Origin of the sequence: Maridesulfovibrio bastinii DSM 16055 (assembly GCF_000429985.1) — a bacterium.
GTDB lineage: Bacteria > Desulfobacterota > Desulfovibrionia > Desulfovibrionales > Desulfovibrionaceae > Maridesulfovibrio > Maridesulfovibrio bastinii.
Genome location: NZ_AUCX01000016.1, coordinates 1 through 115,343 on the forward strand (window position 1 = coordinate 1; position 115,343 = coordinate 115,343).

Genomic DNA, 115,343 nt, shown 5'->3' on the forward strand with positions numbered 1-115,343 from the left:
TTACAAACGTCGAAAAGAAACCGTTGAGCGTAGTTTTGCTGATGCAAAAGAGCTTCACGGACATCGCTATGCCAGAATGCGCGGCCTCTCGAAGGCTCAAGAACAAAGTCTCCTCTGCGCAGCCTGCCAAAACATGAAGAAAATAGCGCTTATCCTAAGCGCTAGACGCATATTTTCTGATATTTTTAAAACTATTGCCTTCAAAGAGAGTTCCGTTCACTGTTTTGCTTCGAACTTGGGATTTGATCGACCAAATTTAAATTTTTCAAACTAAATCGAACAGAAATAGGGCGTAATAAAACCCCGCTTTTAAAAAAAACGGGGTTAGTCAGCAATCTGAAATCCCGCTTTAAATAAAGCGGGATTTTTATTTACATTAAAAAATTTCATTTTAAACCAGAGCAAATCCGCCACCACCGCCGACCTGAACTTTTATAATCCTGTCAGCAAGATTACTCATAGCCTCATCCAGATTCTTAAAAGTTGAGGATGTCATGACGCATGAAACCGAAATATTGAAACGTGAATCTCCGACCTTTATTGCTGATTTGGCCACAGCAGCCTGAGCTGATTCAAGCTCAGCCTTCAACTTCTGACCATCATTAGCCATCACAAAAAAACCATTCCCGCTTCTGGCACTCAAAATCCATCCCAGAGAACGCTGTTCCAGCAACGCGGCTACTCTTGTCAGAGCCTGACTTCCGGCATCCCAGCCATACCTTGAATTAACTTCCATAACCTCATCCAGAGCAATGTAAGCAAGGGCAGGAGCCTCTGCCGTCCCGGAACCGGATGAGTAGATCGGCCTTCCATTTTCAAGAAAATAAGGAAGGTTATAGAATCCGGTAACTGTATCCTTGCTGTAGGCATCCTTAATGCCGCGAATTCTTTCAAGCTCGTTGAGATTATTAGTCACGCGCCATGAAAATTCTTCCACCTCAAAAGGTTTTTTAAGAAAATCATTTGTGCCGCGTTTTAAGAACTTGGCGGTAATAGCTCCCGAGTCATGGCCGGACACACCTAAAATAGCCAGATTATCCCTTGAATGAATTTCACGGACTTTTGTTACCAGCTCAAATCCGTCCATTCTGGGCATTTCATAATCTGTCAACATCAAACTCAAATCAGGATGCTGATTTACAACTTCAAGAGCGGCCTGTCCGTCTTCAGCCTCAAGGACATTGAAATTCTGTCTTTCAAGAAGGCTGCGCATTACAAACCTTCCGGTGGACGAGTCATCCACAATAAGCACCTTTACGGAACTGTTATTGTGAATACGCCGGATAAGGTCCACCATTTCTTCCATATCTTCAGGAACGCCCTTCCTGAAATAGTCCAGCACATTTTTTTCAATAAATCTGTTGCGAAGCTCTGAATTGTAAGATGAGGTTAAAACGATACATGGAATATTATTGGAAAGGACATAGTCAACAGCTTCTCCGTCAGGAGCGTCTTTAAGATTCAGGTTCATGACCGCCATGAAAATTGATTCACGCTCTGTAGCGATAATCTCTTCAACTTCTTCAAGGGAGTCTGCGGTTTGAACATAAAAAGAAGTAACACTTTCAATATGTTCTGTAATTATACGCGCCTGCAATTTACTGCTTTCAACAACTAGGACAGTATGGGCATTGCTGGATATGGTCATTTCAAGTCCTCCATGACTGATCTTTTCGGCCTTATCATGGTTTTATACAACGTTAAAATAAAAGTGGCAATTAGATATCAATCTTTCACAACACGTTAAGGCTTTTTCAATTATAATTATCAGCATGGAAGACGACTGAAACTCGCCTTTATTATTAGGAATTAGATCACTTAAAAGATTCACCAGACCGTCCGTAAACATCTTCAAAACGCAGGATATCATCCTCTCCGAGATAACTTCCGGTCTGCACTTCAATAAGCTCCAGATCGATTTTTCCGGGATTTGTGAGGCGGTGCTTTTCTCCTATGGGAATATAGGTGGACTGGTCTTCCTTAAGCAGCATTTCCTTATCACCTATATTTATTTGAGCTATTCCGTTGACCACAACCCAGTGTTCCGCTCTGTGGTGGTGCTGCTGAAGGGACAAAACCCCGCCGGGACGCACCGTTATGCGCTTAACCTGAAATCTGTTGCCGAAATCAATACTCTCATAGAATCCCCACGGCCTGCTGACAATTTTATGGCTGCACACTTCATCCCGTTTCATCTCCTCCAGCCTGCTGACAAGACCGCGAACTTCCTGCACTCTATCAAGGTTGGCAACAAGGACGGCATCAGAAGTTTCAACAATTACAACTTTATCCATCCCCACAGCACCTACAAGTCTTCCTGAAGAATGAATGTAGCTGTTGCTGACGCTTGAAGTGATCACATCACCCACTATAGCATTGCCGTTTTCATCATTTGGCAGTTGCTCTTTAAGTGAATCCCATGAGCCGATATCTGACCATCCTCCGTCAACAGGAACAACAACCAGATTCTCCGCTCTTTCCATGATGGCATAATCAATAGAAATGGAAGGTGACGAGAGGAAAGATTTTTCATCAAGCCTTACAAAATCAAGATCTGACAAAGCCTTTTGTACCGAGGATTGGCAGCAGGCGTAGATTTCAGGTTCATACTCTTCAAGAGCTTTCAGAAATACTGAGGGGGTAAAAAGAAAAAATCCGCCATTCCAGAGATAATCTCCTGATTCCAGATATTTTTCGGCTGATTCAAGATCAGGTTTTTCCACAAATTTTGAGACCCGGCAGCCCGGTCCCTCAGCGGCACGCTCACCGAACCTGATATATCCGTAGCCGGTTTCAGGGGATTGCGGTTTGATACCGAATGTCACAAGATTCCAGTTCCGGGCGTAGGTTTCAGCCTGAGATACGGCTTCTCTGAAAACAGCATCATCGGTGAAGTTATGATCAGCAGGCATCACCAGCATCAAAGGTTCGGTTTCATCACCACGCTCAGTCAGATAAAAAGCGGCAACAGCCACAGCCGCGGCAGAATTGCGTCCCTCAGGTTCAAGAAAAATTGCTTCCGGCTCAACATCGATACGCCGTAATTGCTCAGCCACCATGAACCTGTAACTTTCATTGCAGACAATAAGGGGCTTAGCGGAACCTTCAAGAGGCAGGCTGCGCCTTACCGTATTCTGTAGGAGTGAGCCTCCGCCGACAAGATCAAGAAGCTGCTTGGGATATTTTTTCCTTGATAAAGGCCAGAGCCTCGTTCCGCTTCCACCTGAGAGAATAATCGGGACTATCACCGCATCTCCTTTCCTAAAAATAAACTTCTATATTATTAAGCTCTATTCCAATATTCAGTCTTAAATTCATGATATCATTACTTCAAGCTGAAAAGATTTGGAAGAGTTCAATTAATCAACCCTGTATATGCTCTTTGCAAATTACATTTCCATTGAACCTGAATAAACAGTATAAAATAACAATCGATTTTTATTTCCCAAATTGCTGCGAACCTGTTAACAGGAAAAAAGACCGGTCAGGTTGCCCGACAGCATGTCTGTGAAAATTAGATCATACTTTCAAGAATGCCTACAAAAATGTATCAATCCTTGACTCGGGCACTCAGGCCCGTATATGGGTTAAACCTTTGCAGCATGACCATGTTCTGAAGAAACTTCACTATAAGTACAGTTTTAACATTTGATATTAATAAAAAACAGTTAATACCCAAATGTTACTGTAAAAATCGATTTTGAAGAATTAGAAATACAGACAATACTATTACCAGTATTCAAATATTCAATAATTGCAAACTACAAGACACTATTATTTTATTTACACCGAGAATATAAATGATCTTGAATGATGCAGATTATTTATTATTTTTAATTACAATTTCTAATAATTTCCTTAAAATTGATTAAACTATCCAATCTGTCTCTTCATTGATCAAACTTATGTCCTAATAATGAGAAAAAATGCACAATTATATATATGCATCTTTACTTTTAAACAGACAATAATGCATCTTTAATATAAAATTTGCATAATATACACTGTAACTAAGTTTGACAGCCATATAAAAGTATTCTATCGGACCTCTATAACAATCGACGATTCATTTTGAAATAATATGTATTGAAGGAGATATCACGTGGAAGATTACATTAAAGAAGCTCTGGAAATCGTTAAGGCCCAGGCAAGTGTCAGGACTATGACTGAAGAGGAAATGACCTCTATGGTTCGTAAACTGTCTTCCGGTATTCAGGCAATTGCAGACAATCAGAATATGCCCAGTGAGACAGAACCTGCATGCGATCCTAAAAAATCCATCAAAGAAAAAAGCATTGTCTGCTGTGAATGCGGTAAATCTTTTAAGATTATCACTAAAAAGCACCTTGCTTCTCACGGTCTCACTGCAGATGAATACAGGGAGAAATTCGGCCTCAAAAAGAAAACTCCCCTGGTCTGCAAATCACTGCAGCGTGAACGCCGCAAAAAAATGAAAGAAATGAAACTCTGGACTAAAAGAGGCAAATAGTCTGAATAGTTTTAACTATTACAGTTTCTAAAATCATCAGAACAGGGTCCAACAAATGCCTAGGCAGATGTTGGACCCTGTTTTTTTATATCTAAATCAGGGTCACTTTTCCAAAAAATTATATTTCAAGCAGGTTTTATGTTCAGACGAAGCGTGATAAAATACTCCCATCTTCACATCATCATGTCCGTTTGAGTGCAGGGTTTATTATGAACAGAAGAAATTTCATAAAAATTATAAGTGCGGCAGCCGCATCCCTCGCATCCCTGTCGATGCCGGAGAATGTCCTCGCCGGCACGGAAATGCCTCTCGGCGGCTCGGAGATAAAGGACTATCTGCACCGGATGAAGGATTTCGACTCCCCTCATAAAGGCGACATTATCCTCTCGCCCAAAAAACAGGCTCTTCTTAAAAGTTCACTGGCAAGACTCAAAAGAGTCCAGCATACAATCGGATTTGGTAATTTTTATCTTATAGGTTTTGATTCCGCGATAATTTATGCCGGACGCTACTCTTCAATAGGCAGTTTTACAAAGCAGGAAAAAAATTTCCTTGATGAAATCTTCCATACCAAAGCTTCTGAGTACGGTTTTATGGGAGACAAACCGCTAAGCTCACTGACCGGCGAAATTAGAAAGAAAAAGGTCATCAAAATCAGAGGTACAGGTAACTATCTTTACAGGGGCAGGCCGGAAGAAACATTCAGACATATAAAAAAGCAGCTTGGCAGTACCGTGATGCTGACATCCGGAGTAAGAGGAATTATGAAACAATTTCTTCTTTTTCTGGATAAAGCCCATAAAAACGGGGGAAACCTGTCTCTGGCCTCCCGCTCTCTGGCTCCTCCGGGATATTCCTTTCACGGTGTCGGAGACTTTGATGTCGGGCAGAGCAATCTTGGTGCAGCCAATTTCAGTATAAAATTCACCGAAACTGAAACATGCCGTAAACTCCAGCAACTCGGCTATTTAAAACTGCGCTATCCACAAGACAATATGCTGGGGGTCCGGTATGAACCGTGGCATATAAAAGTAAAAGATGCTAAAGTATAAAGTCTGTCAGCTCACGGTCCGATATGCTTTATAGAGCACATTTACATTGATGTTCAAAACAGATAGACAAATAAATAGTAACTCAATTAATAAAAGGCCCTGAAAAGCCTTAAACCTTTGCCAAACGTATAGGCCCTGAATAAATGAGCAAGATTCTACAGCAGGACGAAGTCGATGCGCTGTTGAGAGGACTCTCAGGCGGAGAAGTCGAAGCGGAACAGGACATACCGGAAGATGATTCCGGGATTGTCGCTTTTGACCTCGCCAACCAGGACCGCATCATCCGCGGTCGTATGCCTGTCCTCGAAATTGTTAACGACCGTTTCGCGCGACTTGCCACCAATAATCTTGCCAACACCATGCGCAAAAGGGTTGATATCAACCCTATCTCCATTGACATGTCAAAATTCGGGGATTTCATGCGCTCCCTTCCGGTTCCGACTTCACTCTCAATTTTTAAAATGGAACCCCTGCGCGGAAACGCTATTCTGGTTGTCGATTCAAGACTCGTCTTTGCACTGGTTGAAAGCTTTTTCGGCGGTTCCGGTTCACAGCCAAAAGTTGAAGGCCGGGACTTCACCGCAATTGAACAGGCTATTGTCGACAGAGTCGTAAAAATAGCCCTTTCAAACCTTGAAGATTCATGGCGTCCTGTGCATGAAGTACACCTTGAACTTGTCCGCTCAGAAGTAAACCCTCAGTTTGCGGCAATTGTTCCACCCTCTGATGTTGTCATTGTCATAACTTTTGAAGTGGAGCTTGAAAACGCCATTGGTTCGCTTATTGTCTGCCTGCCGTATTCAACGCTGGAACCTATCCGCTCAAAATTGCACGCTTCATTCCAGTCAGAAAGACTTGAAGTCGACCATGTGTGGGTCAGCAGATTCAAGGAGAGACTGCTGGAAACACCGGTTGAACTGGTAGTCCGTCTTGGGAAGACAAAAATCACAGGACGGCAGTTGCTTAACCTTGAAGTAGGCGATCTGCTGCTGCTTGATACTGACGAGGAAGATCTGATCGAATGCGAAGTTGAGGGCGTTCTGAAATATATGGGCGTTCCCGGACGGGTCAAGGCGAACAAATCTTTTCAGGTTGTCAAAACCATCGAGCCGAAACTTACATAAGGCATTCGTCCTGCTGACAATTTTTTCTTTCTTCGCACCATACAGTAACTCTGTTTCCCGAAATATGGATTAGCTGCATTTTTATACCGGATTCTTTTCATCACAAGCTGTCAACCAAATGAAAATAGTACATTTCTCAACTACACCGCTGGCAGGAATGCCCCTCAGGCTTGTTCAGGCATTGCAAAAATACACTGAGCATGAAGTCCATCTCATTGATCTTAAAGACGACTATAACAGAGGCAATTACTACTTCGGTTACGACATATCCTTCAACAAGCAGCAAGATGAAGCCATTGAACTGGCCTATTCAGCAGATATAATCCACCTGCACAACTACCTTGATTTTGATTCAAAATTTTTTGCCCCTATCAATTTTCGCGAGCTGCATAAAAAAGGTACTTTTTTTGTCAGACAGTTCCACTCGACTCCGGCACTGATTGCCAAGCAGCTTAAAATCAGCGTGAAAGAGCTGCTTGCTCAGAACATTCCTTCGCTCGTAATAGCCCAATATCCTGAAAGATATTTTCCACAGGCGATGGTTGTTCCCAACTTTGTACCTCAGGATGAGGAGCTTTACCTTCCCGTAGAAGAAAATGAACTGAAGTGGGACATATTTTACAGCTCCACCCAGAATTGCGGAGCATTTGATGCCCGCTGGGATACCAAGGGAATGCCTGAGACCAAGGCCATGCTGGAACGGCTGGAACAGAAGACAGCATGCAGAATTAAGACAGCTTCTTTTTCTCCATTTACAGAAGTAATGACATACAAGAGACAGAGTGCCATTGTACTTGATGACATGGCTACCGGAAGCTACCACCTGACAGGGCTTGAAGGTCTGGCAATGGCCAAGCCGGTACTCTCCTATATGGATTCACGCGCTAAAATGCTTATGCGCTACTTTTCCGGATCAGATCATGAACCGCACATCAATACCCGTTTTGAAGAAGCTGAAGCGGTGCTGGCTTATCTTATGAACCACAAGGAATTAATGCGGGATATTGGAGAGCACAGCCGAAATTGGCTGAAAAAATACTGGTCCGACAAAAAAATGGTTGGATTTTATGAGGATGTTTATCAAAAGCTGGTCCACGACCCGAGTCTTATCAGACGCCAGCCGGATCTGGATACAGCCAGCCCGGTCCAGAATTTTATGAATAAAACCTTACACGATCTCAGGCAGATTACGCGGGCGGAAAATTATGGTTCAGCCAGCGATAAACTACGCACGGATATCAGCTCCCTTGAACCATAATTTTTCAATCCAAGTCTGGCCGGACTGATTTAATCTTTACTCCTGCTCAATCATGGCAAGCTTGATTCCAAATGAAGCAAATGCCACGGCAAAAGACCTTTGAACCCAGCGTATAACATTGGGAGATTTTACAACCCTGTCACGAACGGCAGTAGCAAAAAGCCCGTAACCCACAAAAACAACAAAAGTCATCAGCATAAAAACAGCACTTAATACAAGCATATCAAATGTCGGCGCAACAGCATTATGTGGGACGAAAAGAGGCAGAAAAGCCAGAAAAAATATAGACAGCTTGGGGTTTAATATATTTATCAGAAAACCGCGTCTGGCAATCTGAAAAAGTTTTTTACTTTCATCCTGATTTTTGAACGAAAGCCCTTCCTTATCACGCCATGTGGCCCATGCCATATACAGCAGATATAACGCTCCGGCATATTTAACCATCTGAAAAAGTACCGCGCTGGTATGCAAAATAGCTGCAAGCCCCAGAACAGAAGCACATAAGTGAGGAATTATTCCGGCAGTACAACCTGCTGCGGCAGCAATGCTTGCTTTCCTTCCCTGAAACAATCCGCTGGAGACAGTGTAAATAACTCCTGTTCCCGGCATAAGGACAACCAGTAAGGATGTTATTAAAAACTGAAAGCTGATCATATCCACCTCTTATTTAGATGCTCAATCCTTTTATATAAAAAAATTATCTGCACAGCCCAAGATCCATGATCAGATGGAAAAAGACCTGCACATACCTTCCGGAAACAACATCAGGCAGGGAGAACACGGGTAGTTTTTCTTCCGGGAATTTAGAAAAATAAGCGAAAAATATCTGCCTTGAGAGCATATCAAGTCCGGGTTGAACCACCTCGGACCAGAATTCTTCCTTTAAATCTGTTTCAAGCTCAAACGTTCTGCATTGCAAAGGTCTGAAGCAATAAAGCAGACATTCCCCCTCATTTAAAAGCGGACAGACAGACCCGGAATCGCTTAGACAGAACTCATTATCGCCGATTTCAGCACGGGCCTCTCTCTCCCTGCTGGCAACTTCAGCAGCCCTTTCAATAAGATTCATTCTTCCTTCGCTGCACAGTTCAATATTGACCTTTGTTCCAAGATAAACAGCTTCCGCGAGAGTTAAAACAACAGGAGTCCGACAGCACATAGTATGTCCGCAGCCGCATCGCTCCGCTTTAAGCGACAGCGCAATAAGATCATCAGCCTGTGCAACGAGCTTGTCGTAATCCCGGAAAAAAGGTGCCAGATCGACCTTGTTTTTAAGCTCCAGACAAGGCTGACGTACTGTGAGCTTTCCACTTTTACGCCCGTATTTCCTGAGCGACCACCACTGATCAAAACTTTCCGGTCTGGATCTCAACCTCTTGAGTTCTTTTGAGGCAAGTTTATGCCCAAGCCCTCTGCGCAGCATAAAAGCATTCAGGAGAGTACCGGTTCTTCCGATCCCGTAACGGCAGTGGATATAGGCTTTTTTACCCAGATAAATAGCTTCATCAAGCCATGCAAGGGCTTTATCCATCTCCGCTATGTCCGGGGCCTCCTCATCAAAGACCGGAAGATAAAAGACATCAAATCCGGCATCACGCTGAATCTGCGGCAGATCAGGAAACTCCGCGCATAAATTAAGTATTGCTCCAACCCCCATTTCAGTAAGCTCATCAAGCTGCCTGTAAGACATTGGAGCCGGGCCGATGGCAAGACTTTCAGAGACCCACGAAATTCCGGTCCGCTTATTGATCTTCATCGCCATCCACCCTCAGGACTTTAAAGCTGTATAAATTTTCTATAAATTCATCAGCCATATTGTCCACATCGCCCATATCCGAGAGTTTCATATCCAGCATTCTTGTTCTTGCCAGAACTCTGCCGAGCAGATTTAGTGCTCTCGTGGTTTTATCCGCGTCCTGTCTGGAAAGTTCAGCATCCAGCATATCGCTTCGCAGAGTAACGGAAAAACCTCCGGCTCTTAAAACCCGGTCAATAAAACTCAACCTCAGCAGTCTGCCGTCAAAATCAGCACCACCGCCTTTAAAACGGAACTTCACATAATTATTTTTGGATTCGGTTCCGCAAACAGAATCAATTATTGAAAAATGATACCCGAAACGGATCATCATATGCACATAGTCTGAAGCGACAAGAGCATAACTGGATAGAAAATGGGACTCACTGCTGAAAATACCGGCACTGACCTGATCAAAACGCTCCCAGTCCATATGCGGCATGTTGTTGTCCCACACAGTTTCTTCAGCCTCAATACCGCTCCAGAGCTCCTGCATGGGCAGGCAGCCCACATCTGCAATAGACAAGCTTTCTTTACGCCTGCCGGGAAAATCACTGTCCAGCGAAAGGACGTAGACTGTGAGCGGGAGATCTGTTTTAAGCTTTCTGGACCTCGACATTCCACGCCCGGAATCTCCGATAATCCTGAACATTTCATTAACACCCTTTTCATGGGTAAACCTGATAATATCATGGATAGAGGAGCACGCATCCTGAGTGAAATTATCCGCTTCAGGATCAGTCATATTAAGAGTGGTAATAAGCGGTATCAGCCGGTTATACCTTGCAAGAGAATCTTCCCTCACCTTTCTGCGGCGTTCTTCGGCTGCAACAACAAGTGATTCCTGCCTGCCCGGATAAATCATGCCGTTGAGAGCGTCCACGGTAACAAGCTGTCCGTCTTCAAGGGCTGATATTTCGTATCCGTCACCAACAACAACCGGTATCCCGTACTCACGGGCAACAGTTGCAAAATGGCTCGCTCTGGCCCCGGAAGTTCCGATAACAGCTTCGACCCGGTCCAGACATCTGGTCAGGTTGGGAGCCAGAGTTTCAAAGACTACCACTGAGCCTCTCGGGGCTTCAGCCGGGTCCTGAGCATCATGCAGCCGAATAATTCTGCCACTGCCCCAACCTGTGGAAATTCCGGCCAGACCGCTCAAAATAGGTTCTTCGTCAAGATCAACCTCTAGCGGGCCTTCTTCTTCAGGATGAAACGGACGACTTTGCAGGACAAAAACATTTCCGGATTTATCAACAGCCCACTCTACATCCTGAGGAGTTTTAAAGACCTTTTCCAGCTCAAGAGCAGTTCCGGCAACTGTTTTCAAGTACTCTGTGCCGATGCCTGACTCCCCATAACTGTCTAGGAGTTCAAGAGAGTCATCCCGTTTAAAAATGGAGACTCCGGCGTTGCGGCTTCCATCAACAAGTGCTTCCCCAAGCCCCGGAACACTGTGGACGGAGATATTCTGCCGTCCCGAGCCTCCGGCATCGGAAGAATAAGCCACTCCGGCCGCCTGAGCATCAACCATGGGCATGACCACTACAGCCATAGGTGTGGAAGCATCTGAAAGCCCGCGCAGGATACGATAGGTAACAGCTCGCGGAGAATACTTGGAAGCAAGAACTCCAAGGTAAGCTGAAGGAATATCCTCAGCCTGAACATTCAAAAAAGTTTCATACTGGCCTGCAAATGAAAATTCGCCATCTTCAGCCCACGCACTGCTGCGAACAGCAAAAAGGGTATTCTCCCCGTAAACCGATTTAAGGTTTTCAACTCCGCGTGTCACAGCTTTCATAACTTCATGAGGAATTTCACTTTTCATCACATAGTCGGTCATCTGTTCGCATCTGCTGAACAACTCACTGTGGCGGCATAACAATGCTTCCGAAAGTTCGGCATCTATTTTTTCACGCAGACCATTTTCACTGATCAAACGGTTGCAGGCATGGGTTGTGACTACAAATCCTGAAAAAACATTAAAATCTGTTTCAGAAATAATTCTGCCTAAGTTGGCACCCTTACCTCCGGCAAGATCAAAATTGCCGGCAGCCTGCTCCAGTGAAATAGTATAAGGGGCTTCACCGGAAAGTTCCGGTTCTTTTAATTCTTCTTTAATAAGCCGATCAATCTCGGTAAGTTTTTCACGCAGAACGCGGTAGCGCAGCGGGCGCATGGCCTCCAGTCTGGCTGTCATACTGCCTACGGAATCAAGAAGCCCCATATAGAGTTTTCCGACCCTTGCTTTATCAACAGGACGGACTCCATAAAAAGTTTCCTGAAGGTCGGCTATAAATTCAAGACTCCGGTCATCTTCAACCAGAAGTACTTTAAAATCTTCGTATCTCGCTTTAAGAGCCTTGCCGGGAGAAAACAACTCCCGCATATAATATTTTAAAAGCATTACACTCCGTTCTCCTCAGGCGTTACCGCTTGGCGAGGAGTTCTCTGACTTTATCTTCAATTTCTTTTTTCCCAACAGGCTTGACCAGATATTCATCGGCACCGTGCAGGGCGGCTTCTCTTGCTGTTTCAAGAGTAGGGTATCCTGTTAACATAATGACCTTAGTTTCAGGCGAACGCTTTTTTAATTCTTCGAGGACCTCAACTCCTGTCATTTTTTTCAATTTAATATCAAGAATGGCTAATAGAACCGTATTTTTCTCAACATAATCCAGAGCTTCCTCCTCCTCGGAAAAAACACTCACGGAATGCCCCATTCTCTCAATTATGCGTTTAAGCAGAATTCCGGCATCAAGAACATCATCCAGAACAATTATTTCAGCCATTTTGGATAAAAAAACTCCCGAATTTTATTTTTCTCCAATCTGCAGAATTAAATCAGTCTGCTCCTGACTATACTTTACCTTGAAACTAAGCCTCAGTCGAGGGTAAGCAATGCATCCACTTCAATGGAAGTTTAAAATGGTATAAGGTTATTAAAAGCACCCTGAAACAGCCCCTTCCGGGGTGGCTGACTATCACTTTAAAAAATCACGATAATACTGCAATTTTTTGCTCAGCAGATTTTCAGCCTGCATAATTAATCGAGCATACTTGACTAGAACCAGACCCAAACCTACAACAATCAGACTATTTAGAAGATTTGCGGTCTTATTATTTTTAACTTTACGGTCAGCTAACAGCAAAAACGAGATAAATGACAGATATAACAGGACTTGTTCTAACTTATAATGGAGAGAGACTTCTTAAGGAATGTCTGGAGAGTCTTAATTTCTGCAACAGAATTCTGGTCATAGATTCAGGGTCCAATGATTCTACTCTTGAAATAGCCAGAGATAAGGGCGCAGAAATCATCCATAACGACTGGAACGGAGCCATAGAGCAGCATAAATTCGCTCTGACTAAAATAGGAACCAAGTGGGTGGTTACTATTGATCAGGATGAAATAATCTCACCTGAACTACGGGAAAGTATCCTTAAAGCAATTGAAAATCCCGGTGAAGTCGATGGCTTCTACTGCTCCAGATGTACCTGGTATTTTGACCGCTTCATTAGGCACAGTGGATGGTATCCTGACAAACTTTTCAGGATATACCGCCATGACGGTATAAAAATAGGCGGTATAAGACCGCACGAAGAGCTGCGGCCCATAAACAAAGCCGGAGAAATTTCAGGGGATATAATCCACTATCCCTATAAAAACTTTGCCAATCATCTTGAAAAAATCAACGATTACACTCAGGACGCGGCGGAAGACCTTTACTCACGCGGCAAACGCGGTTCAACAGGAAAAGCTGTCCGCCACGCTTTTGGTAAATTCCTTAAACAATACATTCTGCAAAAGGGCTTTCTTGACGGACAAGCCGGACTGATCATTGCAATTCACGGTTTTTTCTATACCTTTCAAAAATATATCAGACTTGCCGAACTTGATAAGGATGGAGGTAAATAATGGATATTACCAAGCCGCAGATAATTGAACTTCCCAAGGTTGAGGACAACCGCGGAAATCTGACTTTCATAGAAAACAGCAGACATATTCCTTTTGATATAAAAAGAGTCTACTATCTGTATGACGTACCCGGTGGAGAAACCCGCGGTGGTCATGCCCATCAAAAATTAATGCAATTACTTATTGCGGCATCCGGTAGTTTTGATGTTATTCTTGACGATGGTAAAGGTGGGAAGCAGAAGTTTTCTCTAAACCGTTCCTATTACGGACTGTTTGTGCCCACCATGACCTGGCGTGAACTTGAAAACTTCTCCTCAGGGTCCGTGTGTCTGGTGCTCGCCTCGGAATACTACGATCCGATGGATTACTACTACACCTACGCAGATTTCATGGAGGCTGTAAGAAAAAATGACTGAAATTAAATTTCTCGATGTAGGCTGGACCAGAAGAACCCTTGCAAAGAAAATTGATGAAGCCGTCAAAAGAGTCCTTGATTCAGGATGGTATATCCATGGTGATGAACTGGCTGCTTTTGAAAAAGAATTTGCCCATTATGCCGGAGCAAAATCATGTACCGGTGTGGGCAATGGTTTAGATGCTCTTGAGCTTTCACTGCGTGCCGCCGGTATCGGTCCCGGTGACGATGTACTGGTACCTTCAAACACCTATATAGCCACATGGCTTGCAGTTACACGGGCCGGAGCCAATCCTGTTCCGGTAGAACCGCTTGAATCGACTTTCAACATGAATCCAGACAATCTGGAAGAGGCTTTAACTCCGCAGACTAAAGCTGTGATACCTGTCCATCTCTACGGACAGACCGCTGATATGGACCCCATAATGGAGTTCGCTGAGAGTAAAAATCTTTTCGTGCTGACTGATGCCGCACAGGCTCACGGTTCCTATTACAAAGGCCGTATGGCCGGTTCTCTGGGACATGCTGCGGCTTTCAGCTTTTATCCCGGAAAGAATCTGGGAGCTTTCGGTGACGGAGGAGCGGTGCTGACCAACGATCCTGAGCTGGCAGCCAAGATTAAGGTTATAGGCAACTACGGAGCTGAGAAAAAATACCATCACGATTCACTCGGTTTCAACAGCCGTCTTGATGAAATTCAAGCCGCGGTCCTCAGAATCAAACTGGAAAAACTGGACAACTGGAACTGGACCAGAAAAGAACTGGCCGCAATTTATCTTAAAGAACTTGCGGACACACCACTTATTCTTCCTGAAGTTCCTGAATGGTCAATTCCGGTCTGGCACCTTTTTGTAGTCCGCACCACAGCCCGTGAAGCCCTGATTAAGCACCTTGCTGAAAACGGCATTGAGTCACTGATTCACTATCCCATACCGCCGCATAAGCAGGGAGCATATAAAGATAAACAAAATCTGAGTCTGCCTGTGAGTGAAAAACTTCATCGTGAAGTTCTCTCACTGCCTATGGGACCCCACCTTAAGCCGGAACAGGTCCAACAGGTCTGCACGGTAATAAAAGATTTTTTCAGCTGATAAACTAAAATAGGCCCGCCTTACGGTGGGCCTATTTATAACTCTACACTAACTCGTCCATATTTCCTGCTCACCAAAAAAATTTCGCAGCCAGACAATCAGCCCTGAAAGCAGTCAACTTCATGACACAGTGCTTAATTCCGGATATTACATCTATTCATCCCGCCTTTTTAACTACCCATGAATATAAGACTTAATCATTTTTTAAAAATTCCAATTCCCCAGACTGTCAAAATTTACCGCATACACCAAAGCTGAGCTGGAAAAATTTCCGGGTAGAAATTCTAGCGATAAAAAGTAAATCCTCTCCCATTCAGAGAAAATAAGGCTCTGGCTGAAAGAAATATTCAATTGCAAATTTTCATGTTTTTTGAGTCATATATAGCCAGACAAATAGCAATATACTGTTTTTATTTATTAAATTTTAACAATTATCCTTCTGGCAAGCTCTAATCATACAGGTTCAAAGATTGAAGCCCTCCTTTTAACTCACCCTGAAAAGAGGCATAATATCTTAAAATAAGATACTAAAACACGCTCAGATTATTTTGCGCGAAGCAGGTAATCAGGTTTGCCCGTTTCTTGCATAAATTTTAATAAATCTTTTTCAATCAACCTGAAACTGAATGGTAATCATGAATAATCAAGATACAGATAAAATAAAAAAAATGGTTTCTTCCATCCCCAAAAGGAAAAACCTTGCTGTTTTTTTCGGCAGATCAAACGGCTGTTTCATTGATAATGTTAAATATTTCTTTCTGCACTGCGCCCAAAAAGTTAAACAGCTTAACTGCATTTATATTTCCTTTGACCGCAGGGCTGCGGCAGAGCTGAAAAAGATGGGACTTCAGGCAATGTGGGTCAATAATGAAGAGGCCGGAACAATCATGGCAAGTGCCGGAATTGTGGTCTGTGATGATTTTTCATGGAAAACCCAGCCGACGCTGTGGGCGCTGATGTCAGAAGCCAAAATCCTTCAACTCTGGCATGGTGTGCCGTTAAAAGCCATAGGGTTCCCGGAAATAAACTCAAGTGTTAATATGAATCCTGAGAAGGCAGAATATCTTTCCTTCGCCTATTCCGGCTATAAAACAGTTGTATCAACCTCACCGTTTTTTACCGAGCATGCTTTCGGCCGGGCGTTTAAGGCTGAAGAATTTGTGGAAAGCGGATACCCCAGAAACGATGTGCTTATGCGCCGTCCCACAAAACTGGATATGATCAATACGGATTCGGCCCTTTATGCGAAACTGGTTAAATTCAGAAAATCTGGCGGTAAAACGGTCTTCTTCATGCCGACATTCCGCGATAACGGCGGTGGCCCTTTTGAAGACGGTGCGATAAATATCCCGCGTCTTTCGGAATTCTGCCAGCAAAACAACATAATGTTTATATGCAAACTTCATCCATATTTGAGCATTGATAAAGTTGCACTGCCGCCGAATATAGAAATAGTTGATCCTAAAACAGACGCATACCCTCTGCTCAGTCTCTGTGATACTCTGCTGACTGACTATTCTTCAGTATATTTTGATTTTCTGCTGGTTGATAAGCCGATTATTTTTTATCCTTACGACTTTGAAGACTACATTTCAAAAAACAGAGAACTGCTGTTTGATTTTGATGAGATGACCCCGGGCCTGAAAGTTGAAGATGAAGACAGTCTCTATACCGCTTTTGAGGATATCCTTCTTAAGGGTAACGACGAATATTCAAAGCAGCGTAAAGAGCTGCGCGAAAAATCTTTCAGCCATATTGATGGTAATTCAGCCGAAAGGCTTGGTGAACATATTATCGCCCATTATCTTTAAAAACAGGGAGCAAAAAATGAAAGCAGTGATCCTTGCAGCAGGCATAGGCAGCCGTTTAAGCAGACCTTTTCCAAAATCTCTCTCAGTTCTTCCATACGGAGAGACAATACTCGGCAGGCAGATCAGAATCATGCGTGAGCTGGGTGTTCAGGAAATTATTATCGTGGTCGGATTTAAGATGACTCTGATCATGGAACAGTTTCCTGAAGTCTATTACAGGTACAACCCGAACTACTACATCACTAATACTTCCAAAAGCCTTCACAGCGCACTTAAATATCTGGATGATGACGTTCTCTGGATGAACGGAGATGTTGTCTTTGATAAAGAAATTTTAAAACAGGTTCTGGACGCACGAGGTGAAAACCTGATCTGCGTAGACACCAAAAACTGCGGTGAGGAAGAAGTAAAATACACCCTCAACAGTGACGGCTTTGTCAACCAGATATCCAAGCAGGTTAAAAATGCTGAAGGCGAAGCGGTTGGAATCAACTTCATCCGCAAGCAGGACTTAAGTGCCTTTGTGGAAGCTCTCGATAAATGTGTTGATGAAGACTACTTTGAAATGGGAATGGAGTTTCTTATTGAAAAGAATGTCCTTTTCAAACCTGTGGATATATCAGACCACAAGTGCATCGAAGTTGATTTTGAAGAAGACTGGGTTTCTGCCCAGAAAGCATTTACAACAGCAGGTTAGTTCATTCATGTTTTTAAAAGAATAACGGAGCGTCCTGCGACTTTAAAGGGCGTTCCGTAAATACTTTTACAGACCTATTACAAATTAAAACCGACCGTCATTCTATTGCCGTTATGCCAAAAATCTGCACAAAAAAACGGTAAAAACGAAAGAAGTCACGGACTTCGCAGTAATGGTGAAATCCGGCGTAAAGGACAGTCTAAGCCCGACTTAAAATATAAATTTGCGGCTTCGTTTTTAACAGACAATTATCAGAATCCATTAGTTGGATTAATTTACATAGATTATAAGCAGATAAGTTTGGAGAAACAATGGACACTGAAACAAAATTTCCCGAGACACTTACCAAAGATCTGCTGAACCTTAACGAAGCTTCCGATGCAGATTCTCAAGAAAAAACAATCAGGCTCAAAGTTCTGGAAAAAATGCTCGAAGATGAAGATACCGCCTCAAAAGAGAACAAGCGGCTTTACCGCAGTATTGTAAATTTTCTTCAATTTGAAGGCCAATCCGAAACACTGGCGAACTGGATTATCAGCCAGCACATGTCACAGGGTAAAATAATGGAGCCGTCTTCAGAGAAGCCTGTCGCTTCTGTTATCATCCCCTGCTGCAATCATGGTGAACACCTGAGGCAGTGCATTGAGAGTATTCTCATGCAGACTTTCACTCACATTGAAATAATTATCATTAACAACGGCAGCACGGATAATACCCCTGACGTCATTCAGCAGTTGCTGGCAGACTATCCCGAGCAGCGAATCAGGTACTATAATCAGCAGAATATGGGCTTAGTGCAGCCGCATAACCGGGCCGTAACAGTAGCCAAAGGTGAATTCATCCTTCCAATTGATGCAGCCGATCTTATTGCCCCCGAATTTTTGGAAAGGACTGTCCCCGTTCTGCAAAAAAACAAAGATCTTGGGTATGTAAGCACCAAGACCCTATTCTTTGGCGAAAAAAATATAGTCCGGCCCAAAGAAAAATTTGATCCCGTCAGAGAGCTGGTTACGAATCAACTGCCAAAGACGACTTTGTATCGCAGAGCCATGTGGAAGGATATCAAAGGCTATGATGAAAGAATGATCCACGGGCTTATGGACTGGGAATTCTGGATAAGGGCCACAAAAAATGGCTGGTTTGGAACCCAGCTTGAGGAGCCGCTGTTTTTCAGCAGAAATGAGGTGAGAATCGATAAAGCCCAAGAGACTGCGGTAAAAAAACAAATTATAAGTCTTCACCCTGATATTTATGATGCTTCCAGACTAAGGAGCTGCAAGGAAGAAATACAGACCGGCAACCTGATTCCACCGTCACTGGTCCGCGATGAACTGACTATTGTTCCCAAAAATTCAGCAGCTCCGGTCAGAATTTCAAACCCGGACCATGCAGCTGAAAAACAGTTGCAGGAATTTAAGGAAAGGATTCTGGCAGTACTTGCCGCCAACTTCCCGGTATTCAAAAAACATTTTGCAGGAACCGAAGCTGGCAAAGGACCTGAAAACAAAATTGCCGCAATGTTCGGACAGACTACAGGAATTGTCAGTAAGCTGGTTGCAGCCGGACAGTTTGATGAAGCTATTGATCTGAGTGCCGCCCTGCTTTCCAAATTTCCGCTCAGTATCGACTGCGGTATACTCTTCGCACAGACACTTCTTGCAAAAGGGCTGCTTCAAGCTGCTTATACTGTAGCTTCACTCTTCTTTTCCATAAGTCAGGAAAACAAAAAACTGAACAGTTTCATATCCAGCTGCCTCTGCATCCAGTCCGATCAGCAGGTTGCTCAAAGCACTTCCCTCGGCATGCTTGAAGGGGCGGTGCTCTTCTCTCCTGAATCTGAGGAGGCGTGGAAAAAACTTTTTGACCTTCAAGTGCAAACCGGTCTGCCTGAAGTAGCGGAAAAGACTAATTGCAAGCGGCTCCAGCGCTCAGCTTCGGTAAATACTGAAACACCTAAAGACGACAGAAAACATATCTGGTACGTCAGTAATGCTTTCAGTTTTGCGGAAGGAGGGATGAACGGAGTCTCGCAGGCAAAAATAATGACCCTTGGAGCACTGCTCTGCAACAGTGATAAGTTCAGAGTAACTATAGTCACCCCACTGACAACAGCTCTACCTGAAGGCATCGCCGAATTTGCCGAACAGCATCTGCCGCTGATGAAAAAGAATAAAGCCGACTGGCCTGACATTGTGGCAACCATTCGCAAAGCACCGGTGGGAAACAAACTGCTTAAAGGCAAACACACTCCATGCCGGGAAATCAACGGAAAAGCCGATCTGGTGATAGTCGAAGGTATCAGAATCTATCCACATAAATACCTTATGGAACTCGGGCTTGATTTTGACTGCCCGAAACTGTTCATGCATCATAATTCTCCCCATCATTACAGTGGAGAAATAACCGATGCAGGAACTCTTCCAGCTTTTGTAAAAGCTCTGCAAAATTATAAATATAACATAAGTGTATCCAGAACAGTTGCCGAGCAGTGGAAAAGCATACCTGAACTTAAAAATCTGCACTGGATAGACATACTTAATTGTATCCGTGAAAGTGAGCTTGAAAGCATAACCGCCCACTCCAGAGAAGGGATTCAGCAAAAGCTCGGCCTTGACCCTGATGACTTCAATATAATCTGCCTTGCAAGCGTACAACGCCGCAAGGGACAGGACATTCTGCTGGCTCAGATGGAAAATATTCTAAAAGAAGTCCCCAATGCAAAAGTGACTTTTGTCGGCCCTATCCTTGATAACCGTAACGGTCCGGAGATTGTGGCGGCAAGCAAAGGCAAAAGTTATTCACACAGGGTCGAATTTATCGGTCCCAGAAAAAATGCACTGGAATACCTTTACGCAGGTGATCTGCTGGCTCTGCCATCAAGAGAAGAAGCTCTGCCGCTTTCAATACTGGAAGCTATGGCTCTCGGCAGAACTTCAGTGGCTTCAAAGGTAAACGGAGTTCCAGAGCTTATCGAAGAAGGAAAAACAGGGTTAATGTTTTCCATTGATACCCCGGATGATCTCGCAGAAAAGATCATCTATCTGGCAAAAAATCCGGAAGAACTTGATAGATTTTCAGAAAATGCAAAACAAAAATACTGGAACTGTTTCTCCCGTGAACAGCATGTCGGCAGATGGCGTGAAATCCTGCTTGGAATTTTTAATGACGCTCAACACACTGCGAAGATTTAGGAATAAGCAAAAAACTTGTTAATGGTTAAAATATCTTCAATAATAAACAAATCCATGCGTTTTTCACGCATTGCAACATTCTAAATATCAGCCGATGTCAACGGCAAAAAACAGACTTTAATTGACTGAAAACAGAGAGACCAATGAGCATAAACAGCAACTTTATGAAATATACAATCAACCGTCAGGCAACTGTGAGAGATGCTCTGACAAAGCTCAAAACCGGGGAAAGAGTATTCACACGGTTCCCATTATTGATAATAAAATGAATCTCATAGCCGAATCCTTTTCTAAACGCCGTGATATTTCAATCGGTAACTTTACGATAAATGATAAAAGTCCCGCTTTTCTGATAGCTGAAATAGGCAACAATCATAACGGCAGCATTGAACTGGCATATAAACTCGTGGATGAAGCTGTCAGTGCCGGAGCCAATTGTGTGAAATTTCAAATGCGGGATATGGAATCACTCTATTCCAACTGCGGCAATTCCAATGACCCCAGCGCAGATCTGGGAACACAATACACTTTGGATCTGCTGGAAAAGCAGCAGCTTTCAACTAAAGATATGCTGCTGATTTTTGACTATTGCAGGGCAAAAGGAGTTGAGCCGTTATGCACTCCTTGGGATGAAGTAAGTGTTAAGATTCTGGATGATTATGGGATGCCTGCTTTCAAAGTTGCTTCGGCCGACCTCACCAACCACGATCTGCTGCGCACTATTGCGGCAACACATAAACCCATGATCTGCTCAACAGGGATGTCTACCGAACAGGAAATTATTGCGTCTGTAAACGTTCTTAAAGCCGAAGGAGCGCAGTTTATACTGCTGCACTGCAACTCCACATATCCTGCTCCGTTCCGGGATTTAAACCTGCATTATATGAAAAAATTACAGGGATTCGGAGAATGTCACGTTGGCTATTCAGGACACGAACGCGGTTTTTACGTTCCGCTTGCCGCTGTTTCACTCGGGGCCAAGGTGATTGAAAAGCATTTTACCCTTGATAGAAACATGGAGGGCAACGACCATAAAGTCAGCCTTATTCCTGATGAATTTGCAGAAATGGTTCTGGCGATAAGAACTATTGAAGAATCATTAGGTGACGAATTTCAAGACCGCTCCATCTCACAGGGAGAAATGATCAACAGAGAAAACCTCGCTAAAAGTCTGGTTGCAGCCTGCGATGTACCCAAGGGTACAGTAATTACGGGAGAAATGATTGCTGTCCGCAGTCCGGGGAAGGGACTTCCTCCTTATAAAAAAGCAGAGCTTATCGGCACTGTATCCAACAGGGAAATAAAAACCAGCGACTGCTTCTACCCCTCGGATATAGAAATGACAGCTTGCAGAGCAAAGAATTACACTTTCCCCCAGCCATGGGGGATCCCGGTCCGTTTTCATGACTGGAAAAAGCTTTCACCATGTTCGAACATGGACTTTCTGGAATTTCATCTCAGCTACAAAGACCTTGAACTAAATATAGATGATTTTTTCAATGCTGAAAGTAACTTGGATTTTGTCGTTCACAGCCCGGAGCTGTTCGCAGGGGACCACATTTTGGACCTTTGTTCACCGGACGAAGATTATAGACTTTTTTCCATGAACGAATTCAGGAAAGTGACCAAAATAGCCTTAAGGTTAAAAAAGTATTTCCCCAGAAACTCTGTTCCGAGAATTGTTACCAACATAGGCGGGTTCTCTGACCATGCGTTTCTTGACCTTAAACGCAGAAAAGAACTGCTTGCCAACTTTAAAAGAAGTCTTGATGAGCTGCGCTCTGATAAGTACGAAATTCTTCCGCAGACCATGCCGCCTTTTCCATGGCATTTCGGCGGGCAGCGTTATCACAATATCATGGTTGAAGCTGACGAAATAAAAACGCTTTGCGAAAGTGAAGGCATAAAAATATGTCTGGATGTTTCCCATTCCCAGCTTGCCTGTAACTATTTCAAATGGTCGTTTAGAGAATTCATTTCTAAAACAGCCCCGCACACATCACATTACCATCTGGCCGATGCTGAAGGTCTGGATGGCGAAGGCTTGCAGATAGGGGACGGTTCGATTGATTTCTCACAGCTTTCAAAACTTATGGCAAAGCTCTCACCGGGAGTCAGTTTTATACCCGAGATATGGCAGGGTCATAAAAACAAGGGTGAAGGGTTCTGGCTGGCTCTTGAAAAGCTTGAGCAGTACTTCTAAGCTCCACACAACTTAAGCCATAAGAAACTTTAAATTAAAAATCTGACAATTTATACCGCTGGAGCCTGATCGAAATGACTTCAGGCTAATAAAATCACACCTACCAGCCATTGCTCTTTAGAGAGCCAACCTCAACAAGGGATATTTTGAAACAGCCTGCCAGTCTGAAAACAGGGATGGATAACGACTTCATTGCAAAGGAAAGCTTATACTTTCTCCATGCAGAATAATTTAATCGGGAATCCCGGCTTGTTGATTATTTCAGCTTCAAGAACTTTAAATTTATGATAATCAAGCCCGGCACAAAATGAACGGATTTCTTTTTCTTCCTCTTTGCCGCCATCCTGCCCGGTATAAACGGCAACAGCGGTGATTCCCCCGCAAGCCAGCAGCTCCAAAGACGTTTTAACCGCAGGGATGGTTGTTTCTGCTCTGGTAACTATGCTCTTGTCACTTCCGGGCAGAAAACCGAGATTGAACATGACTACGGAGATGTGCCCTTTATGTTCCGGCCTTATATGGCTGGACATATTCTGATGCCCGTCGTGGACAAGGGTGTAATTCGCAAACTCAGCTTCATTTTCAAGACGCTCGGCAGTAGCGGCAAGAGCCTGCTCCTGCACGTCAAAAGCATAGACATGCCCGCCAGCGCCAACGGCATTGCAAAGGTATAAAGCGTCATAGCCATTGCCTGCCGTGGCATCAACAGCAATACTGCCTTCACTCAGGACTTCGGAACAGATCATCTTTGCAAGATTCAATATATTGGTAAGGATCATTTTATTTTTATCAGTTAAATATTTATAAACATACTCGGCAAAAATGACTAATACCGGTATCAGGATATTTCAAGCCGGAAGTTCACTCAAACACCACCCGTAGGCCGGGCCGAAAACTATCCTCTATGGCAAGGTGGACAATTTCATAAAGCGAGTAGTATCCATTGCTAAATTATTTTTGCTGCTGTTTATCCTTACATTGTATATACAGGTGATAAAATCAGGTTGCTCAATAATCTCGGCACCATCACTTAAGAGCGAATGTAATGATTCATTTTAAAAAATACAAAATGTCTAAAACAGCTTATTCTTTTCAAAACTTAAAACTTATTCTGTAAGCAGAAGATATTAAAATATTTAAAAATATGACAGACACACAACTTGATAGTTTTATTGCCCGCGGTAAGGAAGTTCTCAGCATTGAAGAAAAAGGGCTTGCCTCGGTCAGGGAAAGCCTCGGGGAAGATTTTGCAAACGCCGTTGCGACACTTGCAGCCTGCACAGGCAGAGTAATTATTACCGGACTCGGTAAATCCGGACTTGTCGGCCGCAAAATTGCCGCAACTCTTTCAAGCACAGGGACTCCATCATTTTTTCTGCACCCGGTGGAAGGAGCTCACGGGGACCTCGGCATGGTTCGCAAAGAAGATGCCGTCATCGCAATTTCCAACAGCGGTGAAACCGATGAGCTAAATGCAGTCCTGCCTGCTATTAAATCTTTCGGAACAAAAATTATTTCACTCACCTCAAACAGGGATTCCACCATGGGCAGTCTTTCAGACATCGTGGTGCAGGTTAAAGTTCCCTGTGAAGCATGCTCTTACGGTCTGGCACCAACCTCAAGCACCACCGCAGCTCTGGCAACAGGCGATGCCCTTGCGGTCTGCCTCATGGATTATAAGCATTTTGACAGTAAGGATTTTAAAAAATTCCATCCCGGCGGAGCACTTGGAAAACGTCTCACCAAATGTGTCAGCGAAATGATGCACATTGATAACATCCCATTCGCCAAGGACGGATCAACTCTGGCGGAAGCACTGGCCGTCCTCAATGACGGAGGGCTAGGCCTTGTGGCTCTGGTTGACGACCAGAAAAGATTGAGTGGAGTAATTACAGACGGCGATATCAGGCGCATCGTCTGCAAAGGTGTTTTCAACCCGCAATCTCCGGCATCTGAATTCATGATAACAAAGCCCATGCGGGCTTCTTCAGATATGTCTGCGGCTCTGGCTCTGGATATAATGGAAGAAAAGCAGATCACAGTTCTCCCGGTTATTGATGACGGCGGATATGTTGTAGGCATGATACACCTGCATGATCTGCTCGGAAAAGGCCGACTAAAGTTTGCTGAAAGCCATAGAGGATGCTGATAAATGTGCGGAATTTCCGGTTTCATTGATCTCACCCGTTCTCTGGACAGTGAAGAATTAAGCAGGCGTGCCGGGCTTATGGGTAAATCCCAGCAAAGTCGCGGTCCTGATGCAGATGCCCAGTGGGTCGATCAGGAAATCGGAATAGCCTTTGACCACCGCAGGCTCGCAATCATCGACCTGACGGAAGAAGGCATTCAGCCTATGCACAGCCGCAGCGGGCGATATGTAACCGTCTTTAACGGCGAGATATATAATTATGCCGAACTGCGCTCGGAACTGGAAACAACCGCAGGCTTCAACGGCTGGCGTGGTCATTCAGATACCGAGGTGCTGCTGGAAGCAATTGAACAGTGGGGGCTTGAAAAAAGCCTTGAAAGGTTTTCAGGCATGTTTGCCATTGCCCTGTGGGACCGCAGGGAAAGGCAGCTTTTCCTTGTCCGCGATCGAATGGGTGAGAAACCGCTTTTCTACGGCAGACAGGGAGACACTTTTTATTTTGCCTCGGAGCTTAAGGCGATCAGACAGCTGGAGAGCTTCAAGCCGGAAATAAACAGGGACGCCCTCTGCTCATACCTGCGCTATCATTATGTTCCCTCCCCCGGAACAATTTATAATAAGGTTTCCTCCCTTATGCCCGGAACATGGATACGGGTAGATTATGACGGGACGGTGAGCGGACCTTTCAGCTACTGGTCACTCAAGGATTGCGCCCAAAAAGGAGTCGATCTTTCCTTCACAGCTTCCAGCGGCGAGATTACAGACACCCTTGAAGACCTTCTTCTCAAAGTAATAGAAAGAGAAATGGTTTCAGACGTGCCTCTCGGTGCTTTTCTCTCAGGAGGAGTGGACTCGTCACTTATTGTGGCCCTTATGCAGCAATGCGCTCTGGCTCCGGTTAAAACCTTCACTATCGGATTTGACGATAAAGCATACAATGAAGCGGAAGAAGCCGCGAAAGTGGCCGCATATATCGGCACAGAACACACCGAACTTTATGTGACTCCGGCTGATGCTCTGGACGTAATCCCTAAAATTCCGAAAATCTGGGACCAGCCATTTTCCGATGCCTCTCAGGTTCCGACCCATCTGGTTTCGATGATGACTAGAAAGCACGTCACTGTAGCCCTCTCCGGCGATGGCGGCGATGAGCTGTTTGCAGGATACAACCGCCATTTCAAGGGATGTGGTTTATGGGATAAGTTAGCATCCGTCCCTCCGGGCATCCGCAAATTTACAGCAGAAAGCCTGCAAAAAGTCCCTGCAAACGAGTGGAACGCTTTTTTTGAAATAATTGATCCTGTCCTTCCGCGTAAACTTAAAATGAGGCTTCCCGGACAAAAACTTCATAAACTTGCAGATGTTATGACAGCTGCGTCTGCCAGAGACTACTACCTGAAACTTACATCCAACTGGTTTGATCCTGAAAAACTGGTTATCAACGGCTGGGAACACCCCGGTCCATATCAGTCTCCAGTAAATCAGCCGGAAACATCATGTCTGACCGAGTGGATGCAGTTCATGGATGCGGCAACCTATCTGCCGGATGATATCATGACAAAAGTCGACCGGGCCGCCATGGCTGTGAGCCTTGAAACCCGTGCTCCGTTTCTTGATCATGAAATTGTTGAATTTTCCCAGCGTTTGCCGATGTCCTTAAAAATACAGCATGGAAGAGGCAAAAAGATTTTACGCGATATATTGTATAAATATGTACCGCAGCGTCTGATCGAAAGGCCTAAAATGGGATTCGGAATTCCGATCGACAGCTGGCTTAGAGGACCACTCCGGGACTGGGTGGAAGATCTGCTTAATCCGGTAAGAATGATGAACGAGGGTTACCTGCATCCTGAACCGATAAGAAAAATGTGGGCAGATCATTTATCCGGAAAAACCGATGCCCAGTATAAGATATGGAACATACTGGTATTTCAGTCATGGCTGAGATACTGGATGTAGAGGGATATTCTGCGCCGTGCTGACATCTGCATCTTTTAAATTTTGTACAGCTTTAACAAATATCAAATTCAAGCTGCGGTTCTGCTGAATATATTTATATGAAAATACTGATTATAGGCGGCTACGGTCCTTCACTGATTAATTTTCGCGGCCCTCTCCTGAAAGCTTTTATCAAGGAGGGGCATGAGGTATTTGCAGCAGCTCCAGCGGATGATGCTGGTACAGCTGCAAAGCTCGAAAATTCAGGTATTTCTTATACGCCTGTACACATCAACAGAACCGGCATGAACCCCGCCGACGATCTGCGCACGCTCATAGATATCTGGAAAACCGTACGTAGAATAAAGCCCGATAAAATCCTCTGCTATACCATCAAGCCCGTTATATACGGGTCTATTGCCGCCGCACTGGCCGGACACAGAGAAATTTATTCTATGATTACGGGTCTGGGTTACGCGTTCGGGCAGACCTCGGGACTCAGAGGGCTGCTTTTCAGGCTGGTTAAGTCTCTTTACAAACTCTCGCTTGGCCTGAATAAAGCTGTCATGTTTCAAAATCCTGATGACAAAAAACTATTCACAGACCTCGGCATCATCTCAGGCAACAAAAAAGCTGTAGTTACCAACGGTTCGGGCATTGACCTGAAACACTTTGAATTAACTGCACAACCAGCCGGGAAAACTGTTTTTCTCTGCCTTTCAAGACTGTTGAAAGAAAAAGGAGTCTGCGAATATGCGCAGGCAGCAATAAAACTAAAGCGTAAATTTCCTGAAATAAGATTCAGACTTGTGGGACCGCATGATAAAGGCCCTGACAGTATCCCCGAGGAAAAAATAAATTCATGGAAGACTTCCGGTCTGGAATGTCCCGGAGAAGTTCAGGATGTCCGCCCTGAAATAGCCTCAGCCTGCGTATATGTTCTTCCCTCCTACCGTGAGGGAACTCCACGCTCGGTTCTTGAAGCCATGTCAATGGGCAGAGCGGTGATCACAACAGATGTACCGGGATGCCGCGAAACAGTTGTTGAGGGGCTGAACGGATTTCTGGTGCCTGCCCGCGATATTGATTCCCTTGCTGAAGCCATGAAAAAATTTATCGAAAACAAAAACCTTGTTGAAACAATGGGCCGGCAAAGCCGCGCTCTTGCTGAAAAAAAGTATGACGTAACAAAGGTCAATAAGACCATAATGGATGCCATGAACCTATGATTAAAAGAGCGTTTGATCTCATTATAAGTATTCCGGCTTTCTTGCTGCTTTTACCGCTAATGCTGCTTATTGGCTGGCTGCTGCACCGTAATATGGGAGGTTGTGTAATCTTCCGGCAACGCCGTCCGGGACTCGGTGGCAAACCGTTTAATATTATTAAATTCAAAACTATGAGTGATGCCCGTGATGAAAGCGGCAAACTGAAGCCGGACAGCGAGAGACTGACCCGACTGGGAAAAATATTGCGATCCACCTCTCTTGATGAGTTGCCGGAACTTGTAAATGTTATTTTCGGGGATATGTCTCTTGTCGGCCCGCGCCCCCTGCTGATGCAGTATCTTGAAAGGTACAGCCCGGAACAGGCCCGCAGGCACGAAATCCGTCCGGGCATAACCGGATGGGCGCAAGTTAACGGGCGTAACGCAATTTCATGGGAAGAAAAATTTAAGCTGGACGTCTGGTATGTTGACAACCACAGCCTTCTGCTCGACATAAAAATACTTTTTATGACCGTTGCCCGTGTTTTCAAACGAGATGGTATCAGCCAGCCGGGTGAAGCTACTGCAAAAGAATTCATGGGCAGTAGGGATAAAAATTAATCAGACTGCTTAGTTTTGAACATATTGCAATATATCAGCTAGTTAAATGATTGTGAGGGCAAAGATTAATGCTTTCGGATCATTTTTTTAAAAAATTTCTCGCTAAAGAAGCCCGATTTGGTTTACAGGGAAGCATCAAAAAGAAAAACTGTTAATTATTTCAATAATAATTAAAGTAAAAAACACGCTGAGCATATTAAAAAACATCATGGATAATTAAAATACCTGCCAGCAGATCTGACAGTTTGGATAAAACAATACAGGAGTTTTTCAGTGTCTACCGATCGTTCCAAAAGAATATACCTCTCCCCGCCCCACATGGGTGGCAGCGAACAAAAATATATTGCCGAAGCTTTTGAAAGCAACTTCATTGCCCCTCTAGGACCGCAGGTTAACGGCTTTGAAAAGGACTTTTCAGAAATTTCAGGATTCAAACATTGCGCGGCACTGACAAGTGGAACAGCCGCCATGCATCTGGCTCTGCGCATTCTGGGGGTTAGCTCCGGAGATGTTGTCATCGCATCAGACCTGACTTTTATCGGCAGCGTCAGCCCGGTAACTTTTCTTGGAGCTGAACCTGTCTTTGTGGACTCAGACTATGAGACATGGAACATGGACCCCGAACTGCTGGATAAAGCCATAAAATCCTGCATAGCCGAAGGCCGCACACCGAAAGCGGTAGTACCGACCGATCTTTACGGGCAATGCGCTGACTATGACCGCATTCTGGAAGTACTGAAACCTTACTCCATACCGCTTGTAATTGATGCGGCAGAATCAGTAGGCTCCATGTACAAGGGTAAATTCGCTGGCAAAGGAGCATTTGCCGCAGTTTATTCCTTCAATGGAAATAAAATTATCACCTCATCAGGTGGCGGAATGCTCGCCTCTGACGATGAAGAAACAATAGAAAAAGCCCGCTGGCTCTCCCAGCAGGCGCGTGAGCCTAAACCGTATTATGAGCACAATGAAATCGGTTACAACTACCGTATGAGCAATGTCGTCGCGGCAATCGGGCGCGGCCAGCTTGAGGTGCTTGAAGAGCGTGTCCGCCGTAAACGTGAGATTTTTGATTTTTATGAGCAGAGGCTGGCTTCCCACAAAGGTTTGAGCTTTATGCCCGATCCTGACTTTGGCAAAAGCAACCGCTGGCTCACAGTAATGCTGATAGACAGCAGTCTTTTTGGGGCAACTCCTGAAGAGATAAGGCTGGCTCTTGAAAAAGAAAATATTGAATCACGTCCGGTCTGGAATCCAATGCATCGCCAACCGGTATTCAAAAATTGTCAGACTTTTGGTGGAAAGGTCGGGGAGGACCTTTTTGAACACGGTTTATGCCTGCCATGCGGGACAGCAATGACCGCAGATGAGCTTGAGCTTGTGGTCTCCACTATTTTGAATTGCAGGAAATAAAGAATGTTAAACAGTCTACGTAATGCAAAATTTTATCTCATGGTTGTTCTGGACCTGATAATTTTTGCACTGTCATTTTTTGCGGCATATTTGTTCCGATTTGATTTTCAGCCGCCCTTATATGCTACCACCCAGTGTTTAAACCTGCTCAAGTACGTTCTATTTATAAAATTCGCTGTGTTTTTAGTGATGGGGCTTTATCGCGGAATGTGGAGATACACCGGATTGCGTGACCTCTGGCACATACTGGAAGCAACATTTTTACAGTCGGTTATCCTAATCACGCTGGTACTTTACAAGTTCGGATTCAGCGGATTCTCGCGCGGTATATTCATCATCGACTGGCTGATTACAGTTTTCATGGTAGGTGGTTTAAGAGTCACCATAAGATCATTTTATGCCTATCATGATGGAATACAGCTTAATAAAAAAGGGACTTCCAATGGTGAAGGGACAAATGTCATTATCATCGGAGCCGGAAGAGCCGGAGAAAAAGTTGTCAGAGAAATCATAAGTACAAACCATCGTAAATATATTCCTGTAGGTTTTATTGATGATGACGGCTCCAAAAAAGGACGCACAATACACGGAATCCCGGTCCTTGGTTCGCTCACAGACTTACCCGAAGCGATAAACCGTAAATCGGTCAAAGAAATCCTTATCGCAGTGACCGAGGCCAGCGGGGAGCAGATGCGCGAGATCATCGAAGCCTGCAAAAAAACCGGACTGCCGTATAAAATCCTGCCCGGAATGGAAGAAATTATTGACGGTAAGGTCGGAATCAAGGCCCTGCGTGATGTAAGCTATCAGGACCTTCTGGGCCGTTCTCCCGTTCAACTCGATAGTACAAGAATAAGCAGATATATTTCTGGAAAGACAATACTGATCACCGGCTGCGGTGGTTCCATTGGTTCTGAACTCGTAAGGCAGGTTATCCGCTTTAATCCGGCAAGAATTATCCTTGTTGATGCAAGTGAAGCCAACCTTTATGCCATTCAGATGGAACTCCATCATGAGTTTAAATTTCGTGAATATGTAACTGTTCTCGGCGGGGTTCAGGACCGTGAGCTGATGGATAAGGTTTTTGGAACGCATAAACCGCAGACTGTGTTCCATGCCGCGGCCTACAAGCATGTTCCAATGCTGGAAAGAAATCCGTGGCAGGCTGTTGCCAACAACATCTGCGGCACCAGAAATATTATGGAGATGGCCGACAGACACGGCGTAGACCGTTTTGTCACTGTTTCTACGGATAAAGCAGTTCGCCCCACAAACATAATGGGCGCGTCCAAGAGGATAACTGAACTGCTGATGCGCATGTTTAAGGAGTCGAAAACAACATTCATGGCCGTAAGATTCGGAAACGTGATCGGATCATCCGGCTCGGTAATCCCGCTGTTCAGACGGCAGATAGAGCTGGGCGGACCGGTTACAGTGACCCATCCTGATGTGACCAGATATTTTATGTCCATTTCAGAAGCAGCCCAGTTGATACTACAGGCCGGAGTAATGGCCGAGGGCGGAGAAATATTCATTCTGGAAATGGGCAAACCTGTTAAAATTGCTGAGATGGCCCACGATCTTATCCGGCTTTCAGGCAAAGAACCGGAAACAGATATTAAAATCATTTTCACAGGACTAAGAGCCGGAGAAAAGCTCTATGAAGAACTTATCACCGAAGGTGAAGGGATTGTCCGCACTGAACATGAAAAAATAATGGTTTTAAAAGCATTCAACTTCGACCAGAAAGCATACGCCAGAGAACTTGAAGGGATGCTTTCAAAACTTTCAGATGCAGCGGAAAAACTGGATGGCGAAAAAGTTCGGGCGGTTATGCATAAGATCGTTCCAGAGTTTGATGAAGAGGGATGATATCCCTTGTGCCTGCTTGGCTTGAGCGATTTTTAACAGCGTCTTGAGTTGACAGTTCGTACAGAATAACTTAACAAACTAGATCATGCTTAAAGAACTTTTTACGTCTAAAACAAGAATAAAGCTTCTGCTTAAGCTTTTTCTAAATCCGGATGTTTCCTCATATCTGAGGGAGCTTGCAGCCGAGTTTGATGTTTCTCCCAATGCGATGAAGGAGGAATTAGACGGGCTTAGCGAAGCCGGATATCTGAACAAAAAAAAAGAGGGAAGGTATATATTCTATAATGCCAATTCATCCCACCCTTTTTTCCCGGAAATAAGTTCCATCGTCCGCAAATACGTAGGTATCGACCGGATTCTTGAATATATTCTTTCAACCATGGGAAAGGTCGATTCAGTATATATTCTTGACGATTATGCGCGGGGAATGGATTCCGGAATAATTGATGTTCTGATTATTGCGAATGAGACTGATTCCGAACGTATCGCCGATCTGCAGGCCAAAGCGGAAAAGGCCATCAAACGTAAGATCAGACTGATGACCCTGGACACAGCAGAGTTTGAAAACACAAAAGACATTTATTTAAGACGGCCACATTGGAAAATCGTCTGACAATAAATGCCTAACAGGAGGGCTAGCCCCATGAATATTCCTTTTATTGACCTAAAGAAACAATTCTCATTAATCGAAAAACAGGTCCGCGCTAATATGGATGCGGTCCTTGAGCACGGAGCCTATGTTATGGGACCGGAAATCACCGAGCTCGAAAAACGCCTTGCCGATTACTGCGGCGTTAAGCATGCTCTCGGATGTTCTTCCGGAACTGATGCATTGATACTTGCTCTTATGGCACTGGACGTAAAACCCGGTGATGCTGTTTTCACAACACCTTTTACCTTCTTTGCAACAGCAGAAGCCATCGCTCTGCTTGGTGCCACTCCGGTTTTTGTTGATATTGACCCCGTAACTTTCAATATCGACCCAGAAAAACTAGATGAAGCCATCAAGACCATGAAAGGCGAAGGCAGCCATGTTCTTCCCAAAGTTGAAGGACTTACCCCCAAGGGTATTATTTCCGTAGACATCTTCGGTCTGCCCGCCGACTTTGATGCAATCAACGCTGTGGCAGAAAAACACGGCCTTTTCCTTGTTGAAGATGCTGCTCAGGGTTTTGGCGGAGTGTATAAGGACAAAAAAGCCGGTGCCCTTGGTAAAATCGGCTGCACCTCATTTTTCCCGGCAAAGCCTCTCGGTTGTTACGGCGACGGCGGAATGTGCTTTACAGACAGTGACGAGCTGCTGGAAAGACTGCGTTCCCACAGAGTCCACGGACAGGGACCTGACAAATACGACAACATTGCCCTTGGCATAAACGGAAGAATTGATTCTCTGCAGGCAGCCATCCTTCTTGCAAAGTTCGATATTTTCCCCAAAGAAGCCGAACTGCGTGATGAAGTTGCCGGACGCTATAATGAACTGATGGGTGATATCGAAGGACTTACTGTTCCGACCACTCCCGAAGGATACCGTTCAGTATGGGCTCAGTACTGCCCACTGGCAACTGACAGCGCCCACCGCACCCGTATTCAGGACGCTCTCAAAGAAGCTGGTGTTCCCTCCCCGATCTACTACCCGATCCCCATGCACCTGCAGACCGCATTCAAGGACCTCGGCTATAAGACAGGAGATATGCCCATAAGCGAAAACGCTGCCGAGCGCATATTTGCTCTGCCTATGTATCCATATATTGAAAAGGCTACTCAGGAAATGATCGCCGGAGTTATTAAAAAAGCATAATTTTTAACCGCCCCGTATCAGCCAGTCTGCTGCGGGGCGGTTAGAAAAATCTTTTAAAGCTTTTAACAGGAAGAACATATCCGTTTGTCAAAAGTACTCTTAAATATCATTACAGACAGGCTTTCACAGATTATAGCCAAAGGTTCGATCATAGATCGTTATTATAATCCCGGTAATGTCTTTGATGAAGTCCATATACTGATGACCAACGAAGATCGTCCTGATCCCAAGATGCTGCAACGAACTGTCGGCGATGCGGAACTTTTTCTGCACAATCTTCCTTCAGGAATCCCACTTGTGGCCAGAACAATGTGGAGACCATTCCTGCTAAAAGGATGGGCTGAAGATGGAATCAGAATTGCTGAAACCATAAAGCCGGACCTTTTACGCTGCTATGGTAATTTTCTTAATGGAATGCTGGCAGTAGAGATAAAAAAACATCTCGGAATCCCACTTTTTGTATCCCTGCATACTCAGCCTGACGAAACAAGGGCAAACCGTGAAATAGATATGAAAACACGTATCTATTACACCCTGTCCAAAGCTCTCGAAAAATATACTCTCAGAAACGCAGACCTTGTCGGTGCTGTTTACGGAAGCATCGAAGACTATACAAAACGGCTTGAAATTAAAAATGTCAGACGGACTTACAATGTAATTAATCCGGAACACATTTCTAAAAAGAGCAGCTATAGTTCTCCTGAATTACTGCGGATGCTTTATGTCGGCAGGATAATACCCGGAAAAAATCCCGAAAATATAATTAAGGCTCTTCCCGGCCGCAAAGCCCATCTCACAATCATGGGAGACGGTTCCATGAAAAATGAAATGATGGCTCTGGCTGAAAATCTCCATCTTGAAGAGCTGATAGATTTCAAAGGCCCGATTCCCAATGATGATGTCTGCCGTTCAATGAAAGAATACGACATCCTCGTATCCCACTCCCAATACGGCGAAATACCTAAAACTGTTCTTGAGGCCACCCTCACCGGGCTTCCTGTTCTGGCCAACTACAAACGTGGAAATCCCGTGCCTGAATATCAGGAAGGCTGGGCCAAAATGGTTGATGACAGCCCGGAAGGTTTTGGTGACGGAATTGATTTTTATATGGATGAAGCTAATCGCCGAAAAAATGGACAGGCTGGAGCTGCTTACGCAGATTCCCACTGGAATCCGGTAATCACCGAAAAACTTTTTGCGGACATCCAACGCAAGCTGGCTGAGACGGGGCGTTATGAGTAAAAAATCAATTCTGTTTATTGCCTATGACTTTCCGCCCATCCTTTCCCCGGAATCAATTCAGGTTCAGCGCAGAGCTCTGTCACTGGCTAAAGGCGGACACAAGGTTCATGTTCTTACTTCAAACAGTTCTGCTGACTTTGAATTCATGGACCATTCACTTGAGCGGACTCATGAAAACCTGATTGTACACAGGGTTGAAAGAGTTTTTTTTGAAAAAGCAAGGCACTACCTCTGTGCGCCTTTGCAGCTAACCGACCGTAAACTATGGTGGAAAATTCCGGCACTTAAACTGGCGGAACAGATCGTTGTTGATCATGGCATAACCAGAATTTACACCCACTCCACGCCGCTTGTGAACCATCTGGTCGGGCTGGATATTGTTAAAATTTTTCCTGACATCAGCTGGACAGCACATTTTTCGGACCCGTGGACACTTAATCCATATATTTCATACAGGACTTCCTTACAGCGTAAGGCGAATGAACATCTTGAGAGAAAAGTACTCGATCACGTTTCCTGCATTACTGTAACATCTCAAAAAACCAGAGATTTGTTCATAAATGGTTTCAATCTGAAAAGCTCCAAGATACGAGTTCTTCCGCATGTTTTTGACCCGGAAATGTACCCTGAACCGGATAAGCCCGCTGAAAAAACAATTATTGCCCATACCGGACATATATATGGATTGCGGACCATTCTGCCCCTGATTGAAGCGGTAAAGGCTGAAAAACCGCAAAACATTGAATTTCATTTTTACGGGCGTATCAAAGAAAACGAAAGAGAAGCCGCGGAAAGGCAAACTCCCGGAGTTTTCAAATTTCTGGACCCGATTCCTTTTGCTGAGAGCATTGCTGTGCTAAGCAGAGCGGATATTCTGCTGGTTGTTGATGCTCCGCTAAAAAATTCACCTTTTTTCCCATCCAAACTTGCAGACTACATAGGAGCCTGCAAGCCGATAGCCGCACTGACTCCATCTAGTTCGACAACAATGGATATTCTGGCATCACTTTCGCCGGAGCCCCTTGCGGCTGACAGTGGCAGTGCAGAGGGAATAAGAAAATTGCTGCGCAGGATTGAAGCTGGTGAATTCGCTTATCCTACGGTTGAGAAAACAGCAGCTTACAACATGAACAACAGCTATCACCAAATATATGAGGCATTAATTGATGCAGAACTCTAAAATATTGATTACCGGCGGCGCAGGTGCGATAGGTCTAAATCTTATAGAAAGGCTTCTGGGGCTGGGTGTGGACTCCATCCTTGTTCTGGACAACCTCTCCTCAGGATATGAAAACTACCTCCCTGAAGACGACCGCATAATATTTCATAATTCGGATATCGGAGATATTGAATCGTTTCGGGATACTATGGAAAAATTTGCTCCGCATTATGTCTTTCACCTTGCAGCACATTTTGCCAACCAGAACTCAGTTGACCACCCTTTCAAGGATGTTCAGGCTAATATCATCGGCACCATGAACCTTCTTGAAATATGCAAAAAAAATAAAAACCTTAAAAAGTTTGTCTACACATCTTCATCCTGCGTATACGGAAATTCCGCCATTATGCGTGAGGACGACTATATCTATCCGCATGAGACTCCTTATGCCATTAACAAGTATACTGCTGAGCTATATGTAAAATATTACGCCTCCATGTATGCTGTTCCCACAGTCTCAATACGGGTCTTCAACACTTACGGACCATACGAGCCTCACGGACAATACCGCAATGTCATCCCGAATTTCATCGTCCGGGCCATGAAGGGTGAACCTCTGTTCATAACTGGGGACGGAACCGAAACCAGAGATTTTACTTTTGTGGGAAATACAGCACAGCTGCTCACACTTGCGGCTCTCTCAAATGTTGCTGACGGTGACATTTTTAACGGCGGGACAGGTAAAGCAACCAGAATCATAGATCTGGCTGAAATGATCCTGAAATATACCGGATCATCATCTGAAATAATATTCAAGGAACGCCGCAACTGGGATGCAGTTAAAGATCGCCTGTCAAATATAGACAAATCCCGTAAAATTCTCGGCTACGAACCGGAAGTGCCACTGCAGGAAGGTCTTAAAATCACCGTCGACTGGTACATGAATGATTATAACTACGAATAGGATAGAGAAGTACATCTAAGTACCGGACCGTTTATGCTGGAAAAAATCCGCGCACTCACAACCAGGAAAGAAAAAAGAACTATAGTTCTGCTTGTTGCTTTGTCAGTACTGATCTCAGCCATTGAGACAGTGGGGATATCTGCTATTCTCCCTTTCATCTCTCTGGCGAATGATTTTTCACTGGCAACTGCAAATAAATATTATAACTATGTTTACCAGTTGCTGGGATTCAATTCCCCGGAAAAATTCATCATTGTTTTTGGATACCTACTGATTATTTTCTATATATCCAGAGGTTTTATAAACCTTTTATATTTTTATCTTATACATAAATTCTCTCAGGGGATGTACCTTTCTTTAGGGACAAGACTGTTCACAAATTATGTCAATATCAAATATCAGGATATGACCACAAGAAACAGCTCTGATCTTTCCAAAAAGCTTATTACTGAAATGGATTTTGCTGCAAAATATTTTTATGCATTCCTGCTTCTAATATCAGAGCTTTTTGTTTCAACTTTTTTATATTGTGCTCTTCTATATGTTGATTACAAAGTAACAATAGCTCTTACACTTTTTATGGGCATTATGGTTGTAACCCTGCTCAAAACAGTTTCAGTACTTATTAAAAAAGAAGGGAACAAAAGAAATTCTTTTCAGGAAAAATATTACAGAGCTATCAGTGAAACACTTAACAATCTGAAATTTATCAAACTCCTTTCCGGTGAAAAAAAAGCTGTCGCCAGCCTACAGGAATCCGGCAAAGGTTATACCCGCTCTGTGGTGATGAACAACACCTATTCCACAGTACCAAGGCTTTCACTTGAAGGAATAGGTTTCAGTCTATTGATAGGAGCATTACTGCTGACTCTTGTTCAGGGAGGTCAGATAAGCCGGATCATCCCGGTTATATCTCTTTTTGCTCTTGCGATGTACAGACTTCTTCCTTCTGCAAACAGAATATTGAACAGCTACAATATTATGCAGTTTTATTCAAAAACACTTGATCTTATATATGAAGACTACAATATAGAAACGCAAAAACTTGGAAATGAGCCTATAGATTTTAACAATGAAATATCAATCGAGAACCTTTCATTCAAATACAATACAAATACTGTTCTTGATAATATCACATTAAATATTAAAAAAGGTGAAAAAATAGCTCTGATCGGGGAAAGCGGTTCGGGCAAAAGTACTTTAGCCGATATAATAATCGGAATGTACAGTTCGTACTCAGGCAAAGTAAAGGTCGATGGTGTTGAACTGGGTAACAGCAATCTCCTCTCATGGAGAAAAAAGATAGGCTACATTCCCCAGTCAATCTATCTTTTTGATTCTACTGTAGCTGAGAATGTAACATTCGGAAGATCCTACGATGAAGAAAAAATATATAATTCTTTAGAAAAATCTAAAATTTTATCCCACCTTGAACATAAAGACGGTCTCCAGACAATGGTTGGAGAAAATGGAACACAGCTATCCGGCGGGCAAAAACAAAGGATAGGAATCGCAAGGGCTTTATACGGCAATCCTGAAGTTTACGTTATGGATGAAGCAACAGCTTCTCTGGACAAAGAAACAGAGTCACAAATAATGGAGCAGTTTTTTGAAATTGGTAAGAATAAAACGCTCATTATAATCGCTCACAGACTATCTACAATTGAAAAATGCGACACTGTTTACAGAATAAAAGATAAAAAAATATATATAGAGAAAAAAAATGACGAATAAAATAAATGAAGTTCCTTTAAACTCAAAAGATAAAGATAATAGCTTTATAAAATACGATTATGATAAAGATATTATAAAAGAGCATCAGCTAGATTCTTCAAAAAAAACAATTCTAGTAATACATAGAGACAGGCTTACTCCTTTTTTCACTGAGACAGTAGAATCGCTCAAATTTAAATTTAATGTTGTTGTCCTTTCAAATTCAGAAAAAGGTCTTGAAGCATATAAGGATATCAGCGGTATTACTCTCATCAGGCACATTGATTATCGCAATCCTGACCCGGCCTACGCAATGGTAGAGGACCTGACTGAAACCATTAAAGAAATTGAAGATGAGCTTGGTTTCAACTGCTACGAGTTTAATAAAAATTATTTTTTATACAGCAGGTTTACAACCCAGTACCACGTAATAAAGCCTCACGCTTTTCTTAATGATCATGTTCCTGAACTTCTGGTGGCCAATTATTTTAAGATCAAACATGTAGTCGCCAAGTACAATGTTAAATATGCTCTTTACGAAACCACGGACCTTCTGGATTCAGCTATACTGTCAGCAATGGCCTTTAAGGGAATAATTACCCAGACATTCGAAAGAGGATTTTTTTCATTAGGGGGGGACATCCGCTTCAGGGTTGCATCCGGCAGGCAGAAAAGAAGTCTCAGGTTAAACTATATCTATAAAAATAAACTTTTCTCAAAGGAATCACTGCAATGGGCTAAGCAGGTTCTTGACCAAAACAGTGAAAAAAGGGTTATTTCAAACTACGACAAAGTACATATGAAAATGACTTCATTCTTTTCTATGTATACTCCAATGGACATTTTGAAAAAATTATCCAGAGTTGTCTTCAAAAAAGAACCAATTATCCCTGCCGTCTGTAAACAAAAAAATAGATTACTATCTAAAAAATATTTTTCGAATCAACTTCCAGACGAAAAAATTATAACTTATTTTCTACAGATGACTCCTGAAGCCAGCATGTGTTCAGAAGCACCCAAATATGCAGACCAATCCTATCTTCTTGAACAGATAGCAATATACGGCAAGTATGGTTATACACTGGCTGTTAAAGAACACCCCAGAAGCTTCGGTAATAGAAAACCTGATTTCTATTACCATCTTTCTTCCCTACCCAATGTAGTTATCCTTGCCCCTGACTTTTCAAACAGGGAATTAATTGAAAGAAGTGAAGCCGTAATAAGTGTAACAGGAACAACTCCAAGTATTGAAGCTCTTACAAGCGGTTGCCCTGTTATAACTTTGGGAAGACCATATTTTGACATCTGCAAAAATGTATTCCACGCGGATTCTCCAGAAGAAGTCTGGTCTATAGTTGGTCAAATCCATTATAGCACAGACGATCAGATTGAATTTCTCGCAGCGCTCTATGAGAGCAGTTATCCTCATCCTGAAGCGACTCATATACAGGAACTGGTTGAAGCAAAAGGAATCGGCCCCACTATGGCTGAAGCGATAGAGGCGGAAATCACATTATATGAAGCAGGAAAACTCAAACACGAAGGTCTGAAATGAACACAATAAATATCGCAGACAAAAAAATAGGCAGCGGACAGCCTGTCTTCATAATTGCTGAAGTGGCTCAAGCCCACGACGGAAGTCTTGGCAATGCTTTCAGTTATATTGATGCAGCTAAAAAAGCCGGAGCTGATGCTGTAAAATTCCAGACCCATTTCGCCAATGAAGAAAGTACTCCTGATGAGCCATGGAGAATTAAATTCAGCCGTCAGGATAAAACCCGCTTTGACTACTGGAAAAGAATGGAATTTACCCCGGAGCAATGGAAAGAACTCAAAGAGTATGCGGACAGCATTGATATTATCTTCTTAAGTTCTCCATTTTCGGAAAAGGCTTTTAATTTATTGGAAGAAATAAATATCCCGGCCTGGAAAGTTGCTTCCGGCGAAATTACAAATTTTCCCATGCTTGAGGCCATGGCCAGTACTGGCAAACCTGTTCTTATCTCTACTGGAATGCATGGCTATAAGGATATCTCTAGCGCGATAGATGTATGCCAGAAAAAAGGTGCTCAGGTTGCTCTCTTTCAGTGTTCAAGCATGTATCCCTGTCCGCCGGAAAAAGTCGGCCTCAACCTCATTGCTGAAATGAAATCCCGCTATAACATTCCTACAGGTTTTTCAGACCACACAGCAGACATCTTTGCAGGAGTAGGAGCTGCGGCCCTTGGTGCAGACATAATAGAGTCACATATTGTTTTCAGTAAAGACTGTTTCGGGCCTGATGTTTCATCCTCATTGACTGTAAATGAATTTGCAAAAATGGTGGAAGGGGTAAGATATATTTCTTCTGTCATGAAATCCCCTGTTTCAAAAGAGGAAATGGCTGAAAATATGGCTCCAATGCGTTCGCTTTTTACCAAAAGCATTGTAGCGGCAGAAGACCTGCCTAAAGGCACAATTCTCAGTCCTGAAAAAGTAAAATTTAAAAAACCGGGATCAGGGATTCCTCCTGAAAAACTGTCTTCTATTTGCGGCAAAGTAATCAAGCAGGATATAGCAGTAGACACATTGCTACAAACTGATTTTTTCGAGGATTAAAAGCTATGTCAGCCCACCGTAAAGTATGCGTTGTTATAACTGCGCGCCCCAGTTACTCCAGAATAAAAACCGCACTTCAGGCTATTAAAGAACATCCTGATCTTGAACTGCAGATTGTCCTATCAGCCTCTGCAATTCTCGATAGGTACGGTAAAGTTGAAGACACAATTGAGTCTGACGGGTTCAAGATTGACGCTCGTGTTCAGACCATTATCGAAGGCGATACTCTGAAAGCCTCTGTCAAATCAACAGGACTTGGTCTGATAGAGCTACCTTCTGTATTTGAAAGACTTGAGCCTGATATGGTGGTAACAATCGCAGATCGCTTTGAAACAATTGCAACTGCAATATCAGCAGCTTATATGAACATTCCTCTCGTACATGTTCAGGGAGGCGAGGTTACCGGATCGATAGACGAAAAAGTCCGGCATGCCATAACAAAGCTGGCTGATATCCATCTCGTTTCCAACAGTCTGGCCCACGAAAGAATCATCCGGCTCGGAGAAATTCCTGAGAATATCTTTATCACTGGATGCCCGTCCATCGATCTTGCAGCCAAGATTCATCCAACTACTGAATTAGATTTTTCGCCTATGGAAAAATATAACGGTGTAGGAGTCCCGATAGCAGAAGATCAGGATTATCTGGTAGTATTGCAGCATCCTGTAACCACTGAATATGGTCTGGCACAGGAGCAGGTAAACTGCACTCTTGAAGCAATTACAGAGCTGAATATTCCAACATTCTGGTTCTGGCCTAATGTTGATGCCGGAACGGATGGAACGTCAAAAGCTATTCGTATTCACAGAGAACAATTTCCTACTGCACCCATACATTACTTTAAAAACTTTGCCCCCATGGACTTTCTTAAGCTTATCTCCTGCGCCAAAGTCCTTGTCGGCAACTCCAGCGCGGGAATACGTGAGTCTTCATTTCTTGGCGTTCCTGTAGTGAATATAGGAACAAGGCAGAACGGAAGGCAACGTGGCAAGAATGTCGTTGACGTAAATTATGACAAGCAACAGATATCCGAGGCAATAAAACGCCAGTTTAATCACGGCAGATATGAGCAGTCTTTTATTTACGGAGATGGGAAATCAGGCAAAAGGATCGCTGAAACACTGGCAACGGTAACTCTCACTAACAAAAAAAGGTTAACATACTGATGAATGTTCTCGGAATAATACCGGCAAGAGGTGGTTCAAAAGGAGTCCCTGATAAAAATATCCGCAAAGTCGGTGGGACACCTCTGCTTGAGTGGGCTATAAAAGGAGCCTGCGAGTCAAATTTAACCCACTTTGTTGTGAGCTCTGACAGTGATAAAATTTTAAATCTTGCAGCTCAGAACAGTTGTGAAACTGTCAGACGACCGGACAAACTGGCGCAGGATAAAACACCAATGCTTCCTGTTCTCCAGAATGCCGTAGAAATAATGGAAAAACGCCATTCAATACAATATGATTACTGCGTTATCCTCCAGCCGACAACACCGTTTCGCACGGGCAGACATATTGATGAATCGATAGAAATGCTCGGGAAAAACGACTGTGACTCAGTCGTCAGTGTATACAAAGTTGACGATCATCATCCTGCAAGAATGTACACTTTAAAAAATGGTCTACTGGAAAAATTTGCTCCGGAAATTGCTGATGTAAGGCGTCAGGAGCTACCGGCAGTCTTCCATCGCAACGGGCTTATTTATACATTCAAAAGAGACCTTCTTAAAAAAGACACTTTCCTCGGTGACAAAATAAAACCCTATGTAATGGGACTTGAAGTAAGTGTTAATATTGATAATGAAATGGATCTTGCTTTTGCAGACTTTTTAATCTCCAGCAGGCAATAATGCTAAAAATACTTAACGCGGAACCGGATAGATACAGCCGTAAGGCCTTTGAGACTCTGAAACAGATTGCACAGGTTGATGAGATCAATCTCAGTGGATCTGATCTTCTCAAAGCATCGTCACAATATGATATTCTTATAGTGCGTCTGCGCAGTTATATAAGTAAGGATTTTTTTACCCCTGAAAGCAGAATGAAATATCTTGTAACAGCTACAACAGGTATAGACCACGTTGATACCAGGGCTGCAGAAGAAAACGGAACAACAATTCTGAACCTCAGAGGTGAGACCGATTTTTTAAGGACAATCACCGCAACAAGTGAACACACCATCGGGCTTATTTTAGCCCTTTTAAGGCATATTCCGTTCGCGCATAAGTCTGTCCTCGAAAATAACTGGAACAGAGACCTCTTTATCGGCAGAGATCTTTGCAGCCAGACTTTAGGGCTTATAGGACTTGGACGTTTAGGTTCAAAAGTAGCTGAATTTGCAAAAGCATTTGATATGAAGATAAAGGCTTATGACCCATTTATCCCTGACAAAGAATGGCCTGAATATGTTGAACGGTGCTCAAGTCTCTCGGAAATATTATCCTCAAGTTCAATAATATCTCTGCATGTACATCTGGATGACAGTACAAAAGGCATGATCGGCGAAACAGAAGTAAAAAAAATGGCCAATGGTGCAGTTATCATAAATACATCAAGGGGAGCCTTAATCAACGAACAAGCTCTTCTCGACGGCCTAAATAGTGGTAAACTGGGTGGAGCCGCACTGGATGTTCTGGCTGAGGAGATTCACGATGGTTCAAAAAACAGTCCCCTGCTCTCCTACGCTATAAAACACGATAATCTGATAATTACTCCGCACATAGGCGGAGCAACTCTGGATTCAATGCATAATACTGAAGAATTCATGGTAAAAAAATTAATCGACAGACTCTCTAAAGACGGCATTATCAAGCCTTGATGAGGATAAAAAATGTGTGGGATATTCGGCATATACGGACCTAAGGCTCAAACTCCTCCAAACTGTGACAACATAGAGCATAGAGGCCCTGATTCTCAAGGAGAATTACGTCTCAACGATTTATATTTCAAACACTTCAGGCTTGCCATAATTGGCGAACAAAAATTTGCCTCCCAGCCGATGCTCTCACGTGATGGCAAAATCGCTATCATCTTTAATGGAGAAATATATAACTATAAAGAGCTTGCTTCATGGCTCGGAAATCCTTCCCTAGCAGAAGAAGGTGATACCAGAGTTCTTGTAGAATTAATTGCCAAATTAGGCAGTAAATGCTTGCCCAAACTTAATGGGATGTTTGCTTTTGCCGCTTTTAATAAGGAAACCCAAAGTCTTATTGTCGCCCGTGATAGACTGGGAATTAAGCCCTTGTACTACACTACAGACGACAAATCTTTCATTTTTTCGTCAGAGATTAAAGGATTTGCTTCATCCATTTCTTTAAAAATGGATAAAACTAAATTAGATAATTATTTAAAGTACGCAAGCTATCCCTCAAAATGTGAAACTTTTTATGAAAATATTTTTCAGGTTGCTCCCGGACATTTCATTGAAGTTTCCGAGAATGGCCTTAACTACAACAAATTCTATGATATACAAGATGATATCCTGAAATGGATTGATAAGAGACCGCAAATATCAACATATGAAGAGTTGTTTGAGAACTCAATACAAATACGTATGCGCAGTGATGTCCCCGTCTCTCTTCATTACAGTGGAGGAACTGATAGCACAGCGTTACTTCTTAAGATGAAGGAAATTTACGGTAAAGTTCCCGTGATCTCTTTCACCATGGCATTCGAAGGTGAAGAAGATGAATCTTGCCTGACAGAAAAATATTGCCGCGATTTGGGAGTGGAAAATATAAAAGTCAGATTCGACCCTGAAGAAACTCCTGAATTATCTGCAAAACTAAGTTGGCTTCAAGATGAACCTTTTGGGGGAATACCAGCTATTGCATATTATAAAATGAATATAGCTGAACGAAGGCAGGGATTTATTGTCAGCCTCGAAGGACAGGGCGGTGATGAAACTTTAGCAGGGTATCTCTCTCACGAAGTCATGGGCCTTCTGGACATGCATGAACAAGGGAATGCTAAAGAATGTATAATGAACATGGCCACACAGATGAACAAACCGGTTGAAGAAATTATTAAACAGGGTTCTGCCTTCTTTAATTCAGGATTTCAAGGCCATGTTGATATGACTGATATTCGCACATCATCAAACTGCCACCCGGATATATTTGTAGATAAGCTCAGAACGATTCAATTGAATGATATAACTAACAGAAAAATTCCTAGAGTTCTCCGCTTTAATGACCGCTCCAGCATGGGTGCCGGACGCGAAATTCGTTTTCCTTTGCTTGATCACCGGGTAGTGGCGTGCGGGGTGGCTTTAAAACATGAAGACAAATTTTCCTCTGGACTCGGAAAATCACCTTTACGCAAAATAATAGAACGCCACTTACCTGACGTTGCCTGCGCCCCTAAAAGATCAGTTGTAACCCCACAGACTCGCTGGTTGAAAGGTTGTTTAAAAAAATGGGCCTTAGAAAGAATCCAAATCCTAAGAGACAGCAACAAAATTGAAAATCATTATTTTGATCGTGTCGAGGACTTTTATAACAACCCGGATCCTCAAAACTCTTTTCCTGTTTGGCAGCTAATCAATCTATCGTATTTTATAAAAAATATTTAGCAGGGGTTTTAACTATAAACATTTTCTAGCCAGCTCCCAGCTTATTTACATAAAAAAAACTGCAGTATGGTAAAATTAAGAAGCTATTAATCACACTTAGCAGCAAACTAATCTGGAATTTCATAACCATAGTTGAACATTTCAAAGTCTTTCTGATAAATATCGTAAACTTTATCCTGAAGTTCTTTTGTATAAAAACTTCTAAGATCACTTTTGTCTGTTGAGTTAACCCGCTGGTTTACTTTTTCATAACTATTTTTGCTGCCGCCTATTTTATCTAAGATAAATTTGAAATCATTATTAAAATTTTCAAGGTGGCCGATAAAATCGTATTCTATCACCGGTGAATATATGCAGATATGCTGCGGGCGCCAATGCTGATCAAGATTTGAATAATTAAATTTATTTTTATAAATGTAGTTCACAAATTTTGGGAATGAAAAAGTTCTAAAATCTCTGTAGTAACCTATATTGTGAACAAGGCAGGACTTATCTCTTACTCTATTTTTCCATGCAGAAACAAGTCTCTGGTATGGATTTCTTACTATTGTAAATTTAAAATAGGAATTATCATTTATTATTTTATCTAATTCTAAAGCAAAATTTATTTTAGTTTCAACTTTAGAATACCACAAATTCCTATAGCAAATATATTCATCTCTACTTTTAAAATCTTTATGCAGTAAATCTTCAATCATGGTCTGTATAACTTTAGAAGATCCATTTTTACCAACACTTACAAATAACGCTTTTTTTTCACTGCTTATCTTAATGTGCCCGGATAATTCTTCATAAATCTGATACTCAGCATTTCCAAATATACTATTTTTTTTGGCATATTCGCCAATCTCTGTTTTAGACAGAGCAAGGCTTTCAGAATTTCTGGCGGCTATATTTCTTATTTTTTTCCTCGTTATTGAAACGAGATAAGGGATATCGCCACATAAATGATCAAGTATATATTCTTTCAACTTATTTCTCCTTATATAGGCATAAAGCAATTCTGATTAGTGCAGCTTTATTGAAGCAATACAATTTTTTTATATCATATCATAAAGCTAAAAACCTGACTTCATAAATAATTACAAAGTCAGGTTCTCAATAGCTTTACTCACATTTTTTCTAAACTCACAGGACCTCATAGATCCTGATGAAAGGCATACCTTCATAAATCAATTTAAAATATGGTTTAATCGCCTCAGATTCAGGGTTTTCAGTCAAAAGTCTTGTCATCATGCTGTTTGCTACAAAGTCATCCACCAGATATCCCTGACCGATACTTTTATTAAACAGCAGATTAATGCCGGAGTTTGAAGGATAATTCCTGATGATCACGGATTTATTATCCATGACTCTCATTCCTGAAAGCGGAAGGACCTTACCCTTGGAACCGCTGAAGCCAAGCTCACCATTATCAAAATTAACTGTAAACTGAGAAGAAATAGTTCTGGATACAGGATGAATGCCATTACCTGTTTTAACGCTCCATGAGCCATAATATAGAATCCAATAGGCCAGATTTGTATCTTTCCACGTCACCACAAGATACTGCTTATGCTTTGGCTTGAAATTGTAATCGTTAACGGCAAAAGATCTGATCAGGTCGTTCACTTTCTTCGCCGGCATTTTATCCCAGACTCCGGCAGGATTATTACCCCTAAGCGCGCAATATTTTATGAACTGATTTGCCTGAGGTATTGAATCCGTTGCAAATGGGAATGCAAGAGGAAACAGAACAGGTCCGGCATGATTTCCGCCATTGGCAAAAACATTGCTTCCCGCATAGTACATGGTCGCATATCCCCAGTCCCACCATGTCCAGACGGTGCTGTCCTTTGCTATCTCTTTTCCGGCTCTCTTAAGACCAAGGGCATGTTCTTTAAACATAATCGGAGTCGGGGGAACACCAATGTAATTCCTGAAATTAACACTAGCCAATGCCAGCACAACCAGCACTGACACAGTCGGAGCAAGAAATTTCCTTGCGGAATCGTTTTGGGAAAGAACTTTTTTGCATCCTGAAAAAATGACATAAAAAAGACCGATACCAAGAGGCAGCCCTCCGAACATACCGAACCTTCCACCCATTACAACGGAAGAAACAGTCACAAGGGCAAATGGAATAAGCAGTGCAATAACCGGCCTAAAAATTAATACAGCAAAAAAGGCAATAAAGCCGACCCATCCCAGAAGACTGCTGCCCATGATATTATAAAAAAGGTCATCGAACTTAACATCCTGAGCCTCAATAACACTTTGTGCTATACCAGGATATTTTGGTCCTCCTGCTCCTACAGAAGCGGATGCAACCGGTTTTAAATAAGCCTGAACTTTCCCCCAGATAACCATAAAAAGAGAGGCTTTTTCACCTGTCAGAGAAATAATCAGAACCAGTACCACAAGATATATAAGAAAATGCTCATACTTGGCGATCGGTTTATTATCGATCTTCACAAAAAAAACAGCCGCACAGATGGATAAAATTATGCCCGGAATGCCGGCAAATGCCGCCAGAGCATAAACGACCAGCCCACGCAGCAGAGTTATTCTGTTTTTAGCAGGAGAGCATACCAGCACCAAAGCTGTAGCCATAAGCAGCAGCACTACACCAAGATACATCATATCACCGTGCCATGCTTTTCCGTAGACAGTTAAAATCCCGGCTGCAAAGGGCAACAGAAAATCATACAACCCCGGAGAAAAAGTCTGCACTTCCGCCTTAAAATTCCAGCTTTTCCTGATTCCTCCGGTTATCCACAGCGCAAGGAGAAAAGAAATAAGGATAGGTATCAGTAGCGTAACTATATCGGTGTCATAATATGAAAGCCGGGTTCGGTAAAAAAAGGCCGGAATCGAGGTCGCGTAAACAGCTCCCGCAAACCCGCACCAAGGCCCGGCAATAAGCACTCCCCATAAAAAAGCAGCAACAGCTGTAAAACCAGCAAAAACAGCTGGCAGCCAGAATGCAATATTCCCGTACTGCTCTCCTGTCAGGCTGTTTAATCCGCGCAGCATTTTAGCCATGGGATTATTAACAGCACTACCGACACCTTCGGCACCGGCCAGCCAGTAGTATGCATCATGGGTTCCCATAATATATTCACCGTCAACAGAACATGCGGGAGAGCTCCACTTGGGAAGATCGATACACCTTAGTCCAAAAGCCAGAACAAAAGAAATAACCGCGAAAAGGAGGAACATTTTCCAGTTGCAATCCAACTCGGAACCTGTGAAGAATGAACAGAGTTTATTTTTAATCATGATTAAAAATCCCGTATATATAAAAATTTGACCATGGTTATACTGGCTGCGAACCTGAGAGCCACTTCACATTTCCCTGCAATGTAATGACTCAGATCAAACGGTTTGTGCCGCCAGTACGGGTAACTAAAAATTTCAAGAATAAAATGGCTTCAAGCTATGGTTTGGAACTATTACTTTTTTTTTACGAAGTGGGCAATTTATTCTCTCAGAGAGTGCCAATCCTGCCAACAGACATATAGTATCCCGTCTGATAATTAAATAAATTTGTTAAATAAAACTGCATTATAGGCAAAATGCACAAAAACAGAGGGCAAAAAGCTTCTGTACCTTTGCCATAAATACCCGAAAACAAGTGAAGGAATAAAAGTCAGCAAAGCCCATATCAGCGGCTGACTGAACATATGCAGAGCGGCAAAACAGAGTGATGTCAGTATATTAGCAAGACTCAACGGACCGAGATAAAACCTATACCCGAAAAATCTGTCCAGACTCTCCTGCAACAGAAACCTGAATAAGAATTCTTCAATAAAAGCTTTGGCGAATAGCAGCTTCAAACTTATGAAGAACTCAGGATCAGGCAGATAAAGTCCGATCAGCCCCAAGGCCAGAAAAAGATAAAAGACCGGGTCGGTAAAGGCGGAAATGCCACCTGCAACCTGCTTATATGCACCATCAAATATGCATTTTTTGGTATAGGAGTTAACTGGTCTGCCCCCTTTTTTTATCAGGTCCTACTCTGAACATTCCTTGCATGAACAGAAAGTTTTTTCACAAATAAAATCAAAAAGCTCTCTGGCAGAATCAGGGAGAGGAACATTATCCGTATTAAGCACCAGATCAGGATTTTCGGGTGTTTCGTATGGGGCAGATATTCCAGTATAATTTTTTATTTTCCCCTCACGGGCCAGCTTGTAATATCCTTTCACGTCCCTTTCCTCGCAAACACTTAAAGGACAGGTGACATGAATTTCATAAAAATCCTGTTCACCTACGATCTCCCGAACCTGTTCCCGATCTTTTTCCAAAGGAGAAATAAAAGCACAGATACAGATTGTACCGTTCTCGACAAAAAGTTTTGCAACTTCAGCAATTCTACGGACATTTTCCGTTCTTGCAGTAGGTGAAAAACTTAAGTCGGAACACAGGCCATGACGGACATTATCACCATCAAAAACATAAGCCCGCCTGCCGCTGTCGAACAAATTTTTTTCAACTTTATGAGCAATTGTCGATTTACCGGATCCTGAAAGCCCTGTCAGCCAGAACACGGCGGACCTGTGCCTGTTAAGCTGTTCTCTATCTAAACGGGCTACTTCCCCGCGAAATTTTTTAATATTTTTCTTCGATCCACTCACTGGTTAAACTCTCTGTTTTCAAGGTTTATGGGCACTCAACCAATCTATTTTTATTATAAAAAATCCCTTACACTTAAGCTCTACCCAAGGTCAATATATTGAAACATTTTAGAAAAGAACATTTTTTTTGCTGTCACCTATTTTAAAAATATGGAATAAATTATAAATCATATCCTTAAGACCACAGGAGCCATAATGAAAAAACAATCGGGAATCATATTAACCCTGTCCTTACTGACAATTTTCATAGCAGTAGCGACAGTTGCAAAGGCTGAACAGAAAGCCAGAAGAGACTCCACTGTCAATTTAGACTACAACCCTATCGAAATAGAGCTGCCCCCATGCGTTAAAACCATAGCGGTCGTAAAATTCAAGGAAGTACCACCTATTAAATATGTAGGAATATCAAGCACATTCAAATTTAAACCATCACCGGATGTCGGAACATGGATGGCCAAAGCTCTTGCGGAGCAATTAAAAAATTCCGGTTACACCGTAAAATACTTTGAAACAATGGATGAGGCTGGAGACAATTACATAATAACCGGTATAGCCAACAGAGTTGTATTTGAACGTCCGGGTGAGATGGACATCAGATATAAAGTCAGGCTTGACGGCATGGTTGTGAAAAACAACAAACTGCTTTTTGCCAAAAATTATCTTTCCACACAGGAAAAGGAAATGCTCTATACCGGCAGCAATTCAGGAAAACTGATGGCTGGCCTTCATGACATTTTCGGCCTTTTCCTTCCTGAAGCAATTTCAGCTGTAAATCAGAACTAGCACATAGCCAAAAAAAAGGCGGAATTCCTAAAAAGAATTCCGCCTGTTATAACTTCCCAGAAAGCCTATTGAGCTCCTGTTTTTAATTTCATCCAATACTGCTCGTATATCTTTGTTGCATCACCAAGACCAACTTCAAATTCCCCTCTGCTCAATGTTTCGTCATCAGGATAACAGATAGGGTTGTTACGGATATTCTCAGGAAGCAGCTTTACGGCTTCAGCGTTAGGAGAAGAGTAACCAAGCTCTTCAGCTATCTCCGCACTGATGTCCGGACGCAGAATAAAGTTTATGAATTTATGAGCATTCTCGACATGCCTTGCTCCACGGGGGATGCAGAAATGATCCATCCAGAGGCTGTACCCTTCTTTGGGATAAACATACTGGATTGCCTCGTTTTCACTATTGGCGACAAAAGCCTCACCGTTCCAGAGCTGTCCAACGAGAACCTCATTGCTGAGCATTGCCTGTTTCGGAGAATCGGAGTCAAAAACCTTCACAGAAGGCAGCAGCTTTTTCAAAAACTCAAAAGCCTGTTTAATATGCTCAGGGTCACGATCGTTCACTGAATAACCATTTGCTTTAAGGGCAATGGCGAAGACTCCGCGAACATCATTTAAAAGAAGTATTCTTCCCTTAAGCTCCGGGTTGAGCAGATCTTTGATTGAGCTGACCTCGTCAACAGAGACGAAGTCGGCATTTACAGCAATACCTGATGAACCCCAGAAGTAAGGAACACTGTAATCATTATTTTTATCAAAATCCTGCCCCACAAAACGCGGGTTAAGATTTTTCATATTAGGAAGCAGTTTTTTATCCAGCTTGTGCAGCAGGCCCTGCTCGCGCATGCGAATGACAAAATCAGTTGATGGCACAATAAGGTCATAGCCATGGTCACTGACCATCTTGATTTTAGCATACATGGCTTCATTACTGTCATAAGTTACTTCAGTAACTTTAATGCCGGTTTCCTTTGTAAACTGTTCCAGAACCTCAGCAGGCATATAAGAGGACCAGTTATACAAAACAAGCTCTTCTCCGGCAAAGGCGGAAGAACAGAAAGCCAGCAGCAACAAAGTCAGCACAATTTTCTTCATCTTTTTTTCCTCATTAAAAGCTGGGAAGCTGCCACGACCATAAAAGTCGCGACAATCATTACCGCACAAAGGGCGTTCACCTCAGGTTTTACTCCAAGCCTGACCATCGAGTAGATACGCAGTGGAAGAATCTCGAAAGTCGGTCCGGTTGTAAAAAAGCTTACAATAACATCATCCATAGAAAGGGTGAATGAAAGCAGCCAGCCTGAAATGATTGCGGGCCAGGCCAGAGGTACAAAAATGTACCTGAATATTTCATATTCCCCCGCTCCGAGGTCCTGCGCCACCTCTACCAGATTGGGGTCCAGCTCCTTCAGACGTGTTCTGACTGTGACCACGACAAAAGGAATGCAGAAAGTTATGTGTGACAACAGCAGAGTCCAGAAACCCAGCGGCACTGACAATGTCACATACAAAATCAGAAGGGATATACCCATAACAATGTCCGGGGCCATCATCAGAACATACAGTGACCCCTTCATCAGCTTGCGTCCCGGAAAGCGGTATCTTGAAATGGCGACAGCGGCCACGGTGCCGATCAGTGTTGCCAGAGTAGCAGATACAGTTGCCAGTACAATCGAGTTCAAAGCGGTTTCCATAAGTCTGGAATTTCCGGCCAGCTGAACATACCAGTTCAGGGTGAAACCCTTCCAGTTCATCGAATATTTTGAAGAATTGAAAGAATATATCACCATTACCGCCAAAGGCAGGTAAAGGAAAAAATAAATCATGCCGGCATATAGTTTACGCCATATACTCACTTGCGTCCCCTCCTTAATTTCCTTTTGTTAAGAAAATTGAAGAGCAGCATAAATCCCATGATCATTGACAGCAGGACACTTGCGGCAGACCCCATGGGCCAGTCACGGGTAACCAGAAACTGATCCCTGATAAAATTGCCGACCAGAGCCTCACGGGCTCCACCAAGAATATCCGGTATATAAAACATCCCCAGAGCAGGTAGAAAAACAAGCATGCAGCCGGAGACGATGCCCTGAACCGTAAGCGGCAGGGCAACCTTTATAAAAGTTTTTGCAGGGCTTGCGCCAAGATCGCGCGAAGCTTCAAGCAGCCTGTGGTCCAGCTTTAAAATTGAGGAATAAAGAGGAAGAACCATAAACGGCAGCAGGGTATAACATAGTCCCAGCAGCACAGCCCCTCTGGTGTAAAGCATCTGCAAAGGCATGCGGATGATTCCAAGAGCCATCAACATCTTGTTGATTATGCCGCTTGCATTGATCAGGGCCACAAGAGCGTAGGTTCTGACCAGAGAATTAGTCCAGAACGGTATAACCACCAGCATCAGCAGTATGGCCCTTTTTTTCTTGTCAGTGTGGGCTAAAAACCATGCAAAAGGATAGCCTATCAAAAGACAGACCAGACTTGTTGCCCCTGCCAGAAGAACGGAATTCCCAATCATTTTGAACAGAGCCGGATCAAACAGTCTGGCATAGTTCTCAATAGAAAAGATAAACCGGACAAAAGAGTTTTCATCTCCGGTCAGAAAGGAAGTTCCAAGAACAAGCAGGTTCGGGACAATTGCCAGAGCAAAAAGCCAGCACCATATTGTAGTAACCGAAACGGTTTTAAACAGAGTCTTGTGGAGCATCAGGCAGAACAACCTCCCATCCTTCAATCCAGCTCACAGCCAGTCTGTCCCCTGCGCGGTAGGAAACATTGACTGCGTCTTCATTGAAAAATTCTGTAGCCAGCACTGTTTTGCCATTGTCCAGTTCAACCACAACATCATAAGTGGTTCCCTTGTAGACGGTTTCAAAAACAGTACCCATAAAAACAGGCAGTCCCTCTTCATATTCATATTCGCTTTCGCTGGTCAGGGACATATCTTCAGGACGCAGCAGGACTTTAACCCTGTCGCCTTCTGAAAACCGGTTATCAGTTGTAAGAGAACATACCATATCGCCGAAATCAGCTGTAAGGCGTCTGCCTTGAACTGAAACGACACTGGCATCAAAGAGATTAGTTTCACCTACAAAATGGGCTACAAAGAGATTTTCCGGTTCCTCATAAACCTCACGGGGAGAGCCTGTCTGTTCGATATTGCCGTTGTTCATCACAACAACTCTGTCGGACATGGTAAAAGCCTCCTCCTGATCATGGGTAACCAGAACGAAAGTAATGCCCAGCTCACGCTGGAGATGCTTCATATCAAGCTGCATCTGTTTGCGAAGCCTGCGGTCAAGAGCTGAGAATGGCTCATCGAGGAGCAGAACCAGCGGCTGGTTCACCAGAGCTCTGGCGATGGCAATACGCTGCTGCTGTCCGCCGGAAAGCTCATAGGGCATTCTGGCAGAAAATTTCTCCATCTGAACCAGTTCCAGAGTTTCCATGACAATACGCTTAATTTCTTTTGCCTGAAGCTTGCGCAGCTTGAGGCCGAAAGCAACATTGTCATAGACATTCATATGCGGGAAAAGAGCGTAGCTTTGAAAAACGGTATTAACAGCGCGTTTTTCAGGAGGAAGGCCGCAGACATCCACCCCGTCAATTATGACGGAACCGGACGAAGGGCTCTCAAAGCCACCGATAAGTCTGAGGAGAGTGGTCTTTCCACAACCGGAAGGACCAAGGAGAGTCAGGAATTCACCATTCCTGATGCCGATGTCGATATTGTCCAGAGCAAGCTGGTCGTCAAAAACTTTAGAGACGCCCTTTAGCTCGACAATGGTTTGCTGTTTTTCCATAACAGCACCCCCTATGCGAAAAGCTGTGCGGACAAATTCCGCAGCCGCAGACCCATGAAGATAGATTTTCATAAGCCTGTGAATTCCCGACACGCGGTGTATCACCGTGTCAAAAACATGCCCCGGCGGATATACAGAAACTGTATTTCCGTCGGAAACAGCCCCACCGGCACATACGGCTGGTAACCTATAAGGATACGGCCTTAAGCTCCGGCAGACAGGTGGTCACGATTACTCAGCAGTGCAACCAGACCACAATATGCGACAGGAAGCGGCAAGCCACTTCTCGAGCAAATTCTGAACTTGAAGAATCAATGAACAGGCGCGGAACCATAATCGACAAGTTCCTGCTTAGCAACTTAAAATTTCACAATTTTCAAAATAGTTTCAAAGGCCCTGATTTTACACATTTATTTAATACTAATGCAACAAAAGCTGTTTAAAAGGAACAACACTTTACAACCTAAATGTTGCCAGTTATGGGTTTACATCTTTCGAGCTGATCTATTTAGAAAGGAATTATAGTCGAAATTTAATAAATGACAAAAACCGTGCAAACGGTTCAATCTCTGTAAAAGACAGCTAAAACTATCCATGAATGCCTTAGATATGTAGACAATGCATTCATATATACAGAGATTGTTAAACATCAACTTAAGGATATCATTATGAAAACCCTTAAAGTCGGAGTTGTCGGCCTGGGCTGGATGGGCCGGGTACATCTGCGCAATTACACTGAAATGGCGAACGTTGAATGCGTCGGCGCCGTGGATATTGAACAGGAAAGACTTGATGAAGTCAAAGAACAGTTCGGTGTTCCCGGCTTCAAAAGCATTGAAGAACTTCTTGAACATGACCTTGATGCGATAAGCGTCTGCGTACCCACAAGCCTTCATCACGAAGTGGGTAAAAAGATCATTGAAAAGAAAATCAACCTCATTATTGAAAAACCTCTGGCTGTAAGCGTTGCTGAAGGTCAGGAGCTGGTAACACTGGCAGAACAGAACGGCGTGGCACTCATGGTAGGCCATGTTGAACGTTTCAACCCTGCTGTTCAGCGTGTTAAAAGCCTCATGACCGAGGAAGCCGGACCCATTTCAATCCAGATTGAACGTGTCGGACCATATCCGCCGAGAATTCAGGATGTAGGAGTTGTAAAAGATCTGGCATCCCATGATATCGATCTGCTCCGTTTCCTTTCCGGATCTGATTTCAAGGACGTTTACGCTGTAACAACCTCAACCAGAGGCAAGCACGAAGACAACGCCCTTATCACCGCTGAAATGGAAAACGGTGTACTCTGCAACATCAATACAAACTGGGTTACACCTTACAAATCCAGAAAAATTCGTGTTGCTGCAAAAACCAAATTCATTGAAGCCAACCTGATCACTCAGGAAGTACGCGAATACAGCGAATTCTCCACTTACGATCAGAGCTACAGCGTTCGCGAATGGCCGCTCATTTTCCGTGAGCCTGTTAAAGAAGAGCTGACCCTCTTCCTCAAAGCACTCAGGGAAGGAACAGAAGTTCCTATTACCGGTCGTGACGGTCTCGAAGTTCTCAAAACTTTCGAAATTGTTCTCGGTGAATAGTCAGAGCTGACTTTATTCATAAATAAACCCCCTCAATTTTTTGTTGAGGGGGTTTATTTATGCACTCAGAAAACATTTAGTTTTCAAGCTGATCTGGAACTCCTGCCGAAAATCAACTATCAACATTGAGATATTCAGCCAGTTTTTCCCATATTCTTTCTGCTGCTTTCCCGTCCCAGCCGGGAATAACAGGAGCAGGAAGCCCTGCGCGCCCAAGGGCTTTTTCAACTTCCAAAACAATCCTGTCTCCATCAATGCCAGCCAGCACATTGGTTCCAAGTTCAACGGTACAGGGCCGCTCGGTATTTTTACGCATTGTAACACATGGAACGCCGAGAGCCGTAGTTTCTTCCTGCAAACCGCCACTGTCTGTGATCACAACCTGTGAATCCTTCCAGAGATATAGTGACTCCCTGAAAGCCAGCGGAGGCAGAGTATGAATATTATCTGAAAGATTTATATTAAATTTTTCCAGCATCTTAGCTGTTCTTGGATGGATAGGGAAAATTATCGGGAGCTTTTCAGCAATGGAGTTAAGAGCACCCACAATACCTTCAAGCACTTCCCTGCAATCCACATTTGACGGTCTGTGCATGGTCATAAACGCATAACGCCCCAGTTTTTCTTTGAGCGGACGCGCTAAATATTTCGCTGTAACCTCATCTCCCAGCCGCTTAACATTGTAGAAAAGGTTGTCTATCATCACATTTCCTACAGCAAAAATCTTTTCCGGGTCTCGGCCTTCCGCCAGAAGATTGGCTTTACCATGCTCTTCGGTAGTAAAATAAAGATTACTTATGGAGTCAGTGACCATACGGTTTATTTCTTCCGGCATATCCGTATCACCGCTTCTAAGTCCTGCTTCCACATGTGCTACAGGTATATGGAGTTTACGGGCTGTGATTGAGCAGGCCAGAGTAGAGTTAACATCACCTACGACAACAACAAGGTCAGGCTTGTGCTCAACACACATTTTTTCAAAAGCAATCATAATCGCACCGGTCTGCTCCGCATGGGTTCCGGTGGATTTCCCCATATTGAACCGAGGCTCTGGTATATCAAGATCTTCAAAAAAAACCTGTGACATCACCCGGTCGTAATGCTGCCCGGTATAAACTATATCGCATTCAATGGCTTCCCATTTTCTGGACGCCCTATAGACAGGAGCCACCTTCATAAGATTTGGTCTGGCCCCCGCAACTAGAAAAACTTTTTTCACAATTATCCTCTGAAAGTAAAATTTTGAATCAAATTAAAATCCGAACCACCGTATATCCTGTAGAACAGTCAGGCAAGCCCGAAGACAATTTTATTGGATTCTTAACAAAGCTATTCAGGACCGAAAAGCTTCTGTTGCAAATCAGCAAGAGTTTTACAAGTCTCAGAGTGAAACAAAGGACCATACCCCAGCCTTTTAGCCTGTTTCAACCTTGTTTCATATCCTGTGGCCGGACGGATTAAACCGTTCAAATCGACCTCCCCCCAGAAAACAGCTCCGGCCGGCAGCGGAAGATCGTAAAAAGATGAAAGAACAGAAGCCACAACGCCAAGATCAAGACCGGGGTCAGGCATAGTCATTCCGCCGCCGGTCTTGGCATATATATCAAACTGTCCCAGATTGAGGCTTAGTCTTTTCTCCAGAACCGCCAGCAATAGATTGAGCCTATTGGTATCGAATCCCAGAGCTGTGCGCCTTGGTATGGAAAGGACTGTTTTCCCGGCCAGAGCCTGCACCTCAACGGCAAAGGGTTTATGACCATCCATGGCCATAACAACGGCTGCACCGCTTAATGAATCATCCCGATCACCCAGAAAGAGCGTAGAAGGATCTTCAACTATCTCCATCCCTGCTTCACGCATGGTAAAAACAACCAGCTCGTCACTGGGACCGAAACGGTTTTTGAGAACACGCATTATCCGGGTCATGTGCCGGCGATCACCCTCAAGATACAAAACAGTATCAACCATGTGCTCCAGAAGCTTCGGACCGGCAATCTGGCCGTCTTTGGTAACATGTCCCACGAGGATAAGAGTAGTGCTACTTTTTTTTGCAGCTTCAACTAAATCTGAAGAAACCGCGCGGACCTGCGAGACACTTCCGGGGATTCCCTCAGCCCTTGGAGAAGAAAGAGTCTGTACGGAGTCAATAATAATCAGATCCGGTTTCTGATCGCCTTCTATGAGGCTGACAGCTTCTTCCGCATTGGTTGAAGCAACAACCAGCAAACCGGAATCAAGAAGACCAAGCCTGTCGGCACGTCCCCTGATCTGGGCAAGGGATTCCTCACCTGAAAAATAAATACTCCGGCAGCCCATAGCGGCCTGCATAGCTGCAAGCTGAAGCAGCAATGTGGACTTTCCAATACCGGGTTCTCCACCAAGAAGAACCGCTCCGCCGGGAACAAAACCTTTCCCGAGGACATTATCCAAAGCCTGAAAACCAGTAGTCCGGGCCGCTGCGTTCTCTCCTGGAATGTCCTTCAAGTCCACAGGGGAACCCGAGGCAAGCCTGACCTTCAACCGTCCCGGTGAACGTGAAACCACTTTTTGTTCCAGTGTATTCCATTCCCCGCATCTAGGGCATTGTCCCTGCCATTTCAAAGCCTGCGCTCCGCAGTTGGAACATACAAACACATCTTTGGTTTTCATGATTATCCTCGGTAAAATTGAGAGATCAGAACGGTAAGTCCTTAAAAAAAGGCTGGAAACAATGCCAAATTTTATGCACCGTTCCAGCCTTTTATATTTGAATATCAAACGGCAGGAAAACTCCCACCGGATTTATTATATTTATACGCTTCTGTTACTTTTCAGGCGGATTTTTAGCTCCGACTACATTGATAACAAATTCTTTTACCGTCGGCGGCGGATTGAAAAACACCACCATAAATGGTGTATCCATGCCCGGTTTAAGCAATGTATTGTTGGAAAGTATGCCTACCTTGGATTCAAGACCGGCTGTAATTTCTTCCTTGGACTGAACCTCAAGCTGGAAGAGCGAGAGCGTATTCCCACACATAAGACGTCTGGAATCAAGCACTCCACCCTTTTCATCAAAGAGTTTGGCTTCCACCTCAAGAAGTTCTCTCGGGGTGTTGAAATTATTCACAACCTTGCCTTCGATGATGAAAAGCTGGCCGACTTTTTCATTTTTTACATAAAACTGACGCAAATCCTTAAATGAAAATTTGCTGAATCTTTTGGCATCGGATTCAGCTCCATTTGGAGCGGCAGAATCTTCAGAAGTGAGATAAGGAATCTTGAAGGGAAGTTTATCAAAGAGCTGAAAATAATAAGCAGCCCCTGCTCCACCAGCAAAAAGTACCACCAGAATCAGGAAGACAAGCAGACCTTTTCTACTTTTCTTCTTTCCGGCTTTTTTCTTTTTTGAAGGTCTTTCATCAAGGTCAAGCCCGATAACGTCACCACTGTCGAGATGGACTCCGGTATCGGTAAATTCCTCTTCATCATACTCTTCTTCAGTATAATCATCGTCTTCGCCAGAGTCTTCATCTGTGCCGGATTCTTCTTCAAAGAAATCATCTTCAGAATCATCCTGAGCGTCAGAACCGAAAAGTTTATCCTCAAAACTGTCGCCAAGACCTTCAGATTCATTTTCGTCACTGTCTGAATCATCAGAACCGAAGAGTTCATCGTCAAGACTGTCGGCTGGGCTTTCACCTTCTTCATCCTGATCATCGCCGAAAAGTTCGTCATCAATGTCAAACTTTTCAGCATCATCGGACACAGAGCTGTCTTCATCTTCAGCATCGTCAAAGAGATCGGCACCGATATCAGCATCAGAGCCTTCTTCAATGCCTCCGAAAAGATCATCTTCCAGATCATCACTGGAATCGGCAGTATCAGCTTCACCAAAATCATCAAAAAGATCTTCCTCGTCAGAGGTCTCTTCCTGCGGTTCTGGTTCCGGCTCAGGCTCTGGTTCAGGTTCAGGCTGGGGTTCTGGCTCCGGCTCCGGTTTAGGCTCAGGCTTGGGTTCTGGCTGCGGTTCAGGAGCAGCCTGCGGCTGATCCGAAGAAACCGTTTCATCCTCAAGCAGGGCGGCAACTTCGTCTTCCGGCTCCTGCACAGGCGGGGTCACCATAAACTTGTTTCCGCATTTGGAGCATTTGACCTTTATCCCTTTAGCCGGGATCTTCTCTTCCGGAAGATTATATTTTGTCTTGCAGTTTGAACATGCTACAATCATGGACTGCTCTCTTTCCTGCTCGTGAGCTGTTTATCTTTAATGTATCACGGCTGAATAATTGTTATTGTCTTTATAAAAAGGCCTCACAATCCTCAATCGTTATGCAATTCATACACGGCATTGAGATACCTGTATTTTTCAGCATAGTCCATTCCGTACCCTACCAGGAAACCTTTCTCAAGTATGAATCCGGGAAAATCAACTGTCAGGTCGATTTCTCTGCGCTCTCTTTTATCTATAAGCGAAGCGATTCTGATACTGAGAGGATTCCTCTTGGTAAAAACATGTTTCAGGAACTCGACAGAATGCCCGGTATCAACAATGTCCTCAATAATAAGCACATGCTTTCCGGCAATCGAAACTTCGAGATCCTTGCTGAAATTCATATTGCCTGAACGGCTTGTTCCGTCACCGTAACTGGAAAGTCTAACGAAATCTATTTCAGCCTCGCAATCAAGATTACGAGTAAGATCAGCAAAAAAAAGATATGCACCTTTAAGCACACAAACGCAAACCAGAGGCTGGCTTCCGTAGGTATCGGAAATTTCTCTGGCTAGTTCTTTTACTTTGGCATCTATTTCTTCGGTTGAACAGACTTCAGACAGGCGGTGGCCCATTATTTTCCTCTTTATTTTTTAATTTTAGTTTCTATTACCATCGGAATTTCATCGCAATCAGGGAACTGTGGACAATTGATACAATCCGCCCAGACCTTCTGGGGCAGGATTCCCTTATCAGTAGCTTTGAATCCGAGTTTAGCAAAAAATCCATCAATATTGGTAAGAACGAAGACAGTGTTTATATCCAGCTTAAAAGCTTCATCAAGGCAGGCGCGCACCAGCTCCTTTCCTATTCCGGAACCGCGTGAGTCCGGATGGACTACGAGTGAACGAACCTCTGCAAGATTGTCCCATGTAATAGATAATGCACAGCATCCGAAAATTTTACCGGATTCGTCCTTAGCAACAAAAAAATCTCTCAAGTGTCCATAGACCTTACTCAAAGGTCTTGGAAGAACCATGGCGGTCCTTGCACTTTCAACGATCATAGCGTGCAGAGCTTTGGCGTCCGTCATGGTCGCCTTTTCTATAGTCACAGCCATTTATTTTTTATCCTTGATATACTTATCAATCAGATTTTCAAACATCTCGATGGGAAAGCCACCGGAACGCGCAAAAATCTGCTTTCCGTCAGGATCATAGATCACCGTGAAAGGAATAGCCTGAATCCTGAAGGATGGCCCTATATCAGCAGAAGCATGATAAACAGGGTAATTCATTCCACCGGTCACTTTGATAAAATCATCTACAGCATCAGAGGTTTCATCAACTGAAACACCGATCATCACCAGATCGTCATCACTGTATTTTTCACGCATCTTTATAAGCTCGGGAATTTCAGCACGGCATGGAGGACACCATGTAGCCCAGAAATTTACCAGAACAACTTTCCCGGAAGAATTTTTTACAATCTTCTGGATACCCGCTGTATCAAGCTCACTTACCCCTTCAACTCCGTTCACCTTGGAACAGGCGGCGAAAATCAGAAGGAGCGACAAAAAGGAGACTCTTATCCAATCTTTCATAATGGTCCCTTGCCCTGTATGTTTAAATATATCCTGAATCCGGATATGATAATTTCATGGTTCCCGATTTTCCATCTGCCACCTGACCCTTTAAAACAGGCAAACTGATCATGGCAGAAAAACGGTTTATTAACATTTTTTACCAGAAAAAAGGTCAAAACACAAAAGCACAGGCATTCCATCCGTTTTGTTTAACAGTAAGTTTACACAATACGGACAGTTTTTTAGAACAATGCTTATAAAGCGATACAGATAGTCACGATCAGGAGGCTCGCTTACAAAATTAATCAGCCTCCATCAAGGATTTATTGCACCAATGTCTTTGCCAGCTTTACGGCTGCGACGGCATCGGTAGACCATCCGTCCGCACCTATGGCTTTGCAGAACCCTTCAGTTATGACCGCTCCGCCTATCATCACCTTGATATCAAGACCTTTTTCCTGCAGAAGATTTACGGTATCTTCCATGCGCACCATTGTCGTGGTCATCAGAGCCGACAGGCCGATAATCCGCGCATTCTTTTCTATGGCTGTCTTTACTATGGTTTCAGCAGGAACATCCTTACCGAGGTCGACAACTTCAAAACCGTGGTTACGCAGCATCAGGCAGACGATGTTCTTACCAATGTCATGGATATCCCCTTCAACAGTTGCCATGACGATAACATCTTTCTCTTTCTGCTTTCCCGATTTCTCAAGCAGCGGTTTTAAAATTTCAAAACCTTTCTGCAAAGTCTCTGCGGACTGAAGGAGCTGAGGAAGAAAATATTCTTTGCGCTCATACTTTTCGCCGACTTCCATAATTGCCGGGATAAGCTCGCCGTTCACAATATCAAAAGGATCTCTATCTTCATCAAGAGCCTTACGGACCATATCCTCAATCAGCCCGCGTTCCCCTTTGACCACGGCCTCGAACATGGTTTCCGCACCGGACTTTTTTCCTTCACCGCCTTTAGTCCCTCCGGTTGAGGAAGGAGCTGCCGGTGACCATTCAGAATACATATCAATAAAATTCTCAGCCTGTTTATCACGGGCAAGGAGAACTTCAGCCGAATACAGGCTCTCACGCAGCCGTGCCGAATTCGGGTTGGAAATAAAGGCGCAAAGTCCCTGTCCCTGACATAGAGTCAGAAATGTTGAGTTGAGCAGTTCCCGCGCCGGAAGGCCGAAAGATACGTTGGAGAGTCCCAGAACAGTGGGCAGATTCCACTCTTCCTTGCAGTGACGTATAAAATCCATGCAATGCCGTGCAGCCATAGGTCTCGAAGACACGGTCAAAGCCAGAGCATCAACCATAATCAGCCTGCGGGGAATTCCAAGTGCCTCGGCTTCACGCAGAAGTTTTTCAGTCACCTCAATTTTGTCTTTGCATTCAAATGGAAGCTTGCTGCCAATGATTGGGAGCAGAATAAATGGAGCACCGAATTTTTTACATAAAGGTCCGAGGCGTTCCATACGTCCGGGTTCGCCGCTTATGGAGTTGACCAGCGGAGTACCGGGATAGTTCCATAAAGCCGCTTCCACAGCGTCCGGGTTGGTTGAGTCTATTGAAAGCGGAACCTGATGCTGGGCAATTATCTCTTTGCACAAGGCCGGGAGAATCATGGTTTCGTCAACCATGGGAGCGCCTACATTGACGTCAAGGATCGGAGCCCCGGCTTCTATCTGCTGCCCGGCAAATTTAAGGGCCTCGGTAAAACGGCCTTCCTGAAGTTCGGCACTGAGAACCTTTTTTCCTGTCGGATTGATTCTTTCACCTATTATGACCCCGGTATGATTGAAGCCTATGCAGACGGATTCCGCACGGGAAGTGATCACCATCTGGGCATCATCTTCCGGGACGGGTTTCTGCCATGCGGCATCACCGATCACGCTCTTAAGCGCCCGGATATGGTCAGGACCGGTACCGCAGCATCCGCCTATAAATTTGGCTCCTATCGCTAAAAATCTGGCAGACTGTTCGGCAAACGGCTGTGGTTCGAGACGGAAAACAGTATTGCGGTTTTCATCAAGTTCAGGCAGCCCTGCATTTGCTTCAACAAGCAGCGGGGTTGAAAGTCGCGGCCTCATATTGCTGATAACTTCAAAAATCTGCTCCGGCCCGGCACTGCAGTTTGTTCCGACAATATCAATTTCCATATTCTGCATGGCATCGACAAATGTCTGCGGAGAAGAACCGGTAAGGCAGGCGTTGGGGGATTCAAAAGTCATGGAAAGAGCAACCGGAAGAGCGCAGACTTCTCTTGCTGCAACAACAAGAGCTCTGGCTTCGGCAAGGTCGAAGTGGGTTTCGCCGAGAATCAGGTCGACTCCCCCGTCAACCAGACCCTGAATCTGCTCCTTGTATATTTCCACCATCTCTTTGAAGGTGAAATCACCAAGAGGCTCAATGAAATGACCTGTCGGGCCGACACTTCCGGCGACAAACAGATTGTCTCCGGCAACGGATCGCGCAAGCAGAGCCATCTCACGGTTGAGATCGCGGGCTTTTACCTTTGAACCAAGCTTAGGAGCACTTCCGCCAAAAGTATTTGTTGTCAGAACATTCGCTCCTGCATTTGCATAATCTTCATGCACAGAACGAACGACTTCGGGCTTTTCAAGTCCGAAAAGTTCCGGTGACATACCGGCCGGTAATCCTCTTTTCTGAAGAAAAGTTCCATAACCGCCATCAAAAAAGTACACCCTGCCGTCTGTAAGAGCCTTGCGAAAATCTGCCATTTATTGCTCCAAACCTTGATTTCCGTTATTTATCAGGTAAAAGAAAGGTCCGTACCAGAATTCCATGTTGTTAAGAACAAACTGAACCACCTGCTTATAAAATTATCTGGTAGGAAGTTAAGGGCCATGCAGCCACGTTTTCAGCGAGTTTTCATGTCTACTTAAAAAGATTGAAAAGGACAAATAAAAACTATACCCTCAAAATTTACGGATGAAACCGTACGAAACACACTAAAAAATCCCCTTTAATGGGTTGATTCAAGGATTTCACCCGACGCATTATGTCAGAAGATATTGAAATACTTCCCCCCGAGGACGAAAAGGAAATTCCCAAAGAAGAGGTTCCGGGAGAAATTTTTCTCCCCACTCCAAAAAAATCAGGCGAAATTGCAACACGCGATCCGTTAAGTCTTTATATGAGGGAAATAAGCAGGTTTCCTCTGCTTGACCCTGATGAAGAATTTCAACTAGCTAAAAGAGTGCAGGAAAACGGAGATCAGGAAGCGGCTTTCAGGCTGGTCTCTTCACACCTGAGACTTGTTGTTAAAATCGCAATGGACTTTCAACGCCGCTGGATGCAGAACGTTCTGGATCTGATTCAGGAAGGTAATGTCGGTCTTATGAAGGCCGTCAATAAATTTGACCCGGATAAAGGTATTAAATTTTCCTATTATGCGGCTTTCTGGATCAAAGCATATATTTTAAAGTATATTATGGATAACTGGCGTCTGGTCAAAATCGGGACCACCCAGACCCAGCGCAAACTTTTTTATAACCTGAACAAGGAACGCCAGCGCTTACAGGCTTTAGGCTTTGATCCTACAACCCAGACCCTTTCTGAAAATCTCAACGTGAGCGAAGATGAGATTACGGAAATGGATATCAGGCTGGCCAAAAACGATCTTTCCCTTAACCTTAAACTCGGTGAAGACTCCGATGCCACACGCATGGATTTTCTCCCCGATCTTGGTCCCGGAGTGGAAGATACCCTTGCCAACAAAGAAATATCAACACTGCTTCTTGACCAGCTGAGGGAAGTTGCCCCGCTGCTCAATGAAAAAGAACAGGTCATACTGAACGACAGACTTCTTTCCGATTCCCCGCGGACTCTGCGTGAAATAGGTGAAGAATTCGGAGTCACCCGCGAAAGGGTGCGTCAGATAGAGGCCAGACTGCTTGGCAAGCTCAAAGAACATTTAGCTGATAAAGTTGAAGACTTCTCTCAAGACTGGATACCTGAAAATGAATAAGGTGCTTACAGAATTAAAAAAAGAGGCAAAGGCTCTGGCAGCAGGACAGCCTGTTCCGGCCTTTTACCGTGAAATGGAATCTAAATTGACTTTTGCCCGTGAGATGTTCTTTGACCATCCACTGGTTATAAGGCTTCAGGAAGATGTGCTTCCTTTCCTTTATGACGAATACGCACATGGGGTCTACCACTCCAAAAAGGTGGCCATAGAGGCCGGTGCTATAGTTCTTCAGGAAGGTGAAGGCGAGAATATTCTAGGGGATGAATTAAGGGATCTGGTCCTTCTGGCCCAGTTCTGCGGTCTGCTCCATGACTGCTGCCGTCTGGAGGCTGAACACGCCAAACGCGGTGCGGAAACAGCTCTTGTGATTCTTAACAACTTCCCCCTTTCCGAACGTGATAAGCATCTGATAACCGGAGCAATAGCCAGACACGAGGCTTTTAAAAATGATGAACCGGTTACCGATGATGTCAAACTCAAGATTTTAAGCGGTGCGCTATATGATGCTGACAAATTCCGCTGGGGTCCGGACAATTTTTCCACCACACTCTGGGAAATATGCGATTACGAAGACTGGAGTACTGATGAAATTGTTGTCAAATTCCCCAAGGGACTTGAGATCATCAAATCAATTGAGCCGACGTTCAGAACTTCCACCGGTAAGAAATACGGACCCGAGATGATTCATCAGGGACTCGAAATAGGAACCCAACTTTACAAAAGGCTTCTGGAACTATCAAACGATCCTGCCTACAAGGAATAAGCCCCAGAATGAATACCGGGACAAAAACACCACTCTTCAAAAGCAGGCTGGTTTCAACCATGTTTCTGTGTCTGCTTGCGGTTATGACCGGATGCGCTCCGCATAGCAACGTGCAGACTTTTGAAGTTCCTGTCAGCCCGAAAGCTGATGCCAGTTACAATTTTCTTGTTTATCAGGACTATTTGACACAATTCGAAAAAGAATTGCGCACAGGCGGTAATTCAAAAGCAAAACTTGAAAAAATAAAATCACTCCAGCTGCATGCTCTGGAATATATTGATAAAGTTCTGGAAAAAGACCAGAGACCTTTTCTATATGCTGAAAAGGCCGCACTTTACTGGACTCTGAATCAGATACCGGAATCCAGAGAAGTAATTAAAGCTGGTCTTGAAAAATACCCGGATAATCAGAGACTGACCCTCTCCCTCGCAAGCACTTATCTTAATGAAAACAGATTTGAAGCAGCGCAGGTAACACTGAAAAGCTATCTGAAAAAAAATCCGCACGATTACAATGTGCGTAATAAGCTGGCCCAGATTTATATTGAGCAAAAGAACTTTGCCCACGCTCTTGATATCCTCAAGACAATACCGGCCGGCCACAGGACCCCGGAAATACTTTATTCCTACGCCAAAGCCAGTGCAGGGCTGGGCCTCAACCGTCAGGCCATCAGAACCCTGAAAAAGGCTGTAAAAAAGGCTCCGGGCTTCATTGAAGCATGGGGAGAGCTGGCTTATCTCTATGAATATCAGAAAGATTATGATGCCGCAGAAAAAATATACACCCACATGCTTGAAATGGGCGGGTCCCCTACGGACGTAAGGCAGAGACTGATATCGTTATCACTGAAACTGAATAACCCTGACAGAGCTCTTTCTCTCGTTCTGGAAGGTCCGCATACTAAAAGCTTCATTTTTGAAGCAGTGCGCGCCTTTATGCATAATGGTTTTTATGCGCAGGCTTCCACCATTCTAGACATACTTGCGCAAAGCAAACCGATCCCCACAGACTATTTCTTCTACAAGGGAGCCATTGCATACGAAGGTGAGCAGGCTCCTGAAAAAGCACTGGAATATTTAAGCCGTATCCCGGAAGACAGTGTCCATTACAATCAGAGTCTTGAATTCAGAGCCCATCTTCTTTTTTCTTTAAACAGAAAAACAGATGCTCTTAAAATTCTCCGTCAGGGTCAGCAAAAATTCCCTGACAATCCTGAATTTTACATAATGGAAGCTTCTATCTTCATGGATAGCGAAGACCACTCGACTGCCGAAAAAATAGTCCGTAACGGGTTAAAGGCGGTTCCGGGAAACACCCGGCTGATGTTCCAGCTTGGAGTTGTTCTCGATGCAGAAGGCCACACGGATGAAGCCATTAAAATAATGGAACGGATAATCAGTAAAAACCCGGACCATGCTAATGCTCTTAATTTCGTGGGCTACACTCTTGCGGACAGAAACACCCAGCTCGACCGGGCTCTGGTTCTTATTTCAAGAGCTGACAAACTTGAGCCGGACAACCCGTTCATAATGGACTCGCTGGCCTGGGTTTACTTCCGTATGGGAAAAAATAATAAAGCATGGGACGAAATTAAAAGAGCGGTATCAATGCTTGATAAGGAAGCGGAGCTATGGGAGCACTATGGTGATATCGCCCGTAGCCTCGGCAAAAAGAAATCCGCACGCAAAGGATATTTGAACGCTCTGAAATACGGTTCCGACAATATGAATGAAATCAGGAAAAAACTGAATTCGTTATGATCACCAGCAAAAATAAAGAACATGCCCCGGCGTATTTTGCGCTTCTGGCAGCACTTATTGTGCTGGGGCTTTCAGGATGCGCTCAAAAGCATGAGAACATCCTTAATTTAAACGAAAATTACAACTCGTTCAGGACACAATACGGTTACGGTAATTTTACCGGAATCAACCTGAAAGCAAGCCTGTATTCCTCCACAAAAGGAAAAGGGCATCGCACCACCATCCAGATATGGGGTGACAAGAACTCTCCACTCAGGCTTGATGTAAGAGCCGGAATAGGAGCATTTTTGGCCCACATCCGTCAGGATTCAACCGGTCTTCACGCATATTATCCTGATGATGAAACCACGTATATTCACAGCGACCCGGTAAAAGGGGCGCAGATGCTCGGACTTCCCCTGCCTTTCGATATTATAAATCTGGCAGGAGTTATGTCCGGATGTTTTCCCGGTCTGATCCCGGAATCCTATGATTCCGGAGAGCAGCAGATCATATCAGGTTTTTTCGTTTACAACTTTAATAGCGGAAAAATAAGTTCAATCACCACAACTTCTGACGGACGGCCCGTATCTATTACCGGGCGTGACAATAACGGCTGGGAACTTAAATTTTCTTCATTCGAAGAAGCAGAAGGCAAAGAAATCCCCGATACCCTGAGTCTGGTTACAGGTGACGGAGATAAAGCCATCTTGCGAATCAAATCGCGAGAGTTTAAAATCAGCCCCTGGCCGGATGAGGCTCTTGAGCTGAGAGTTCCGGGAGACACCGACATTATCAGGCTTGATAGAAATACGTACGTCCGGGTTCCAGCCCGAGATAACGATTGAACACGGAGGACGCCAAAATGAGCGAAGCCAAATGCGAGTGCGAGAAAAAGACTAGTTTTATAGGTAATTTTAAACTTGGTTTTAAAATCTGGACCAAACAGTTTTCACTTATCCTGAGCAGTATACTGGGAAATATCGAGGTGAGACAGCTTGAAAAACGTCTCGAAAAAGAATACGCCCTGCTCGGAAAACTCACCATGGGAAATACTCAGGGTGATATTGAACTCTGTAAAAAGCAGATCGAATTTTTTGTAGATGAAATTGCTCGCCTTAAAGCCGAGCAGGAAGCCAAGCGTGATGTTAAAAATCGCGATAACGCGCGCGAAGCAGGAATTTAACTACGAAAAACGGAGGTCTTATCCTCCGTTTTTTTATGGTATATGGAGTGCAGAAAAAACGTCCGGCACTCTCAAGGAGACCTAAAAATGCCAAAAGTAATAATCGGTTCAGATCACGGCGGATACGAACTTAAAGAATTTGCCAAAGAAATTCTCACCGGGATGGGGTATGAAGTTGTCGACGCAGGACCTGAGACAGCTGTAAGCTGTGACTATCCTGAGTATGCCTTCAAAGTGGCTGAACAGGTTGATGCTGATACTCTTGGAATTCTCGTCTGTGGAACCGGACTGGGAATGTCTATGGCCGCCAATAAAGTCAAAGGCATCCGCGCTGCAGTCTGTACCAATGAGTACATGGCCGTTAAAGCCCGTGAACACAACAATGCCAACATTCTCTGCCTCGGAGAAAGAGTCATTGGAAAAGGACTTGCTGAAGACATCATTAAAGCCTTCATGACCACAGACTTTGCCGGAGACAGACATCTGCGCCGCATAAATCTCTTTGATAAATAAAGTTTTTATTATTCAAAATAGTTAAGCCCGATTAACAGGTCTTAACTATTTTGAATATATTTACTTATTTTTTAAATTATCTGATATCCCACAGATATTTTTTTCAGCAGAGAGCATTAAAACCAGATAATATCGCTGGCATTTTCAGCTTGGATCAGACTGAAGACTATTGCTGAACCGGGACTTGCCAAGCGTGGAAAAAGCTTTTACGAAGCGTTCAAAGCACAAGCTTCAACAATCCCATCCAATTTTTATAAGGAACAACCCCATGAGCAACAGCCAGATGGATCAGAAGACGGTAAACGTCATCAAAGGTCTTATCATGGATGCCACCCGCAAGGCTAACTCAGGCCATCCCGGCGGCGCCATGTCCTCCGCGGATTTCGCTTATGTCCTTTACAGGGACTATCTCCGCTACACCCCGGAAACACCGGACTGGTTCAACCGCGACCGTTTTGTTTTAGCGGCCGGACATGAATCCATGCTCCTTTACAGCCTGCTGCACCTTGCCGGCTATATTTCTCTTGAAGATGTTAAAAAATTCCGTCAGCTCGACAGCATCACCCCCGGTCATCCTGAACATGATGTAACCCCCGGTGTTGAAGCAACAAGCGGTCCTCTAGGACAGGGCTTCTGCACAGGTGTAGGTATGGCTACGGCTGAAGCATTCCTCGGCTCTAAAACCGGAAGCGAAATTACCGACCACCACACATATGTACTGGCTTCCGACGGTGATTTTCAGGAACCCGTAGCAATGGGTGCCGCAACTCTGGCCGGTGTCTGGAAACTTGGTAAACTTGTTGTCTACTACGACAGCAACAACGTTCAGCTTGCCGGCCCTGTCTGCAATTGCGACTGCACTAATGTTAAACAGGTTTTCGAAGGAATCTGCTGGCATGTCATTGAAATCAACGGACATGACCACGAAGCAATCCGTAAAGCAATTGAAGAAGCCAAAGCTGAAACAGATAAACCGACTCTGATCATCGGTAAAACCATCATGGCAAACGGTGCCGCCACCCGTGAAGGAGATCACGGTACTCACGGAGCACCACTGCCGCCTGAAGAGATTGCCGCTACAAAGAAAAAATTCGGTTTGCCTGAAAATGAAGATTTCTATGTACCCGAAGATGTAGTTGAACATTTCCGCGCACGTTTCCCCGAGCTGAAAGCCGAAGCTGAAAGCTGGCAGAAAAAGCTTGATGAAGTACTCGCAGGAGACAAGGATATAGCTGAATTCTGGGCTCATGTTTCCAAACCGCGTACTGAAATCGAACTGGATCTCCCTGAGTTTGAATCAGGAAAAAGCATTGCCACCCGTAAAGCATGGGGCGCATGCCTTGATGCTGTTTATGAAAAACTGCCGACCCTTATCGGTGGTTCAGCAGACCTTGATCCTTCCAACCAGACCCTGAATTTCCGTAAAGCAGTCGGCGACTTTGCCATCAACGGCTATTCCGCCCGCAATATGGCTTTCGGTGTTCGTGAATTTCCGATGTCAGTCATCCTTAACGGTATGGCTCTTCACGGTGGAGTTCTGCCCTTCGGTGCAACTTTCCTGACATTCTCCGATTACTGCAGAAACGGAATGCGCATGTCCGCTTTGCAGAAACTTCCTGTTCTCTACATCTACACCCATGACTCATTCTATGTTGGTGAAGATGGACCGACACATCAGCCGATCGAGCATGTCTCCGCACTGCGCCTGATCCCGAACCTGCTGGTTCTTCGTCCTGCTGATGCTCGTGAAACAGCCGCATGTCTTGATATCGCCATGCATCAGACAGACCGTCCTTCAAGCCTCATGCTTACCCGTCAGGGACTCCCGGTTCTTGACCATGAAGCCTATCCGCAGGTTGAAGAAGGTGTTAAACGCGGTGGTTATGTTCTCAAAGACTGCGAAGGAACTCCGGAAATGATTGTTATCGCAACCGGTTCTGAAGTTTCTCTGGCAATGGACGCTGCAGCCATGCTTTCGGATAAGAAAATCCGTATCGTCAGCATGCCTTCAGTTGAACTCTTTGAAGAACAGGACAAGGCCTACAAAGACTCCGTTCTTCCTCCGGCTGTTACCAACCGTGTTGCCGCCGAAGCAGGACGCCCGGAACTCTGGTACAGATATGTAGGACTTGAAGGAACCGTACTCGGAATAGATCACTTCGGAGCTTCTGCTCCTGCCGGTCAGCTTGCCGAACGCTACGGCTTCACAGCTGATAATCTTGCTGAAGTTATGAAAAAACGCTTCTAAGCTGATTATATATTGAGATATTCAGGCCGGACAGTCAGAAATGACTGCCCGGCCTTTTTTATACACAGCAATTTTTATTTACTATTCAGTCGCTAAAATTTGACGTTTTCATATCGATCCACCAATGCAAGGCTGCTCTTTCTACAATAAAAATCAGCACTGAATATGTAATAACAAATTTAAATTATCTTTTTACTATTAATACACTGTAATTTCTCATTTCCTTTATATTCCAACCCGCCATATAACTACATCTATATTTATATCCATTTACTGCTGCCATCCATCCGGTTAAAAACGAGTCATAATAAAATGAATTTTAATATGATTATATATTGTCATATTAAATGCTTAAAAGGAATTTAACCTTACATTTACTATCATAATTTATGCAATTCATACAAAAATAGGCTATCTTTTCCATAAAGTATTGCACCATCATAACCAGCATGTTAACTGGCTTCTTAAAAATGTAATATTAAAGATATTGATCTTACAGATTATGATATAATGAATGCTGCAATTCTGGAGAATTTTTGTTGCGAAACAGCAGATTATTTTTTCAATGCATATTATTTATTCTAGTTGCCGGATCAGCCTTTTTCGGAAGCCCCGCAGACGGGATAACTGCATCTACTGAAAGTTTTTTCTCTCATGAAAGGAGTTTACGCGACCTTTCTTTCTTTTCAGCACAATCAGGATGTTCAGCATTCAACAGCAGACAGTCACTTTATGTCCAAGTTAAAAATGGCAAAATTGAATTTCTAGACACCATTTCCAATGAAAATCTCTGCATGACTTTCGCAGGTATGGGACGAAAGGAAATCCACCCCACTAAATTTTACGCAACCAATATCTGCGGAAATAAACTCAACAGAATTTCTAAAGATGTAAATGAATGGTTGATCAACAGACCGAAAGAAGGGTTCGAACACGGTGTTACAATAAGAGAGCGTCCCTGCGGAACATCCCCAGTCCGAGTGGTCTGGAAACTTGGTGGCAGCCTTGTTCCCTGCCAGAAATCGGCTGATGGCGAAATAAATTTCACCAATAAAAAAAGTGAACTGAAAATTACTGGAATATGCGCATGGGATTCCACAGGACGCAAACTGGATGCCCACATTGAATTTGTTCAGCCGGATATGCTGACCTATGTGCTTAACGATACCGGGGCTGTTTATCCTGTAGTAATTGATCCGTTTTTTACACAAGAAGATAAACTTGTTGCTGAAAGTCGGGCTGATGTTGATTTTGGATGGACCGCTGATATTAATGGCGATTATGCGGTGATCGGCGCACCGGATGAAGAAAAAGTCTATGTTTTTAAAAATACTGACGGTAACTGGGCCCAGTCGCAAATCCTAACCGCAACAAACGGTACATCAGGTGACAACTTCGGATTCAGCCTTGATCTTAATGAAAACAGCATCATCGTCGGCGCTCCCGGCAACGCCGCAAATACAGGCTCTGCATATATTTTTTCCCTGAGCGGCGGACTATGGCAGGAGACGCAGCAGCTTTCAGCTTCTGACGGAGAAATTGGAGATCAATTCGGATATTCAACAGCTATGGACGGAGACTGGGCCGTTATCGGCTCTTATGCAGATGATTCCGGAGCAGGTTCTGCCTATATATTCAAAAAAAATTCCGGATCATGGCAGCAGGACTCCAGAATAACCGCATTAGATGCCATGGCCGGGGATAATTTCGGTTGTTCCGTCTCCATCAGAGATGACAACCTTGCTGTAGGAGCTTTCGGGGCGGATGGATCGGCCGGAAGGGTTTACACTTATCACTATGGCTGGTCAGGCTGGTATTACGAAGATAAATTTCAGTCTCCGGACAGTTCAAATTTCGGATTTTTCGGTTCTTCCCTGTCTATGGGAAAAGACTGTCTGGCTGTTGGAGCAATTGGAGATAATGGCGGTGCAGCAATGAGCGGTGCAGCCTATATCTATGTGCGTAATTCAAGCGGATGGAATATGCAGCAGAAACTGACGGATTCTTCCAGCAATGCTTTTGATTCCATGGGCTCATCTGTCGCTTTGAGTGGAAATAAACTTCTTGTCGGAGCAGACAATGCTGAAAATGATACCGGAAAACTGTCAGGTCTGGTTTATCTATTCATTCAGCAGGACAACCACTGGGACTTGTTTGAAAAATACATTCCAGCAGACGCTCAGGATAGTGATGAATTTGGAATTGCCGCAGGTTTTGACGGCCATAGATTCATTATAGGGGCCGACCAGAGTGATTCAAATCTGGGGGCGGCATATGTCTTCAATGCCACTACTCCTTCAGTTTTAAACGTCAGTCCGGGGAACAACAGTACGGACATTGCGATGAACACTATTTTATCGGCAGTATTCAGTCAGACGATGAACAGTTCAGCCGTTTCAACTTCCTTTCTTTTAAATTGTACCTCCGATCACAGCCCGGTTTCAGGCAATATAACTGTAAGCTCTGATAAATTGAGCGCAACATTCACTCCTGAAGCCACCCTGTTCCCCACAACTGAATATCTGGCAACCCTGACTTCCGATATCACCAATCTGATAGGAATAAACCTGCCAGTTGAAACCACATGGAGTTTCACAACCTCGTCAGGTCTTGATCTGGACAACGCAGGTATCCTGTATGTGTTCCCGGAGTCCATGGCTGGTGATGTCTCTGTTAATTCCTGCCTGGTGGTAAAATTTAATAAAGAGATGGACCCATCATCAATTACAAATAACAGTTTTTATCTGGAAGGAGTGAACGGCACTGTTCGCTACGACCAGAACTGCCGCAAGGCCTACTTTATTCCGAATTCAGAACTAGACTTTTCCACAACCTATAAAGCCGTGATTACTACGGCTGTCAAAGATGCCTTTGAAAATCCCCTGTCCTCGGAACAATTGTGGGTATTCACGACCGAAGATGAATCTCCTGATTCAGACGGTGACGGCGTTAATAACAATCAGGATTCCTATCCTGACAACCCTACTAAAGCGACTTTCAATTCTGCGGTCTGCAACCATGTCTACACCTTGATTCTAAATGCCGAAGCAGGAGCAGCCTTCAAAAATATTAAATCAATGTCCCCGTTTGATCCGGGATTGAACCTCACTGATTATCCTATAGACGGTGATTTCTCCACAGGTCTGACTTACTTTGAAATTGGAAATATGACTAAAGGAGCGTCGGCGCAGGTAACTTTAAGCTGTGACTCGGACTTCCCGGATATTCGCAGTGTCTATAAAACAGGAACAAAAGGATTTTATCCATTCACCGCTCATTCTGAATTAGGCAGCGAGTCATGCACTCTGAATCTTATCGATGGCGGCTACGGTGACGAAGATCTTGTTTTAAACGGGCGCATAGTGGACCCGGTAGGCATTTCAGAATCAGCACCTCCGAAGACCGAGAATAATCCGGGAGGGTGTGTTATGAATCCCGGTTCAGATTCAGGGCTGGAATGGTTTCTGCTGTTTTATATACTGCTCATTTTCATTCTTCGCAGGTCAACAATTTTTCACCGCAATTAATATTAAGAAAATGTCATGCTCTAACTATACATCCTCATGATGTAACGCCAAGATCGTAGTATAATCTGGGCATGATTTCAGCACACTTGCAAAAACAGCTTTAAGACAGTTATTATCAGCAGAGTATAAATATAACCTGTCAGGAAATACCGTGAAAAAAACAGTTCTCCTTTTTACTCTCGCATTGATAGTGCTCACAACATGCGCTGCATATGCTCAGACTAAACAGTCTCCGCTCCTGAGCCAGCCTGAATACTCACCGGAACAGGCCCTGGCTCTTTTGCATGAGGGAAACCAGCGTTTTATAAAAAGCAGCAGCGTATATCCAAACCAGACCATGCATCAGCGCAAATTGACCTCTATTCAGGGCGAAAAACCTTTTGCGACAATAATAACAGGTTCAGATTCCAGAATAATACCGGCAATTATCTTCGACAGAGGCATAGGGGACCTTTACGTTGTCCGCAATTTAGGAAACGTGGCAGGAACAGATTCTCTGGCCTCAATTGAATACTCAATACTTAATCTTAAAACACCATTACTGATAGTACTGGGCAATACTGAAAGCTCAATAATCCAAGCAGCCATCAACGGAGAAAAGCTGAAAGGCCATCTGGCCCAGCTTGAGGGAAAGATCATTCCCGCTATAAATATGACCAGAAAAATATATCCCGGAGCAAAGGAAAAAGAACTGGTAAGAAAAGTTGCGGAAACAAATATCAGGCAGGTTATGAGGGATATTCTGGGTCAATGTCCCACTGTTCTGGACAAATTCAGAGCAGGTGAAATCAAAGTGCTTGGTGCTGTTTATGATATTGACAGTGGAGTCGTGAAATGGCTCGGGCCTTAACTTTTATTAAATTTTAATATCCGGGGCATGTAATGATTAATCATTCCATGCCCCGGTTTAATTTAGAATTCTATTTAAGCCCCAGTTCAACTCTTGGGCCGGCACTCTGTGCTTTAACCTGACCGGAATCCTTAAGGAAAATTCTTTCAGCTTTAATTCCTTTCTCATTGATCAGCATGTCACGCACAATTTCAGCCCGCTTCCTTGCTAACCGGGAAAGATCCGAAGGAGTTATCTGAATATGATCCCGAACCGCCTTCTCCATATCAGGCACCGGTAAAGTTTTTACCATGCCTATAATGTTGGTAGGCTTTTCAAAAGGTTCATCTTTATAAACATCTTCAAGATATTCCGGGTATTCTTCCTGTGATATCTTCACCTCATCAACAGATTTGGGAGCACCCTCATCGCCTTCAATATCCAGAAATTTAACCATTGCTATTTTGCGCTTAAAAGTAAGTTCCTTGAGAGCCGGTTTATCCTGCTGGGCCGCACTGAATCCGCTTATCTCAAGGTTCAATCCGGGTCGCTCCGTCATTGCTTTTGCAATTGTCTCTATCTTTTTGAGGGCCGATTCATTCAATTTATCTGTTCCGGGATCGAAAGCCAGAACATTCATATTTTCACCACCGCCAAAAAGACTGCCTATCAGGGCAAAAGGTGATGTTACGGCTTTTATCAGCAAATTAACGATAGCCCTCCCGATAACGGCTCCAAGCCGGAACTGCGGATCGGAAAGGTTGCCTTCAACAGGTATATCAAGCTGAATATTACCATCACTGTCTTTTAACAGAGCCAGACCAAGCCCTATAGGGACATTGGCTGCATCAGGATTAGGGACTTTATCACCTACATCAAATTGAAAAATATCAAGCAGATTTCCCACAGCGATTTCTGAACCGTCCAGAGCTAAATCCACGTTGGCATTCAGCATTCCGGTGCTTACAGGATAAGCTATGTACTTGAGTGTATAAGGTGAAAGCTGAGTCATATCCAGATTGCTGAGATTCAACTTCATACCTGATTTTAAATTCTTTCCTGAAGGCAGCAGCTCTCCTGTAAGAATCAGTGGAGACTGGTCATCAACTGTGGCGTTGAAAACAATTCCGGTCCTGTTTCCATAGGGCAGTCCCAGTTTTGTAATGTCAGCCTTCATCTTGGAAATATCCATATTGAATGAAGGTTTGACGGTCAGATCATTGAAAACAAGTGAACCGTCACGCAACCTGACCTTCTCCAGCATAAAAGAAACTTCCGAAGCCCCTTCTGCTGTAGCATTGGTGACACTGGCATTGGTCTCGACCGGAATTTCAGCCTTTACGGTGGCATCGTTGACCGGAACCACATTAATCTGCTCGGCCTGCTCTTCAATTGCAGTTGCATTGACAGGAGCGGCTCTTTTACCGGTTATCATCCGTGAAAAGTTGATTGTCCCGTCCTGCTCGCGCACAACATTTACGACCGGTTTTACAACGTCAACAAGGCCGACAGTGGAACCGAGAGGCTCAGATTTAAAATCAATATCCCGCACAGCCAGCTCGTCAAGAGTGAAAGCGGCCTTGTCATTGGAACTATCCCTGATAACAAGATCTTTCAGCTGAGCTTTTCCTTTATAGCCAGCCGCAGCTTTGTCTCCGCCCTTAAAATCCCATTGCCCGGCAACATCAAGATGGCCGCGGGCAATATTCATCTGCATTTTTTTTGGAAGATAGCCATTAAAATCACGCAGCCTTATTTTCTTGAGGCTGACGGTTCCCCCGGCAGACAACGGTTTCATTCTGGCATGTCCGTTAACAGCAAACGAACCGCGCTTGTTGACCTGTCCGCTGATGTCGAGAAGCATATCCTTTGCACCGTCAAGACTGAAATCATCTGCGCGCACATTGATATTTTCAAGATCAATAACAGTCTTCTTGGAAGCCGCAGTATCAATCAGCTCAAATTCTGTTTTAGCAACACCAATCTTCTTGACTCCAACTTTCCACGGCTCACTTTCCACTTCGTCAGCAGCGGGCTTAGCCGCAGCTTGTCCGGTTGGAGATTTCTCTGATTTCTGGAGTTCATCTATAAGATTTACAAGATCAATCCCCTTGCTGCTCCGGCCTATGCGTATCAGTCCGCCATCAAGATTAACAGCGTCTATGGAAACTGATTTTTTCAGAACATCTATAGTTCCATTTGAAATGCCGAAAGAATCTACGCCTACAACTGGAGATTCTTTTCCCGGAACTTCAAGCTTTAACTTTTCAAGTCCCACAGAAAGCCCGGATATTTCTGTGGTCGCATTCATTCCATCAGCTTCAGGAGTAAATCTGAATCCGGACTTAACGCTAAGAGAGCCTGAAGTCATAGCAAGAGGTAAAAAGTCTTCGTAATAAGTATGATATTCAGGAACAGTCATATTCGAAACAGCCACAGAGCCGTTCACATCAAGCGGGATGAGTGACAAATTTCCTGAGGTGGAAATATATTCTCCATCCTTTTTTCCTATATCAACGGAAAATCTACCGTACTTTCCTTTGGCGGTAGTTATATTCTGACCGGAGACATTGATAGGACCAACCTTTTTTTCAAATCCCTTTCCGAAAGCGTTGTCCTTTAAATCAACAATGCCACCTATGAGATCGAAGCGATCCACTGTGGCCAGAAAAGGAGTGTCACCTGATTCATCTGAAGTTTTAACTTCATCTTTTTTCTGAGCAGTCTCTTCCGGTAAGGTGGCATTATTTTCAGCCGGCCCTGTTAAGTTGGAAGTTGAATTGGAAGTTGAGTTGGAAGTTGAGTTGGAATCATTTTCAACAGCTACAGTTGAGTTGCTCTTGAAATCAGAGGAGACAGCTTTTTCCGCAGGCATACTCTGTGGCAGGAGATAGTCCAGCAACTCGAGACTTCCATCTTTTTTGAGCCCCATGTTAATATATGGGTTCATAATCATTACAGAATTGATATGAGCTATTTTCTGCATGATTCGCAAGTCATCAAATTTAATCTTAAAATTCTTAAAGGCGATGAGCTTACCTTCATCAGAATGGACAAGACTGAAATTATCAACCTCGGCATCACCTGCAAGGCGTACTTTAGGAGCATCTTCCCCGCCACGGTCAAAAACAAGTGAGAGGGTACTGCTCAATGTTCCATTTGCAATCTGAACTTCTTTTGGAAGAGGAAGGTAATTGCGATAATCTTTCAATTCGGCTTTCTGTATTACAAAATCAAATCTTGTCCGAAGTGAAGAATCAAAGGGCAGGGTTTTACCCTTCATGTTAAACGGAGTTCCGTTTATAACTGCGGAAAGACTGGGCTGAACAAAATCTTTAACATTCCGGTCCAGTGTGGACGTAAAAGGTACGTTTATATTTATGTCTGAAATTAAATGATGTTTGTTTTTAGTCTGGTCAAAAACCTTTATCGTACTGTTGGTCATGGTAAAATTATCCACAACAACAGGGAAGAGTGATCCGGAGTCTTCCTCCTCTTCTGCGGACTTTTCCTGAGCTTCGGGCACAAGGTCAGACACACTGGTCCCACCTTTAAAAACAGACACATCGACACTAAGTTCGTTAAAACTTACATTGGTAATGACAAGAGCAAGTCTGAAAATGGAAAAAGAATCGAGATTCAAACCCAGTTTCTTAAATGAAACCAGATTGCCGTCTCCTTTCTTTTTGGCAACCTTGAAACCTTCAATCTCCAGATTCAAAGTATAGGGATTGAAACTCACATTTTCTATGGCTACATCTCTCTTAAGAACTTTGGGAAGCTGAGCCAGAAGAACTTTCTGGCCGATAAAAGGGATTAAAAAGAAACCGATGAGTGTATACAAAACAAGAAACACTCCGATTCCATAGGCCCACTTGACCGAAGATGTAAGGCTGCTCCATTTTTCCCGATATTCCTTGAACACTTTTTCCTCCAATGCTGATGCGTCAAATCTGTTATCTGCTTATTTACATCATCTTTTAAGGAAATAACAGAGACTACAGTCATTCTTAAGATATTATAAGACGCCTTAATCATGATAAACTGTCTGAATACGGCAGGAGTGACACGAAAGACAGGTTCCGGCGGGAACTGTTGAATATTTGATTCCGTACTGTTAAGTTGCCTTTTCATAAGAATATAAAGATCAAAGATACGGACGGGAAAGGGGAGAATATAAAATGGATTCCATTCTGGAAAATAAAATACCGGCAGGAACTGGAGCGGCTTTGTTTCTTTCTGCCTGTATGTTCTTCCTGCTTGCCTTTCTTCCGCACAGAGCCTTTGCAGATGCCATAGCTCTGAAGAACATGGTTATGGACAATCAGGCCGGAACCATAAGCGCGCGGTTCGGAATAAACCTTACCAGCCGCCAGAAAGTTATCGATGCACTCGAAAACGGGATCAATCTAAAACTGGAATGTGATGCCGTTCTTTATAAGCACAAACGCTTATGGCCTGACAGTAAAGTCGGCAAAGCGCATTATGTTGACCGCCTGTTCTATGACTCCCTTTCCAGTGAATTTGTTCTTGAGCAGCCCGGAGTTCCAAATCCCATCAGAGGAAAAAATTTGGAAAATATCCTGAAACGGGGATGGGACACTATTGTTCTTGATCTCGGTCCATGGAATCTGCTCGAACGCGGAGTACACTACCAGTTGATTCTAAAAGTAAAACTTGATCAGGACGAAGTTCCGGCATGGCTTAAGTACACACTTTTTTTCTGGTCATGGAATGTAGTCCCCACAGCCACGTATCAGCTTGATTTTGTATATTAAAGCGGAAAACCCATGACCGATAAAAACATCAGGATAAGCGTACCGGACACACGGGAAAGAAAGAAAAGACAGCGTGAATACCTCATAGCTGTTATCTGTCTTATCGTTTTCGGGGCTCTGAGCTTTGTGCAGCTCAAATACCTTGGGGTGAACTCTTACCTTTTTTTAGGACTGTTCAACCTTAATTTTATTCTGCTTCTGGTTGTACTCTTTGTTGTCGGCAGAAACGGGGTAAAACTACTTCTTGAAAGAAGACGCAAGGTTCTGGGATCAAAACTCAGAACCAGAATGGTCCTTTCTTTCATGTCACTTTCACTGATACCGACACTACTCATGTTCCTGATGGCAATGCAATTTGTTCAGATATCAGTGGATTACTGGTTTAAAAACCAGATAGAAGAATCAATGGTCCAGTCCCTTGAATTGGGAAGAGCCTTCTACGCCTCCGCTCAGGAAGGCCTTGAGCGCAAAGGCAACAATATTCTGAAAGCTATTGTCGAAAGCCGCTATGCATGGGGCGGCAAAAGTATGAATTTATTCCTTGAGAACAAACTCATGGAATATGATCTGGGGCTGCTGGGAGTCATCAAACCAGACGGAAACCAGCTGAACTGGCATTCCGATGATGCATGGCAGCAGGCCTGGCCGGACATCAAAGCTAAAATAGACTGGAAAGATTTAAAAACTAATCCCCGCTACTGGTCCACGATTCATCCGGTACCCGGAAACGATATGATCATAGGCATCCTGCCTGTTGATGAAGCCAAAACAGGTTTTCTTATTTTAGGTGAGAACATCGGTCAGGGGCTGCTTTACAAGCTTGACCGGGTTGTGCAGGGGCTTGATGAATACAAGCAGTTAAAGACACTTAAATATCCGCTGAAAATGACCCTGTATCTCACTCTTGGAGTTACAACCCTGCTCATTATTCTGGGGTCCATCTGGTTCGGATTCAGACTTTCAAAAGAACTTTCCGCCCCGATTCAGGCCCTTGCGGCCGGGTCACAGCGTATTGCAAGAGGTGACCTCAGTGTCCGGCTGGAGGACAGATCCGACGACGAACTGGGATTCATGGTTCAGTCATTCAACCGTATGGCTGAAGATCTTGAAGAAAGCCAGAAAAGCCTCAAAACCGCAAATGACAGGCTGGCCCAGCAGAATCAGGAACTGGAACGCAGAGGCCGGTATATGGAAGCGGTTATGAACAATATCACCGCAGGGGTAATCTCCCTTGATGAATCGGGACGCATAAGCACTGTGAATAAAGCTGTGGAAGAAATGCTCGGGATTGATGCCCGCTTTGTCCACGGTAAAAATCCGCAGAGCCTGCTTCCTGACGGTGACCTGACCGAACTTATTTCCGATGCCCGCACACACATGGAGACAAGTCCATATTCACAGTGGCAACGGCAGATTTCACTGATGATAGAGGGTCGCCATCATAAATTTCTGGTAAACGTTGTAGCCCTGAAATCAGGAAAAAGAGCCGGCGGCGGTCTTGTTGCCGTTTTTGAAGATATTACCGAGCTTGAAAAAATGCAGCGTGTTGCCGCATGGCGTGAAGTTGCAAGGCGCATAGCCCACGAAATAAAAAATCCGCTGACTCCTATAAAGCTCTCTGCCCAGCGACTGCAAAGAAAATTCGGATCTGATATTGAGGATCAGGTTTTCCGGGAGAGTACTGACCTTATAATCCTGCAGGTGGAACACATGCAGGAAATGGTTCAGGAATTTTCAGCCTACGCCAAGCTCCCGGAAGTACAGCCTAAACCGGACAAACTTCAGCCGCTTCTGGAAGAAGTTGTCAGTCTTTACAGAAACAGCCATAGCAACATCAGCTGGAAACTGGTATTTGAAAATGAAATTCCTGTTTTTGAGTTTGACAGGGAAGCTCTGCGCAGAGTTCTGATCAACCTGCTTACAAACGCCTCCGAAGCTTTCGGTGATCAGGAAAATCCCGAGGTTGTAATTTCAGCCATGCACGATCAGACCCTTGGATGGCTCAGGATGGAGATTAAAGACAATGGTCCGGGCCTTACACCTGATGAGCGTTCAAGAATGTTTGAACCTTATTTTTCGAGCAAAAAAAGCGGCACGGGACTCGGCCTGACAATAGTAAAATCAATTGTTACCGATCACCGAGGCTTTGTTCGTGTCAAACCGGCTGATACCGGAGGAACTGTTTTTGTGGTCGAACTTCCTGTATAGTCATTTGAATTTAAGGTATGAATATCCAAGGGAAGAATGCTACATTGCTGTTTTGCCAGTCAGAATGAATCTCGACAGGACAAATGAAAAAACAGAGGGCCGTTTGAAATGATCGCCTCAAATATTTTTAAATCAGAAGAAAACAAAAGAAACAACATTCTTATTGTTGAAGACGAGGCAATAGTATCCCTTGATATTAAAGGACGGCTCAGCGTTCTCGGGTATACGGTTCTTGATATTGTCAAAACTGGAGAGCTGGCGGTTGAGCGGACTCTTGAACTGGAGCCGGACCTTGTCCTGATGGACATAATGCTTGATGGAGAAATGGACGGAATAGATGCTGCCACTGAAATTCTGAAAAAAGCAGATATTCCGATTATATATCTTACCGCATACGCTGATGAAAAGACCCTTGAACGGGCAAAGGTCACCGAACCATTCGGATATATAATAAAACCGTTTGAAGACCGGGAGCTGAACCTTGCCATTGAAATGGCACTTTACAAACATCACGCGGAATCAACTCTAAATGAAAACCGCCGCTGGCTTAAAACAGCCTTTAACAGTATCGGTGACACCATCATAACACTCGGCAAAGATGGAAGAATCCGCTCGGTGAACAAAGCGGCTGAACAGCTTTTCCAATTTGAGATAACCGATCTTTGTGGTGAAGAATTTTCTTCTTCCATCAAATTTGCAGATAATGAAGGCAACCCGGTTGATGTCCTACAACTTTTTGAACAGCAGGGAACCGAAAGTACTATTTTCAACAGACTGCAACTTGTTTCAATAAAAGGCGACAATATTCCGGTATCCTTGAACATCGCCTCGATCAACGATAAGAATAAGAAAAAAGGTACTGTAATAGTCCTGCATGATATGTCAGCCATTATTCAGGGAGAGGCCGCTTTGCAGAAAAGCCTCGACCAGCTGCGTCTGGCTTTTGATGAGACGGTGACCTCGCTATCACTGATGTCTGAGAAAAGGGACCCCTATACCTCCGGCCATCAGCAGCGGGTTGCAAAAATAGCCTGTGCCATAGCAAAACGGATGAATCTGCCGGAAAAGACCATTCAGGGGATAAGCGTTGCCGGGGTTCTGCATGATGTTGGAAAAATTTATATTCCTGCGGAAATACTTTCCAAACCGACACGCCTGACCGGCATAGAACTGTCTCTGGTTAAAACCCACCCTGAGGTCGGGTATGATATTTTAAAAGGCATACCCTTTCCATGGCCGGTTGCCGACATTGTCCTCCAGCATCATGAAAGACTTGATGGAAGCGGATATCCCAAGGGACTTTCAGCAGCAGAAATTCTGCCTGAAGCCAGAATAATTTCAGTTGCGGATGTGGTGGAGGCTATGAGTTCCCACCGCCCGTACAGGGCCGCACTCGGGCTGGATAAAGCTCTCGGTGAGATCATAAGAGGACGCGGAACTATTTATGATGCAGAAATTGTTGATGTCTGCATAAAACTATTTGAAGAAGACGGGTTCACAATTGAGTAACAGCAGTAAAAAAAGATCCGGCAAAATTCTGATTGTCGATGATGAAGACGGCATCAGATATTCTCTCAAAGGTATTCTTGAAGACGAAGAATTTTATGTTACGGAAGCTGAAACCGGGGAGAAAGCTATTGAAAGTCTGGAGGAAGACCAGCCGGACCTTGTTTTTCTCGATATCTGGCTGCCGGGAATGGATGGCCTGAACGTTCTTGAATATATAAAGAAAGAATGGGAATGGCTCCCTGTTGTCATGATCTCAGGACACGGCAATATTGAAACCGCTGTTTCAGCCATAAAAAAAGGTGCTTTTGATTTTATTGAAAAACCGCTTTCTCTGGAAAAAGTTGTCATTACCGCCAACAAAGCTCTCGAATTTTCACGCCTGCAAACTGAAAACGAAGCCCTGAAAACCAGAATAGAGACTGAGCAGCCCGCAAGACTGACTGGTGTATCGGAATCTATTTCATCAATGCGGGAAACAATTAAACAGGTTGCGCCGACCGACGCATGGGTTCTGATTACCGGTGAAAATGGAACGGGAAAAGAAATTGTCGCCCGCTCCATCCATGCTTTCAGCAAGCGTAATGATAAACCGCTTGTTGCAGTCAACTGTGCGGCCATACCTGAAGAACTGATCGAATCGGAACTGTTCGGCCACGAAAAAGGCTCCTTCACCGGTGCGGAAAAAGCACAGATCGGTAAATTTGAACTTGCCGACAGGGGTACTCTGTTTCTTGATGAAATAGGTGATATGAGCCTGAAAACACAGGCTAAAATACTTAGAATACTTCAGGAGCAGCGCTTTGAAAGGGTCGGCGGAAGAAAAACCGTCAACGTTGATGTCCGGGTTATTGCCGCGACCAATAAAAACCTTTTGCAGGAAATAAGTGAAGGCTCTTTCCGTGAAGACCTGTATTACAGACTCAAGGTCTTTCCGCTGGAAGTTCCGCCGCTGCGTGAACGTGCCGGTGATATTCCTTTACTGATCAATGAATTTATTGAACGCCTTGTACGCCGTCATGGATTCAAACAGCTTGAATTCTCGCCTGAAACCATAAAAATAATGCAGAATTATCAATGGCCGGGAAATGTACGCGAGCTAAAAAATTTCGTGGAAAGAATGCTCATTATGTACGGGGGGAAGGTCGTCGGACCGGACAAACTTCCGCCTGAAATATTACAGACTCCAGCAGTTGCGGAAGATAAGGACGACAGCTCTTCAACACTATTTCTGCCGGAGGGAGAGATAGATTTCAAACAGGCCAGAACAGAATTTGAGGCACGTTTTCTTGAAGCAAAATTAAAAGAATTTGATGGAAGCGTCTCAAAACTGGCAGAAGCAGTCGGTCTGGAAAGGAGTTCCCTTTACCGTAAGCTAAAAACCTACGGTATTCAGATAGATTAGTCTGAATTTATTTTATTTAAATTCATTAGTGAAGATTCTGCTCAGCAGAGTGAGCTTCTTTCTATCTTTCCGCTTGAAGTTTTCGGCAGCTCATCCTTGAATTCTATGCTTTTAACAATAACAACAGGGCCAAGTTCACGCTGGATATGCTCTTTGAGCGCACGGCTTAGATCATCGGAAGGGCTCACTCCATGATTGAGCGTTACAAACGCCTTGGCGACCTGCCCTTTAATTTTATCCGGCACGCCTATAACCACAGCTTCGGCAACATCAGGATGTCCTGTAAGGGCGCTTTCAAGTTCAGCAGTTCCTATCCGGTGGCCTGAAATGTTCAAGACATCATCGGCACGCCCCTGAATCCAGAAATATCCATCCTCATCCTTACGGGCGACATCACCGGCGTAAAACATACCCGGAATACGTCCCCAATAGTGTTTTCTGATCAGCTCATTATCCTTGTAAACTGAGGACATCATTCCCGGCCACGGTCTGCGAATAACAAGCAGGCCACCCTTTCCGGCCGGAACAGGTTCTCCGCAGCTGTCCACAACATCCGCTTCTATACCCGGCAGCGGTTTGGTCACAGAGCCGGGCTTTAAAACCGAAACAGGTGTAGGACTTATCATGATCATACCGGCTTCAGTCTGCCACCAGGTATCAAGAACCGGACACTGTCCACGACCTATATTTTTATGCAGCCATATCCAGGCCTCAGGGTTAAAAGGCTCTCCTACAGCTCCAAGTATGCGCAGAGAAGAAAGGTCGTGCTGGTTCGGATACTTGGGACCGAAACGCATCAATGTTCTTATCTGCGTCGGAGAAGTATAAAAAATAGTGACACCATATTTTGAAATAATGTGCCATAGCCGGTCAGCCTGAGGATACAGGGCATGGCCTTCATACATTACCGTTGTTGTTCCCGCCAGCAACGGCCCGTAAACCATGTAGCTATGCCCGGTTATCCATCCCGGATCAGCTGAGCACCAGAAGATGTCGGTCGGCTTGAGATCAAAAACCATATTGAAGGTTCTATGAACCCCGACCATATAACCGCCGTGATTATGGACAATACCTTTGGACTTACCGGTTGTACCGGAAGTATAAAGCAGAAACAGAGGATCGTTGGCATCCATAATTTCAGCCGCGGCCTGTGTTTTTTCATGGCGTACCAGATCGGCGTACCAGTAATCACGGGATGAATCCATGACCACTTCAACATTTGCCCTGTGTACAACCACCACGGATTCAAGACTGTCAGCAGGATTATCTATCAGGGCTCTGTCGACTTCCTCTTTCAAACGAACGACCTGACCGTTGCGGTAAAAACCGTCTGCGGTAATCACAACTTTCGGCTGAATTTCTTTTATCCGTTCGCGCAACAGTCGGGCCGAGAAACCGGAAAAAACAAGTGAATGTACCGCACCGATTCTGGCACAGGCCAGCATAGAAACCACTGTCTCCGGGAGCTGGGGCATATAAAGGACAACATGGTCCCCTTTACCGACCCCAAGAGAACGCAGAGCATTGGAAAAGCGGTTAACCGCCCGGTAAAGATCATAGTATGTAAACTGCTTCTGATCTCCGGGTTCACCTTCCCATATCAGTGCCAGCCTGTTCTTGTTTACAGTTTCAATGTGCCTGTCCAAAGCATTGTAGACAATGTTGCATCTGGCCCCTGTGTACCAGCGGTAAAACGGAGCATCGGTCTCATCAAGCACCTTGTCCCATTTCTTGAACCAGCCCAGTTCATCAGCGGCCTCCTCCCAGTATCCTTCAGGATTTGAAGCGGCGAACTCTTTTGCTGCATTCAGGTCATGAGGGTTGATACCGGCTTCAATGATCATCTGCGGCAAAGGTCTGAAAACCCTTTCCTCATGCAGAAGATTATCAAGAGTATCAGGATGCTCCATGCCGGCCTCCAATTAAATTTATCCTGTTGAATCCAGTTACCGGGTCGACAACTCCACAACGTCCAGCACTAAAAAAATTCGAAAATTCACGCATTTCAATTTCGGCAAACGGCAAAACTGTTTCGATAAACGGCATATCTACATCCCCAGAATCTGTTTCAGTTTAGCTATACGTCTTCTGCCGATAGGCAGTTCAATGCGTGTACGCCCGGCTGTACGCAACATAAAATTACTTCCCGGAAGCGAAGCAATCTCAGTGACCATTTCAAGATTGACCAGATATTTTCTGTGAACACGAAAAAAACGGAACGGGGTTAATCTCTCTTCAAGATTTTTAAGCCTGTGCGAGGTTATAAACTTCTGGTTGGCAGTGTGAACATAAGAATAATCTTCGTATGCTTCCACAAAGATAATCTGGGTATAAGGAATCAGAATCATTTTACCATCCTGATTCACTGGAAGCTTTTCGATTTCCGGCTGCCTCGTTCTTGAAAAATCCCAGGCACTTTTTAAAGCTGATAAAAAACGGTCCTGTTCATCTTCTTCCAGAGAAAGCTGTAGGGTTTCCTCACCTGTTTCCACCCCGGAGCCGGAATCTTTCCAGTCCTCAGGCTCAGGAACTTCACGATAATGGCTCTTGAAATGTGATATGCGTTGTGCTGTTTTAAGCAGCCTTTTTCTATCCACAGGCCAGATAAGATAATCAACAGCTCCCAGCTCAAAGGCTTGATAAGCCAGACTTTCATCTTCAGCCAGAAAAACAAGACCCGGCTTGTTGCGCATGCCGCCGAGAGTTTTGGCAAGCTCTGTTCCGCTCATTTTGCCCGGAAAATCCAAGCCCAGAAAAATGATTCCGTAGCCGACAGCCTTATGCAGATCAAGCCCTTCTTCCGCACTGACGGCTTCCCCCAGCACACGCACTTCATCAAGCCGCTCCAGTTGCCTGCGCAGTTCTGTGCGGACCTCCGCGTCCGGGTGAAGAATCAGTGTTTTCAGACTTGGCATAAAATATCACTTATTGATGGGATAAATAATTAACCCTATTACCGGCATGAAGCAAGATCAGCTTTTGTATTTATTAATTATGTTCACATAGTACGAGAAATTTCTTCAATCATCAGTTCCGGTTCGACAAGCGGTTTATGAAAAAGTCGGGATGAAACACAGCCCAGAGACAAAAGTTCGTCAGGAATATTGAATTCAAGCGACCCTGTGTACATGATAAACTTTACCTCAGGCCATTTTTCATGTGCCTTGCCGATAAAAGCTGTACCATTCATACCGGGCAGTCTGAGATCAACGATAACGAGATCAACCGAACATTCCTTGAGTTTTTCCAGAGCTTCTTCACCGCTTCCGGCTTCAACCATGGAAAAACCCTCATCCTCAAAAAAATAAACAAGCCCCTCCCGGACTTGAACATCATCATCCAGCACCATTATACTATGCATACTCTCACCTAACCGGCAGGCAGACTTATTGTGAACCTTGTCCATTCACCTTTCACAGATTCAACCTGCATTCTCCCTTTATGCTGATCCGTTATTATAAAATAAGAAACTGACAAACCAAGACCTGTCCCGGACCCCACAGGCTTACTGGTATAAAACGGTTCAAAAACCCTTTTCTGCTCCTCGTCGCCAAGTCCCGGTCCGTTATCTTCTATCTTTACCAGAACCATATCCGAATCGATCTCGGTTCGTAAAATAATACAGGGTTCTTCCTTAATGTAATGCTTTTCGGCAGTTGCCTCGGCGGCATTTTTAATCAGGTTTAAAAAGACCTGCCTTATCTCTGTGCCATCGCAATAAACAGCAGGAACCCCGCTGGCATACTCTTTTACAATTTTTATTTTCTTAAAATCATACCTGCGTTCAAGATCATAATCACTGGAAGCAAGCTCAAGAGTCTCTTCCAGCAGCTGCTCAATGTTGTAATATTCAAAAAGGCGTTCTGATATACGGCTGAAACTAAGCATATTGCGAACAATCGTGGCCGCCCGTCCAGCTGAATCAGCTATCCCGTCCAGAAGATTCGGGATATCCCTTTTATCAAGATATCTCCGCATATCCTCGAGAGATACGCCTATCTCTGATGCTGCAACATCATTAAGCCTTAAATCTGAGTAGAGACGCCGTCTGAGGTTATGCAGATTACCGAGAATACCCGCAAGAGGATTATTTATTTCATGGGCCATTCCAGCTGCCAGCCCGCCGAGAGACATCATTTTTTCGGTCTGGACCATCATCTGCTCAAGCCGGACTCTCTGAGTAACATCATCTATGCGGATAACAGCCCCTCTGCCGTTATCACAATCAATGGGAAAAACGGTTATCTCACGATATCTGGATTCATCCTTTAAATTCAGGACCCTTGGAGGATCAACAAGGGTCGTCCCTTTCTCAATGGAAGCCATTATCCTTGCATAATCATCGGCAATACCGGGAAAAGCTTCCACAAGATTCATGCGGCAGGCTTCTTTGGAAGAAATCCCCGTCATTTCTTCAGCTTTAAAATTCCACTGGTTTACAACTCCGTTGCTGTCTACACCCACAAGGATGGAAGGCATGGAATTTATAATATTTTCAAGATAGTTACGCAGGCGGCGCAACTCCTCTTCGGCTTTTTTACGCTCGGTTATGTCAGTATGCGCTCCGGCAATACGATAGGGTTTCCCCTGCTCATCCCTCAAACAGCTTCCACGCCCCATTACCCATTTCCAACTGCCGTCTTTCGCCTTCATTCTGTATTCAACCATGATTCTGTCAGTCTTGTGGGTAAAAAATAAATCATTCACCCTGATCACACGATCATAATCATCCGGGTGAATTCTGCTTTTCCATTCCTCTATATTATTTGGAATTTCCTCATCACTGAATCCTAATATTTCCTTCCAGCGGCTGGAAAAAAATACTTCACCGGATTTTCTGTCCCAATCCCAGATTCCGTCATTGGTCCCCATGGTAACAAGGTCATACATATCCTTACTGCGCCTTAAGGCCTGCTCTATCCTTTTTCTGGCTATGGCCGAACGCCACAGGACCAGAATAACCAGCCCCATAAAAATAAAAAGTCCTACGGCAAACCAGACTTTAGCCTTGTGCTGGGAATAAAATGTCTTTTTCTGATTAACAATTATGCTGTTTAGGGGAAGCCCGGCCGGATTGAAGCCAATCTTATTCAGCTGTTTGAAATCAAACATATATTTATTGGGACTTTCATAATTTATCGGAATATCCGAAGCTTTTTCACCGCCAAGAATTCGGGCCGCCATTTCACCGGCAATTTTTCCCTGATCCGCACCGCTTACAAGCTCCCCGCCGACAATCCCGTGTCCCAGCAGAAAATCCCAGAAACTGAAAACAGGCAGTTCACTTTCAGAGCTTACAATTTCAATTGTCTTTTCAAGCGGCAGCAGAATCCCTTTATCCCCTTTTAAAAAGGACAATATCAGCACAACCGAATCATGTGGAAGACTTGAAATATCATCCACAACCTGCTCAACATTCATACCGGTTTTTAATTCCAAACGTGCTCTACCCGTAAAAACATCCTGCTTCTCTAAAAAGATGCGGCTGTTGTGCCTTGCCGTAGGCATATCCGAAGCATAAGCAACGACCCTGTTTGCATAAGGATAAAGTCTTAAAGCCGCTTCTATAGTTGACCTTATGCTTATGGCTTCAACTACACCGGTTATATCCTTTTCCCCGTGCAGCATTTCCTTCTTGAAAGCATTGATGCCTAGAAAAACAACCGGAATGCCCGGAAAAAGTTTTGCCCTTCTGGCAATAAGAAATTCCAGGGCGTTGTTATCTGAAACTATGATTACATCGGGTTTGTTTTCCGAATATTTGGTCGCATATAATTCTTCCAGTAGATTTAGATACTCCGGGCTGTTCTTATACTTGGTATCCATGAATTCATCATGGATGATTACCGGAAAATCCAGCTTATCCATCTCTGACTTTATACTTTTATTAATACTGGCGCTCCACTTGAGAGACGAGTGGTATGAATTGATCAGCAATATTTCATACTGCTTTTTAGCGGCCGAAGCCGACTCAGGGAGCAATATGGATGAAATTAATATTGCTACAACCAGAGATATTAGCCCGGTAAAATATATTTTATTCTTGAAAATAAAACTTTCTTTTTTGATTGAACCCATTCTTTCCCCAAATAGATATAGGTGAATCCATTTCAAACCGGTTTAAATTCATCTGTTATATACAGATATAATACGCAGCAACACAATTGATAAAGATTTTTATTTATCTTTTAGTTTTTTTCCTAGCACCCGTTGACATTAAAAGGAATTATTACTATTAACTGATTTCAAGAGAGGTTAATTATGAAAATAGGACAGAGAAGATCAAAACAGCGTGAGCTTATTCTTGAAGAGCTCAGAGGAGTGACCTCCCACCCTACAGCGGACGAGCTGTATGAGATGGTCAGAAAACGTATGCCTAACATCAGCCTTGGAACTGTTTACCGCAATCTGGAGCTTCTTGCATCGCATGGAGTTATCCTTAAAATCGAGACAGGCGGTAAGAACAGATTCGATGGAAATTCTAAAATACACCCGCATTTGAGGTGTACAAATTGTGGAAAAGTCGAGGATCTGGATATTGAAGTTAAAACTGAACCGGTCGACGAAGAAAAATCCAGAGGTTTCTCAATAACCGGATGCAACATCGAATATCTCGGACTTTGCCCGGACTGCATCAACCTTATGCAGGACAAGCAGACGGTTCATTAAGTCACTCGCAAGCTATAGGCGATTATATAGTTAGAAAATCATTCTCCAGGTGCTGACATCATTCTCCAGTCCTGTTATTCTTATTGTATCTTCAGATTGATTATCAATTCAAAATCACTAGAATCGGAGGAATTACAACTATGCCTAGTCTTAAAGGCTCTCAGACAGAAAAAAATCTTTTAATCGCCTTTGCCGGGGAATCCCAGGCCAGAAATCGCTATACCTACTTTGCTTCACAGGCAAAAAAAGAAGGCTTTGTACAGATATCTGACGTTTTCACCGAAACAGCCAATCAGGAAAAAGAGCATGCCAAAAGACTCTTTAAATTTCTGGAAGGCGGGGACTTGGAAATTCAGGCCTCTTATCCTGCAGGTGTAATCGGAAACACCCTTGAAAACCTCAAGGAAGCCGCAGGCGGAGAAAATTACGAACATTCCGAAATGTATCCCGGATTTGCAAAAATTGCTGAAGAAGAAGGTTTCCATCTTATTGCTTCAGTATTTTCACACATTGCAATTGCGGAAGAATTTCACGAAAAAAGATATCTTGGCCTTGCTAAAAACATAGAAAACGATACCGTGTTTAAGAAGGAAGAAAAAGTGAAATGGCAGTGCGCAAACTGTGGTTACATTCACTACGGAGATAAAGCTCCTGAGAAGTGTCCCGCATGCGACCATCCTAAAGCCCATTTCAAACTTGCTTGCGAAAACTGGTAATTTTTTTTTAATGAATTCAAAAGGAGGAATAGTAAAATGGCTACAGAACTCTATCAGATTTACAAATGTGAAGTTTGCGGAAATATTGTAATGGTTCTTCATGAAGGCGAAGGAGACCTCGTCTGTTGTGGTAAAGACATGGTTCTTATGACTGAAAACACTGTTGATGCTGCTAAAGAAAAGCATGTTCCCGTTATCGAAAAAATCGAGGGCGGCTACAAAGTCAAAGTTGGCGATGTTGCTCATCCTATGGAAGAAAAGCATTACATTGAATGGATTGAACTCTCTTCCGGCAGCAACGGATACTTCAAGAAACTTTCTCCCGGTGATGCTCCTGAAGCTGAATTCTGCGGATGCAAATTCGGCTCTGAACCTGTAGTTGCACGTGCATACTGCAACCTGCATGGTCTTTGGAAAGCATAATTTATAATCTATAGTCCCAAAATTACCCTAAAGAAGGCTAAGGCAAAATATAATGAGCACGCCAGAAGAAATGTATCGCTGTCAGGTAGGTAACTGCGGTTATGTTTATGACCCGGACCGAGGTGACAGGAAAGGCAAAATTCCAAAAGGAACCGCATTCAAGGATCTTCCAGAAGACTGGAAATGTCCTATCTGCGGAGCCTCTAAGAAATCGTTCAAGCCATTAGCCTGACTTTTTTACTAATTAAAAATGCAAGAGGTTAAAAAAATGAAGAAATACGTTTGTACCGTCTGCGGATGGGTTTACGATCCCGCTGAAGGTGATCCTGATGGAGATATCGCTCCAGGCACTGCTTTCGAAGATATTCCTGATGATTGGGTTTGCCCCGTATGCGGCGCATCCAAAGATGACTTCGAAGTAGAAGAATAATTAAATCCGGAATTATGAAGATGTGCCGCTTGAGCATGCGGAAATTAAGCTGTTTTAAACAGGCTCAGAATATCCGTAGGATACAATCAATTCTAATTCTCAATATATAAGCGGCTTCAAATCGTTTTGACTAAGCCGGGGAGGGTCCCCCCTCTCCGGCTTTTAAAACCTTTAAACTACAGAAGAGATAAAAAAGTGAGACCTGTTGAGATAAAAGATGGAATTCATTGGGTTGGAGTTGTTGACTGGGATTGCCGCAATTTCCACGGATATGCTCGTTCCGCAAAAGGAACAACATATAACGCTTTTTTTATTAAAGATGAAAAAAATGTGCTCATTGATACTGTAAAGGGTGATAACCTGAAGCAGTTCCTGTGCAACGTCTCCCAGATGTGCAAGCCTGAAGAAATCGACTACATCGTAGTCAACCACCTTGAGCTTGACCATTCAGGATGTCTGGAAAAGCTGGTTGAGCTTGCAAAGCCAGAAAAGATTTTTGTTTCCCCTATGGGCGGAAAAGTTCTCGATACATTTTTCGATACTACAGACTGGCCTATCCATGTGATCAAATCTGGTGAAGAAGTTTCCATCGGTAAACGCACCCTGCGTTTCTTTGAAACAAGAATGCTTCACTGGCCTGACAACATGTTCACTTACGTCGTTGAAGACAAAATGCTCATCTCAAGTGACGCATTCGGTCAGAACTGGGCAACCAGTGAACGTTTTGTTGATGAACTGGATAAAAACTCTGTTGAACGCCGCATGGCTGAATACTATGCAAACATCGTCAACCCCTACTCTCCGCAGGTTATCAAAACTCTTGACGCTCTCGGAAAGCTGGACATTGAAGTTGACATGCTCTGCCCGGACCACGGACTTATCTTCCGCGGAGCCGAGGATGTAAAATTTGCTCTTGATTCCTACGCAAGCTACGCCCGTCAGGAAGTTCAGAACAAGGCCGTGGTTATTTACGACACCATGTGGCACTCCACTGAAAATATGGCCAGTGCAATCGCTTCCGGTATTGCTGACGGCGGATGCAGTGTTCGCATAATGTCCGTTAAAGCAAACCATCACAGTGACCTTATGAGCGAAGTTTTCAAATCAGCAGCTGTTGTTTTCGGTTCTCCTACCCACAACAACGGAATTCTTCCCGGTGTTGCCGATGCCCTGACCTATATCAAGGGTCTGCGTCCGCAGAATAAAATCGGTGCCTGCTTCGGCTCATTCGGCTGGAGCGGAGAATGCGTCAAGATTCTCAATCAGTGGCTTGAAGACATGAAAATGGACATTGTTGAACCTAACATCAAAGTTCGCAACCGTCCTGACCATGATACTTTCAAGGAATGCTATGAACTTGGCCTGAACATTGCGAAAAAAATCCGCGAAAAAACCGGTAAATAATAATTTTCGGCGGAGGACGGATTAGTCCGCCTCCGCCGATTTTCCCAGCACTGAATCTCATCTTACTTATATTTTCTGTTCACCAGTCAAGGAGAACAATTATGCCAAGCGGAAGACAAATCAAAAAAGAAGTGCTTGCGGCACTTGCTGAAACAAACTGGGATAAAAAAATTTACAAGCTGCTGGAGGTCCATCCGGCACAAAGCCTTATCGCTCCCCTTTTTTCCTCACTTTGTGATATATCCGAAGAAGTACGCTGGCATGGCATAAGTGCCTTCGGCATTGTCGTTGGAAGACTTGCAGATGAAGAAATCGACCGCGCCAGAGTTGTCATGCGCAGAATAACATGGATGCTCAATGAAGAATCCGGTGGCTGCGGCTGGGGCGTTCCCGAAGCTATGGGGGAAATATGTGCTTCAAGTGAAGCAATGGCTTCGGAGTATGGAAGGCTTGTTTTGAGTTATATTCATGAGGAAGAAAGCAAACCGGAAAACTTCCTTGAATTCACCATGCTTTTGAAAGGTGCTGTCTGGGGCGTATGCAGGCTTGCCCAAAGCCGCCCTGATATTGCAGCCCCGGCTTTTGATGATCTTGTCACCGCCCTTAAAAGTCATGATCCCGCCACCGTAGGCATTGCCTGCTGGGGATTGGGACTGCTTGGAAATACAGAAGCAGCCGTTCATCTGAGAAAACTGAAGGACCGAGATGAGGACGTGGTAATCTATCGCGACCGGTCCCTCGTTAAAACTACTGTTGGACAGTTGGCCGGGGAAGCCCTTGGAAAAATTTCCGGGGATCAGCTTTAATCTTTGAACAAGGAGACTGATGATGGATGTCCTTTTGCTGTCAAGGCTGCAGTTCGCCATGGCAACTATGTTCCACTTCATTTTCGTGCCCCTAACTTTGGGACTTTCAGTTTTAGTTGCCATTATGGAAACCAAGTATGTGCGTACCGGAGACGAAACGTACAAACGCATGACCCAATTCTGGGGAAAACTTTTCGTAATCAATTTCGTACTCGGTGTAGTAACAGGTATTACTCTTGAGTTTCAGTTCGGAACCAACTGGTCCAAGTATTCCGAGTATGTTGGTGATATTTTCGGTTCACTGCTTGCAATCGAAGCAACTGTCGCCTTCTTTCTGGAATCAACATTCCTCGGAGCATGGATTTTCGGATGGAAAAAACTTTCTCCCAAATTCCACGCAGTATGTATCTGGATTGTTGCCATAGCATCCAACCTTTCAGCCCTGTGGATTATTCTTGCCAACGGCTGGATGCAGCATCCGGTAGGCTACATCATGCGCAACGGACGCGCTGAGCTTAACAGCTTTACTGATGTCATTACCAACGGTTTTGCATGGCAGCAGTTCCTGCATAACGGTTTCGGTTCTTTCATTGTCGGCGGATTTTTTGTTATGGGTGTCAGCGCCTATCATCTGCTGCGCAAAAATGAAATTGAACTGTTCACCAAGTCATTCAAACTGGGTCTTTATTTTTCACTTATCTTCTCATTCGCTGTTGCTCTTCAGGGACACGCCCATGCGCAGGAAGTCTCCCATAACCAGCCTGAAAAACTGGCTGCAATGGAAGCTCTCTGGGAAACCCATGAAGACGGCGCACCAATGGCCTTATTCCTGGTTCCTGATGAAAAAAATGAAACCAACAGTGTTGAGATAATGAGAATACCAGGAGCTCTCAGCTTCCTCGCATTCAACTCATTCAGTGCTCCGGTAAAGGGCCTTAAAGAATGGCCCAAGGAAGACCGTCCTCCTGTCACGCTCACATTCCTGTCGTTCCGTGCCATGGTCGGTCTTGGAACCCTGTTCATTCTACTCAGTCTCTGGGCTTGGAAAAGCAGAAACAACCTTACTGAGAACAAACTGCTGCTGACTGTACTTATGTTCACGGTACCTCTGCCCTATGTCTCCATGTGGGCCGGATGGATCGTGGCTGAGGTTGGAAGACAGCCGTGGATTGTTTACGGGCTTATGAAAACTTCCGATGCGGTTTCGCCGATCGCAACAAGCCAGGTTGCATTTTCATTCTTTGCCCTGACATTCCTTTACTCAGTACTCGGACTGGCGGAAATATTCCTGATCACCAAGTTCGCCCTCAAGGGCCCGGAAAAAGCTTAGCCTTCCGGCGAGAAACAAAAGGAGATAATGATGCTAGAAACTATATGGTTCCTTTTATGGGGAGTTCTCTGGGCCGTTTATTTCATGCTTGACGGCTACGACCTTGGACTCGGATCAATGATTCCTTTTCTCGCTAAAAGCGAGACGGACCGTCAGATAATTTATAAATCAATGGGACCCTTCTGGGACGGAAACGAAGTATGGCTCATCGCAGCCGGCGGCGTAACCTTCGCAGCATTCCCTAAAGCTTACGCAGTTATGTTCAGCGGACTTTATACCGCTTTGATGCTTTTGCTTATAGCACTTATTCTTCGTGGTGTTGCTTTTGAATTCCGCGGACAGCTTGAATCAAAGCTCTGGCGTAAATTCTGGGATACTCTGGCCATTATCGGCAGCTTTGTTCCGGCACTGCTGCTCGGAGTTGCCTTTGCCAATATCTTTCAGGGTATACCCATTGACGCTGAAGGCGTTTTTCACGGCAACCTTTTTACCCTGCTTAACGCTTACGGTATCGGTGGCGGTATCCTCTTTGTTCTTCTCTTCGCCAATCACGGCTGCCTCTGGCTGGCCGCCAGAACCGAAGGAGAACTTAATGTCCGTGCCGGTAACATGTCATCAATCATCTGGCCTGTTCTGGTTGCCGTCTATGTAGCCTTTCTGGCTCTCAGTGCAGTTTATACCAAACTGCTCAGCAACTACCTCCAGAATCCGGCTCTGCTGCTGATACTCATCATTCCTATCTTCTCACTGGTTGCAATGCGCTCTATGATTTCAGCACGCAAATGGTGGAAGGCATGGACTCTTTCAGCCGCACTGATCCTGACAACAACAATGTTCGGAATAATAGGCCTTTTCCCGGCACTTCTGCCCTCCAGCCTTAATCCGGCTTTCTCTGTAACCACAATGAATGGATCTTCCAGCCAGATGACGCTTAAGATTATGCTCTGCGTTGCTCTGGTTATGGTTCCCATCGTAATCATCTATCAGGCATGGCTGCATAAAAAGTTTGCCACAAAGATTACAGAAGAGAATCTTGCTGATCACCACGGTTACTAAAAAACTGTTACTTCATGACACTTATAAAGGCATCCGAATTATTTTTTCGGATGCCTTTTCTTATTTATGATGTCTTCCTTTTTTATCACTTGCCAATAATCCGGCAGTGCTTAAAATTAAGTTCAATATATAATCTCTTCGCAGGAGGAAGAAATGTCCAACAAGGTTTTGGAAAAAGCTCTCAATGAACAGCTGAATGCTGAAATGTACTCTTCTTATCTCTATCTCTCCATGTCCGCATACTTCAGTGATGCCGGTCTTTCCGGCTTCGCCAACTGGATGCGTGTACAGGCTCAGGAAGAACTGGCCCACGCAATGATGTTCTATGACTACATCATTGAACGCGGTGGAAGAGTTGTTCTTACACAGGTGGAAGGACCGCAGACCGAATGGGAAAGCCCTCTTGCCGCAGTAGAAGACGTTCTTACGCATGAAAAAAAGGTTACTTCCATGATCAATAATCTGGTTGATCTGGCTATAGAACAGAAAGACCATGCTACAAACATATTCCTGCAATGGTTTGTCAGTGAACAGGTTGAAGAGGAAGATTCCGTTAACGATGTCCTCAATAAGCTTAAACTTATCGGCGGTGAAGGAAACGGTATGTTCATCATCGATAAGGACCTTGCTTTAAGAGTTTTCACTCCCCCGACTCAGAGCAGCCAGAACGCTTAAATCATTCTAATTGATTTTTAAAAGCCCGCTTCAGAATATGATGCGGGCTTTTCTATTTCATCTTAACAGCCTGTTACTGAAAGCAGGCATGAATACATTCCATAAAAAAACCGGAGTGACTCTGCACTCCGGTTTTATAATAACATAACTGAATTCAGCTGTTGCTATTTTTCAACTTTGCTTCTCAGCAACGGCTTCTTAATTCCATATTTTGCGACAACGCTTTTCATTCCGGCAGTACTTTCCGCTGTACCTGTGTATTTAACAAATACCCGGTAATAGGTTTTACTGCCGCTTGCAGCTGATTCCACATAAGCGTTCAAGCTGTCTTTCTGAAGATTCCCGGCAAAGCCTGCGGCCTTAGCCTCGTCAAGAAATGAAGCGATCTGATAGACATAGTCATAGACAGGTGCTCCAGCTTCCGCTGCTGCGACAGCCGGCTTTGGAGCTTTTGCAGGAGTTTTGGCCTTGGCAGCTTCCTGCCGGGCTTCTTTGCGAGCTTTTCGCTCGGCTATCCTGCGATCCCTTTCAGCTTCTCTCTCTTCTTTTTTCTTCTGTGCCGCTGCTGCTTTTTCCCGGTCCTCTTCACGAATCTTTTCGCGCTCTTCCTTATTTACCGGAACGGGATTTTTCTTAAGGTCATCCATATAGCGCAGCTCTTCAGGTTTTAGAACTCCGCCTTTGATACCTTCGGTTTTATTCTCAGATTGAGAAGGCATGACCATCGCCAGTTCAGGAACATCCTTTTCCGGCTGATAACCGCGTCCCAGCAGGACTCCGAGGACAAAAAAAGCACACAACGCAACAACTGCACCTGCACACAGACCAATGAGGCTGGGCAGATTGAAATTGAAGGTATAGATCTTTTCTTCCTTGGGACCTTTAGCTGGTTTAGTCTTTTTATTAGCCATATTTTTCTCCGTCCGGATCAAACCATGACGCTATTTAATTACATTTTTTCAGGAGCACTTACACCAAGCAGGGCAAGGCCGTTCTGCAGAACTCTGGCCACAGCTTTAAGAAGAATAAGGCGGGCCCGGCATAAATCATCTTCAACACCGATAATGCGATGTTTTGAATAAAAACGATGCAGAACTGTAGCAAGATCACGCACATAATAACTGATTGCGTGCGGACTCATGGTGCGTCCTGCGTTTTCAGCAACATCGCTGAACTGATCAAGCAGTTTCAAAAGATCAATTTCCTCTTCTTCCACCAGACGGGCAAGACAGGAAAGATCATTTTCATTTATTTCAAACTTTTCATCAGCAGCCTTACGCAGAACAGAACAAATACGGGCATGGGCATACTGAACATAGTACACCGGATTATCCATTGTCCGCTGCTTTACGAGTTCAAGGTCAAAATCAAGATGACTGTCACTCTTGCGGGAAAGGAACATAAAGCGGGCGGCATCACGGCCGACTTCATTAACAACATCTTCAAGTGTTTCAAATTTCCCGGCACGGGTGGACATGGCTATCTGTTCGCCGTCACGCAGCAGGTTTACAAGCTGAACCAGAATTACTTCCAGTCCGCCTTTTTTACCGAGAGCTTCCACGGCAGCCTGCATCCGGGGGATATAACCATGGTGGTCAGCACCCCAGATATCTACAACAGTATCAAAGCCACGTTTAAATTTATCATCGTGGTATGCAATATCAGAAGCAAAATAAGTCAGATCGCCATTGGATTTACGCAGAACACGGTCCTTGTCATCACCGAGGTCGGTGCTCTTGAACCAGAGTGCGCCATCTGCTTCATAAGCCATACCGCGTTCTGTAAGGTCTTTAAAAGTTTCTTCAACCTTACCTGCGGAGACAAGACTCTTTTCAGAAAACCAGACATCATGGCGGACATCAAATCCGGCCAGATCAGTTTTTATTCCGTTAAGAATTTTATCCTTTCCGTATTCACGGCAGATTGCGATGGCTTCTTCATCACTTTTTTCAAGAATATCCGGGTTGAGATCAAGAACCTCGGCAGCGATATCCTGAATATAATCACCTTTATAAAAATCTTCCGGCTGCGGAATATCTCTGCCCTGACTCTGTTGCAGGCGAACCCATATTGAATTGCCGAGTATGAGCATCTGCCTTCCGGCATCATTGACATAGTATTCTGCTGAAACATCATGTCCGGTAAACTCAAGGATTCTTACCAGTGAATCGCCGAGTGCGGCTCCGCGCCCGTGACCGATGTGCAGAGGTCCGGTAGGGTTGGCTGAAACATACTCAACCTGAACTTTACGTCCGTTACCCATATCCGATTTACCAAAATCAATTCCCTTCTCCAGAACTTCAGGCACCATATCCTGCCAGAAAGACGGAGAAAAAGTGAAATTCAAAAATCCCGGGCCGGCAATATCAATCTTCTCAATATATTTGTCATCACCGATGGCACTTTTCAGATCTTCGGCGATTGCTCGCGGATTCATCTTTGCCTGCTTTGACAGCATCATGGCGATGTTGGCGGACATATCTCCGAATTGTTTGTCCCTTGGTGGTTCCAGCACGGCTTTTTCAGGCCACTGCCATCCTTTTTCTTCAAGGACTGCGCCAAGTATTTTTTCAAGATGAAGTTTAGCTTTCATTGCGGGTTTCGTATCTCCTTAACATTATTATGAGATCATGCCGTGCGATGACAAAACATTATTGCCTTTCCAAGTTTAAGCCGGGAAACGGAATTATGCCAGAACAATAGATTTGAAGCTGAAGATTCTGTCGTCTCAAGGCAATCTGCATCAAGATACAGTTGCCGGGCTGATCCGGTCTCTCGCTTTATCATCTTTCTTTACGGCTTCCAAGTCCGGTATAACCACTGTAAAACAATGATTGCTACTTTTCCAACCCGGCAAAAAATGTCACTGTATAAATACAGTTTGAATCTATATTTAACACAGCACTTAATTATAGTGCATTAAAATATGGACTTTAAAACTGAATAGGAAATCAAGGTCATCCAGCTATGAACAGAACTATCGCCCTTCTTACAGATTTCGGTCTGACCGATCCTTATGTAGGCCAGATGAAAGGAGTCCTTGCCAAACATGCTCCAAACTCACCGGTAATAGACCTGAGCCACGGGGTTGAACCGTTCTGCATCACTCAGGGAGCATTCTACCTGTGGTCCGCCCTGAATCATTTTCCTCAGGATACAGTTTTTGTTGCTGTAATTGATCCCGGAGTCGGAACAAACAGACGCATAATAGGTTGTGAACTTGGTTCACGAGTCATAATTGCCCCTGACAACGGGCTGGTCGAACTAGCTGAATATCTCAGTCCGGAAGCCATGATAGTTACAGATTTAAGCTCATTGGCTGCCAGAAAAGCCGCCAGTGCTACATTTCACGGAAGAGATATTTTCGCTCCCATCGCCGCGGCAGTATCAACCGGAGAACAACTTTCACTGATGGGCTCAAAGCTCCCTTTAAGAGATGTTGCCCGCACCGGTATCAGCCGCCCTGTATGGATGGAAAACGGAGTGGAAGCAATAGTCCTGCATCGTGACCGCTTTGGTAACCTGATCCTTAATATCAGAGATAATCACGTCCTGCCGGAACGGGTTGTACTCCCTGAAAATCCGCCACGCTATCCTGATAGCAGAATAGTCCGCAGGGCCGCCTGCTACGCAGAACTTCAACCCAGAACAACAGGGCTTATCATAGGCAGTCAGGGATTTTATGAACTGGCAGTCAATAAAGGCTCCGCAGCTCAGGAACTGAGCCTCGGCCCCGGAGACAGTGTAACATTCACATGGTAAAAATGATCAGACAGCAACTTAAAAATTTCATAACAACCCTGAGCTTTATGACCCGCCTTGCTCCACCACGCATGGTAGAGCCGGATGAACTTGCCGCAACAGTAGCATGGATGCCGCTCACAGGCGCTGTCATGGGCTTTATTATCTGTATTCCGTTTGCCTTAGGTCTTCTTGGAACACATCCTGATATTCAGGCATGGCTTGCGGTTGGCGCAAGTATCTACATCACCAGAGGGCTGCACTTTGACGGGATATCCGACATTACAGACGGAGCCGGACCCTATCCGAACCCTGAGCGGTTCTGGAAAATAGTAAAAGACAGCCGTTGCGGAGTTTTCGGAGTGATGGCTTTAATTCTCAGTGTGGGCGGGCAGTTTCTTCTTTTTAAAGAGATACTCGCTGCACAGGCATACGGAACCCTGATCTGGGTATTTATGGTCGGCAGACTGGGCAACGCTTCAATGTGTCTGGCCGGCAGGAAATTCAGCCGTCCCGGCCAAGGCTCACTTTTCATGGCCGGAGCAACCTTTAAATCAGTAGGAACAGCATTTCTGATAACTTTTATATTCGGACTGCTGCTTACTGAAATCAAAGTTCAGTTTCTCGCTTACATTCTATGTGCATTATGCATATTATTTCTATACAGGCTGGCTGAAAAAGTTCGCGGAGCCAATGGTGATTTTCTTGGTGCGGCTCTGGTTCTCTGTGAAACAGCGGCTGCTTTATCCTATTGTCTGATAACCAGTTAAATTATTTCAGGGAAACTACCAATGAACAGTCTTCCAACTCCCAATGATTTCGGAATGATGCTCGACAGACTGAAAGAGCTGATCTCAAAAGGTGATACTGAACTGACAGAAGAAGTTTCTCAGATATTGTTTGAAAACTATGCCCTATCAAGAAATGAACTCCTGCGCATGGAAGACTCCTGCCTTGCTCTGCGCAACCGCAACAGCTCTCTTGAAAAGAAAACAGAACTGCTTGAGTCGCAGCTTAGGACAACAATAGGCACATATAAAACTGATGTGGAAATTTTTCAGAAGTTCTGTGCGGCTTCTGGCATGGTTAATAAACTAAAAGGGCTAAATGAAGTTCCTGAACTGCTGGATAAGCTTCGCTCCGTTCTCCATATTGAACGCTGCGCGGTAGTAATGGACAGACAGATATGCTCCGACTTTCCGGAACAGCCTCTGCCGACAGCAATATTCAAAGGCTATATGCGTTTTATCGATGCCACCCTTTGCAAGGGTGAAAACCGCCTGTTTATCGGTCCTGTTTCCAGAATGATGCGTCCCGACATTTTTTTTGCCGATCCTGCAATGACTCCTGAAAGCAATGGATCATGCTTTGCCTACGGTCTTGAAGATAAATTCCATCCGGGAAAACTGTTAGGTCTGTTTTCTATTTATGACTCTGATCCGGACCGCTACAATCCTGAAATGGCTACAGACTACCTTGAACAATTCTGCAGAACGCTGTCCTCTTCACTTCAGGATATAATAAACTACCAGCGCACAATAAGACTCCGTGAAGATGTTGAAAAAATAACCCGCCACGATCTTAAGACTCCACTGAATGCCGTCATAAATCTTCCTCACCTTCTGGCTGCTGATGAAGAAGACGAGGAACGTAAAAATATCTTAAAAATGATTCAGGATGCCGGCTATAAAATGAACGGCCTTTTGAGCAAATCCCATGATATTTATAAAATGGAGGCAGGAATTTATGAAATTACTCCTGCTGAAGTAGATATAGTGCGCCTGATCACCAGAATCAGAACAGATCTCGAAGATTTGCTGCTGAATAAAAATTCAGGCCTGCTCATACAGATCAACGGGGAAACAGTTTCGAACCGGGAAGTTTTTCATATAAAAGGCGAAGAATTATTATTGTTCTCCATGTTCGGCAACCTTATCAAGAATGCTGTTGAAGCTACATTGGCGGACCAGCCCATAAGCATAAACCTCAGGCAGGACGATGAAACGATCCGTATGGAAATCCATAACAGCGGTGCAGTTCCTGAGGAAATGCGCACTAAATTTTTCAGCAAATACAGTACATCCGGCAAGAAACACGGAACAGGTCTAGGCACTTATTCAGCCCGCCTTATTGCCGGGGTTCATGGCGGAGATATAAAAATGAAAACTTCAGACCTAAAAGGAACAACTGTAATTATAGAACTGCCTGCAACTCTTTAGCCTATGGGCTTTTAATAAAAAAATTTAAACACATTTATAGTAAAATCCGGCCCTATTGAAATAGGGCCGGATTTTGTAATTCTATTTATGATGCAAGCGGTAAGGTGAAAATAAACGAAGTTCCTCTGGAGCGACCTGACGGCGGGCTTTCAACCCAGATATCACCACCATGATTCCTTACTATATGTCGTGATATGGCAAGCCCGAGTCCGGTACTGCCAAACTCATTGCGGCGATGCTTCTGTACTGAATAAAATCTCTCGAAAATTCTTTTTTGGTCACTGCCGGGAATACCCGGACCACTGTCACGGACTTCAATTCGCAACATGCCGGAGTCCACACGGTGAACAACTTCAACCAGGGACTCTTCCGGGCCGTACTTTATGGCATTTTCAAAAAGATTCCTGAAAACCTGCATCAGTTGATCAGGGTCTGCCTCAATAAAATTTTCATGATCCTCAAGGTCGCTTTCAAGAACAGTCCCTCTGGCCTCAGCCAGTGAAGAGCAGGCCTCCCAAGCCTGTTCAATGCATACAACGGGATCAAAAACCCTGAAATCCGTTTGCGCTCTGCCTGCTTCAAGGCGGGAAAGGCTGAGCAGATCATCAACAATTTTACACATGTGATCTGCATTTTTCTTAATTGTTTCAAGAAAGGATTTCTGAAGAGTCTGCGGCGGTGGCGGATCACTGAGCAATGTTTCAGCATAGCCTTTTACCGAAGTCAGCGGGGTCCGCAACTCATGTGATACATTGGCAACAAAATCCTGTCTGACTTTTTCAAGTCGCTTGATCTCACTTATGTCATGGAATACGGCAATAGCTCCCGGTCCCTGACCGGGGCCTATGGAATTAGCAGATTTTACAATGTTCACTTCATAAACACGATCACCGTCCAGAGCCAGCTGAATGGAAGCCGAAACCGGGCCATCATCTGATATCACCTGACGGCATGTATCCTGAAAATCCGGGCTTGAAATAACCTCAAGCGGATTACGGTTGATACTGTCTTCTATGCCGTGGACAATCTCTTTCATGGATCTGTTCACCTTGTTTATTCTACACTCTGAATCCAAGACCATAACTCCATCCCACATACCGTTCAAAACAGCCTGAAGTTTATCCTTTTGACCGGTTATGATTGCTACATGCTCATCAATTCTCTCGGCCATCCAGTTTATGGATTCCGCAAGAGGCAGAAATTCTTTTCCGGGGAGATTTCTAATTCGTCTTTTAAAATTTCCCTGACCAACAGCCTCAGCAGTACGAACCATGGACCTGACAGACTCTGACAGTTGAAGAACAAGAATTCTAATGCTCACATAGCAAAGTAAAATTATTACAGGAATCGACCATAAATAAACGCTGCGCACTGTTTCCAGACTTTTACCGGCCTTTGGAATCTGCTCTTCAATCAGCAGTGTTCCTTTAGGGATATCAGGCAGATCTATGACAGCCATGGCCGCATATAAAACCTTATTTCCGGTTACGGGATCAGTACCATGTGAAAAACCAGTCCCGTCTTTAACAGCGGCTATAACTTCAGGACGATTCAACAGGTCACCTCCTGAATCAAGCCATGAAGCCCCGGAATACAGCTCACCATCATTACCTATAAAAACAATTTCCCTTCCTATAAGACTGCTGACAGATGAAACCATCACAGCAATATTTGAATCATCCGACTTATCCAGCAGACGCCGGGCAAGAGCCAGCTCTTCTTTTGCTCCGCTTTCAGCTTCGTGAACAACATCGGAATTGAGCTGACGATACGCGAGTGCCAGCGGCAGACTCACGCAGACGACAGCTAGGAAAAGGACCACTACAAATAATTTTGTTTTCAACGACAGATTGTCGGAAATAAGCATTGGTCAGCCCATTAAAATCATTGTTTACCGCACATAATTGTACTTAAATTTAATTGTATAACAGGACGCGGTAACAATTGTGTTACAATAAGATTAATAATAGCGCTCACATATAAAAAAATAGAAAACAAACGGCAGAGGTGAAAAAAGACAATAGTATTCCACCTGCCGCAGGATACGGACAGCAATTAAAAATCAGATCGGGAATAAATGATATCAGCTTTTGAAACGATATCCGACGCCGCGAACAGTTTCGATGTAGTCTGCAAACTCACCGAGTTTCTGACGCAACCGTCTGATATGGGTATCAACTGTTCTGGAATATCCTTCGAAATGAGTATCCCAGACAGTATCCAGAAGGTGGTCGCGGGTCCTGACTTTACCTTCGTGCTGTAAAAGCTCTGAAAGAAGTTTAAATTCAGTGGCGGTAAGCGGAACTTCTTCTCCGCTGGCAACAACAGTATGGGCCTCAAAATCTACACTGAGACCATCACGATCCCATCTATCAGGTTTTTCTGACTCTGTTTCAGAGCTTCTACGCAGGACAGCTTTAATCCTTAGAACCAGCTCTCTTGGAGAGAAGGGCTTGACCACATAGTCATCAACCCCAAGTTCAAGACCAACGACACGGTCAACTTCTTCGCCCTTGGCGGTGAGCATGATCACGGGGATATGCTGAATACCGGCTTCCTGTTTAAGTCTGCGACAGACCTCAAGTCCGTCGAGTCCCGGAAGCATCAGATCAAGAAGGATCAGATCCGGTTTTTCGTTACGGGCCTGTTCAAGAGCTTTATGACCATCCATAGCAGTAACAACGCTGTATCCGGAAGTGGTCAGATTATATTTAAGCAATTCCAAAGTATCGCTATTATCTTCGACCACCAGTATTTTTTCTACTGACACGTTATAATCTCCTTTTGCGATGCACCATACCTGTCACATTCAAGGTGATAAAGGCCTCTTCGTTACAGACTCGTTAAATTTAGACATCGTATATGTTAATTATGTCTTAATCCGGGTCATGTTCGCTATCCATATCAGCCTCAGAAGATAAACCGATTTTAAATCCGGAGACAGTTCCGTTCAGACTTTGAACTGTATAATTAAGACTTGCCACAGCCCTTTTAAATTCCTGTATGGATTCCGCTGTACCTGCCGCAACATCGCTCAAATCATTCATGGCTTCATTTATCTGCTCAGCACTGTAGGCCTGATCACCAATGGACTGTGAAACTTCATCAAAACTCGGTTTAAGGACTCCGACCTGCTCTATGATAACCCCGAGATCCCGGCTCAAGGTCTGAACCTCATCAACACTGGAACGAACTTCCTGATTGAATTTATCCATTTCCATGACACCGGCTCCAACAGCATTCTGCATATCGCGAACCATCTGCTCGATGTCTTCGGCAGCTATAACAGTCTGATCTGCCAGCCTTCTGATTTCACGGGCAACAACGGAAAATCCCTGACCGTATTGTCCGGCTTTTTCCGCCTCTATCGCCGCATTAAGTGAAAGCAGATTGGTCTGATCTGCAATGGAAGCTATAGTTGTTACAATATTATTAATACTTCCGGCCTTTTCGTTAATGGCAGAAAGACGGTCCGAAACATTATCAGTTGAGTTTACAAGATTCAGCAGGGATTTCTCTCTTGCATGTATATTCTCCTGAAGATTTCCGGCCAGTCTGGCAGACTCCTCAGTACTTTTTTCCACATCTTTCATGGATGTGGAAAGCTCTCTTGAAGTCTCTCTTATCAGTCTGCTGGTTGCGGTCACTTCGTTGGTTGAAGCGGCCTGTCTGGAAACATTTTCATCTATTCTGCCCACGGTAGAACTGATGTGCACCGCCGAAGAAGAAACCATCCTTCCAGAATCCTTGACATTGCCTATAAGTTCACCAAGTCCGGCAACCATTTTTTCAAACGAGACAACAAGATCACCGATCTCATTCCCCGGTCTGATAAGATGTTTTGAAATAACCCCCTTGGCGGCTGATTTACGCATCTGATCAATGCGCTTCGAGGCCGAATCAAGATCACCTTCAGAAATAAATTTTGCAATTTCAGTGAAGGCCTGTGTCGGTTTGAAGATAATATTCAAACCAAAAAGAAGAAATAAAATTGCCAGAACAGTAAACGCAGCCGCAACGGCAATTGTCGTACTCAGAGTTCCCGCAGAAGCCGCTTCAAGAGCGGCAAGAGGAACAGAGACAATCTGCGCGCATTCAATCCTTCCGGGCAGCCGGTTATAACCTTTATCCGTTTCAACAGGATAAAGCTCTTTCATTGATTCCGGAGCTTCAGCCGGAGTACCGTGGCATTCCATACAGGAAGGTTTGTTTTCTTCCCCCTCAGCCACAACATAATAATCAAGGCCGTTAATTTTATAGCTTCCTTCCAGTAAGGCTTTTTTACCGGCAGAATGCATGTCATCAAGTTTTGAAATTATCCGTGCTTCCACCGCTGTAGCCAGATTATCCGGATTACGAGGTTTTATGGATGCGGTTTTATAAGAAATTGAGTTGCGGAATTCTTCAGGTATTCTCTGAAAAACATTGTTGGCGGTGTATGATGTTGACTGTAGCTGCGGAACAAATTCATCAGGCGGCAGAAGCTTCGTGGCAACAGGTCTGATAACGGCCCCGGTATGCTTGCGGACGGCCTTCATGGTGTGCAGCATTATTTCCGCTTTGCCCTTGTATTCTTCGAAAAGGGTTTTTCTGCTGAAATTTGATATCAAAAGCAGAATCGCTCCTGTCAGAGCCACGCAGAAAACTATGCAGCCTATCATGAACTGTTTACGAATTTTCATCACCTTCCACCTTATATTTACTTAACTTGATTGAACTCAAATTCAATCATGGAAAAATCGTCATCAAACGCATCAGCACCCTGCAAAGCTCTAGTGTGGGTCAATAATTTTTCAACAGGATCGCCCAGCGGACCATTGCATGAGGTCATAAATTTTACGAACTCCTCAAACTCCCACATTTTTCCATCGGAAGCCTTTTTTAATTCATAAACCCCGTCACTGAAAACATAAAGGCGGTCGCCTTCTTTGACCCCGACCATATCACTGGTGTAATTCATCCCCGGCATACCGCCGATAATCATACCTGTGGTCCGCAGCAGACTGGCTTCACCGTCTCTGATAAGAAGAGCCGGAGGATGTCCTCCGCTGGAGAATGTCAAAGTGCCTTCAACTTTATTATACACCCCGTACCACATGGTAAAATACAGATTATTCTGCTTTTCCATCTGAAAAGTTTCATTCAGAGACTGCAAAACCATCTCCGGCTTGAAAAAATCGGTATCAGGAAGAGTTTGCGAACGCAGCACATTCATGGCGGAAACTGAAAGCAGGGCGGAACCGACACCATGGTCACAGACATCAAGAAGATACATGGCAAAATTATCCTCATCAAGCCAGTGATAACCAAATGAATCCCCGCCAAGTGAAGCAGAGGGGATAAATCGCCAGTCAGCCATCACAACTCCTTCCTTTACAGGAGAAGGAAGCAGGGAGGTAACATAATCAGCAGCAACAGCCAGTTCCTTCCGCATTGCGTTTCTACTCTCCAGCAATGCTTCATAAGCTTCATTTCTCTGTAGCAGGTTGATGTAACCTTTGGAGTGATAACGGATACGAGCAAGCAGCTCTATGCGGTCCGGCAGTTTAACAAGATAGTCGTTGGCCCCGAGAGCAAAAGCTTCAGCTTTGGTGGCCGCCTCCTCTTTGGTGGAAAGAACAATAAGAGGAACATCCTTAAGCTTTTTATTTGCCCGCATAAACCTGACCATGGTCATTCCGTCAATTTCAGGCATTACAAGATCCTGCAGAATAACTGTCGGCTCAAGCTCCTGAGCTATGGGGATGGCTCCGGCAGGGTCTGAAGTGAAATGGAAATCAATATCTTCCTCGCCCTCAAGCATCCGCCGAACAGCTTCACCCACCAGCGGCTGATCGTCTATAAGAAGCACGGTTATCTTATGTTCAGTAAGCAGAGTCTCAGTACTGTCCAGTCCACTCATATATCACTCCATTCCTCGGGCTTTGTTAAAATGCCTGACCATTGTCGGTCCAATAGCTTCAAGCGGTAAAATATGTGTTGCAGCTCCCATCTTCACAGCCACTCCGGGCATCCCCCAGACCACACTGCTTTCTTTGTCCTGAGCAACTGTTGTCCAACCGAGATTGCGCAGTTTCAGCAGCCCTTCAGCTCCATCGGCTCCCATACCGGTAAGCAGGACCGCAACCGATCCGGGAACCGGCGACAGCTCGCCAAGGCTTTTAAAAAAAATATCCACTGAGGGCACATAAGGACTTTCCCCGTTATCAGGCTTGAAATTGAGAACACCGTTTTTACCGATAACAAGATGCTTATTTCCGGGGGCAATAAGGGCTTCCCCTACTTTGAGAGTATCACCTGCCACGGCCAGACGAACCTTTATTCCGGCCTGACTGTCCAGCCAGCGCGAAAGACTGTCCGAAAAACAACCGTCAACATGCTGGATTATAACTACAGCCGCAGGGAAATTTTCCGGCAGAGCACCAAGGATGGCTGCAAGCGCGCTGGGACCTCCGGTTGAGGAACCGATTGCCAGCAGCGGAGTTCTTTTCCTGACGGGTGTACCTCTGACATTGCGTTGAACCGGATTTTTACCAAGCCTTTCAATCATTGCAATCTTATCGAGAAAACCGCCTTTGCCACTTAAATTTTCCGATGGTCTTCCATCAGGGGTTGAGACGGCATCAAGAGCTCCGGCGCCCATGGCTTCAAAAATTTTAGAAACATGCTTATGAACATCCGAGGTCACAACAAGAACAGGACAGGGACAGAGCGACATTATCTTTCTGGTAGCCTCAACTCCATCCATAACCGGCATGTTAAGATCCATCAGCACCAGATCAGGGGTATCTTCACAGCACAGCTTTACTGCCAGAGCACCTTCCGTGGACTTCCAGACAACTCTATGCCCTGCGGCAGCAACAACACTGCATATAATTTCCAGAACAAGGGGGCGGTCATTAACTACACCTATCCTCATCTTGCACCACCTCCGATCAAATCCTTGACCGCAGACAAAAGGGTTTCATCATGGAAACTGCTCTTGGTAAGATAATAATCAGCCCCGGCATCAAGTCCTCTTATACGGTCTTCTTCACGATCCTTGTATGAAACCATCATTACCGGGATACCCTTTAAAGAATCATCAGATTTAATTCGTCTGACCAGTTCAATACCGTTCATTCTGGGCATATCAACATCAGTAACCACAAGATCATAATTCCCAGAAACAACGGCATTAAGCCCGTCCATGCCATCAACCGCAGTATCAACTTCATATCCGTTGTTAACCAGCAGTTTCCGCTCAACCTCGCGCACGGTAAGTGAATCATCCACGACCAGAATTTTCAGCACAGGGGCTTCACCTTTCTTCTCGCCGCTCACTTTACCAAGGCGTCCACCGGAAAGCAGATTGTCAATTGAACGCACCATATCTTCGGCATCCAGAATAAGCACCGGACTTCCGTCAGGCATCAAGGACACGGCACTGACATCGGGAATTTTTCCAAACCGTGGATCAAGCGGGCGTACCACAAGGTCCTGCTCCCCGATGAAATCATCAACAATCAGACCATAGCGGTTCATGCGATCACTTATTACTATAACTTTAAATCCGCCCTCACATTGCGGCACACCTCCTGTTCCCAGAATTTTGGCTGCGGCAATGAGTCCGACATTGTTTCCATCAAGACGAATATACTGGCGGTCTTCTGAAAGCTCTATCTCATCAGGATTTATCCTTGAAATACGGCTGATTCTACTAAGAGGGATTGCGTATGGCTGATCCGAAATATTAACTAGGAGAGTTCTTATCACCGAAAGAGTAAGCGGAAGCTGCATAGAAAAAATCATGCCCCGTCCCGGATTGGATTCAGCCCTTACGGTTCCTCCCACATCCTGAACCATGGCATGAACAACATCCAGTCCGACACCCCGGCCGGAAATATCAGTAACTTCACCGGCAGTAGAAAAACCGGGCAGGAATAAAAATTCCATAAGTTCTGAGCGGGTAAGTTCAGCAGCCATTCTCCCGTGGGCCAGATTACGCTCAATAACTTTTTCACGGATTTTCTCGGGTTCCATCCCCCGGCCGTCATCGCGGATTTCTATAAAAAGCATTCCAGCCCGGTGTCCGGCGGTCATTCTAATTACCCCGGTTTCACTTTTTCCGGCCTCTACCCGCTCGGCAGGATACTCAATCCCGTGGTCAACAGCATTGCGGACAAGATGGTTCAGGGGCGATTCGAGCCGGTCCAGAATATCACGGTCAACAGGAGTATTTTCACCTTCGATGACCAAATCTATTTTTTTACCCAGCTGTCTGGCAATATCCCGCACCAGACGCGGAAAACCTTTTCCGCAATCAGAAAAAGGTCTC

94 protein-coding genes (1 of these 94 running past the window's edge) are annotated in these 115,343 nt (G+C 44.3%); 58 read left to right on the plus strand and 36 right to left on the minus strand.

The features are described from left to right. Window positions 1-274 (plus strand): transposase (locus G496_RS21425; RefSeq protein ID WP_034632877.1); only part of this gene is annotated, 274 nt, incomplete at its 5' end. 117 nt (window positions 275-391) lie between these two features. Here G496_RS21425 and G496_RS0108745 read toward each other — a convergent pair. Continuing rightward, window positions 392-1,648 carry a response regulator gene (locus G496_RS0108745; RefSeq protein ID WP_027178951.1) on the minus strand — a complete coding sequence of 419 codons (1,257 nt, stop codon included), beginning with the start codon at window positions 1,646-1,648 and terminating at the stop codon, window positions 392-394. Between the two features lie 166 nt (window positions 1,649-1,814). Further along, window positions 1,815-3,248: a mannose-1-phosphate guanylyltransferase/mannose-6-phosphate isomerase gene (locus tag G496_RS0108750; protein WP_027178952.1), complete on the minus strand. Its 1,434-nt coding sequence runs from the start codon at window positions 3,246-3,248 to the stop codon at window positions 1,815-1,817. Window positions 3,249-4,102: 854 nt separating this feature from the next. On the opposite strand from G496_RS0108750, the gene G496_RS0108755 reads away from it, so the two are divergent. The 4 genes from G496_RS0108755 (at window position 4,103) to G496_RS19245 (ending at window position 7,923) form a co-directional block, all read left to right on the plus strand. Continuing rightward, complete coding sequence (locus tag G496_RS0108755; RefSeq protein ID WP_027178953.1) at window positions 4,103-4,489, plus strand: Ros/MucR family transcriptional regulator; 387 nt, start codon at window positions 4,103-4,105, stop codon at window positions 4,487-4,489. A gap of 209 nt (window positions 4,490-4,698) precedes the next feature. After that, window positions 4,699-5,541, plus strand: coding sequence for a M15 family metallopeptidase (locus G496_RS0108760; RefSeq protein ID WP_027178954.1), 843 nt, complete (start codon window positions 4,699-4,701; stop codon window positions 5,539-5,541). Between the two features lie 143 nt (window positions 5,542-5,684). Further along, on the plus strand, window positions 5,685-6,665 hold the full coding sequence (gene fliM, locus G496_RS0108765; protein WP_027178955.1) for a flagellar motor switch protein FliM: 981 nt from the start codon (window positions 5,685-5,687) through the stop codon (window positions 6,663-6,665). Window positions 6,666-6,783: 118 nt separating this feature from the next. Beyond that, window positions 6,784-7,923 (plus strand): glycosyltransferase, encoded by a 1,140-nt coding sequence (locus tag G496_RS19245; protein ID WP_051294935.1) that lies wholly within the window; start codon window positions 6,784-6,786, stop codon window positions 7,921-7,923. Window positions 7,924-7,959: 36 nt separating this feature from the next. On the opposite strand, the gene G496_RS0108775 is transcribed toward G496_RS19245, so the two are convergent. Genes G496_RS0108775 through G496_RS0108790 form a run of 4 tightly spaced genes read right to left on the minus strand, consistent with a single transcriptional unit; the run spans window position 7,960 to window position 12,510 of the window. After that, window positions 7,960-8,577, minus strand: a complete 618-nt coding sequence (locus G496_RS0108775) for a LysE family translocator (protein WP_027178956.1) — start codon at window positions 8,575-8,577, stop codon at window positions 7,960-7,962. A gap of 43 nt (window positions 8,578-8,620) precedes the next feature. Then, window positions 8,621-9,679: a protein-tyrosine phosphatase family protein gene (locus tag G496_RS0108780; protein ID WP_034632882.1), complete on the minus strand. Its 1,059-nt coding sequence runs from the start codon at window positions 9,677-9,679 to the stop codon at window positions 8,621-8,623. Further along, complete coding sequence (locus G496_RS19250; RefSeq protein ID WP_051294936.1) at window positions 9,666-12,125, minus strand: PEP/pyruvate-binding domain-containing protein; 2,460 nt, start codon at window positions 12,123-12,125, stop codon at window positions 9,666-9,668. Before G496_RS19250 ends, G496_RS0108780 begins: the two co-directional genes overlap by 14 nt. A 22-nt stretch (window positions 12,126-12,147) precedes the next feature. Further along, a complete protein-coding gene (locus tag G496_RS0108790; protein WP_027178958.1) occupies window positions 12,148-12,510 on the minus strand; it encodes a response regulator in 363 nt (120 codons plus the stop codon). Window positions 12,511-12,881: 371 nt separating this feature from the next. On the opposite strand from G496_RS0108790, the gene G496_RS0108795 reads away from it, so the two are divergent. The 7 genes from G496_RS0108795 to G496_RS19255 all read left to right on the plus strand — a co-directional run bounded on the left by G496_RS0108795 (window position 12,882) and on the right by G496_RS19255 (window position 23,045). After that, window positions 12,882-13,637, plus strand: coding sequence for a glycosyltransferase family 2 protein (locus tag G496_RS0108795; protein WP_027178959.1), 756 nt, complete (start codon window positions 12,882-12,884; stop codon window positions 13,635-13,637). After that, on the plus strand, window positions 13,637-14,053 hold the full coding sequence (locus G496_RS0108800; RefSeq protein WP_027178960.1) for a sugar 3,4-ketoisomerase: 417 nt from the start codon (window positions 13,637-13,639) through the stop codon (window positions 14,051-14,053). The genes G496_RS0108795 and G496_RS0108800 overlap by 1 nt, the downstream gene beginning before the upstream one ends. Beyond that, window positions 14,046-15,143 carry a DegT/DnrJ/EryC1/StrS family aminotransferase gene (locus tag G496_RS0108805; RefSeq protein ID WP_027178961.1) on the plus strand — a complete coding sequence of 366 codons (1,098 nt, stop codon included), beginning with the start codon at window positions 14,046-14,048 and terminating at the stop codon, window positions 15,141-15,143. The genes G496_RS0108800 and G496_RS0108805 overlap by 8 nt, the downstream gene beginning before the upstream one ends. Before the next feature lie 635 nt (window positions 15,144-15,778). Beyond that, entirely contained in the window at window positions 15,779-16,954 is a 1,176-nt protein-coding gene (locus tag G496_RS0108810) for a CDP-glycerol glycerophosphotransferase family protein (RefSeq protein ID WP_027178962.1), read from the plus strand. Between the two features lie 16 nt (window positions 16,955-16,970). Continuing rightward, window positions 16,971-17,651: a phosphocholine cytidylyltransferase family protein gene (locus tag G496_RS0108815; RefSeq protein WP_027178963.1), complete on the plus strand. Its 681-nt coding sequence runs from the start codon at window positions 16,971-16,973 to the stop codon at window positions 17,649-17,651. A gap of 311 nt (window positions 17,652-17,962) precedes the next feature. Further along, window positions 17,963-20,842: a glycosyltransferase gene (locus tag G496_RS0108820; RefSeq protein WP_027178964.1), complete on the plus strand. Its 2,880-nt coding sequence runs from the start codon at window positions 17,963-17,965 to the stop codon at window positions 20,840-20,842. 265 nt (window positions 20,843-21,107) lie between these two features. Beyond that, window positions 21,108-23,045: an N-acetylneuraminate synthase family protein gene (locus G496_RS19255; protein WP_156900623.1), complete on the plus strand. Its 1,938-nt coding sequence runs from the start codon at window positions 21,108-21,110 to the stop codon at window positions 23,043-23,045. Between the two features lie 206 nt (window positions 23,046-23,251). Here G496_RS19255 and mnmM read toward each other — a convergent pair whose 3' ends face one another. Continuing rightward, window positions 23,252-23,824 (minus strand): tRNA 5-(aminomethyl)-2-thiouridylate-methyltransferase MnmM, encoded by a 573-nt coding sequence (gene mnmM / locus G496_RS0108830; RefSeq protein ID WP_034632885.1) that lies wholly within the window; start codon window positions 23,822-23,824, stop codon window positions 23,252-23,254. A gap of 365 nt (window positions 23,825-24,189) precedes the next feature. Here mnmM and G496_RS0108835 point away from each other — a divergent pair, with 365 nt between their 5' ends. From G496_RS0108835 to asnB (G496_RS0108920), 18 genes are all read left to right on the plus strand, one after another. Beyond that, window positions 24,190-25,194: a KpsF/GutQ family sugar-phosphate isomerase gene (locus G496_RS0108835; RefSeq protein ID WP_027178966.1), complete on the plus strand. Its 1,005-nt coding sequence runs from the start codon at window positions 24,190-24,192 to the stop codon at window positions 25,192-25,194. Window positions 25,195-25,197: 3 nt separating this feature from the next. Beyond that, window positions 25,198-27,153: an asparagine synthase (glutamine-hydrolyzing) gene (gene asnB, locus G496_RS0108840; RefSeq protein WP_027178967.1), complete on the plus strand. Its 1,956-nt coding sequence runs from the start codon at window positions 25,198-25,200 to the stop codon at window positions 27,151-27,153. A gap of 98 nt (window positions 27,154-27,251) precedes the next feature. Beyond that, complete coding sequence (locus G496_RS0108845) at window positions 27,252-28,361, plus strand: glycosyltransferase family 4 protein (protein WP_027178968.1); 1,110 nt, start codon at window positions 27,252-27,254, stop codon at window positions 28,359-28,361. Beyond that, the gene (locus G496_RS0108850) at window positions 28,358-28,960 is read left to right on the plus strand and encodes a sugar transferase (RefSeq protein ID WP_027178969.1); all 603 of its coding nucleotides are present in this window, start codon (window positions 28,358-28,360) and stop codon (window positions 28,958-28,960) included. Before G496_RS0108845 ends, G496_RS0108850 begins: the two co-directional genes overlap by 4 nt. Window positions 28,961-29,233: 273 nt before the next feature. Beyond that, entirely contained in the window at window positions 29,234-30,373 is a 1,140-nt protein-coding gene (locus tag G496_RS0108855) for a DegT/DnrJ/EryC1/StrS family aminotransferase (RefSeq protein ID WP_027178970.1), read from the plus strand. A 3-nt stretch (window positions 30,374-30,376) separates the two neighbouring features. Beyond that, on the plus strand, window positions 30,377-32,245 hold the full coding sequence (locus tag G496_RS0108860; protein WP_027178971.1) for a polysaccharide biosynthesis protein: 1,869 nt from the start codon (window positions 30,377-30,379) through the stop codon (window positions 32,243-32,245). Window positions 32,246-32,330: 85 nt separating this feature from the next. After that, window positions 32,331-32,858 carry a winged helix-turn-helix domain-containing protein gene (locus G496_RS0108865; RefSeq protein ID WP_027178972.1) on the plus strand — a complete coding sequence of 176 codons (528 nt, stop codon included), beginning with the start codon at window positions 32,331-32,333 and terminating at the stop codon, window positions 32,856-32,858. A 30-nt stretch (window positions 32,859-32,888) separates the two neighbouring features. Then, entirely contained in the window at window positions 32,889-34,043 is a 1,155-nt protein-coding gene (locus G496_RS0108870; RefSeq protein WP_027178973.1) for a DegT/DnrJ/EryC1/StrS family aminotransferase, read from the plus strand. 84 nt (window positions 34,044-34,127) lie between these two features. Next, a complete protein-coding gene (locus tag G496_RS0108875) occupies window positions 34,128-35,285 on the plus strand; it encodes a glycosyltransferase (protein WP_027178974.1) in 1,158 nt (385 codons plus the stop codon). Next, window positions 35,278-36,465 (plus strand): glycosyltransferase, encoded by a 1,188-nt coding sequence (locus G496_RS0108880; protein ID WP_034632889.1) that lies wholly within the window; start codon window positions 35,278-35,280, stop codon window positions 36,463-36,465. Before G496_RS0108875 ends, G496_RS0108880 begins: the two co-directional genes overlap by 8 nt. Next, window positions 36,452-37,408, plus strand: a complete 957-nt coding sequence (locus G496_RS0108885) for an NAD-dependent epimerase/dehydratase family protein (RefSeq protein WP_027178976.1) — start codon at window positions 36,452-36,454, stop codon at window positions 37,406-37,408. Before G496_RS0108880 ends, G496_RS0108885 begins: the two co-directional genes overlap by 14 nt. 33 nt (window positions 37,409-37,441) lie before the next feature. Continuing rightward, window positions 37,442-39,142: an ABC transporter ATP-binding protein/permease gene (locus G496_RS0108890; RefSeq protein ID WP_027178977.1), complete on the plus strand. Its 1,701-nt coding sequence runs from the start codon at window positions 37,442-37,444 to the stop codon at window positions 39,140-39,142. Then, window positions 39,132-40,676 (plus strand): capsular polysaccharide export protein, LipB/KpsS family, encoded by a 1,545-nt coding sequence (locus G496_RS0108895; protein ID WP_027178978.1) that lies wholly within the window; start codon window positions 39,132-39,134, stop codon window positions 40,674-40,676. Before G496_RS0108890 ends, G496_RS0108895 begins: the two co-directional genes overlap by 11 nt. Further along, on the plus strand, window positions 40,673-41,719 hold the full coding sequence (locus G496_RS0108900; RefSeq protein ID WP_051294938.1) for an N-acetylneuraminate synthase family protein: 1,047 nt from the start codon (window positions 40,673-40,675) through the stop codon (window positions 41,717-41,719). The genes G496_RS0108895 and G496_RS0108900 overlap by 4 nt, the downstream gene beginning before the upstream one ends. Window positions 41,720-41,724: 5 nt before the next feature. Continuing rightward, on the plus strand, window positions 41,725-42,885 hold the full coding sequence (neuC, locus tag G496_RS0108905) for a UDP-N-acetylglucosamine 2-epimerase (RefSeq protein WP_027178980.1): 1,161 nt from the start codon (window positions 41,725-41,727) through the stop codon (window positions 42,883-42,885). Then, window positions 42,885-43,565 (plus strand): acylneuraminate cytidylyltransferase family protein, encoded by a 681-nt coding sequence (locus G496_RS0108910; protein ID WP_027178981.1) that lies wholly within the window; start codon window positions 42,885-42,887, stop codon window positions 43,563-43,565. Before neuC ends, G496_RS0108910 begins: the two co-directional genes overlap by 1 nt. After that, complete coding sequence (locus G496_RS19260; protein WP_051294939.1) at window positions 43,565-44,533, plus strand: NAD(P)-dependent oxidoreductase; 969 nt, start codon at window positions 43,565-43,567, stop codon at window positions 44,531-44,533. The genes G496_RS0108910 and G496_RS19260 overlap by 1 nt, the downstream gene beginning before the upstream one ends. A gap of 12 nt (window positions 44,534-44,545) precedes the next feature. Next, window positions 44,546-46,291 (plus strand): asparagine synthase (glutamine-hydrolyzing), encoded by a 1,746-nt coding sequence (gene asnB / locus G496_RS0108920; RefSeq protein WP_027178982.1) that lies wholly within the window; start codon window positions 44,546-44,548, stop codon window positions 46,289-46,291. 107 nt (window positions 46,292-46,398) lie between these two features. On the opposite strand, the gene G496_RS0108925 is transcribed toward asnB (G496_RS0108920), so the two are convergent. The 4 genes from G496_RS0108925 to cysC all read right to left on the minus strand — a co-directional run bounded on the left by G496_RS0108925 (window position 46,399) and on the right by cysC (window position 50,910). Continuing rightward, window positions 46,399-47,262, minus strand: a complete 864-nt coding sequence (locus G496_RS0108925) for a sulfotransferase family protein (protein WP_027178983.1) — start codon at window positions 47,260-47,262, stop codon at window positions 46,399-46,401. Between the two features lie 157 nt (window positions 47,263-47,419). Then, entirely contained in the window at window positions 47,420-49,552 is a 2,133-nt protein-coding gene (locus G496_RS0108930) for an STT3 domain-containing protein (RefSeq protein ID WP_027178984.1), read from the minus strand. Window positions 49,553-49,809: 257 nt separating this feature from the next. Further along, on the minus strand, window positions 49,810-50,157 hold the full coding sequence (gene mrtJ / locus G496_RS21430; protein WP_051294940.1) for a JDVT-CTERM system glutamic-type intramembrane protease MrtJ: 348 nt from the start codon (window positions 50,155-50,157) through the stop codon (window positions 49,810-49,812). Window positions 50,158-50,286: 129 nt separating this feature from the next. After that, window positions 50,287-50,910 carry an adenylyl-sulfate kinase gene (cysC, locus tag G496_RS0108940; protein WP_027178985.1) on the minus strand — a complete coding sequence of 208 codons (624 nt, stop codon included), beginning with the start codon at window positions 50,908-50,910 and terminating at the stop codon, window positions 50,287-50,289. A 195-nt stretch (window positions 50,911-51,105) separates the two neighbouring features. On the opposite strand from cysC, the gene G496_RS0108945 reads away from it, so the two are divergent. Continuing rightward, window positions 51,106-51,693 (plus strand): hypothetical protein, encoded by a 588-nt coding sequence (locus G496_RS0108945; RefSeq protein ID WP_027178986.1) that lies wholly within the window; start codon window positions 51,106-51,108, stop codon window positions 51,691-51,693. 65 nt (window positions 51,694-51,758) lie between these two features. Here the strand turns inward: G496_RS0108945 and G496_RS0108950 are convergent, their stop codons facing one another. Genes G496_RS0108950 through potA form a run of 4 tightly spaced genes read right to left on the minus strand, consistent with a single transcriptional unit; the run spans window position 51,759 to window position 55,495 of the window. Further along, window positions 51,759-52,790, minus strand: coding sequence for an extracellular solute-binding protein (locus G496_RS0108950; protein ID WP_027178987.1), 1,032 nt, complete (start codon window positions 52,788-52,790; stop codon window positions 51,759-51,761). Beyond that, complete coding sequence (gene potC / locus G496_RS0108955) at window positions 52,787-53,521, minus strand: spermidine/putrescine ABC transporter permease PotC (protein WP_034632914.1); 735 nt, start codon at window positions 53,519-53,521, stop codon at window positions 52,787-52,789. The genes G496_RS0108950 and potC overlap by 4 nt, the downstream gene beginning before the upstream one ends. Before the next feature lie 26 nt (window positions 53,522-53,547). Then, on the minus strand, window positions 53,548-54,399 hold the full coding sequence (gene potB / locus G496_RS0108960; protein WP_027178989.1) for a spermidine/putrescine ABC transporter permease PotB: 852 nt from the start codon (window positions 54,397-54,399) through the stop codon (window positions 53,548-53,550). Beyond that, window positions 54,377-55,495, minus strand: coding sequence for a spermidine/putrescine ABC transporter ATP-binding protein PotA (potA, locus tag G496_RS0108965; RefSeq protein ID WP_027178990.1), 1,119 nt, complete (start codon window positions 55,493-55,495; stop codon window positions 54,377-54,379). The genes potB and potA overlap by 23 nt, the downstream gene beginning before the upstream one ends. A gap of 668 nt (window positions 55,496-56,163) precedes the next feature. Between potA and G496_RS0108970 the strand changes: the two genes are divergently transcribed. Further along, the gene (locus tag G496_RS0108970) at window positions 56,164-57,090 is read left to right on the plus strand and encodes a Gfo/Idh/MocA family protein (protein WP_034632890.1); all 927 of its coding nucleotides are present in this window, start codon (window positions 56,164-56,166) and stop codon (window positions 57,088-57,090) included. Window positions 57,091-57,202: 112 nt separating this feature from the next. Here the strand turns inward: G496_RS0108970 and wecB are convergent, their stop codons facing one another. The 7 genes from wecB to G496_RS0109010 all read right to left on the minus strand — a co-directional run bounded on the left by wecB (window position 57,203) and on the right by G496_RS0109010 (window position 65,605). Continuing rightward, the gene (wecB, locus tag G496_RS0108975) at window positions 57,203-58,309 is read right to left on the minus strand and encodes a non-hydrolyzing UDP-N-acetylglucosamine 2-epimerase (RefSeq protein ID WP_034632891.1); all 1,107 of its coding nucleotides are present in this window, start codon (window positions 58,307-58,309) and stop codon (window positions 57,203-57,205) included. A 110-nt stretch (window positions 58,310-58,419) separates the two neighbouring features. Beyond that, a complete protein-coding gene (radA, locus tag G496_RS0108980; RefSeq protein ID WP_027178993.1) occupies window positions 58,420-59,739 on the minus strand; it encodes a DNA repair protein RadA in 1,320 nt (439 codons plus the stop codon). A gap of 154 nt (window positions 59,740-59,893) precedes the next feature. Further along, window positions 59,894-61,300 carry a DUF3426 domain-containing protein gene (locus G496_RS0108985; RefSeq protein WP_027178994.1) on the minus strand — a complete coding sequence of 469 codons (1,407 nt, stop codon included), beginning with the start codon at window positions 61,298-61,300 and terminating at the stop codon, window positions 59,894-59,896. 92 nt (window positions 61,301-61,392) lie between these two features. Further along, window positions 61,393-61,917, minus strand: a complete 525-nt coding sequence (hpt, locus tag G496_RS0108990; RefSeq protein ID WP_027178995.1) for a hypoxanthine phosphoribosyltransferase — start codon at window positions 61,915-61,917, stop codon at window positions 61,393-61,395. A gap of 11 nt (window positions 61,918-61,928) precedes the next feature. Then, window positions 61,929-62,402 (minus strand): N-acetyltransferase, encoded by a 474-nt coding sequence (locus G496_RS0108995; protein WP_027178996.1) that lies wholly within the window; start codon window positions 62,400-62,402, stop codon window positions 61,929-61,931. After that, a complete protein-coding gene (locus tag G496_RS0109000; RefSeq protein WP_051294941.1) occupies window positions 62,403-62,885 on the minus strand; it encodes a TlpA family protein disulfide reductase in 483 nt (160 codons plus the stop codon). It lies immediately after the preceding gene. Window positions 62,886-63,190: 305 nt separating this feature from the next. After that, complete coding sequence (locus G496_RS0109010) at window positions 63,191-65,605, minus strand: homocysteine S-methyltransferase family protein (protein WP_027178998.1); 2,415 nt, start codon at window positions 65,603-65,605, stop codon at window positions 63,191-63,193. A 281-nt stretch (window positions 65,606-65,886) separates the two neighbouring features. Here G496_RS0109010 and G496_RS0109015 point away from each other — a divergent pair, with 281 nt between their 5' ends. The 9 genes from G496_RS0109015 (at window position 65,887) to G496_RS0109055 (ending at window position 77,681) form a co-directional block, all read left to right on the plus strand. Next, entirely contained in the window at window positions 65,887-66,855 is a 969-nt protein-coding gene (locus G496_RS0109015) for a sigma-70 family RNA polymerase sigma factor (protein ID WP_027178999.1), read from the plus strand. After that, window positions 66,848-67,618, plus strand: coding sequence for an HD domain-containing protein (locus G496_RS0109020; RefSeq protein WP_027179000.1), 771 nt, complete (start codon window positions 66,848-66,850; stop codon window positions 67,616-67,618). Before G496_RS0109015 ends, G496_RS0109020 begins: the two co-directional genes overlap by 8 nt. 8 nt (window positions 67,619-67,626) lie before the next feature. After that, window positions 67,627-69,378, plus strand: a complete 1,752-nt coding sequence (locus tag G496_RS0109025; RefSeq protein WP_027179001.1) for a tetratricopeptide repeat protein — start codon at window positions 67,627-67,629, stop codon at window positions 69,376-69,378. Beyond that, on the plus strand, window positions 69,375-70,205 hold the full coding sequence (locus tag G496_RS0109030; protein ID WP_027179002.1) for a hypothetical protein: 831 nt from the start codon (window positions 69,375-69,377) through the stop codon (window positions 70,203-70,205). Before G496_RS0109025 ends, G496_RS0109030 begins: the two co-directional genes overlap by 4 nt. Before the next feature lie 17 nt (window positions 70,206-70,222). Then, window positions 70,223-70,543, plus strand: coding sequence for a hypothetical protein (locus tag G496_RS0109035; RefSeq protein ID WP_027179003.1), 321 nt, complete (start codon window positions 70,223-70,225; stop codon window positions 70,541-70,543). Window positions 70,544-70,630: 87 nt separating this feature from the next. Further along, window positions 70,631-71,056: a ribose 5-phosphate isomerase B gene (gene rpiB, locus G496_RS0109040; protein WP_027179004.1), complete on the plus strand. Its 426-nt coding sequence runs from the start codon at window positions 70,631-70,633 to the stop codon at window positions 71,054-71,056. 268 nt (window positions 71,057-71,324) lie between these two features. Further along, complete coding sequence (gene tkt / locus G496_RS0109045) at window positions 71,325-73,304, plus strand: transketolase (protein WP_027179005.1); 1,980 nt, start codon at window positions 71,325-71,327, stop codon at window positions 73,302-73,304. Between the two features lie 539 nt (window positions 73,305-73,843). Next, a complete protein-coding gene (locus tag G496_RS0109050) occupies window positions 73,844-76,831 on the plus strand; it encodes an Ig-like domain-containing protein (RefSeq protein ID WP_027179006.1) in 2,988 nt (995 codons plus the stop codon). A 151-nt stretch (window positions 76,832-76,982) separates the two neighbouring features. Then, window positions 76,983-77,681, plus strand: coding sequence for a carbonic anhydrase (locus tag G496_RS0109055; RefSeq protein ID WP_027179007.1), 699 nt, complete (start codon window positions 76,983-76,985; stop codon window positions 77,679-77,681). Between the two features lie 70 nt (window positions 77,682-77,751). Here the strand turns inward: G496_RS0109055 and G496_RS0109060 are convergent, their stop codons facing one another. Continuing rightward, on the minus strand, window positions 77,752-81,585 hold the full coding sequence (locus G496_RS0109060) for a DUF748 domain-containing protein (RefSeq protein WP_027179008.1): 3,834 nt from the start codon (window positions 81,583-81,585) through the stop codon (window positions 77,752-77,754). Between the two features lie 256 nt (window positions 81,586-81,841). Here G496_RS0109060 and G496_RS19270 point away from each other — a divergent pair, with 256 nt between their 5' ends. From G496_RS19270 to G496_RS0109080, 4 genes are all read left to right on the plus strand, one after another. Beyond that, complete coding sequence (locus G496_RS19270) at window positions 81,842-82,438, plus strand: DUF4390 domain-containing protein (protein WP_051294942.1); 597 nt, start codon at window positions 81,842-81,844, stop codon at window positions 82,436-82,438. A 12-nt stretch (window positions 82,439-82,450) separates the two neighbouring features. Next, window positions 82,451-84,646 carry a sensor histidine kinase gene (locus G496_RS0109070; protein WP_027179009.1) on the plus strand — a complete coding sequence of 732 codons (2,196 nt, stop codon included), beginning with the start codon at window positions 82,451-82,453 and terminating at the stop codon, window positions 84,644-84,646. A 108-nt stretch (window positions 84,647-84,754) separates the two neighbouring features. Beyond that, window positions 84,755-86,155, plus strand: a complete 1,401-nt coding sequence (locus G496_RS0109075) for an HD domain-containing phosphohydrolase (RefSeq protein ID WP_051294943.1) — start codon at window positions 84,755-84,757, stop codon at window positions 86,153-86,155. Beyond that, entirely contained in the window at window positions 86,148-87,557 is a 1,410-nt protein-coding gene (locus G496_RS0109080; RefSeq protein ID WP_027179011.1) for a sigma-54-dependent transcriptional regulator, read from the plus strand. The genes G496_RS0109075 and G496_RS0109080 overlap by 8 nt, the downstream gene beginning before the upstream one ends. A gap of 41 nt (window positions 87,558-87,598) precedes the next feature. On the opposite strand, the gene acs is transcribed toward G496_RS0109080, so the two are convergent. From acs to G496_RS19280, 5 genes are all read right to left on the minus strand, one after another. Beyond that, on the minus strand, window positions 87,599-89,467 hold the full coding sequence (gene acs, locus G496_RS19275) for an acetate--CoA ligase (protein WP_034632893.1): 1,869 nt from the start codon (window positions 89,465-89,467) through the stop codon (window positions 87,599-87,601). Continuing rightward, window positions 89,454-89,603, minus strand: coding sequence for a hypothetical protein (locus tag G496_RS21115; RefSeq protein ID WP_156900624.1), 150 nt, complete (start codon window positions 89,601-89,603; stop codon window positions 89,454-89,456). Before G496_RS21115 ends, acs begins: the two co-directional genes overlap by 14 nt. A gap of 2 nt (window positions 89,604-89,605) precedes the next feature. Then, window positions 89,606-90,472 (minus strand): LytR/AlgR family response regulator transcription factor, encoded by an 867-nt coding sequence (locus G496_RS0109095; protein ID WP_027179012.1) that lies wholly within the window; start codon window positions 90,470-90,472, stop codon window positions 89,606-89,608. An 83-nt stretch (window positions 90,473-90,555) separates the two neighbouring features. Beyond that, entirely contained in the window at window positions 90,556-90,918 is a 363-nt protein-coding gene (locus G496_RS0109100) for a response regulator (protein WP_027179013.1), read from the minus strand. Between the two features lie 8 nt (window positions 90,919-90,926). After that, window positions 90,927-93,635: an ABC transporter substrate binding protein gene (locus G496_RS19280; protein ID WP_051294944.1), complete on the minus strand. Its 2,709-nt coding sequence runs from the start codon at window positions 93,633-93,635 to the stop codon at window positions 90,927-90,929. A gap of 183 nt (window positions 93,636-93,818) precedes the next feature. Between G496_RS19280 and G496_RS19285 the strand changes: the two genes are divergently transcribed. The 10 genes from G496_RS19285 to G496_RS0109155 all read left to right on the plus strand — a co-directional run bounded on the left by G496_RS19285 (window position 93,819) and on the right by G496_RS0109155 (window position 101,066). Next, window positions 93,819-94,226, plus strand: coding sequence for a Fur family transcriptional regulator (locus G496_RS19285; protein WP_034632896.1), 408 nt, complete (start codon window positions 93,819-93,821; stop codon window positions 94,224-94,226). 140 nt (window positions 94,227-94,366) lie between these two features. Continuing rightward, the gene (gene rbr / locus G496_RS0109115) at window positions 94,367-94,942 is read left to right on the plus strand and encodes a rubrerythrin (RefSeq protein ID WP_027179014.1); all 576 of its coding nucleotides are present in this window, start codon (window positions 94,367-94,369) and stop codon (window positions 94,940-94,942) included. Between the two features lie 36 nt (window positions 94,943-94,978). Beyond that, window positions 94,979-95,365, plus strand: coding sequence for a desulfoferrodoxin (locus G496_RS0109120; protein WP_027179015.1), 387 nt, complete (start codon window positions 94,979-94,981; stop codon window positions 95,363-95,365). 52 nt (window positions 95,366-95,417) lie between these two features. Then, on the plus strand, window positions 95,418-95,597 hold the full coding sequence (locus G496_RS0109125) for a rubredoxin (RefSeq protein WP_027179016.1): 180 nt from the start codon (window positions 95,418-95,420) through the stop codon (window positions 95,595-95,597). Window positions 95,598-95,633: 36 nt separating this feature from the next. Beyond that, window positions 95,634-95,795, plus strand: a complete 162-nt coding sequence (rd, locus tag G496_RS20880) for a rubredoxin (RefSeq protein WP_084407528.1) — start codon at window positions 95,634-95,636, stop codon at window positions 95,793-95,795. 195 nt (window positions 95,796-95,990) lie between these two features. Further along, complete coding sequence (locus G496_RS0109135) at window positions 95,991-97,199, plus strand: FprA family A-type flavoprotein (RefSeq protein ID WP_027179017.1); 1,209 nt, start codon at window positions 95,991-95,993, stop codon at window positions 97,197-97,199. A 101-nt stretch (window positions 97,200-97,300) separates the two neighbouring features. After that, window positions 97,301-98,005 (plus strand): DVU0298 family protein, encoded by a 705-nt coding sequence (locus tag G496_RS0109140; RefSeq protein WP_027179018.1) that lies wholly within the window; start codon window positions 97,301-97,303, stop codon window positions 98,003-98,005. Between the two features lie 22 nt (window positions 98,006-98,027). After that, a complete protein-coding gene (locus tag G496_RS0109145; RefSeq protein WP_027179019.1) occupies window positions 98,028-99,335 on the plus strand; it encodes a cytochrome ubiquinol oxidase subunit I in 1,308 nt (435 codons plus the stop codon). A 30-nt stretch (window positions 99,336-99,365) separates the two neighbouring features. Then, window positions 99,366-100,391, plus strand: a complete 1,026-nt coding sequence (cydB, locus tag G496_RS0109150; protein WP_027179020.1) for a cytochrome d ubiquinol oxidase subunit II — start codon at window positions 99,366-99,368, stop codon at window positions 100,389-100,391. 153 nt (window positions 100,392-100,544) lie between these two features. Continuing rightward, window positions 100,545-101,066, plus strand: coding sequence for a ferritin (locus tag G496_RS0109155; RefSeq protein ID WP_027179021.1), 522 nt, complete (start codon window positions 100,545-100,547; stop codon window positions 101,064-101,066). A gap of 164 nt (window positions 101,067-101,230) precedes the next feature. Here the strand turns inward: G496_RS0109155 and G496_RS0109165 are convergent, their stop codons facing one another. Beyond that, window positions 101,231-101,977, minus strand: coding sequence for an SPOR domain-containing protein (locus tag G496_RS0109165; protein ID WP_027179022.1), 747 nt, complete (start codon window positions 101,975-101,977; stop codon window positions 101,231-101,233). 38 nt (window positions 101,978-102,015) lie between these two features. Then, window positions 102,016-103,659, minus strand: a complete 1,644-nt coding sequence (argS, locus tag G496_RS0109170) for an arginine--tRNA ligase (protein ID WP_027179023.1) — start codon at window positions 103,657-103,659, stop codon at window positions 102,016-102,018. Window positions 103,660-104,033: 374 nt separating this feature from the next. Here argS and G496_RS0109175 point away from each other — a divergent pair, with 374 nt between their 5' ends. From G496_RS0109175 to G496_RS0109185, 3 genes are read left to right on the plus strand one after another with little or no spacing between them, the layout of a single operon-like run. Then, a complete protein-coding gene (locus tag G496_RS0109175) occupies window positions 104,034-104,828 on the plus strand; it encodes an SAM hydrolase/SAM-dependent halogenase family protein (RefSeq protein ID WP_027179024.1) in 795 nt (264 codons plus the stop codon). Window positions 104,829-104,830: 2 nt separating this feature from the next. Beyond that, window positions 104,831-105,577, plus strand: a complete 747-nt coding sequence (locus tag G496_RS0109180) for an adenosylcobinamide-GDP ribazoletransferase (RefSeq protein ID WP_245577889.1) — start codon at window positions 104,831-104,833, stop codon at window positions 105,575-105,577. Window positions 105,578-105,598: 21 nt separating this feature from the next. Further along, window positions 105,599-107,026: a sensor histidine kinase gene (locus tag G496_RS0109185; protein ID WP_027179026.1), complete on the plus strand. Its 1,428-nt coding sequence runs from the start codon at window positions 105,599-105,601 to the stop codon at window positions 107,024-107,026. Between the two features lie 85 nt (window positions 107,027-107,111). On the opposite strand, the gene G496_RS0109190 is transcribed toward G496_RS0109185, so the two are convergent. The 6 genes from G496_RS0109190 to G496_RS0109215 all read right to left on the minus strand — a co-directional run. Then, window positions 107,112-108,893, minus strand: a complete 1,782-nt coding sequence (locus G496_RS0109190; RefSeq protein WP_034632899.1) for a HAMP domain-containing sensor histidine kinase — start codon at window positions 108,891-108,893, stop codon at window positions 107,112-107,114. A gap of 216 nt (window positions 108,894-109,109) precedes the next feature. Then, window positions 109,110-109,796: a response regulator gene (locus G496_RS0109195; protein WP_027179028.1), complete on the minus strand. Its 687-nt coding sequence runs from the start codon at window positions 109,794-109,796 to the stop codon at window positions 109,110-109,112. 106 nt (window positions 109,797-109,902) lie between these two features. Then, window positions 109,903-111,708 carry a methyl-accepting chemotaxis protein gene (locus G496_RS19290; protein WP_051294945.1) on the minus strand — a complete coding sequence of 602 codons (1,806 nt, stop codon included), beginning with the start codon at window positions 111,706-111,708 and terminating at the stop codon, window positions 109,903-109,905. A 17-nt stretch (window positions 111,709-111,725) separates the two neighbouring features. Continuing rightward, window positions 111,726-112,928, minus strand: coding sequence for a SpoIIE family protein phosphatase (locus G496_RS0109205; protein ID WP_034632902.1), 1,203 nt, complete (start codon window positions 112,926-112,928; stop codon window positions 111,726-111,728). A gap of 3 nt (window positions 112,929-112,931) precedes the next feature. Next, a complete protein-coding gene (cheB, locus tag G496_RS0109210; protein WP_027179030.1) occupies window positions 112,932-113,945 on the minus strand; it encodes a chemotaxis-specific protein-glutamate methyltransferase CheB in 1,014 nt (337 codons plus the stop codon). Continuing rightward, a protein-coding gene (locus tag G496_RS0109215; protein WP_084407529.1) for an Hpt domain-containing protein crosses the window boundary here: on the minus strand, window positions 113,942-115,343 show its 3' end. The gene runs 1,952 nt beyond the window's last position; 1,402 of the gene's 3,354 nt are visible here — the last part of the coding sequence; its start codon lies beyond the right edge, outside the window — the gene reads right to left on this strand; it ends in the stop codon at window positions 113,942-113,944. The genes cheB and G496_RS0109215 overlap by 4 nt, the downstream gene beginning before the upstream one ends.

Coding starts and splice junctions, on each gene's coding strand:
- G496_RS0108745 (WP_027178951.1), bottom strand. CDS start 1,648: ATGACCATATCCAGCAATGCCCATACTGTCCTAGTTGTTGAAAGCAGT.
- G496_RS0108760 (WP_027178954.1), top strand. CDS start 4,699: ATGAACAGAAGAAATTTCATAAAAATTATAAGTGCGGCAGCCGCATCC.
- fliM (WP_027178955.1), top strand. CDS start 5,685: ATGAGCAAGATTCTACAGCAGGACGAAGTCGATGCGCTGTTGAGAGGA.
- G496_RS19245 (WP_051294935.1), top strand. CDS start 6,784: ATGAAAATAGTACATTTCTCAACTACACCGCTGGCAGGAATGCCCCTC.
- G496_RS0108775 (WP_027178956.1), bottom strand. CDS start 8,577: ATGATCAGCTTTCAGTTTTTAATAACATCCTTACTGGTTGTCCTTATG.
- G496_RS0108780 (WP_034632882.1), bottom strand. CDS start 9,679: ATGAAGATCAATAAGCGGACCGGAATTTCGTGGGTCTCTGAAAGTCTT.
- G496_RS19250 (WP_051294936.1), bottom strand. CDS start 12,125: ATGCTTTTAAAATATTATATGCGGGAGTTGTTTTCTCCCGGCAAGGCT.
- G496_RS0108790 (WP_027178958.1), bottom strand. CDS start 12,510: ATGGCTGAAATAATTGTTCTGGATGATGTTCTTGATGCCGGAATTCTG.
- G496_RS0108795 (WP_027178959.1), top strand. CDS start 12,882: ATGACAGATATAACAGGACTTGTTCTAACTTATAATGGAGAGAGACTT.
- G496_RS0108800 (WP_027178960.1), top strand. CDS start 13,637: ATGGATATTACCAAGCCGCAGATAATTGAACTTCCCAAGGTTGAGGAC.
- G496_RS0108805 (WP_027178961.1), top strand. CDS start 14,046: ATGACTGAAATTAAATTTCTCGATGTAGGCTGGACCAGAAGAACCCTT.
- G496_RS0108810 (WP_027178962.1), top strand. CDS start 15,779: ATGAATAATCAAGATACAGATAAAATAAAAAAAATGGTTTCTTCCATC.
- G496_RS0108815 (WP_027178963.1), top strand. CDS start 16,971: ATGAAAGCAGTGATCCTTGCAGCAGGCATAGGCAGCCGTTTAAGCAGA.
- G496_RS0108820 (WP_027178964.1), top strand. CDS start 17,963: ATGGACACTGAAACAAAATTTCCCGAGACACTTACCAAAGATCTGCTG.
- G496_RS19255 (WP_156900623.1), top strand. CDS start 21,108: ATGAATCTCATAGCCGAATCCTTTTCTAAACGCCGTGATATTTCAATC.
- mnmM (WP_034632885.1), bottom strand. CDS start 23,824: ATGATCCTTACCAATATATTGAATCTTGCAAAGATGATCTGTTCCGAA.
- G496_RS0108835 (WP_027178966.1), top strand. CDS start 24,190: ATGACAGACACACAACTTGATAGTTTTATTGCCCGCGGTAAGGAAGTT.
- asnB (WP_027178967.1), top strand. CDS start 25,198: ATGTGCGGAATTTCCGGTTTCATTGATCTCACCCGTTCTCTGGACAGT.
- G496_RS0108845 (WP_027178968.1), top strand. CDS start 27,252: ATGAAAATACTGATTATAGGCGGCTACGGTCCTTCACTGATTAATTTT.
- G496_RS0108850 (WP_027178969.1), top strand. CDS start 28,358: ATGATTAAAAGAGCGTTTGATCTCATTATAAGTATTCCGGCTTTCTTG.
- G496_RS0108860 (WP_027178971.1), top strand. CDS start 30,377: ATGTTAAACAGTCTACGTAATGCAAAATTTTATCTCATGGTTGTTCTG.
- G496_RS0108865 (WP_027178972.1), top strand. CDS start 32,331: ATGCTTAAAGAACTTTTTACGTCTAAAACAAGAATAAAGCTTCTGCTT.
- G496_RS0108870 (WP_027178973.1), top strand. CDS start 32,889: ATGAATATTCCTTTTATTGACCTAAAGAAACAATTCTCATTAATCGAA.
- G496_RS0108880 (WP_034632889.1), top strand. CDS start 35,278: ATGAGTAAAAAATCAATTCTGTTTATTGCCTATGACTTTCCGCCCATC.
- G496_RS0108885 (WP_027178976.1), top strand. CDS start 36,452: ATGCAGAACTCTAAAATATTGATTACCGGCGGCGCAGGTGCGATAGGT.
- G496_RS0108890 (WP_027178977.1), top strand. CDS start 37,442: ATGCTGGAAAAAATCCGCGCACTCACAACCAGGAAAGAAAAAAGAACT.
- G496_RS0108895 (WP_027178978.1), top strand. CDS start 39,132: ATGACGAATAAAATAAATGAAGTTCCTTTAAACTCAAAAGATAAAGAT.
- G496_RS0108900 (WP_051294938.1), top strand. CDS start 40,673: ATGAACACAATAAATATCGCAGACAAAAAAATAGGCAGCGGACAGCCT.
- neuC (WP_027178980.1), top strand. CDS start 41,725: ATGTCAGCCCACCGTAAAGTATGCGTTGTTATAACTGCGCGCCCCAGT.
- G496_RS0108910 (WP_027178981.1), top strand. CDS start 42,885: ATGAATGTTCTCGGAATAATACCGGCAAGAGGTGGTTCAAAAGGAGTC.
- G496_RS19260 (WP_051294939.1), top strand. CDS start 43,565: ATGCTAAAAATACTTAACGCGGAACCGGATAGATACAGCCGTAAGGCC.
- asnB (WP_027178982.1), top strand. CDS start 44,546: ATGTGTGGGATATTCGGCATATACGGACCTAAGGCTCAAACTCCTCCA.
- G496_RS0108930 (WP_027178984.1), bottom strand. CDS start 49,552: ATGATTAAAAATAAACTCTGTTCATTCTTCACAGGTTCCGAGTTGGAT.
- G496_RS0108945 (WP_027178986.1), top strand. CDS start 51,106: ATGAAAAAACAATCGGGAATCATATTAACCCTGTCCTTACTGACAATT.
- G496_RS0108950 (WP_027178987.1), bottom strand. CDS start 52,790: ATGAAGAAAATTGTGCTGACTTTGTTGCTGCTGGCTTTCTGTTCTTCC.
- potC (WP_034632914.1), bottom strand. CDS start 53,521: ATGATTTATTTTTTCCTTTACCTGCCTTTGGCGGTAATGGTGATATAT.
- potB (WP_027178989.1), bottom strand. CDS start 54,399: ATGCTCCACAAGACTCTGTTTAAAACCGTTTCGGTTACTACAATATGG.
- potA (WP_027178990.1), bottom strand. CDS start 55,495: ATGGAAAAACAGCAAACCATTGTCGAGCTAAAGGGCGTCTCTAAAGTT.
- G496_RS0108970 (WP_034632890.1), top strand. CDS start 56,164: ATGAAAACCCTTAAAGTCGGAGTTGTCGGCCTGGGCTGGATGGGCCGG.
- radA (WP_027178993.1), bottom strand. CDS start 59,739: ATGAAAACCAAAGATGTGTTTGTATGTTCCAACTGCGGAGCGCAGGCT.
- G496_RS0108985 (WP_027178994.1), bottom strand. CDS start 61,300: ATGATTGTAGCATGTTCAAACTGCAAGACAAAATATAATCTTCCGGAA.
- hpt (WP_027178995.1), bottom strand. CDS start 61,917: ATGGGCCACCGCCTGTCTGAAGTCTGTTCAACCGAAGAAATAGATGCC.
- G496_RS0108995 (WP_027178996.1), bottom strand. CDS start 62,402: ATGGCTGTGACTATAGAAAAGGCGACCATGACGGACGCCAAAGCTCTG.
- G496_RS0109000 (WP_051294941.1), bottom strand. CDS start 62,885: ATGAAAGATTGGATAAGAGTCTCCTTTTTGTCGCTCCTTCTGATTTTC.
- G496_RS0109010 (WP_027178998.1), bottom strand. CDS start 65,605: ATGGCAGATTTTCGCAAGGCTCTTACAGACGGCAGGGTGTACTTTTTT.
- G496_RS0109015 (WP_027178999.1), top strand. CDS start 65,887: ATGTCAGAAGATATTGAAATACTTCCCCCCGAGGACGAAAAGGAAATT.
- G496_RS0109020 (WP_027179000.1), top strand. CDS start 66,848: ATGAATAAGGTGCTTACAGAATTAAAAAAAGAGGCAAAGGCTCTGGCA.
- G496_RS0109025 (WP_027179001.1), top strand. CDS start 67,627: ATGAATACCGGGACAAAAACACCACTCTTCAAAAGCAGGCTGGTTTCA.
- G496_RS0109030 (WP_027179002.1), top strand. CDS start 69,375: ATGATCACCAGCAAAAATAAAGAACATGCCCCGGCGTATTTTGCGCTT.
- G496_RS0109035 (WP_027179003.1), top strand. CDS start 70,223: ATGAGCGAAGCCAAATGCGAGTGCGAGAAAAAGACTAGTTTTATAGGT.
- rpiB (WP_027179004.1), top strand. CDS start 70,631: ATGCCAAAAGTAATAATCGGTTCAGATCACGGCGGATACGAACTTAAA.
- tkt (WP_027179005.1), top strand. CDS start 71,325: ATGAGCAACAGCCAGATGGATCAGAAGACGGTAAACGTCATCAAAGGT.
- G496_RS19270 (WP_051294942.1), top strand. CDS start 81,842: ATGGATTCCATTCTGGAAAATAAAATACCGGCAGGAACTGGAGCGGCT.
- G496_RS0109070 (WP_027179009.1), top strand. CDS start 82,451: ATGACCGATAAAAACATCAGGATAAGCGTACCGGACACACGGGAAAGA.
- G496_RS0109075 (WP_051294943.1), top strand. CDS start 84,755: ATGATCGCCTCAAATATTTTTAAATCAGAAGAAAACAAAAGAAACAAC.
- acs (WP_034632893.1), bottom strand. CDS start 89,467: ATGGAGCATCCTGATACTCTTGATAATCTTCTGCATGAGGAAAGGGTT.
- G496_RS21115 (WP_156900624.1), bottom strand. CDS start 89,603: ATGCCGTTTATCGAAACAGTTTTGCCGTTTGCCGAAATTGAAATGCGT.
- G496_RS0109095 (WP_027179012.1), bottom strand. CDS start 90,472: ATGCCAAGTCTGAAAACACTGATTCTTCACCCGGACGCGGAGGTCCGC.
- G496_RS0109100 (WP_027179013.1), bottom strand. CDS start 90,918: ATGCATAGTATAATGGTGCTGGATGATGATGTTCAAGTCCGGGAGGGG.
- G496_RS19280 (WP_051294944.1), bottom strand. CDS start 93,635: ATGGGTTCAATCAAAAAAGAAAGTTTTATTTTCAAGAATAAAATATAT.
- G496_RS19285 (WP_034632896.1), top strand. CDS start 93,819: ATGAAAATAGGACAGAGAAGATCAAAACAGCGTGAGCTTATTCTTGAA.
- rbr (WP_027179014.1), top strand. CDS start 94,367: ATGCCTAGTCTTAAAGGCTCTCAGACAGAAAAAAATCTTTTAATCGCC.
- G496_RS0109120 (WP_027179015.1), top strand. CDS start 94,979: ATGGCTACAGAACTCTATCAGATTTACAAATGTGAAGTTTGCGGAAAT.
- G496_RS0109125 (WP_027179016.1), top strand. CDS start 95,418: ATGAGCACGCCAGAAGAAATGTATCGCTGTCAGGTAGGTAACTGCGGT.
- rd (WP_084407528.1), top strand. CDS start 95,634: ATGAAGAAATACGTTTGTACCGTCTGCGGATGGGTTTACGATCCCGCT.
- G496_RS0109140 (WP_027179018.1), top strand. CDS start 97,301: ATGCCAAGCGGAAGACAAATCAAAAAAGAAGTGCTTGCGGCACTTGCT.
- G496_RS0109145 (WP_027179019.1), top strand. CDS start 98,028: ATGGATGTCCTTTTGCTGTCAAGGCTGCAGTTCGCCATGGCAACTATG.
- cydB (WP_027179020.1), top strand. CDS start 99,366: ATGCTAGAAACTATATGGTTCCTTTTATGGGGAGTTCTCTGGGCCGTT.
- G496_RS0109155 (WP_027179021.1), top strand. CDS start 100,545: ATGTCCAACAAGGTTTTGGAAAAAGCTCTCAATGAACAGCTGAATGCT.
- G496_RS0109165 (WP_027179022.1), bottom strand. CDS start 101,977: ATGGCTAATAAAAAGACTAAACCAGCTAAAGGTCCCAAGGAAGAAAAG.
- argS (WP_027179023.1), bottom strand. CDS start 103,659: ATGAAAGCTAAACTTCATCTTGAAAAAATACTTGGCGCAGTCCTTGAA.
- G496_RS0109175 (WP_027179024.1), top strand. CDS start 104,034: ATGAACAGAACTATCGCCCTTCTTACAGATTTCGGTCTGACCGATCCT.
- G496_RS0109180 (WP_245577889.1), top strand. CDS start 104,831: ATGATCAGACAGCAACTTAAAAATTTCATAACAACCCTGAGCTTTATG.
- G496_RS0109185 (WP_027179026.1), top strand. CDS start 105,599: ATGAACAGTCTTCCAACTCCCAATGATTTCGGAATGATGCTCGACAGA.
- G496_RS0109190 (WP_034632899.1), bottom strand. CDS start 108,893: ATGCTTATTTCCGACAATCTGTCGTTGAAAACAAAATTATTTGTAGTG.
- G496_RS19290 (WP_051294945.1), bottom strand. CDS start 111,708: ATGAAAATTCGTAAACAGTTCATGATAGGCTGCATAGTTTTCTGCGTG.
- G496_RS0109205 (WP_034632902.1), bottom strand. CDS start 112,928: ATGAGTGGACTGGACAGTACTGAGACTCTGCTTACTGAACATAAGATA.
- cheB (WP_027179030.1), bottom strand. CDS start 113,945: ATGAGGATAGGTGTAGTTAATGACCGCCCCCTTGTTCTGGAAATTATA.